Here is a 111541-nt window from a genome sequence, read left to right as displayed (position 1 = left end):
CAGCGTCAACGACCTGATCAACGCCACCGCGGCGGACGCCCTGGCGGCTCCCGCCAACACGATCTTCGTGCTGGTCAACAACGGCGCCGGAAACATCGATACGGATGCCGACGGCTTTACGCTGGCCGACGGCCAGTCGATCGTTTCCTTCGCCAATGGCGCTTCGGTGAGCCTTGGCGCGCCGCCCGCCAATGTCACCGGCACGCATGTCATCAGCGGCACGCAATTCCAGGCCGATCCTTTCGGCAATGGCGGCGCGACGCTCAACAATTCGGCCGGCAACACCATCGACCTGGCCAATGGCAACCTCGTCGCGAACCTCACCGCCAGCAGTTCCGCCACCGCAATCGATGGAACGGGCATCGCCGGCGCAACGATCAACGGCGTGACGGTCAGCAGCGCCGCGACAGGCGTCGTCCTCGACAGCGTGACCGGCACGGTGACGGTCGACGGTCTCCACATCCAGAATGCGAGCCAGACCGGCATCGCGCTGGTTAATTCAAGCGCGACCGTCAATTTCACCGGCAATACGACGATCGCCAATGCCGGCAATGTCGGGCTGTTCGCCAACGATTTCGACGGCACCGCCACTTTCGACGACCTCGATATTATCGGCGGCGGCATAGGCGTCGGTATCGTTGCCGGCTCGAGTGGAACCCTGACCTTCGGGGCCGGAAGCTCCATCGCCGGTACGAGCAGCAACGCCTTCTCGATCACCAACTCCACGCCCAACGTCACCTACAACGGCACCATCAGCCAGACCGCCGCTGCAAGCGCGGTGAGAATTTCCAACATGACCGGCGGCACCGCCACCTTCGGCGGCAAGATCACCGCCAGCACCGGTGCGGCCAATGCGATCAACCTGACCGGCAACACCGGCGGTACGATCAACTTCACCGGCGGCCTCGACCTGACCACGGATGGCGGCTACGGCTTCAGCGCTGTCAATGGCGGCACGCTGACGGTGACCGGGACCAACACCGTAGCAACCGGCCTCGGGCCGGATGAGAAGGGAATTCTCATCGGCGGCACCGGAATGACCATCGGCGCCGCCGGCGTGAATTTCGCCAGCGTCAACGTGGATGGCTCGGGCGGCGGCGCTTCTACTGGCATCGTCATCGAGAACATCAGTGCCGGCAGCGGCAACGTCACCTTCGGCAATGTCGATCTGTTCCGTATCAGCGGCGACGCCATCCGCCTCACCAACATCGCCGGCGGCACGTACAGCTTCAACGGCACGACGAAGATCGATACCACCGCCCTCGGCGTTTCTGGCTTCGTGGTGCAGAACAGTGCGGCGACCGTCAACGTCAACAACTTGGTTACGACAAGTGTTAACGCCGCCGATGTCAGCCTGGCCAACAACACCGGCACCATTGCCATCGGCGGCACGATCACCAACTCCGGTACCGGCAACGGCGTCGTCGTCTCCGGCGGCAGCGCTGCGATCACGGTCTCGGCCAATATTTCCAGTTCGGCGACCGCGCCCGGAACAGCGGTCAAGGTCGACGGCATCACCGGCGGCTCGGTGGCCTTCAGCGGCAGTATCACCTCAACGGGCACCGGTAACCTCTTCGCTATAGGCACATCGTCAACGCTGACCGGCGGTACGATCAGTTTCAGTGGCTCGGCGATGACGGCCACTGGCGGTGGCGGCGCAGTCCTCACCCGCCTAGGCGCCCCCGGCGAAAGCGCTATTTTCAACGCCACCGCGCCTTTGTCGATCACCAACGCGATAGGCAACGGGCTGTCGGTTTCGAACATCGCCGGCGGCTCCAGTGCCACCTTCGGCGCGGTCACGGTGTCGGGTGCCGGTGGCAATGGCATAGACATCGGTACCTTTGCGAGTTCGTTGACCTTCGGCACGACCACCGTGACTCTAGGCTCGGCCGCCAACGCGGCTGGCATCAACTTCGCCGGCACCAATGCCAACGTGACCTTCGGCACGACCAACGTGACGATGGGTGCCGGCGCCAACCAGACCGGCATCGACTTCAACGGTTCGTCGACCACGGCCGATTTCGGCGTGACGGCAATTACCGGCAACGGTGACCTCACCTCGCGCGGCATCGACCTGTCGTCGACGACGGGCAACAAGACCATCACCTTCCAGCGCGGCTCCAGCATCACCAATCTCGGCATCGGCGTCGAACTGTCGTCGGGCGGCACCACGGCGACCTCGGCCAACGCCAACTTCACCTTCGGCGACGGCACTTCGGCCGACGGGCTGCAGTCATCCATCAGCGCCACGGCCGTTGGCGCCTTCACCGTCAACACGGTCGGCCTCGATCCGGCCTTGGGCAATTACGATTTCGACGATGTCGGCTTCACCGGCAGCGCCAATCTGCCCAGCGCGGTTGGTGGGACCATCATGGTCTCGCAGAACGGTGGCGTGATCGCCGCCGGCACCTACGGGCTCAGCGCCGCGGTGACGACCATCTCGGTCGCCGCCGCCGATGCCCTGGCCGGCACGCAGACCTTCGCCTTCGTCGGCACCGTCGATCTCAGCGGCACGCCGTTCACGCTCGATTCGGGCCAGTCGATCACCGGGTTCGGCAACAACACCGCCATCACCGTCTCCGGCACGCTCCAGCCGGTCAATGTCCAGGGCAATCTCGGCGCCACCGGCGGCAACGTCACCGGCAATGAAGGCGTGGTCACCGGCACGGCCGACTTCCTGCATCTGCTCGGCAGCAACCAGGTCAGCAACACCGCTTTCAACTTCAATGGCGCCAGCGGCTCGGTCTTTGCCATCGACCAGAGCGCGGGTGGCTTCAACAATGCCGGCGGCATCACCATCCAGGGCGTGACGGTCAGCAATGTCGCCACCGGCAGCACGGCCTTCAAGGTCGCCAGCCTCGACTCGAACCTGTCCATTCTCGACAACAACATCAATGTCGCCGGCACGCTGCTCGACGCCAATGGCGGCGCCGGTAACATCACGCTGACGCGCGGCACTTTGCCCAACAGCGCGACACCGGGCACGCTGACCGGCGGCGGCGTCAGCATCGCAAATCATACCGGCGGCCTGATCACGTTCTCCGACGAGGTGACGGTCGGCGGCAATGGTGTCTCGCTCACCAACAACGCCGGTTCCATAATCACTTTCGAGGGTTTGGACATCACCACGAACGCCGCGACGGCGTTCAGCGCCAGCGGCGGCGGCACGGTCAGCGTCAGCGGCAACACCATCACCACCGGGACGGGCACCGCATTGGACCTCGACGGCGTGACCATCGCCGCGGCCGGCATCAATTTCGATACGATTTCGAGCAACGGTGCTGCGACCGGCATATCGCTCAACGATGTCAACGGCGGCTCGCTCGATCTCGGCGCGGTCGACCTGCAGGGCATCACCTCGCGCGGCATCGACATTTCCGGCACCCTCGGCTCGGCACTGGACTTCACCAGCGTGACGGTCGGCCTCGCCGCCGCGAACGCGGTCGGCTTCGACCTCAACGGCGCATCGCTCGGCACCAGCAACATCACGGCGGGCGATTTCGACGTCGATGGCGGCAGCTTCGCCGGCACGATCGGCATCGACATGGCCGGCACGACCGGCACCGGGACGATCCAGCTCGGCGACACCGTCAACAACAACCCGGCCGGACAGACCTCCAAGATCGAAAATGTCGGCTATGGCGTCCAGTTCTCCAGCGCCACCAACGCCAAGCTGGTGTTCGGCGACGGCCAGGGCCCGGCCGAATCGACCATCGCGACCACCGGCGGCCAGGTCATCCACGCCACCGATAGTTTGCCGACCAACGGCGACTACAATTTCAACGACGTCAATTTCAGCGGCGACACGTCGAACCTTTCGGCGGTCCGCGTCTACTATGTCACATCCGGCGGCACCGGCGACGGCAGCCTCGCCAATCCGGGCAGCTATTTGGGTGCGCAGGCGTCCACCGCCAATGTCGTGGTGCTGATCGACCAGAACGTCAACGGTGCCCAAGAAACCATCGACCTCAGCGGCACCGCGTTCAACCTCGATGACGGTCAGGTGCTGCTCGCCTTCAAGAGCGGCGACGCGGCCATCGATGTCTCGCAGCTCGGTGTCGACACCAGCGGTGGCGCGTCGGCAGCGTTCCACTTCACCACGGTGCAGAATTCGCCGATCGTTACGGCGCCGGGCGGCATCGATACGCTGCGGCCCATCCTGCAGACCAACAACGCCACCTCGGTCATCAACCTGGCGACATCGGGCGCCGGGACGATCACCGGCGGCATCCAGAACCTCATCATCCGCAATACCGGCACCGGCGCCGGCATTTCCGGCAACGCATCGGCCGCCTCCAGTTTCTTCGTCAGGGACAACGACATCGCCGCCGGCGGCCGGGCGCTCGATTTCATCACCACCGGCGCGCCGGCCGACACGCTGCTGCTCTCGATCGATGGCAACACGCTGCAGTCGACCGGAGCCGCGCTGGCCGCGTCCTTCGCCGGCCAGAACATCGGCCCGACAAGCAACTCGATCGCCGTCAGGTCCTTCTCCGGCAATACGGTCACTGGCGGCACCGGAGGCGGCATTGCCTTCAACAACGTTACGTTCGATTCCACTGGAGCCGGCGGCACCGTCAGCGTCGGCACGCTCGATGTCGGCACGACGGGCGCACGCGTCCAGGGCAACGGCCTGGCCTTCACCAACACCAGCGGCACGCTCGACCTCGGCACCTTCACCGTCGCCAGCAATGGCGGCACCGGTCTCCTGGTCGACACGAAGGGCGCGAATACCAATTTCACCCTGAACAGCAGCGGCGGCTCGGTCGACACCACCAACGGCACGGCGTTCAACCTCGACCCATTGACCGTCAACATGACGGTAGGAAGCGTCACGGCCAGCGGCGGCGCCAGCGGTATCATCTTCGACGGCGTCGCCGGCACGTTCACCGTCACCGGCGCCACCAGCATAACCAACACGACGGGCGCCGGCATCAGCGCCATCAACGCCAACACCGGCACCTTCAACTTCAACACGGTGGCGGTCAACAACACGACCGGCGGCGGCATCGGCTGGGCCAGCGGCACGCTCAACGTCGGCGGCCTCGCCAACATCGACACGACAAGCGGCACCGGCATTACACAAAGCGGTGGCGCGACCGGCTTCAACGGCGGGCTGACGGTCGACACCACCACCGGCACGGCCATCTCGGGAACTGGTGGGGCGATGACCATCGCCGCCACCGGCGGCGCCGAGACCGTGAATTCCACCGGCGGCCAGGCGATCAGCCTCTCGGGCGTCGCCGCCACCATCGCGCTCGATTCGACCTCGTCGGGCGGCGGCACCAACAATGTCGGCCTGACCAATGTCACCGGCACGGTCGGCCTCGGCTCCGGCGCGCTGAGCGGTGCGACGGGCACAGCGTTCAACGTGACCGGCGGTAATGCCGTCATCACCTATGGCGGCTCGGTCACCAAGGCGACGGCCGGCAACGCCGTCAGCATCGCCAACCGCGGCGGCGGCAGCGTCACCTTCGGCGGGCCGATCTCGGCGAATGGCGTGGCGAGCGGCATAGCCATTTCCGGCGCGACCGCGGCGAACACGGTCAGCTTCAACGGGGCCGTCAATCTCGGTACCAGTACGACGATGACAGGCACAGCCGTATCGATCGACAACGCCGGCAAGGCTTCGACCGTCAACTTCGCCAATCTGAATATCCTCACAAACGGCACGGCGGGCTTCAGCGCCAGCAATGGCGGCACGGTCAATGTCACGACCGGCGCCGTGAATTCCACCGGCGCGCAGGCGGTGAATCTCAACGGTATCGCCGCCGGCGTCACTTTCACCTCGACGACATCGACCGGCGGCACCAACAATGTCAGCCTGACCACTGTCTCCGGCAGCGTCGGCCTCGGCACCGGCAGCTTGAGCGGTGCGACGGGCGCGGCGTTCCTGGTCACCGGCGGCAGCGTGAATGCCACCTATGCCGGCAACATCACCCAGGCCAACAACGCCGCCATGGTCAACGTCACCGGCGCCCATACCGGCACGCTGACCTTCAACACCGGCACGCTGTCGGCCACCAATGGCACCGGCCTGCAATTCTCGAACGCCGACGGCACCTATAATTTCAACGGCACGACGACGCTGAACGGCGGCACCGCCAACATCAACATCCTCACCGGTTCGGGCGGCACCTTCAGCTTCGGCACCGGCACCTCGATCACCAATCCGACCGGGACGGCGATGAACGTGTCCGGCAGCACGGCCAACGTCACCTACAGCGGTAACATCACCCAGGGCGGCAGCGGCGCCATGGTCAACGTGTCGACCCACTCCGTCGGCACACTGACCTTCCAGACCGGCACGCTGTCGGCCAGCAACGGCATCGGCCTGCAATTCTCGAATGCCGACGGCACCTATAATTTCAATGGCACGACGACGCTGAACGGCGGCGACGCCGGCATCGACATCGTTACCAGCTCGGACGGCGCCTTCAGCTTCGGCGCCGGCACCTCGATCACCAATCCGACAGGCGTGGGTTTCAACGTAAATGGCGGCGCCGGCAACATCACCTACGCCGGCACCATTTCGAAAAACAACGCCAACAACATCGTTGCCATCCAGAACCGCACCGGCGGCACCACGACACTGTCCGGCACTCTTACCGCGACCGGCGCCACCACCAACGGCATTCTCGTCAACAACAACAGCGGCGGCACAATCAATTTCTCCGGTGCCGGCAAGTCGCTGACGACCGGGACCAACACCGCCGTCAACCTGGCCAACAATACCAACGCGACCATCAACTTCACCGGCGGTGGCCTGGTCATCAACACCACCAGCGGCACCGGCTTCAACGCCACAGGCGGTGGCACGGTGACGGTGCAGGGCAGCGGCAACACGATCACGTCAACGACCGGCACGGCACTCGATGTCGAGAACACAAATATCGACTCGGGCAACCTGGTCTTCCAGAGCATCTCGTCGAATGGCGGCAGCGCCAACGGCATCATCCTGGTCAACACCGGCACGGCGGCCGGCAATGGCGGCCTGCATGTGACCGGCACCGGCTCGGCCGGCTCGGGCGGCACCATCGCCAACAAGAGCGGCGCCGACGGCTCCGCCACGCAAGGCACAGGCATCTTCCTCAACGGTACGAAGGGTGTGCAGCTCGCCTGGATGCAGCTCAACGACTTCGGCAATTTCGCGATCCGCGGCAACAACGTCACCGACTTCACGCTGGACCACAGCATCATAAGCGGCGACAGCGGCACCAGCAACAGCCTGTCCGACGGGCTGGCGTCCTTCGCCAATGTCGGTGAGGATGCGATCCGGCTGACCAACCTGCTGGGCTCCGGTTCGATCACCAATTCGAACATCAGCGGCGGCTATACCAACACCATCATGGTCGAGAACAACACCGGCACGCTGAACCGGCTGACGATCGACAGCTCCACCATCGGCGGCAGGAGCGACAACGGTACCGGGATGAACGACGGCATCAACTTCCAGGCCGACGCGGGCAGCACCGCCATGAACCTGACCGTCTCCAACAGCGCTTTGACGACAGCCCGCGCCAACCTCGTTGCCGCGACAGGCGGGGTCGGGACGAACATGGACGTTCAGCTGGTCGGCAACACGGTAACCAACAACCACCCTGTGACCGTGAGCGGCGGCACTGCCTTCGACATCGCCAGCCTTGGCAATGTCACCTTCAATGTCGCCAACAACACGTTCGACATGCATGCCGCCAATGGTGGAACCGGCATCAAGTCGCACGTCATCGAAGTGAACAAGGGCAGCGGCAGCGGCAATTCGATATTCGACGGCACGATTTCGGGCAACACGATCGGCGTCGCCGGCACAGCCCATTCGGGCAGCGGCATCGGCTCCAACGATATCGACATCAACAGCCAGGACAACGGTACCTTCACCGTCGCGATCCTGAACAACATTCTCACGCACTACGACACGGCCGGCATACAGATCTCCCAGATTTCCGGCAGCAGCACGATCAATGCCACGGTGCAGGGCAATACGACCAGCAATGGCGATTCCAATGCCTTCACCGGCCTCTACGTCGTCGCGGGCTCGGGCCTGGCCGGCGACAATGGCGTCATCAACCTTTTGGTCGGCGGTTCCGGGACTCAGCGCAACGACTTCTCCAATGGCGATCCGGCGAACGGCAGTGACGTCTTCCTGGCGGTATCCGGCGGAGCCAGTACCTCGACGATCAACCTGTCGAGGGGTGTCTCCGCAGCTCCAACGGCCGAGCAGGTCGTCACGGACAACAACCTGAATCCGGCCACGACAACCGTGGCGACGTCGGGAACGATCAACATCGTCAATACGGTGCCACCGCTGCCCTGATCAAGTTTTGTGGTAGTTTAGCAGTTGCGAATACACAAGATTCATGTCGACATTTCTATCTGACGTGTCATGTTAGCGGCATCGGATAGAAGCTGGAGGGGGCCCGTATGGCAGAGCCATATCTATCGGAAATAAAACTGATATCGTTCAACTTCCCTCCCAAGGGTTGGGCGTTCTGCAATGGCCAGTTTCTGCCGATAAACCAGAACCAGGCGTTGTTTTCTCTTTTGGGCACGACCTATGGCGGTAATGGGCAAACCACGTTCGCGCTGCCAAATCTGCAGGGCCGGGTGCCGACGCATATGGGCGGCGAAGGATTTTTCCTTGGTCAACAGGGCGGCGAGCCGTCGCATACGCTTACCGTCCAGGAATTGCCGTCCCATGTGCATGGCGCCAGCGCCTCGACGGTGGATGGTGACCAGGTGATTGCCACCAACAATTATCTGGGGCCGGCCAATCAGCTCTATGGCGCACCGGCGAATCTGACGACCATGATCCCAACCGAAGTCAGCAGTATCGGCGGCAGCCAGCCGCACGAAAACATGCAGCCATACCTGACCTTGAATTTCTGCATCGCCCTGGTCGGCATCTTTCCCTCGCGAAATTGAAGGAGTTCGAACGATGGCAGCCTATGTGGGCGAGATTCGCATGTTCGCCGGCAATTTCAATCCGAACGGCTGGATGTTCTGCCAAGGCCAGACATTGCCTATCTCGGAGTATGAGACGCTGTTCCAACTTATCGGCACCACCTATGGCGGTGACGGGGAAGAGACGTTCAATCTGCCGAACCTGTCGGGCCGGCTGCCGCTGCATCAAGGCAACGGGTACGTGATCGGGCAGATGGCGGGTGTAGAAGAGGTTACGCTTACAACGCAGCAGATCGCCTCGCACTCGCACCCGTTCATGGCGACAACCAATATCGGTGGCGCCAGCGCCCCGGGCAACAACGTGCTTGCCCAGTCGTCCACGATCAAAGTCTACTCCGCGATCGCTCCCACAGTGGCGCTGGGGCCGTCGTCGATGACGCCAGCGGGCGGCAGCCAGCCGCACAGCAATTTGCAGCCCTATCTTTGCATCAATTTCATCATTTCACTGTTCGGCGTTTTCCCGAGCCAAACATAGGACAGGACCATGTCGGACCAATTCGTCGCGGAAATCCGAATTTTCCCGTTCAACTTCGCCCCCACGGGCTGGGCGACCTGCGACGGTCAGCTCATGCCGATCTCGCAAAACACCGCCTTGTTCTCGCTGCTGGGCACAACCTATGGCGGCGATGGCAAATCGAACTTTGCCTTGCCGGACATGCAGGGCAATGCGCCGATGCAGCCCGGCCAGGCCGCTGGCGGATCGGATCACTTCCTGGGTGAAACCGGGGGATCGACGACGGTAGCGCTGCTACAGACCGAGATGCCGCAACATGTGCATTCGCTGATGGCCGCCATTCCTCCGGCGCTGCTGTTCGCGCCATCGGCCTCCACGGGACTGGCGCGGTCGGCGGGCGGACCGGTCTACCAGACCAGCAACGCCAGTTTGACGCCGCTGAACAGCAATGCGGTGCAGCCAACGGGCGGCGACCTGCCGCACAACAACATGATGCCGTACCTGACACTCAACTTCTGCATCGCCTTGCAGGGCATTTTCCCGGCCCGCCCCTGATCTGTCGATGACCGGTCTGCAGGTGTTTGAAGCGGCATCAATCGGCTGGATGCGGGCGGTTGGCGCCGGGCTGTCGGTTCGCCCGGCTACGGATGCCGATCTGCCGTTCCTGTCACGGCTCTATGCGTCGACCCGCGCCGAGGAACTCGCGGTGACGTCCTGGACCGACGAGCAGAAGGCGGCCTTCCTCGACATGCAGTTCCGGGCGCAACACGCGCACTACATCAAACACTATCCCGCGGCCGACTGGCTGGTGATCATGCGTGACGGAGACGACATCGGTCGCCTCTATATCGAGCGCTGGCCGACCCAGCATCGCATCATCGATATCGCCCTTCTGCCGGCGCATCGGCGCAAAGGGCTCGGCGCGGCACTGCTCGGCGACCTTATCGACGAGGCATGGTTAGCCGGCAAATCAGCGTCGATTCATGTCGAGAAGAACAATCCGGCCAGACAGCTCTATGCCAGGCTCGGCTTCGCCGTCGCCGAGGACAAGGGCGTTTACGACCTGATGATGTGTCCTCCCCGGTGAAGCGCTGGTGCTCTCACGCGCCGCGATACCACGACACGATGGTGAAACGTTCGTTGCGCGTGACCGGTGTGACTTCGTGCGTCGTTTCCGAACGGAAGGCAACGAGCGAGCCCGGCAAGGCCGGCATGGTGACGCGCAGGTTCGGACCGCTGTATGGCCCATGCAGGACCAGCGAGCCGCCGGAATAGCCTTCGGGCGAAGGATCGTCCGACTGACGGTTGAGAAAAATCACCGCCGAGATCTTTCTGAACCGCGACTCGTCGTGAATGAGCGGCGTGTTGCCATCCTGATGCGGCACGAAGAAATCACCTTCCCGGTAGTGAAGAAACTGCGGCTTTTCGCAGGTGCCGAGCGCGAGCCCGAAATGCCGTTCCAGAGCCGTCTTCTGCCGCGCCAACAGGGCATTCACCGGCCCTTCGGTCGCTTCCGAGACCTCGGCGCGCCTGGTGCGGCGGACTTCGGGCCATGCCGGGTTTTGATCGGGACGCCCCATCAGGCCGGCCGGACGGCCCGAGGCAGCCCGAATTTCCGCGCACAGCGCGCAGCATGCTGCTTCGTCAAGGACGCCGGCGATCTGGATATAGTCGATCATATGTCGAGCCGCCCCTCCGAACCGCCCTGTGCCCTGATCGTCGTCCTGACCGACCGGACCGTCGAAAATCAAAATCAGTTGAAGACAGCCTCGTACTGATAGCCGGTCGCGTCGGCTGAAACCGGCACGATGAAGATGTCGTCGGCGATCGCATCGCTGGTGAGGTGGTAGATGGCCTGCGGCAGGCCTATATCGCGCGGCCCCTTGAACAGAAGCGTGAAGCCGCCGCCAGGGCGTGGGCTGGAGGCGATCTGGTGAACGGCCGTCAGTTCGAGGCAAACCGCCCTGCCGCCAATCGCAACAGTGAAAACCGACCCAACCGCCTGCTTGAAATCCGATACCGACGCCATACCGTCTGTCTCACTCCGCTTGTTGCCGGGCGCAATGTCGCCGCTTCGCGGCAGGCTGTCCATAGGCTGGCAGCAGCCCCGAGGCCCGGGCGAGACAATTCATCGCAAAATACCACGGCGGCCGTGCTTTTATGCGCGCCACGGACACTGTAGTACTTTGTCCCTGCGCCGGAGTCTTGGCCCAACCAAGATCAGCGCAACAAGAGCAGATGCCAGTCCTGGGGTCTGATGTGGAGGAGCCGGCCTGATCGGCCGGCGGGAGAAAGGGACGGACCATGGCTGATATCGGGGCGAAGACGCAAGCGGCGCCGGCGGATGCTGCCATGCCGCTGTTCTATTCCAGGCCCGAAGCGCTCAACCCGGCGCGGCACGGCTCGCTGGGGCTGACCGCGCGCGGCGACTTTGCCTTCGCGCGCACCGCGCATGCCATTCCGGTGGTGGCGTCGGAAATGCCGGCGGCGATGCGCTCCTACCCGATCGTCTTCATCGGCCCGGCCAAATCCCCTGTCATCATCACCGGCGTGCGCCAGGGCGAGAACTTGTTCGTCGATGCCGACGGCCGGTGGACCGCGCCGCATTACGTCCCCGCCTATGTCCGCCGCTATCCCTTCATCCTTGCCGAGGACCCGACCACGGCAGGCCGGCTGACGCTGTGCGTGGACAGGGCAAGCGAGCGGGTCATCGACCAGCTCATGGCGCCATTCCGCGATGACAAGATCGCGCCGTTCTTCAGCGGCAACCAGCCGACCGAAGCAACCAGGCAGGCGCTCGCCTTCTGCGACAAGTTCCAGATCGACTTCAGAGCCACCCGCGAGATGATCGACAGGATCGACGCGCATGGCCTGTTCGCGCCGCGCCAGAGCAAGGTGACGCTGGACGGCGGCGAAGTGCTCAACCTCACCGATTTCCAGGTGATCGACGAGCCGGCCTTCAACAGACTGAGCGACGAGGCCTTCCTCGACCTCAGAAAGTCCGGCGCGCTCGGTCTGCTCTACTGCCACCTCGCCTCGACCAACAGCTGGACATCGCTGGTGCACCAGGCATCGCTGCGCGGCAGGCCAGCCGCCTGAAGAACGAAAGAGCCGCGGTCCACCACGGCTTTTCGCTCCATGGAGGGATAGCTGCGCCGCGCGAGCTGTCCGCTCTCGCCGGTGGTCAGATCATGGCATTGGTGTGCAGAGTGCCCTGCGCGACAGGCTGCCGGACTTCCCAGTGCTCGACGAGCTTGCCCTTCGCCAGCCTGAAGAAATCGACGATGGCGATGGCGGTTTCCTCGGGCTCTCGTTTGGCGTGCATGTGCACGATGACGAAATCGCCCTCGGCGAAGATCCGTTTGACCTCGCCCCGGACCAAGGGAAAACGTTGCCGAAGCTGCTGCAGATAATCCCGGAACCCCTGGACGCCATCGGCGATGTTCGGATTGTGCTGGGTGTAGCTCTCGCCAAAATGAACGGCGGCCGCGTCCAAATCTCCCTCATTCACCGACTTTTCAATGAAGTCGAGCACGGCGGCCTTATTCGCTTCGAGCGTCGCATCGTGGAGCGCCGTGGACGTCTGGATGAATTGCTGATCACGCATGGATATCTGTCCTGTCTTGGGATGGCTTGAAGCCGGTTGCTGAATCGGTCCGGTTCACCGCGCCCCGCACTTTCATCGACCGAGATGCGATGATCGATGGCTTGAACTTGCATATCCTTATCCAATCGTCTCAAATTGCGCCCTGTTTGGTTCTCGCGAAAGGAATACGGACGTGGACGTCTTGTCGGATGTCCTGGCTTCCATACAGCTGGGAAGTGCGGTGATCGGCAAGGCCAGGCTGCGGCGTCCGTGGGGCATCTCGGTCGATCCCATGCGCAATACCGCCATTCATCTCGTGCAGCGTGGCGAATGCTGGCTGCGCCTTGCGGGCAATGACGGACCCGTTCGTGTGGCCGAGGGCGACGTGATTCTCGTCGGCAGCGGTGTTGGTCACACGCTCAGCGACCCGGCCAATGCGCAGGTGTCGCCAATAGGCGCCGTGCTTTCGGCAACGCTCGATCCCGATGATCGGCCAGGCGTAGACGACGGGACGACGCTTCTGTGCGCCAAATATGCGCTGGACGGCGCGGGGCCGAACCCGATGGTGTCGCTGCTGCCGCCATTGATCCATCTGACGCGCGCACAGATCGCCGCCAATGAACCGCTTCGGCTGGCAACCGATCTGCTGCGGGTCGAGGCAAGTGGCGGCTTGACCGGCCACGACATCGTAGCGCCGCGTCTTCTCGACAGCGTGCTGGTCTTCCTGCTGCGGGCCTGGATCGAAAGCCAGCCGATCGGAACGGCGGGCTGGTTCGGCGCCTTGCGCGACAAAGGCGTGGCGCAAGCGCTGCGTCTCATCCACGAGCAGCCGGCAGCCCCGTGGACCGTTGCATCCCTGGCGCAAGCCGCATCGCAATCGCGCGCCACCTTCGCGCGGCGGTTCGCCCGGCTGGTTGGCGAACCGCCGCTGGCCTATGTCACGCGCTGGCGCGTCAACCTCGCTGCCAAAGCCTTGCGGGACAGCAATCGAACCATCGACGAAATCGCTCATGCGGTCGGCTACGAGTCGGCGCCATCGTTCTCGCAGGCCTTTGCCCGGCTGACCGGGCTGCCGCCCGGCGGCTATCGCAGAGGCTTTCGGTCGTCCGAACCGGAAATCCAGCGCATTGCTTCCCCGAACGATCCGAGCCCCGAAAAGCAAAACGGCCGCCCGAAGGCGGCCGATTTAGCACTTGATTCCCCTTGAGGAAATTGGAGCGGGTGAAGCGATTCGAACGCTCGACCCCAACCTTGGCAAGGTTGTGCTCTACCCCTGAGCTACACCCGCTCACACGGCGTCTTGGCCGCAAGCCGGGCCTATATGGCTGAAGAGCGCGGCGATTGCAACAGGGAAATCGCAGGCTTTTTTCAACATGCCAAACGATGCCGGCAAACCGCCCGCGGCGCGGGGATTTCATCGGCCTGTCGTGCGATGGCCTTGTGTCGGCCACCGCATTGGCCGTAAACGGCAAGGCGGAAAAACGACGAAGAAGACAATCGATGCCGAAGACCGAAGCCGAACTTTTTGCCTTTCTCGTCGAACTCGGCATCGCCGTTTCGACGAAACGCCATCCGCCGCTCTATACGGTCGCCGATTCGCAGGCGCTGCGCGGCGAAATCGCCGGCGGGCACACGAAAAACCTGTTCCTGAAGGACAAGAAGGACAATTTCTTCCTGGTCACCGTCGGCGAGGAGGCGGTCGTCGATCTCAAGCAGATCCACCAGCTGATCGGCGCCGCCAGCCGTGTTTCCTTCGGCAAGCCGGAGATGCTGATGGAGCTTTTGGGCGTCTCGCCGGGCGCCGTCACCGTCTTCGGCGTCATCAACGACACGGCGCACCGGGTCAAGCTGGTGCTCGACGAGGATTTGATGGCGCATGCCGTCATCAACGCCCATCCGCTGACCAATGAGGCGACGACATCGATCGCGTCGGCCGATCTCATCAGATTCGTCGAGGCAACCGGGCACGATGCTGCTATCTTGAAAGTCTCGGCATGATCGCCACATGCATGGCGAAACCGACTTCCAATGACATGGCGCCGACCCGCGGGCCGGCGGCGCGACCGAAAGGGTGACGAGATGAGCGACAACAAGCCGTTTGGCGGGTCATTCGGCAGCAGTGGCGGCCAGTATGCGCCCACTGTTCAGTATGGCGGAACGGGAGCCGCGCCGGCAAAGGTCGCGCTTGGCGAAGCCGCGCCTCCCGCCGCCGCCGGCGATGTCATCAAGGACACCACGACCGCCGCCTTTGCCGCCGACGTCATCCAGGAATCGCGCCGCCAGCCAGTGCTCGTCGATTTCTGGGCGCCGTGGTGCGGCCCCTGCAAGCAGTTGACGCCGCAGCTGGAAAAGGCGGTCCGGGCCGCCGGCGGCAAGGTAAAGCTGGTCAAGATGAACATCGACGACCATCCCTCGATCGCCGGCCAGCTGGGCATCCAGTCGATTCCGGCCGTCATCGCCTTCAAGGACGGCCAGCCGGTCGACGGCTTCATGGGCGCCATCCCCGAAAGCCAGATCGCCGAATTCATCACCAAGGTCGGCGGCAAGGGCAATGGCGCTCCGGCCGTGGCCGAGGCGCTGGCGGCTGCGACGGAAGCGCGCGAGGCCGGCGACATGCAGACGGCCGCCGACATTTTCGACGCCATCCTGGCGCAGGCGCCGGAGACGATCGAGGCGATCGCCGGGCTGGGCGAGCTGCTGTTCGAGGCCGGCGACACGCAAGGCGCCGAGGCTTTGCTGGCAACGGCGCCCGAGGCCAAGAAGGACGCGCCTGTTCTCGCCGCGCTGCGCGCCAAGATGGCGCTGGCCGCGCAAGCGGCGGAACTGGGCAATCCGGCCGAGTTCGAGCGCCGCCTGGCCGAAAACCCCAAGGACCATCAGGCGCGTTTCGACCTGGCCATGATCCAGAATGCCAGGGGCGAACGCACGGCGGCAGCCGACAACCTGCTGGCCATCATCAAGGCCGACCGCGGCTGGAACGAGGATGGCGCCAGGACGCAATTGCTGCAGTTTTTCGAAGCCTGGGGCCTGACCGACGAGGCGACGCTGGCCGCGCGGCGCAAATTGTCGGCGCTGCTGTTTTCCTGAGCCGGCGGCTGTTTCGTCGCACGGGCTTGTGGTCGGCGGCGGCTGCGCCAGATTAGGAAGCTGACTTCGGCCAAGCCGACGATCCCGGCGGCGGGCGGCGAATGAAGTCGATCGGAGGAATGTGGTGCAAGCGGGAAACGCGCATTACCGTCTGGCCAAGGATCTGCCGTCGACGATCCCGATCTTTCCGCTCGAGGGCGCGCTTTTGCTGCCGGGCGGCCGCATGCCGCTCAATATCTTCGAACCGCGCTATCTGCAGATGGTGGACGAAGCGGTCGCCGGCTCGCGGCTGATCGGCGTCATCCAGCCCCGTCTGGACGGCGCGCTGCGCGAGGATGGCGAGCCGGAACTGTGCAATGTCGGCTGCGCCGGCCGCATCATCGCCTTCTCCGAAACCGGCGACGGCCGTTACCTGATTTCGCTGCAGGGCGTGTTCCGCTTCCGCATCGCTCATGAACTGACGGTCAAGACGCCGTTTCGCCAGGCAAAGCCGGCGCCCTTCCTCGCCGATCTCGATGACGATCCGGCGGCGAACGAGATCGACCGGCCGGCACTGCTCAAGGCGTTCCGCGCCTATCTGCAGGCCAATGACCTCGAGGCCGACTGGGAAAGCGTCAGCCGCGCCGAAAATGCCATGCTGGTCAACGCGCTGTCGATGATGGCGCCCTACGGCCCGGCCGAGAAACAGGCGCTGCTCGAAGCCGCCGACCTGAAGACGCGCGCCGAAACGCTGATCGCCATCACCGAAATGGCGCTGGCGCGCGAGAATGAGGACTTTGGCTCGAGCCTACAGTAAGATGTGCCGATATTCAGGTCAGGCATCACCTGAATATCAGCACATCTTCGATAGTCGGTCAGGAGGCAATAGAGTGGCGGCTGATGGGCGTGACGGAAAGAAGATCAATGTCGATCCCAAGCTGCTGGAACTCCTGGCCTGCCCGCTGACAAAGGGGCCGCTGGCCTGGGATCCGGAGCGCGGCGAACTGGTCTCGCGGGTCGCCAAGCTCGCTTATCCGGTGCGCGACGGCATCCCGATCATGCTGCCCTCCGAGGCGCGGACGCTGTCGGCGGAGGATGTGCTGGCGCCGCCGAAGCTGAGTGGGCCGTCTTAGGGTATATCGATATTCAGGTTATGCCGGCCTGCAAACAATGGGTTGCTGGGCTTGCGGCCTTCGCCGGCCGAAGCACTCATAAGTAGCTTGTCAGTCAAGGCTACGGCCGGCGTAGGCCGGTGCCCACGGGGCCGGTGTAGGGGCGGTGCCATTCATCGCGTTGTCATCCCAGGGCGGAGCAGCCGCGCAGCGGCGTCGCGGAGACCCTGGGATCCATGCCGTGACGTATGCGACGCGCGAAAGCGGGCCAGAACCAGGTGCCTTTCTTCCCACGGTGTAGAGACGCAATTCTGGACCGTGGCACTCTTCGGTTGATGTCGCGGCATGGATCCCTTGAGCTGCGGAGCAGCTCCAGGGGTCTGCGCGACGGAGCTTCGCTCCTGCTCCGCCCGTGGATGACGAAGGTGCGTGTGGCGCTGCCTACTGAAAATTGCGCCCCTTGGGCATGACGCTTTCCGCCTCTTCCGACAGCATCGCAATATCCTGCCCGACCGGCGCGTTGCGTATCGCGGGTCGGCTGTCGCGAATGGGAGCCTCAGCTTTCGCTGCTGGAGGGGAAGCGCCCGGCGCTCCGGCCCCGCTGACCTTCTCCAGAAGCACGGTCAGCCAGGGCGTCAGATCCTCGATCTTTTCGGCGACGATATGGATGACACCGGATTCCGACTGCAATTTGCCGGTGACCTTGACGAAGCGCGCGCCCATGACGATCGGCCGGAAGCGGTTAAAGGTCCGCTCCCAGAAGATGACGTTGGCGACCGCCTTGTCGTCCTCCAGCGTCAGGAAGATCGCATTGCCCTTGCCGGGACGCTGCCGCACCAGGACGAGGCCGGCGACGGAAACCCGCCTGCCGTCGCGTACCGAAGGCAGGTTGGCATTGGGCGTGACCCCGGCGCGGTCGAGCCGCTCGCGCAGGAAGGCGACCGGATGCGCCTTCAGCGACAGGCCGAGCGAGCGGTAGTCGTGGATGACATGCTCGCCGAGCGGCATTTTCGGCAGCTTCGTCTCCGGCTCCAGCTCGCGCAGGCGCAGCGCCGGCTGGTCGAACAGCGGCAGCTTTTCGGCCGCACTCCTGGCGCCCAGCGCGCGCACTTCCCACAGCGCGGCACGGCGGTCGAGGCCGACCGAACGAAAGGCATCGGCCTGCGCCAGCCGCTCGATCTCGTCGACATCGAGGCCGGAGCGCAGCCAGACGTCACGGACGGTTTCGTAACCTGAACCCCGCCGCTTTACGAAATCCTCCATGCGTTCCTTGGAAAGGCCCTTGATCTGCCGGAAGCCGAGCCGCACCGCATGGTTCGTCTCGATGACCCCGCGCATATCGGCATGGCGCGGCAGGATGCGGGCCGGATCGAACGGCGCTTTTTCCAGGGTGCAGTCCCAGACGGAATAATTGACGTCGACCTCGCGGATGTCGACGCCATGGTCGCGCGCGTCGCGCACCAGCTGCGCCGGCTGGTAAAACCCCATCGGCTGCGAATTCAGGATCGCGGCGCAGAACACGTCGGGATAGAAGGTCTTGAACCAGCAGGAGGCATAGACCAGCAAGGCAAAGGAGGCGGCGTGGCTTTCGGGAAAGCCATATTCGCCAAAACCCTCGATCTGCTTGAAGCAGCGCTCGGCGAAATCCTTGGTGTAGCCCTTGCCGACCATGCCGTCGATCATGCGCTGGCGGTAATTGCCGATGGTGCCGGTGCGCTTGAAGGTGGCCATGGCGCGGCGCAGTTCGTCGGCCTCGCCCGGCCTGAAGCCGCCGGCGACGATGGCGATCTTCATCGCCTGTTCCTGGAACAGCGGCACGCCCAGCGTCTTGCCGAGAATCGCCTCGAGCTCCGGTTTCTGATATTCGGGTTTTTCCTTGCCTTGCCGGCGGCGCAGATAGGGGTGCACCATATCGCCCTGGATCGGGCCCGGCCGCACGATCGCCACCTCGATGACAAGGTCATAGAAATCCTTTGGCTTGAGCCTTGGCAGCATCGACATCTGGGCGCGCGATTCGATCTGGAAGACGCCGAGCGTGTCGGCGCGGCCGATCATGTCGTAGACGCGCCTGTCTTCCGGCGGCAAGGTGGCCAGCACATAGGGTTGGCCATAGGGATCCCGGGCTTTTGGATAGTGGTCCGTAAGCAGAGTGAAGGCGCGCTGCAGGCAGGTCAGCATGCCGAGCGCCAGAATGTCCACCTTAAGGATCTTCACCGAGTCGAGATCGTCCTTGTCCCATTCGACCATCTTGCGTTCGTCCATCGCCGTCTTGACGATGGGGACGATCTCGTCGAGCCGGTCCCTGGTGATGACGAAGCCGCCGACATGCTGGGAGAGGTGGCGGGGGAAGCCCATGATCTCATTGGCCCGTTCCATCACATGGCGCGATGTGGGGTCGCTCCGGTCGAGGCCGCCGGCGCGGGCTTCCTTCTCGCCGACCTCGGAGGTCGACCAGCCCCAGATCGAGCCGGACAGGGACGCCCGGACATCCTCCGACAGGCCCATCGCCTTCGACACTTCGCCCAGCGCCGAACGGCCGCGATAGCTGATGACGGCGGCGGCGAGCGCGGTGCGCTTGGAGCTGTATTTCTCGTAGATGTACTGGATGACGGTCTCGCGCTTCTCATGCTCGAAGTCGACATCGATGTCGGGCGGCTCGTTCCTCTCCTCGGAAATGAAGCGTTCGAACAGCGTGTCGATCCGGTCCGGCCCGACTTCGGTGATGCCGATGCAGAAGCAGACGATCGAATTGGCGGCCGAACCGCGCCCCTGGCAGAGAATGTCCTGGCTGCGGGCGTATTTGACGATGTCGTAGACCGTCAAGAAGTAGCGGGCGTAGTTGAGGCGCTCGATCAGGGCGAGCTCTTCCTCGATGCGCTTGATCACCGAATGAGGCACGCCTGAGGGATAGCGCCTGGCCGCCCCCTCCCGCGCCAGTCTTTCCAGCTCTGCCTGCGGCCCGAGACCGGATTCCGTCGGCTCGTCGGGGTAATTGTACTGGAGGTCGCTGAGCGAGAAGGCCAGCTCTTGCGCGAACAGCAGCGTCTCGGCCAGCGCCTGCGGATGCCTGCGGAACAGGCGGGCCATTTCCAGCGGCGGCTTCAGATGGCGTTCGGCATTGGCGCTGAGTTCCAGCCCGACCTCGGCGACCGGCGTGTTGAGGCGGATCGCGGTCAGCACGTCCTGCAGCGGGCGGCGTTCGGCGGTGTGGTAGAGGACATCGTTGGTCGCCATCAGCGGGATGCCGGTGCTCTGGGCAAGCGCCGCTGCCTGCTCGATCCGGAAACGGTCATTGCCCGCATAACAGGGCGAGACGCCAAGCCGCAGGGCCCTGCCGAAACGGTCCTTGAGCTGGCCAAGCAAGGCAAGACAGTCCTGCGCGCCCGCTGCCAGATCGGGCATGACCGCCAGCGACATCAGATCTCCCCATTCGAGCAGGTCGCCGCGCTGGAGAAGGGTGGCGCCCTTTTCGGTCTCGTCGCGCAGATTGGCCTGGGTGAGCATGCGGCACAGATGCCCCCAGCCTGCCCGGTTCCTGGGATAGGCGAGAATGTCCGGCGTGCCGTCGCCAAAAACCAGCCGGCAGCCAGGGTGATAGGCAAGCTTTTCGACCTTGGCCTGCTGCCAGGCGCGCACCACGCCGGCCACCGTGTTGCGGTCGGCAAGGCCGATCGCCGAGAAACCCATGAGCTTGGCCGCGACCACCAGCTCCTCCGGCTTGGAGGCGCCGCGCAGGAAGGAGAAGTTCGACTGGATGCCGAACTCGGCATAGGGAATGACGGTCAGCGCGTTCATGCGAAGACCCCGTGCATGAACCAGCGCGGCGCGGCTTGCGAGCCGCCGTAAAGTCCTTGCCGGTAGAGCCAGTAGCGGCGGCCGTCGGCATCCTCGATGCGGAAATAGTCGCGTGTCGAGGCCGCGGCGCCGCCTGGCGCCTGGCGCCACCATTCGGCGGCGATGCGTTCGGGACCCTCGGCGCGGGTGACGCGGTAGAGCGCGCGCCGCCAGCGGAAATGCAGCGGCGGGCCCTCCGGCATTTCGGTGGCCGGCACCTCGATGGGCTCGGGCGCGCGGAACAGCCGGATCGGCCGTTCCGGCGGAAAGATGGTTGTGGGCGCCCGCACCCTGTCCGGTCTCTTCGGCGGCGTGGTCCGGCGCGGCGCTTCGCTGAAGGGGACGATGGCGACGGCGCGCTCCGGCAGATGGCTTTCAACCGCGACCGGCTGCAGCACGGCGCCCTCGCCGAGCCGGGCGCGGATGCGGTCGGCGAACAGCGCGATGTCGGCGCCGTCATCGGTCACCTCGCCCGTCAGATCGGCCTGCGCCATGTCGAAGGCGGCGGCCGCCAGCACCGAAAGCCGCACCAGATCGAAGCCGTAGCCTGCGTCGATGTCCTGCTCGAGGGCGGCCAGCCTTTCATGGAACAGTTTCTGGATCAGCCGGGGATCGCGCATCGGCCGCGAGGTGCCGAGCGCGATGCGGCTGACGGCGCCGTCGACGCGGAAGAGCAGCAGCGCCAGCCTCCGCGCGCCCTCGCCGCGGCGTTCGAGATCGGTCTTCAAGGTCGTCGCCAGCAGGCCGACCAGCCGCTCGATGTCCTCGGTCAGGGTGACGGGTTCGGCGAGATGCCGCTCGACCGAAAGCGGCGCCACGGGAAGGCGCGGCGAGACCGCTTCGTCGAGACGGCCGAGCGCCTGGTCGAGGCGCAGCAGCAAGGTGGCGCCGAAGCGGCGGGCAAGCGGCGCGCGCGGTGCTGCCATGACGGCGCCCGCCGTCCGCAGGCCGACACTTTCCAGGCTGGCGCGGGTTTCCGGCGCTATGCGCAGTGCGGCGAGCGGCAGAGGCGCCAGCAGCGCTTCCTCCTCGCCTGAAACAACGATGCGGTCGCCGCAAAAGCGAGCCGCCGCCCAGGCCGCGCCCGGCGTCGGGGCAAGGCCGGCGCGGACATCGAACCCCTGATGGAAGAAGCGCGACAGGATGTCGTCCAGCATGGCGCGTTCGCCGCCGAACAGATGGGTGCAGCCGGTGACGTCGAGAAACAGTCCGTCCGCCCCATCCAGCGCCACCAGCGGGGTGTAGCGGTCGCACCAGTCGGCAAGGCCTTCGAGCAGGCGCCGGTCTGCCTCCGGATCGGCCTCGACGATGTCGATCGACGGATGCATGGCACGCGCGTCGGCAATGCCCATGTCGCGCTTCAGGTGCAGCGCCTCAGCCCGCTCGTCGAGGGCTGAGATGCGCTGCGCGTTGCCCTGGCGGTGGCTGATCACCAGTGGCGGATGAGATGGCGTAGGGTGATCTTGGGGCCGGGAACGCCAGGACCGCCCCAGGCGCTGCCGCAGGATCCTTTCGGCCGCCAGATAGGGAAACCACAGGGACAGGATTCTTTGCCCGGCCTGTCCGTCCTTCCTCGCCCCTTCTTTCGTCGAATACGCGTTCATCGGGGTTCCACTCCAGTGTGAATTGTCCAGGCAAGGCCGTGCGGCTCTTGTCGATGCTGATGGTGAAGGCCGTGCGGCCGATCGATCCGGCGAGCGGCCCGGCGACGGTTTCGCGCGGCACGGCCGGCGCCGGCGAGACGATGAGGCGGACGGGCGCCGCCGTCGGTTCCGGCTCGGCCGCCTGCCGCAGCAGGAATACGGGGCGGCCGGCACTTTGCGCCCTCGCATGCAGCCGGCGCGTGGCGGTCAGGTCGAGCCGCAGCGGGTTGCCGCGGATTTCGAGGATGACGGCGGCGAGCGTCGTCATCCGCGCTGCTTCCTCGGCGACCCACAGCGCATCGACGAGTTTCGGCGCCTCGGAAAACAGCAATTGCTCAGGCCCGATGCCGAAGGAGGCCTGCAGTCCCCTGGCATAGGGAAAGCCCGCCTCGCGGAAGATCTCCGTGGTGCCTATCCACAACACCGGCAGCCCTTGCGCCTGCTTGAGGATCAGGCTGGCGAGCGACAGGGCAAAGCCGGCGACGGCTCCGGCATCGCGGGTTTCCAGGCCATGGATTTCGCTGAGCGCCGCTTTCGGCAGCCCACCGCTCAGGGCGGCATCGAGAGGGTCGACGCCGATCGGCAGGAAGGCATCCGGCAAGGCCGCGGCAAGACCGCGCCGGACGATCGTGAGATCGGCGCTGGCGTCGGCATCAAGCGGCACGCCAGCCGGCGCCTGCAGGCGCTCGGGCAGCGTTCCCTCGATCTTCGCGATCTGGCGGCGCAGGGCAAAAACAGTCTCCCGCGCCACGGCTGATATCGCCATGACGGTCAGTGTCCACTCACAATTGTTCCTGTTATGTTCCTATTGATTCCAGAGGGTGACGGAAGAGTCAAGCAGAGTCACAAGGAATTTATTCCTGCAAACGCGCTTCAGCGCTGGCCGCCGAAAGCCAGTCGTGCGGCCAGGCCCGCGAATACGGTTCCCAGCAGGATCTGCGGCGCCCGCCGGAACCGCGTGCGTTTCGATAAGGCGGCTCCGATCCGGCTGGCGGTCAGGATGACCAGGCCGTTGACCATCAGCCCGATCAGATTGAGCACGGTCGCCAGCAGCAGGATCTGGCCGGCGACGGAACCGGTCTCGGGGCGCACGAATTGCGGGAACAGCGCCAGCACGAACAGCGCCATCTTCGGGTTGAGCAAATTGGTCAGCAGGCCTTGCCGGAAAATCCGGCTTCGCGAATAGCGCGGCAGGCCGGCGACCGGGGCAAATGCCGTTCCGTCGGAACGGAACGCCTTCCAGGCGAGATAGGCAAGGTAGGCCGCGCCGGCATAGCGCACGATGTCGTAGGCGATGGGCGCTGCCAGGAACAGTTGCGACAGGCCGAAGGCGGCGGCCAGCGCGTGGCAATAGGTGCCGGCGGCGATGCCGGCATAGGTCGCCAGGCCCGAGGCGCGCCCCTGGCTGGCGCTGCGGGAGGCGATCAGCAGCATGTCCGGCCCTGGCGTCGCGGTCAAAGCGAGGCAGGCAATGGCGAAAAGTCCGATGGTGGAAAGGTCCGGCATGAGAACTCCCCAGGAGATGGCCGGAACCGGCCCCTACGCGATTCCTCGGCATCGGCAAAGTTGCCGCGGCAGGAATTGCCGCTTCATTTGCCTCGCCCGGTGCGAAAGCCTATATGCCCGGTCAAAGGACAAAGCATGGCCCGCATCTACAAGACCCGCACCTGGCATGGCGAACTCGCCCCCTCGATGGAGGAGATAGAGTTCCTGGCGCTGGAGGCCTACGCCCATCTGCCGGAAGATTTTCGCAAGCTGACGGGCGAGATCGTCATCCAGATTGCCGAGTTCCCGACCGACGAGATCATGGACGACCTGTCGCTGGAAACGCCGTTCGACCTGCTCGGCCTGTTCGAGGGCCGCGGCATCGCCGAGCGCTGGAACCCGCAGACCGGCGAAGGCCCGAACCGCGTCACGCTCTACCGCCGCGCCATGCTCGACTACTGGGCCGAAAACGAGGAGACGCTCGGCGACATCGTCACCCATGTGCTGATCCACGAGATCGGCCACCATTTCGGCCTGTCGGACGATGATATGGAGCGGATCGAAGAAGCGGCTGAGTAGAGCCCACACTTCGCCATCCTAGGGTCTGCGCCGCGTCGCTTCGCTCCTTGCTTCGCCCTAGGATGACGAAGAGAAGGAAGGCCTCAGCGCCTGGCCTACCAGTCGCTGAGCTTGGTATCCGGCCCATATTCCTGGCCGTCGACATCCTTCACCACCGCCTGGCCGCAGCGCATGGTCTTGGCCTCCTTGTCATAGGCATAGGTCGGCGAGCCGAACAGGTGCCAGCCCTTGTTCAGCGCCGCCGTCACCTTGTGGCAGAAGCTGGCGTCGTCCGGGCCGGTGAGAAAGCGGTAGAGTTTCATGTCCCAAGTCCTGTCGTAAGTGCCCATAGCCCGCGAGCATGGGGCTATATCATGCGCCGATGGCGGCCGCCTTCGCCAGCAGTTTTTCGGCCTGTGCCAGATGCAGCCGCTCGACCATCTTGCCGTTCAGCGCGATCACGCCTCTGTCTGTGTTTTCCGTGAGCGCAAAGGCATCCTTCACCGCGCGTGCCTCGGCGATCGCCTCCGGCGAGGGCGCGAAGGCGCGGTTCGCGGCGTCGATCTGGGCCGGATGGATCAGCGTCTTGCCGTCGAAGCCCATGGCGGCCCCCTCCGCGCACTCACGGGCAAAGGCGTCGAGGTCGCGAAAATCATTGGCGACGCCGTCGAGCATGTCGAGGCCTCCGGCGCGCGCGGCCAGCACCATCTGCATCAGCCATGGCACGAGGTAGCGCCGGTCCGGCGTCACGTGCACACCGGTGTCCTTGGCCAGATCATTCGTTCCGGCAACGAAACAAGTGAGCCGGGAGGCCGGGTCGCGGCCCAGTTCGGCAATGGCGCCGATGTTGAGCAGGGCCTTCGGCGTCTCGATCATCGCCCAGAGTTTCACGCTATCGGGGGCAAAATTGTCGTCGAGCACGTCGCCGACTTCGAGGATGTCGCGCGGCGTGGCGACCTTGGCCAGCAGGATGCCGTCGGGCTCGACTTTCGCCACGGCCAGGAGGTCGTCGTCGCCCCATTCGCTGGCCAGCGCATTGACGCGCACCACCATCTCGCAGCGGTGGCCGAGATGGTTGGCAGCCGGGCGGCCGGCGAAGATGGCGGGCAGCTTTTCGCGGGCGGCAATCTTGTCGGCCGGCGCGACGGCGTCCTCGAGGTCGATGATGATTGCGTCGCAGGACAGAAGCGTGATCTTGGCCAGCGCCTTGTCGTTGGAGGCCGGGACGTAGAGCACCGAGCGGCGCGGACGGTAGGATTCGGTCATATCCGATCTATGCCGCCTGGGGTCGGTCGAGGCAAGCGTTGGGGCTGTGCGGCCACCCTCTCCCTTGTGGGGAGGGTCGCTGCGAAGCAGCGGGGTGGGGTCCGGCGCCGCACCCCCACCCGGACCTTCGGTCCGACCTCCCCACAAAGGGAGGTAGAAGCTCAGCGCCCTTCCGCAACGGCTGCGGAAGCAGGCCTTTCCTCTCCCCCGTCGATCGGGGGAGAGGTGTCGAGCGAAGCTCGACGGAGTGGGGGTCGACCCTTGGGCGCAAGGCGAGGCAATGCTTGCGCCCTTCCTATGTCCGTTCGCGGCGGTTGCCAGGTGGTTCCTCCACTCCGTCTCGGCTTCGCCGAGCCACCTCTCCCCCCTCCGGAGGGAGAGGAAAGGAGCCTGGCTGGGGCGACACACCAGCCCTGGCGCGCGACCCTGCACGAAAACTGCACAGGCCTGCGGAAAAGCTCCTCGGATCCGCCCTGCCATCTCCCTGCCGGCCTGCGAAACAGGCGGCATGCACAAGCGAGCAAAACCCCGTTGGTCCGTGCCACAGCGCCTGCGCAGCGAAGGCTGGTGGCTGGTCGATCCGCCACGCGCGAATCCCATGGCGATTCTCATCCCTTTCGCCCGCAAGTGTCCGCCGACCTTCCGGCTGGACACCATCGGGAGGATCAGGTCGTGACAGCGTTCTTCTCTGCCGCGCCAAGCTATTGCAGCCGCTTCGGTGTTGCCGTGCTGCTGGTCGTGCTGGCGGATTTCCTGTTCTACGGCCAGCCCGCCGGCATCACCGCCTTCCTGTTCGCCATCCTGATCGCCGCCGCGGTCGTGGCCGTGCATCCCACGGCCTTCAGCGACATCAGGGTCTGGCTCAAGCCCGCCGCCTTGCTTGTCGCACTGCTGCCGCTCGCCGAGAATGTCAGCCTCCTGTCCGTCTCGATCGCGCTCGCGGCGCTGGTCGTGTTCGCGCTTTCGTTGAGCGGTCGCTTGCGGCACGGCATGGCGCGCATTGCCGGCCAGATCGCGTTGTTCGGGCTTGCGGCGCCGTTCCGCTTCGTCCGCGATTTCATCCGCTGGCGCAAGACTGCGCGCCGGTTTGACGGGCGACGTGTGCGGCTGGCGGCGATCGCCGTCTGGGTGATGCCGCTGACACTGGGCGCCGTGTTCCTGGCACTGTTCGGCGCCGCCAATCCGGTCATCGACTACTGGCTGTCGCTGATCGACCTGATGAAGCTGCTCGACCTCATCCAGCTGGCGCGCGTCGCCTTCTGGCTGTTCGCGCTCGCCGGCGTCTGGGCCTTTCTGCGGCCGCGCCTGCCGCGCTTTTCGCGGCGCGGCCCCCGGCCACCCCTTGCCGCGGCTCAACCGGCGATCAATCCGCAAAGCCACGTCGTCGAGGACATCGTGTTCGGCAAGGCCGCCATCCTGCGCGCCCTGATCGTCTTCAACGTGCTGTTTGCGCTGCAGACTGGGCTCGATGCCACCTATCTGTGGGGCGGGGCAGCCCTTCCCGACGGTCTGAGCTACGCGGCCTACGCGCATCGTGGCGCCTATCCCCTTGTTGTCACCGCACTGCTCGCCGCCGGGTTCGTGCTGGCGGCGCTCAGGCCGGGCAGCGAAACATCGGGGGATCCCGTCATCCGCCGGCTGGTCTATGCCTGGGTGGCGCAGAACATCATGCTGGTCATCTCGTCGATCCTGCGGCTCGACCTCTATGTTGGCATCTATGCGCTGACCTACTGGCGCATCGCCGCCTTTGTCTGGATGGGGCTGGTGGCGGCAGGCCTTGCGCTGATCATCGCCCGCATCGCGCTCGGAAAATCCAATGAATGGCTCTCCTCCGCCAATCTTCTGACGTTATCCCTGACGCTTTATGCCTGCTGTTTCATCAATTTCGCCGCGACGATCGCCAATTACAATGTCGACCATTCCTTCGAAATGACCGGCCAGGGCATCCCCCTCGACGCCTGGTATCTGCGCTCGCTCGGCCCGGGCGCGTTTCCAGCACTCGACCGTTTCTTCGATCATCAGGGAAAGACCGCCGAGGCCGGCGCCGCACGCGAACTTGTGAGACTGCGTGGCATCGACGAGGGTTGGTACCGAACCGTCCAGGCAAACTGGCGGGCCTGGAGCTTTCGCGACTGGCGCCTGCTTGCCTATCTCGACAGCAAGGGGTCGCTCGTGCTTCCTCAGCCTTCGCAACCTTCCTTGCCGGGCCGCTGACCGATGCCGCATCACATCCTCGTCGCCGACGATGACCCGCATATCCGCGAAGTGATCTGCTTCGCGCTGGAAAAGGCCGGCATGAAGACGCTTGGGGTGGCCGACGGCGCCGCCGCCTTGCAGGAAATCGGACGCCGGGCGCCCGACCTCGTCGTGCTCGACATCGGCATGCCGGAGATGGACGGGCTGGAGGTCTGCCGGCGGCTGCGCCACACATCGGATGTGCCGGTGCTGTTCCTGTCCGCGCGCGACGAGGAGATCGACCGCATCCTCGGGCTCGAAATGGGCGGTGACGACTATGTGACGAAGCCGTTCAGCCCGCGCGAGCTGGTCGCCCGCGTCAACGTCATCCTGCGCCGCGCCCGCCCGGTGCCGGCCGCAGCGGCCGACGACCGGCAGTTTTCGCATGGCAAGCTCACTCTGGCGCCGGCCAGCCACGCCGCCGCCTTCGACGGCAAGCCGCTTGCCCTGACGGGGATAGAGTTCTCGATTCTGAAAGGGTTTTTAGCGCGGCCGGCGCATGTGCTCGACCGTGACGCGGTGATGGCAAACGCCTACGCCGGCAAGATCCATGTCGCCGACCGCACCGTCGACAGCCATATCCGCAACATCCGCGCCAAGCTGGCGGCGGTGGGCTGCCTGGACGCCATCGAGACCGTGCATGGCGTCGGCTTCCGGCTCGGCCGATGCGGCTGACGACGTCCAGCAAATGGATCGGCCGCAAATGGCGGCCAAGGCTTGCCACGGTCGTCGTCGCCATCCTGATCATGGTAATGGCCTTGCCGCTGGTCGGCCTGTTCTTCTTCCGCCTCTACGAGAACCAGCTGATCCGCCAGACCGAGGCGGAGCTGATCGCGCAAGGGGCGGCCATTGCCGCCATCTATGCGCAGGAGGTGCGCGAGGCCGGCATTCCCCCGGACAAACTCGGCGCGCCGATGCCGCAGGCCAATGGCGGCGCCAGCCGAGCCGCCAATCCCGACGGCCCGTACCGGCCGATCGAGCCGCGCCTCGATCTCGCCTCCGACGCCGTGCGTCCGACCCGGCCGGCCGCCATGTCCGTCACCGCCGATCCGGCCTTCGCCGCAATCGGCACGCGCCTGTCCGGCATTCTCGACGCCACGCAGAAAACCACGCTGGCCGGCTTCCGGCTGCTCGATCCCCGGGGCGTCGTCATTGCCGGGCGCGGCGAGGTCGGGCAGTCGCTTGGCGAGGTCGATGAAGTGCGGACCGCCCTTGGTGGCCACTATGCCAGCGCGCTCAGGCTGCGCATTCCCGACCAGCCGGCGCCACCGCTCTATTCGGTCAGCCGCGGCACCAAGGTACGGGTCTTCGTCGCCCTGCCGGTGGCCGTCGATGGCAAGCTCGCCGGCGTGGTCTATGTCTCGCGGACACCCAACAACATCATCAAGCATCTCTATGGCGAACGCGGCAAGGTGACCCTGGCGGCGATCGCCATCCTCGGCGGCACGCTGCTCATCGGCCTGGTGTTCCTGCGCACGGTCAGCCGGCCGATCTATGCGCTGATCGACCGCACCCAGCGCATCGCCGCCGGCGAGCGCGACGCGATCCGGCCGCTCGACCATCATGGCACCTACGAAATGGCCGAGCTGTCCGCCGCTTTCCTCGACATGGCCGAAAGACTGCAGGCGCGATCGGACTCGATCCAGACCTTCGCCACCCATGTCTCGCACGAGCTCAAATCGCCGCTGACGGCGATCCAGGGCGCGGCCGAATTGCTGCGCGATTCCGGCAGCGCGATGGATGATGAGGAGCGGCGGCGCTTCTCCAACAACATCGTCACCGATGCCGGGCGGCTCAATCTGCTGGTCCGGCGGCTGCTCGATCTGGCGAAAGCCGAAAATCTTGCACCGAGCGGCGAAAGCACCTCGATCGGTGCCGCGCTGGCGCTGCTGCCCGCCGACACCAGGCTGGCGGTCCACGTCGAGGCGGGCGGCGATCTCGCCTTGCGCATCTCGGCCGAGAACGCGGCAATCGTGCTTGCCAATCTCATCGACAATTCCGCCAGGCACGGCGCGACGCTGGTTTCGATCACCGCGACAAGCGCCGGCGGCAAGGCGACAGTTCTGGTCGGCGATGACGGCGCCGGCATTTCGCCGAGCAACCGGGCGCGCATCTTCGAGCCGTTCTTCACCACGCGGCGCTCCACCGGCGGCACCGGCATGGGCCTCGGCATCGTGCTGGCCCTCCTGAAAGCGCATGATGGCATGATCCGACTGGTTGACAGCGAGCGCGGCACGCGCTTCGAGATCACACTGCCGGTGGCGTGAGGATTGCCGGCGGCCGGATTCGGAGAAAAAGCAGTGCGCTACGACATCGTCATCATCGGCGGAGCCATCGTAGGCTCATCGGTCGCCTATTATCTGCGCGAGGAAGGGTTTTCCGGCTCCATCGCGCTCATCGAGCGCGATCCGCAATTCGCCCATGCGGCGACGACGCTGTCCATGGCCTCGATCCGCCAGCAATTCTCGATTCCCGAAAACATCCGCCTGTCGCAGTTCACGCTGAAACTGTTCCGGCGGCTGAAGGAGACGTTCGGCACCGATGCCGATATCGGTTTCCGCGAGGGCGGCTATCTCATCCTGGCTGGCGAGAACGGTCTGCCGGTGCTCAAGGCAAACCATGATGCGCAGGTCGCCGAAGGCGCCGACATCGTGCTCGAGGACGCCGAGCAGCTGACGCGGCGCTTTGCCTGGCTGTCGGCCGAGGGTATTTCCGCCGGCGCCTATGGCCGGACCGGCGAAGGCTGGTTCGACGCGCATGCGATGCTGACGCTGTTCCGCAAGGCGCTACGCGACAAGAAGATTGACTTCATCGCCGCGTCCGTCACCGGCATTGCACGCGACGGCAACCGCGTCACCGGCGTCTCGCTCGACAATGGCCGGACCTTGGAGGCCGGCATCGTCGTCAACGCCGCCGGGCCGAATGCCGGCAAGGTCGCGGCTCTTGCCGGGCTGGCGCTGCCGGTCGAGCCGCGCAAGCGCAACGTCTTCGTGTTCGAAGCGCGCGAGAAATATGCCGACATGCCGCTGCTGGTCGATCCCTCCGGCATCTATGTGCGGCCGGAAGGCTCGGTCTACCTCACCGGCGGCGCCGAGCCGGAAGAGGGCGACGGCCCGGCCGACCCCAGCGATTTCGAGGTCGACTGGCCGCTGTTCGAAGAGGTGATCTGGCCGGTGCTGGCGACCCGCATTCCCGCCTTCGAGGCAATCAAGGCGACCCGCGCCTGGGCCGGGCACTACGACTACAACACGCTCGACCAGAACGCGGTGATCGGGCCGCATCCAGAAGTCGGCAATTTCCTCTTCGCCAACGGCTTTTCCGGCCACGGCCTGCAGCAGGCGCCGGCAGTCGGCAAGGCGCTGGCCGAGTTCCTGGTGCATGGCGGGTACCGGACGATCGACTGCTCGGCGTTCGGCTATGAGCGGGTGGCCCAGGGACGGGCGTTCCGGGAATTGAACGTGATTTGAGAAGCGGCCGGTTCTCCCTTCTCCCACAAGGGGAGAAGGAAGAGGCGCCTAAGCCGCCGCCAGTCTCCCGGCCTCGACATAAGCCTGCAGCCAGGCCAGCACCCGGCCCCAGCCCTCGGCATGCTCGGCCGCCGCATCGCTGCGCCCGGCAAAACCGCCATGGCAGACGGTGAGGCGCGTGCCCTTGGCGCTCGGCTCCAGCAGCCAGGCGACCGTGGTCTGCCGCCGGCCAAGCGTCGGATGGTCCCAGCCATAGGCCCGTGTCTGCACGATCCGGCGCGGCGCTTCGATCTCGAGGAATTCGCCGCCGGCCGGCAGCTCCCTGCCGTCGGCCGTGCGGACGACAACCGCCCAGCGGCCGCCGACGCGAAGGTCGGCCGACCAGTCGGCCATTCGGTAGGTGTCGGCGGACCCCCACCATTGCTCTATCTCGCTCGTGACCAGCGCGCGAAAAATGCGTTCCGCGGGCGCTTCGATCTCGGCCGACGCCATGATCGTCTCGCCGTTGGTCATGCTCTGTACCCCGAGGATGTGCATCATCCATGCCTCCGCATCCATTTTGTTTCGGTATCGAAACGAGCCCTTCACCCTTTCGTTGGCGGGCGCTCGAAACCCTTGCCGGTCTCGAGCAGGCTCTTGAGACTGGCCAGCACCAGCGGCCAGCCCTTGGTGACATTCGGGATCAGCCGGTGCGGGCCGTCGGCCTCGTGGGTGACGGCAAGCTTCATCAGCTCGCCTTCCTGTTCGATGGCGAAAGTGCAGCGCGTGTAGCCGTCTTCCTTGACCTCCGGCAGCCATTCATTGCGCCATTTGATGACCAGGCGCTTGGGCGGGTCGATCTCGAGGATCTCGCCCGAATCGGCGACGCGGCCGTCGGGGAAGATCAGTTTCCAGCTGGAGCCGACCTTCCACTCGCTTTCCTGATAGGAGCAGAGGAAGAACTGCCGATTGAACTCCGGGTCGGTGAGCGCCTCCCAGAGTTTTTCGGGCGTGGTGCGGATGTAGGTCACGTAAACGAAGCTGTTGCTCATCAGTCTTCCCTTTCGAGGCGTTTCTTCAGATCACTCAATGCATCCAGCCGATGGCGCTCGAACTTGCCGATCCAGCGCTCGGCGATCTCGTTGATCGGAACCGGGTTGAGGTAGTGCTGCTTCTCGCGTCCCTTGCGCAGCGTGGTGACGAGGTTGGCCTCCTCCAGGATCGCCAAATGCTTGGTCACCGCCTGGCGCGTCATGTCCATCTCCGCGCACAGCGCGTTCAGCGTCTGCCCGTTCCGGGCATGGAGGTTGTCCAGCAATTGCCGGCGTGTCGGGTCGGCCAAGGCGCGAAAGACTGCATCCATGCTCATGGCTTTAATATGCAACCATTTGGTTGCATGTCAAGCGGCAAGATCGTGCGCCGTCGGCGGTTGGGCGCGGCCACGGGAGAAAAAGTCAGCCCTTGCGGGAGAACGAGAAGGCGTCGGCCATGCGTTTCATGCCGATGCGTTCGTAAAAGCCAACCGCATCGGGCATGGAAATCAGGCTGATGGCGACCGACGGCCCGAGCTGCCGCCGCGCCTCGTCCATCAGGCCCTTGCCGATGCCGAGCCCCTGCGCCGATCGGGAGACGGCGAGCTCCGAGATGTAGCAGACCCAGGAGAAGTCGGTGACTGCGCGGGCCACGCCGATCAGCGGCTTGCCTTCGATGCCGAGGCGCGCGGTCAGCACAAGATTGGCGCCGGACAGCATGGCCCGCAGCCTGGCGGGATCATCGACAGGCCGTGTCTCGCCGAGGCCGGACTCAACCAGCACGCGGCGGAATTCGGCGATGCCGAGCGCAGGCTCGCTTGCGTAGAGGACATGGGAGTTTTGAGCCATGCCGGCCAGACTGCACCATCGCCTCGCGAATTCGAAGTCCTTTTGTGGTACGGCCCTTGTGCCAGTGCGCGCGAACAGCTGCCTTTTATTTGCCCTCGGCTTTGTGTAAACGGGGCGTCAGCAAATCCCCCGCAACGAAAACACGGGCCAAAGCCATGGAAAAATTCACCAAGCTCACCGGCGTCGCTGCTCCGATGCCGATCGTCAATGTCGACACCGACATGATCATCCCGAAGGATTATCTCAAGACGATCAAGCGCACCGGCCTCGGCACCGGCCTGTTCGCCGAGATGCGCTACAATGACGACGGTTCGGAAAATCCGGATTTCGTGCTCAACAAGCCGGCCTACCGCAAGGCGCAGATCCTGGTCGCCGGCGACAATTTCGGCTGCGGCTCGAGCCGCGAGCACGCGCCCTGGGCGCTGCTCGACTTCGGCATACGCTGCGTCATCTCGACCTCTTTCGCCGACATCTTCTACAACAACTGCTTCAAGAACGGCGTGCTGCCGATCACCGTCAGCCCCGAGGATCTCGAGAAGCTGATGGACGACGCCTCGCGCGGCTCCAACGCCACTTTGTCGGTCGACCTAGAAGCCAAGGAAATCCGCGGCCCGGATGGCGGCGTCGTCAAGTTCGACCTCGACGACTTCAAGCGGCACTGCATGCTCAACGGGCTCGACGATATCGGCCTGACCATGGAGAAGGCCGGCGCCATCGCCTCGTTCGAGAAGAAGAACGCCGAACGGCGTCCCTGGGCCTGAGCGGCAACCGTCCGACGATAGGCCCGGCCGGGTTCAGGCCGGGTTTGGTGGCGACTGAAGGGAGGGACAGTCATGGCACGTTCGCTTCTTGCCGGCGTTTGCGGCTTGGCCTTGTTGCTGATGCCCAGCGCGAGCGCCTTTGCGCAGACACAGACGCCAACTGCAGCCCAGAAGCCGGCCGACCAGCCGGCGACCGACCAGGGATCGTCGAGCACCAGCGACGCGGCGCCCGCCGACGACGACAAGCAGGCGCCGATACCGTTCGAGGGCGGCCAGCTGACCATCACGCAGCCCGAGCAGGACGGCGAGAAGGTGCTCGCCTATGACGGCAAGCAGCTGGCCAGCAACTACGATGTCTTCTTCGACAGGATCGTGAAGATCGGCGACGTCAACGTGGCGCTGGTCGATGTCGGCGACGGCGGCAATCAATGCGGCCCGGCCAAGGTGATCGTCTGGAAGCCGAAGGACGGCGAGATCAAGACCACGACGGTCGAGCAGGACGAATGCGGCGCGCCGCCGGCGGCGATCTCCGACAGCGCCATCTATTTCGTGCCCTATCTGCTGCCGGGCGATCAGAAGCCGGCCCTGCAGTGGTCGCCGACATCGGGACTGACCACCTCCGGCAATCTGACCTACATGCCGGAACCCGGGACCGACTGGAAAGACATCGACCCGTCGACATACGACAACATCATCGACGCCTTCCACAATGAGGCGGTCTACAAGGAAGCCGAAAAGCTGGTCGGCAAGGACATGCCCGACATGGCGACCAGCCTGCTGGTCGGCGGCGGCACGGAAAAGACCGCGTCGGGCGCCTTCTATGCCAGTGGCTGCGTGCCGCATGATTGCGGCGGCAATGACGGCTTCATGGCGGTCGATCCGGCCAAGCACAAGCTCTACTTCGCCCGCCGCGGCGACAATGGCCAGCCGAACGCCTGGCCGGCGGTGGCGACATGGCCGGCCGACGTGAAAGAAGCGCTGGATAAGGCACTGTCGTCGGCGAATTAGGGCGGCTACGTCTGCGCAGCGCTTTCGTCATCCAGGGGTCTGCGCTGCGTCGCTCCGCTCCTTGCTTCGCCATAGGATTACGATGGGAGGGAGGCAGCGCTTCACCGCATCGTGACAATGGTCGGCCCTGCTTGGCCCACGACCCGCGCCGAGCCGCCTGCTAGATGCAGGCCACAATCCAAGGAGGCCCCCAATGCGCAAACTGATCTCCACCGGTTCGCCCTTCGAGAAGACCGCCGGCTATTCGCGCGCGGTGGTGCAGGGCGACTGGTGCTTCGTGTCCGGGACGACCGGCTATGACTACGCGTCGATGACGATGCCGGAGACGGTCGAGGCGCAGACGCGCAACTGCCTGGCGACGATCGGCAAGGCGCTGGCCGATGGCGGCTTCGAGATATCAGACGTGGTGCGGGCGCATTACTACATCACCGACCAGGCCTTTGTGGACGTGGTCTTCCCTATCCTGGGCGAGACCTTCGGCGACATCAGGCCGGCGGCGACGATGATCGTGTGCCAGCTCAACAAGCCGGAAATGAAGATCGAGATCGAGGTCACGGCGCTGCGACGCTCGGCTCCGGGGCGCTGAGACCATGAAGGTCCGGCGCATCGTGGCCAATATCGAGACGCGGGATGCGGCGGCGGCGAAGCGCTTCTACCATGATGTGCTTGGCCTCGACGTGCTGATGGACCAGGGCTGGATCGCCACTTACGGCTCCGAGGAAAAGATGCAGGTGCAGGTCTCCTTCATGGCGCAAGGCGGCTCCGGCACGCCGGTGCCGGACCTGTCGATCGAGGTCGACGATGTCGAGGCGGCACTCGAAGGCATGAAGGCCGCCGGCTTCGCCATCGAATACGGCCCGGCCGACGAACCGTGGGGCGTGCGGCGCTTCTATGTGCGCGATCCCCTGGGCCGGCTGGTCAACATTCTCTCACATCGGTGATCGCGGTTGTGAAGCGCAGGCTTGCGCCGCAAGCGCTTGGCGTTTAGCAAGGCCGCGGTTCAAATTCTTTCCAGGACGGTTTTTCCATGGCAACGAAGCATCTTTTCCTGCTCCCCGGCGACGGCATCGGCCCCGAGGCCATGGCCGAGGTCAAGAAGCTGATATCGGCCATGAACGAAAGGCTCGGCAGCGGCTTCGCCACCGATGAGGGAATGGTCGGCGGCTGCGCCTACGACGCGCATGGCGCGGCGATCTCCGATGCCGACATGGCCAAGGCGATGGCGGCGGACGCGGTGCTGTTCGGCGCCGTCGGCGGACCGAAATGGGATGCCGTGCCTTACGAGGTGCGCCCCGAGGCCGGCCTGCTGCGGCTGCGCAAGGACATGGAGCTGTTCGCCAATCTGCGTCCGGCCATCTGCTATCCGGCGCTGGCGGCATCCTCGTCGCTCAAGCAGGAGGTGGTCGAAGGCCTCGACATCCTCATCGTGCGCGAACTGACCGGCGGCGTCTATTTCGGCGAGCCCAAGCAGATCATCGATCTCGGCAACGGCCAGAAGCGCGGCATCGACACCCAGGTCTACGACACGTTCGAGATCGAGCGCATTTCGGGCGTCGCCTTCGAGCTCGCGCGCACCCGCAAGAACCACGTGACCTCGATGGAAAAGCGCAACGTCATGAAGTCGGGCGTGCTGTGGAACGAGGTGGTCACCCAGACGCACAAGGCGCGCTACTCCGACGTCAAGCTCGACCACATGCTGGCCGATGCCGGCGGCATGCAGCTGGTGCGCTGGCCAAAACAGTTCGACGTCATCGTCACCGATAATCTGTTCGGCGATATGCTGTCCGACATCGCCGCCATGCTGACCGGCTCGATCGGCATGCTGCCGTCCGCCTCGCTCGGCGCGCCAGACGTCAAGACCAAGAAGCGCAAGGCGCTCTACGAGCCCGTGCACGGCTCGGCGCCCGACATCGCCGGCAAGGGCATCGCCAACCCGATCGCCATGATCGCTTCCTTCGCCATGTGCCTGCGCTATTCCTTCGGCATGGTCGATGAGGCCGACAGGCTGGAAGGCGCGATCGCCGCCGTGCTCGATCAGGGCCTGCGGACGAAGGACATTTTCTCGCCGGGCATGACCGAGGTCGGCACGGTCGAGATGGGCGACGCGATCATCGCCAAGTTCCTGGGTTAACGCGCTCACTTAGAGCGTTTCACCGTTTCATGGAAACGGCGAACCGCTCTAACTCTTTGTTTTGACGCAATTCCCAAGGGAAAGCGCTATGCACTTTCGCGGGAAAACCGCTCACACTTTTCCTGGAATTGCTCTAGCGTATGTCGCCGGCCAGCAGCTGCAGCAGGCCGTCGAGTTGCGCTTCGTCCACCGGTTCGAAAAAGGCCGCGTCGGCGGTCTCCACGGCAACGATGGCGCGCTGCGCGGCGGCGGCCCCGGCCGGGGTGACGCGGATCACCTTGGCACGCGAATCCCTGGGGTCGGCTTCCCGCGCGATCAAACCCTTGGCCTCGAGCCGGGCAACGACGTCCGAGGTCATCTTCACCTCGGTGCCGGCCTGGGCGGCGAGCTGCACCTGGTTGGGCGGCTCGCCATTGCGGCCGAGCCACATGGCGGAGGCCAGGAGCACGAACTGGACATGTGTCAGGTCGAGCGGCGCCAATGCCGCGGTCATGACGCGCTGCCAGCGCATGGTGGTTCGCCACAACAACAAGCCGGGGCTCTCCGAAGGTCCGCTGAAGCGCGTCTTCAAATCCCGTCCATCAGCCACCGTTCGCCAACTCCTTTGCCTGCTCGAACAATTTAGCCATCGATACGTTGAAATCGCCGCTGATCTGCGGGCCGAGCTCGGGTCCGACCTCGGCTGCCGAGGGGCCGGAAATTTCCAGCCGGTGCGTCACCTGCGTGCCGCCCTCGACCGGCACCAGCGTGTGCCGGAACAGCAATTTCGTGTTACCGAACGAAGTCTCGTCGGCATAGGTGACGTTATCGACGAGATCGACGATGGTCGATTCGAACGTGTCCTGCCCGACCGGCGTCACCGAGACACGGGTGCCCTTGGCGAACGGGCCGTGCAGCACGAAAGTGTCGGACCCCTCATAGGTGAGGCGGCCCTCGTGCAACGCCTTCAGCGCGTTCCAGATGGCTGCTGAGGGAAGGGAGGAAATCGCGGTGTATTCATTGCTCCACATTGTCCTGGCTCCATTCGTCTTGTCTGATCGATCATTCGATCTGTGCACAGACTATCTGTGCGCGGATTAAATTGCAAGAGGAATCTTCAGCCGTGACGAAGTTCGGCCGAACGATCGTTTTTTGGGAGTGACTTACCCCCTTTTTCTCGGGAAACTGGCTGTTAAACTCTGACCCCTGCGGGCACCGGCCCCCAGGCGTTCTTGCCCGCCTGGGATGGCACAAGCCCGAAGACCAGCAAGGCTATGCCACCGATGGCTGGGATGAAGCAGAGCAAGACAAACCAACCGCTCTTGCCGAAGTCGTGAAGACGTCGCACGGCAAGCGCGATCCAGGGCAGGTTGACGGCCAACGCGAAAATAAAGAAGGGCAGGAATCCGATCGCGTTCCTGCTCGAACCGTCGCGGAAACCGTTGATGGCAAGATCCACGAGTATCCCGAAACCCAGCAGGGCAAACACCAGGACGGTCGAGCACAGCCAGAAGGCCCAATATTCCTTGCGACGGGCGCGTCCGTTGAAATTGAAAAAATCCACACTGACCGTGCACAGGAAGTATGCCCACAGACCTGTGGAACGAGTGGGCCGGGTTTCAGGGGCAAGACCAGGCTGGCCAGGGGTCGCCGAGGGTGCGGGCGAACTCACGGCGACGATGTTGCGCGCTGTTCCGTCGTCCGGCTGGAATTCGACAAGACTGCCTCTGACGAGGGCTATCTCCCGGCTCAGATCCGTCCGTGTGAAAAAATAGCGCTTGCCGTCAGCGCCGTCGATGTAACCGTAGTCTTGATCCGCGTCGTAGTGAAACACCGTACCGCGCATTGCTTTCCCCCTGCATCGCCTCGCCAGCATGCTACCCAGGGTTGTTCACCAATGCAATATGCACGCCACGCTAAATTCTAACCCCCGCCGGCACTGGCCCCCACTGGTTTTCGCGCCCCTGTGTCGGGATCAATGCGAAGACGAGAATGATCAGGCTGCCGAAGGTCGGGATCAGGATGAGCAGGCAGAGCCAGCCGGTCAGGCCGAGGTCGTGCAGGCGGCGCACGATCATGCCGAGGCTGGGCAGGAAGGTGGCCAGCAGGAACATGCCGAAAAGCCCCACTGTCATCGCCGGCAGCTCGGCGTTGTCGAAATTGCCTATCTCGGCATCGGTGAAAACGCCGATGCCGACGACCACCAGCAACGCGATCGTCCAGAACAGGCAATAGCCCCAATATTCCTTGCGCCGGGCGCGGCCGGCGAAATTGAAGTAGTTCCGGGTCACACCGCTCCAGAAATAGGTCCAGAGATCGGTGGGCTCTGCCGGCTCGGCCGTCCGGCCGAAATGCTGCGCCGGCGCTGCGACGGCCGTGGGTACGGGATTGGCCTGAGCCGGTGCGGGGTTTATGCCGGCGGCCGGGCTTGCGGCCTGGGTGGCGATCGAGAAGACGTCACGCGCCTGGCCGCCGCCCGGCTGGAACTCGACCGCCGTGCCCTTGGGCATCGCGGTTTGCCGGCGAAGGTTCTCGCGGGTGAATGTGTAGCGGTTGCCGTCGGCGCCGGTGATGAAGCCGAAACCCTGGTCCTCGTCATAGTGAAGCACTTCGCCACGCATCACCCACCCCCCTTGTCGCCGCGTCCCCGCCAAGATGTGGCACGGGGCCGAGCCCACGGGCAAGACCGTGCGGCATGGCTACCATATTAGCGGCAAATCGAGCATAAGGCTTGACGTGCAGCCGTCTTCACCGAAGCAGACCATGACAGTCGAGCATTCCGATGCCAGCGCCGGGACCGAGGAAGGGCAGGCCGCAAGGCCGGCGAGGCTTGCCCCTGCACTGGCCATCGATGCGACCGGCCTGATGTTCTGGCCGCCCGGCAAGGGCCTGGCGGGCATTCCACGGGTGGAGAGCTTTCTCGTCAATGCGGCGTTGGCGGATCCCGACCCCGACGTGGAGGTGGTGGCGTTCAGGCCAGGCGAAGGCCGGTTCCGGCCGCTTGCGCCTTTCGAACAGGACCACGTCGCGGCCGGCGAGATTTCACCGCATCGTGTCAAGCGGTGGCCGGGGAGACGCGCGGCGCTGTCGCGGGCTTTCGAGGCGGTGCGGCAGCAGCCCTGGGACAAGCGTGACGCGGACCGCCATCTGGCCAGGACGGTGACCAATGGCGGCATGGGGATCGCCTGGCAGGCGACGCGGCTGTTGATCCGCGCCTATCGCCTGTACCAGCGGGCGCGGATCCGCCTTGGTTTGCGAGAGGCCCCGGCCCGGCCGGCCGAGACGGAGCCCGCCCTTGTGCTGATCAGCCATCACATCCTGACCCAGGAAGACCGGTTCGCCGTTTCGGGCGGCGCCGGCAAGGTTGCCTTCCTGTGTCACGACATCATCCCGGCATTGCGCCCCGACCTGATCGGCTTGAGCGCCGGCGAGCGCCGTTTCGGCTCCGATCTCGAGCAGCTCGTGCGCGCCGGTGCGCCGGCATTCTGCGCCTCCGACGAGGTCGGCGCGACGCTGACCGAATATATGCGCAAGGCCGGCATCGGCGCGCCGGAGGTCTACCGGTTTCCGATGCCTTCCATCCTGCACGAGACGGCATCGCGCATCGGCGCGACCTCGCGCATCGAGGCAGGCGAGCCGTTCGTGTTCTATTGCTCGACCATCGAAGTGCGCAAGAACCACATATTGCTGGCGCGGATCTGGCAGCAGGCGCGGGAAGAGGGCGTCAAGCTGCCAAGGCTTGTCTGCGCCGGGCGCTGGGGCTGGATGATCGAACCGCTGCGCGCTTTTCTCAAGGCGCATCCCGAACTGCTCCAGTCGGTCACCTTCACCGGACTGGTCAGCGACGAGCAGCTCATAGGCTATTATCGCAGCGCCACCTTCGGCGTTTTTCCCTCGCATATAGAGGGCTGGGGCTACGGCGCCTCGGAATGTCTCGATTTCGGCGTTCCGGTCATCGTGTCGACGGCGCCGTCGCTGATCGAAGCGAGCGGCGGGCTGATGCCGGCGATCGATTCCGAAGACCAGGCCGGCTGGTACGCCGCCATCCGCAGGATGGCTGAGGATCATGCCTGGCGTTCCTCATTGGCGGAGCGCATCGCCCAAAACCATCGGCCGACGCCGGCGGCCGCCAGCTGGTCGGCCATCAAGGCCGGCCTGAAAGAGAGCGCGTCCCGGCGTTCGTAGGGTTACGAAGGCCGCTTCTTCGGCTTCTTGTGCTTCGGCGGGCCGGCATTGTCGAACTTCGGCTTGCCCGGCTTTTTCGCCCACGGCTTTGCCTCATGCGCGGCTGCCGGGCGCTGGTCGACCGAGGCCGGTGCGCGCTTCTCGAATTTGCGCTTCGGCGCGTTCGGGTCGAATGGCGCCTTGCCGCGATGCGGCTTCTTGTCTGGGCTGGGCGGCTGATAGCCGGCCCGCGACAGGTCCGGCGTGCCGTCGAGCCGCTTGACCACGATATTGCCCTGCAGTTTGCGGTCGGGCCCGATGGCGGCGAGAAAACGGTCGGCCCAGTCCGCGGCGATCTGCACGAAGGTTTCTTCCGGCTGCATCTTGATGGCGCCGATCTCGCGCTTCGAGATGCTGCCGGTGCGGCACAGCATCGGGATCAGCCAGCGCGGCTCGGCATTCTGCCGGCGTCCGACCGACAGCGAGAACCAGACGCTGGCGCCGAAATCGTCACGGCGGCTCGGCGCCTCGTCGCGCTGCGCGAAATTTTCGCCGGCCGGTCTTTCGCGCGCCAGTCTTTCACGCGAAGGCGTGAACGGCGCGACGTCCATGAGGTCCTCGGGCGCCGAGCGGCTGGCGCGGCACTGGCGCACGAAGGCGGCCGCCACCTGTTCGGGGCCATGCTTGGCGAGAAGCGCGTCGATGAAAGCGCGCTCATCGTCCTTCACCGGCTCGTCGAAGGCCGGATCGGCGAGGATGCGCTCGTCGTCGCGGCGCATCACATCGTCGGCTGAGGGCGGGCTCGCCCAGGTCGCCTTGAGGCCGGCGTTCTGCAACAGCCGCTCGGTGCGCCTGCGGGCGCTGCCCGGCACGATCAGTGCGCTGACGCCCTTGCGCCCGGCGCGTCCTGTCCGTCCGCTGCGGTGCAGCAGCGTTTCGGGATTGGTCGGCAGGTCGGCGTGGATGACCAGTTCGAGGTTGGGCAGGTCGATGCCGCGCGCCGCGACGTCGGTGGCGATGCAGACTTTTGCGCGGCCGTCGCGCATCGCCTGCAGCGCGTGGCTGCGCTCGTTCTGGCTGAGCTCGCCCGAAAGGGCGACGACGGAAAAATTGCGGTTGTTGAAACGTGCGGTCAGGTGATTGACGGCGGCGCGCGTGTTGCAGAACACCAGCGCGTTCTTGGCCTCGTAGAAACGCAGCACGTTGATGATGGCGTTCTCGCGGTCGGCCTGGGCGACGTTGAGCGCCCGGTATTCGATGTCGAGATGCTGCTTTTCCTCGCCGGCGGCGGAGATGCGCACGGCATCGCGCTGATAGCCCTGCGCCAGCGTGGCGATGGAGCGTGGCACGGTGGCCGAGAACATCAGCGTGCGGCGTTCGGCCGGCGCGGCATCGAGGATGAATTCGAGGTCCTCGCGAAAACCGAGATCGAGCATCTCGTCGGCCTCGTCGAGCACCACCGCCTTCAGCCCCGACATGTCGAGCGAGTTGCGGGTGATGTGGTCGCGCAGGCGGCCGGGCGTGCCGACGACGATATGGGCGCCACGCTCCAGCGCGCGCCGCTCGGTACGCATGTCCATGCCGCCGACGCAGGACGCCACCGTGGCGCCGGTCGGCTCGTAAAGCCATTCGAGTTCACGCGTCACCTGCAGCGCAAGCTCGCGCGTCGGCGCCACCGCCAAGGCCAGCGGCGCCGTGGCCGGGCCAAAACGCTCGGCGCCGTCGAGAAGCGTCGGCGCCATGGCAAGGCCGAAGGCCACGGTCTTGCCGGAGCCGGTCTGCGCCGACACCAGCGCATCGGCCTGGCCGAGTTCCAGCACCGCCTTCTGCACCGGCGTCAGTTCGGAATAGCCGCGTTTTTCCAGCGCCTGTGCCAGCGCCGGGACGATACCTTCAAAGTTGGACATCTCGCTCTTTCGGAATTCAGGGTTCTGCGCTCATCATGGAGCACATCGGGGCCGGCGCCGCGCCAGCCCAACAATCTTGGCCGTTCGTACTTCCTGCCGCCGCTCTTGTACAGGGCGCGCCATGAAGGCCATGCGCCGCGCCGCGCATTGACTCCTGCCGCAAACCGCGTAAAAGCCCGCTTCGAACGGGATCGTTTTTCGATGCGCGGCCTTTTGATGGCTCTTCTTGCATTCGATGCCCCCAGCCGCAATGCGAACCATTGGGCCGGGCGCGTCGGCGCGTCCCCTCGTTCCAGCAAAACCACGGCCAAGAAAACCACCACCAAAACGGTGTGATTCCCTTGGCCTAACCACCCTCTCCCGGGTCCGGCCCGGGGGACGGAACCCGCATTGGCCGGCGGGTTTTCTCCAAAAACCAAGCGGAGAGGGACAGGAGATCTTTATGAGTTTCAAGGTTGCAGTCGTCGGCGCCACGGGCAATGTGGGCCGGGAAATGCTCAACATACTGGAAGAGCGCGGCTTTCCGGTAAGCGAAGTGGTGGCGCTGGCGTCGCGGCGCAGCCAGGGCACGGAAGTGTCGTTCGGCGACCGCACGCTGAAGGTCAAGGCGCTCGACCAGTATGATTTTTCCGACACCGACATCTGCGTCATGTCGGCCGGCGGCAATGTCTCCAAGGAATGGTCGCCGAAGATCGGCAAGCAGGGCTGCGTCGTCATCGATAATTCGTCGGCCTTCCGCTACGACCAGGACGTGCCGCTGATCGTGCCGGAAGTGAACCCGGACGCGATCTCGCTGTTCACGCGCAAGAACATCATCGCCAACCCGAACTGCTCGACCGCGCAGCTGGTCGTGGCACTGAAGCCGCTGCATGATTTCGCCACCATCAAGCGCGTCGTCGTCGCCACCTACCAGTCGGTATCGGGCGCCGGCAAGGAAGGCATGGACGAGCTGTTCACCCAGACCCGTGCGGTGTTCGTCGCCGACCAGGTCGACGTCAAGAAGTTCACCAAGCGCATCGCCTTCAACGTCATTCCGCATATCGACGTCTTCCTCGACGACGGCTTCACCAAGGAAGAGTGGAAGATGGTCGCCGAGACCAAGAAGATGCTCGATCCCAAGATCAAGCTGACGGCGACCTGCGTGCGCGTGCCGGTGTTCATCGGCCATTCGGAAGCGGTCAACATCGAGTTCGAGAAGCCGATCACCGCCGACGAGGCGCGCGACATCCTGCGCGACGCGCCGGGCTGCCAGGTCTTGGACAAGCGCGAGGACGGCGGCTACATCACGCCGTTGGAATCGGCCGGCGAGGACGCCACCTTCATCTCGCGCATCCGCGAGGATTCGACCGTCGACAATGGCCTGTCGATGTGGGTCGTCTCCGACAATCTGCGCAAGGGCGCGGCGCTCAACGCGGTGCAGATCGCCGAGCTCCTCGTCGAGCGCGGCTTGATCCAGCCGAAGAAGAAGGCGGCCTGACGGGGGTTCTTTTCTCGCTCACGGGCCGTATCGCCGCTGCCGCGGCTGGCCCTGCGCGGGCGCGCCGGACGACCGGCGGCCCGCGGTCGCGGGCTAAGGGCACCTTTTCCTTCTCCCACACGGGGAGAAGGGAAAGCCCGCACCTGCCCCTCGGATTGAGCTTACTTTATGAACGGTGCTCGGCCTGTCACTCTGCGCCCGGCCAGCGGCTCAGATGCTGCTGCCATTGCCCGGCTCATGCGGGCGGCGCTCGATGCCTACGACTGGATGCCGGTCATCCATACGCCGGCCGAGGACCTCGCCTTCATCCGCGACATCGTGCTGCCACGGCAGCAGGTGACGGTCGCCGAAGCTGGCAGCGAGATTGTCGGCTTCATTGCCGTCAGCGGCGATTGGGTGGAACAACTTTATCTCGACCCGGCCTGGACGGGGCAAGGCATAGGCAGCCGGCTGCTGATCGACGCGACCGCTGCTTTGCCGGTCGCGAAACTCCATTCCTTCCAGGCCAACACCGGCGCCCGGCGCTTCTATGAGCGCCATGGGTTCCGCGCGGAAGCGTTCGGCGACGGCACCACCAACGAAGAAGGCCTGCCGGATATTCTGTATGTACGCGGGCGTTGATTTCAGCCGGCACTGTCCTTGGCCAGCTCATGAAGCAGCCCCAGCGCCTCCTCCGCCCGCTCCGCCGGCACGAACAGGTGATCATGATAGAACGCCGAGACCGGATTGACGCCCATGCCGGCGGCGGCGAGCCGCGTGGCGATGGCGGCGAGGAAGCCGACGGCTTCCAGCGATGAGTGGATGTTCAGCGTGATCATCCGGCAGCGGAACGAGGCGGCCAGTCCGGCTGCCTTTGCCGCGTCCTCGGTCACGATCAGCGTCGTGCCCTCGCGCTCGCGAAACAGCATCACCGGATCGAGGTTCTTCGGCTGGGAAACTCCAGGCGCCAGCGTGGCGAAGACATGGATGCCGTCGAGCAATTCCGGCGTCATCGACGCCAACAATGTCTTCAGATCGGTCTCGCCGGTCATCTTTCTCGCCTGAACTGGGACGGGCAACAGGCTTCTCAATATCCGCAACCGGCACATGCCGATAGTCCGCACCGCGCACGACATGGCGATGTCGCTGGCGGCCGGGCTTGCGGATCTGTCGCATCGCACAATAGAGCAGCTCAGGGCCGATGCCGGCCCGTGAAAGGCCGTCCATGATCGTTCGCCCGCGCCCCAACTTCCTGCAGCTGTTCTTCATCATGCGCGGCTCCGTGGTGCCGCGCATCCTGCCGCAGATCTTCGGCTTCGCCGTCTATTCGGCGGTCATCCTGGCCCTGGCGCGATGGTTCGAACTCGATCTCGGCGTCTTCAACATCGCGCCGTTCGGGCTGGTCGGCGTGACGCTGTCCATCTATCTGTCGTTCCGCAACAACGCCGCCTATGACCGCTGGTGGGAAGCGCGCAAGCTGTGGGGCACGCTGGTCTTCGAGATCCGCAATCTGGCGCGCGCCACGACCAGCCTCATTCCCGATCCGGCCGAACAGCGCGCCTTGCTGATGGAGGCGCTGGCCTTCTGCCATTTCCTGCGCGGCCAGCTGCGCAAGACCGACAGCATCAAGGACGCCCGCGCGTTCATCGACGCCGAGGCGGAGACGATCGCAGCCTTTGCCAATCCGGCCGACGAGATGGTCCGGCGCATGGGGCGGCGCGCCAATGCGCAGCGCCGGTCAGGCGACGTCGATCCGATCGGCTTTCGCATTCTCGATGAGAGGCTGGCGTCGATCACCGCCATCCAGGCCGGCTGCGAGCGGATCGCCGGCACGCCCTTGCCTTTCGCCTATACGCTGCTGGTGCACCGCACGGCCTATATCGTCTGCCTGCTTTTGCCCATCGGGCTGATCTCGACCACCGGCTGGGCGACGCCGCTGTTCACGGCGCTGATCGCCTACACCTTCTTCGGCCTCGATGCGCTTTCGGAGGAGCTCGAGGACCCGTTCGGCACCGAAGCCAACGACCTCGCTCTCGACGGCCTGTGCCGCGTCTGCGAGATCTCGGTGTTCGAGGCGCTGGGGGAGGCGCCGCCAAAAATGCTCCCGGCCGAGAAGTTTTATTTCTCCTAGAATCCGGTTCGGCTTGCCTGCCGGCCAAAGGACGGATCGAAAAAACCCAGCCCTCTGTAGGATTGCCGCCTCGTGCCGCGTCCTTGGTTCGACCCCGGCGAAAGGGGTTCGAACCATCAGGGAGGAACACCGATGAGCATTTCCGAAACCGCGCCTGCCTCGTCCGGCGCCTTGTGGACCGGCCGCGTGCTCAGCGGCCTCATCATCCTGTTCATGGTCTCCGACGGCGCCATCAAGCTGCCGCCGCTCGACATCGTCACCCAGACCATGGTGCCGCTCGGCTGGCCGGCCGACGCCAATGTCGCGCGCCTGCTCGGCGTCATCGGCCTGGTCTCGACGGCGCTCTACGCCTGGCCGCGCACTTCGGTGCTCGGCGCCATCCTGCTCACCGCCTATATGGGCGGCGCCATCGCTACAAAGCTGCGCATCGATAGCCCGCTGTTCTCCCACACACTGTTCGGCGTCTATCTCGGCATCATCCTGTGGGGCGGTCTCTATCTGCGCGACCCCAAGGTGCGCGCACTGATCCCGTTCAGCCGATAGTCTCATTGTTCTGACGCAATTCCGGAGGGAAACCGCTTCACACTTTTCCTGAAATTGCTTTGAGGAGAGAAAAATGTTCAGCACCATCCTCATCATCCTGGTCGTCTTCATCGCCGCCGTCCTCATCTACGCCGCGACACGGCCCAATGATTTCGTCACCACCCGCACGGCCACCATCAAGGCTGCGCCGGAGGCGATCTTCCCGCTGATCAACGATCTCAGCCGCTGGCCGACATGGTCGCCCTACGAAAAGCTCGACCCCAACATGAAGCGCACGGTCTCGGGCGCGCAAAGCGGCAAGGGCGCCGTCTATGCCTGGGAAGGCAATGGCAAGGCCGGCAAGGGGCGCATGGAGATCGTCAATTCGGTGCCGTCCTCGCTGATCTCGCTGAAGCTCGATTTCGAGAGGCCGTTCCGGGCCAACAACAGCGTCGATTTTTCGCTTAGGCCATCGGGCGACGCCACAACCGTCACCTGGGCGATGCGCGGCGCAAGACCGTTCATCGCCAAGCTGATGGGCCTATTCATGGACTTCGACAAGCTGATCGGCAAGGATTTCGAGGCCGGCCTGGCCAATCTGAAGCAGGCAACGGAGCAACAAAGGCTAACAATTTCAAAATCTTGATCGCAAGTGCCGAAACCGTCGTCGACGCTAAGCCGGCCAATCGTCACTCTCCCAGGGATCAAATCAGCCGCACGCGAGTTAACGAAATGGCGGCGAGGACGGCGATCCGCGTGAGAGAGAGGATTTCATAATGAAGAAGGCGATTACCATTCTGGTGCTGACGATGGCGTTGGGCGCGTGCTCGCAGACGGAAAAAGGCGCTGCCGTAGGCGGCCTTGGTGGCGCCGCGGTCGGCGCGGCCGTGGCTGGGGATCCGGTCCAGGGCGCTGTCGTCGGAGGCGCGGTTGGCGCCGTGGCGGGTGCCCTGATCGGCCACGCCAGCGAAAGTGGCCAGTGCCGCTACCGCGACCGCAATGGCCGTGTCTATGTCGACCGCTGCCCAAGCGGCTATTGAGCGGCGGGCAGCACTGAAGACAGCAAAACGGCGGGCGCAGGCTCGCCGTTTTCGTGAAAATGCCTACAACAGGTCCCGGATCAATTTCCAGGCGTCGCGGCCGAGACGCGCATCGGCCTGATCATTGCCGCCATGGGCGTGCAATGCGGACCGTGGGGTGGTTTCACCCGGCAAGAGAATGCGGTGGCCGGCATCGGGGTTTGAGACGAGGCGGGTGGCCTTTCCGACATCTTCTCGACGCCGAACAATCGATCGGGCAAAGTCGAGCGAGGGCCACAGCGCGTCGTCGCCGCCCGCGACCAGCACAAGCTGCGCCGAGATAGCCTCGACGGGAATGGCGGCCTTTTCGGCCTCCTGCTTGAAGCTTGCCAGGCAATGCTCGAATAGCCCCCTGTAGGAGACAAGGCCATCGACATGGCTCGCGCGCCAGTTCGGCTCGGTCGGAACGAACGGGAGCGGCACCCCCTTCAGCGTCCATGACGATCGCTCGGGCCAGCTGGTGCCGTCGCGGCCCGGCCCGATATTGCCCCACACCACCGATGTCGGGCTGATCGCGGCCACGGCGTCGATGCGCGGGTCGTGCGCCGCCGCAAGCAAGGCCGCCTCGGCGCCTTTGGACGTGCCGACATAGACGATGCGCCGGCAGCCCAGCCCGACAAGATGGTCGGTCGCGGCGAAAAAAATCTCCAGAGGGATTTCACATATGCCGGGGACCTGGCCTTCGCCGCCGAACCACTGCAGCGCTAGAGCGGATGCGCCCTCGCCGGCAAACAGCCGTGCGCGGGCGACGTCGACACGGCCGCTGGATCCGCTCAGCACCACGACGCCCGTCGTGGCGTCGGCGCATCGCAGCAGCGTTCCGGCAACGCGGCCGGACAGGATTTCTTCCGTGACTGGCCGTTCGCCCATCCGTTCCATCCGATACCGCCATGGCACGGGCGCACAATAGCAAAACGGCGGGCACCGGCCCGCCGTTTTGTCGATGCGATGAAGCGATCTTTATTCGGCGGTGGCGGCTTCCGCCTCGGCCGGCGCGGCTGAAGCGGCCGCAACGGCGGCGGCAGCGTCTTCCTGCGCCTTCTTCAGCAAAGCGGCGCGTTCCTGCGCCTTCTTGCCCGGCTCGGCCTTCTTCGGGTTGGAGCGGGCGTCGCGCTTGGCAAGGCCGGCCTCGTCGAGGAAGCGCAGCACGCGGTCGGTCGGCTGGGCGCCGTGCGACAGCCAGTGCTTGACGCGGTCGGCGTCGACCTTGACGCGCTCGCCGTCCTTCGGCAGCAGCGGGTTCCACGAGCCGAGCGACTCGATGAACCGGCCGTCACGCGGCGAACGGGCGTCGGCGACGACGACGTGGTAGTAAGGACGCTTCTTCGACCCCGCACGGGCCAGTCTGATCTTCAGTGCCATTTCTTATCTCCTAAAAGCTCTGATTTCGTTGATATGGTTCGGCTAAATCTTTGTTTTCAGCCGGTTTTCGTCACGCCGTTGGCAGCGGCGATCTGTTCGTGGTGGCGGATCACTTCGCGGACGACGAAGTTGAGGAACTTCTCCGCGAAATCGGGGTCGAGATGCGCGTCGTTGGCCAGCTGGCGCAGACGGGCGATCTGCTGCTGCTCGCGCGCCGGGTCGGCCGGCGGCAGGCCATGCTCGGCCTTCAGCACGCCGACCGCCTTGGTGCAGCGGAAGCGCTCGGCCAGCATGTGGATGAGGGCGGCGTCGATGTTGTCGATCGAAGCGCGATAGCCGGCCAGGATGGTGCGGGCGTCTGCCATGTCCTTTTCTTCGTTCATCCGTATTCTCACTTCTTCTTGCCAAGGCCCGGCAGTCCGCCGCCGCCGAGGCCGGGAAGCCCCGGAAGTTTCATGCCGCCGGGCAGCCCAGGCAGGCCGCCGCCGGGAAGTCCGCCGGGCAGGCCCTTCATGCCGCCGAGGCGGGCGGCCTGCGCCTGCTTCTGCAGGGCTTCGAGCTGCTTGGGATCCATCTTGGAGAGATCGGGCATGCCGCCCATGCCGCCGGGCATCATGCCGCCCCCCAAACCACCAAGCCCCATCTTGGAGGCAAGGCCGCCCATCATGCCGCGCATCAGGCCGCCGCCTTTGCCCTTGCCGCCCATCGCCTTCATCATGTCGGCCATGCCGCGATGCATCTTCAACAGCTTGTTGATCTCGGCGGCGTCGGTGCCGGAGCCGGCGGCGATGCGCTTCTTGCGCGAGTGTTTGAGAATATCGGGATTGGCGCGCTCGGCCTTGGTCATCGAGGAGATGATGGCGAGCTGGCGGCCGAACATCCTGTCGTCGAGGCCGGCGGCGGCCATCTGGTCCTTTATCTTGCCCATGCCGGGCATCATGCCCATGATGCCGCCCATGCCACCCATTTTCGACATCTGCTGAAGCTGCTGGGCGAGGTCGTTCAGGTCGAACTTGCCCGACTGCATCTTCTTGGCCATCGCCGCCGCTTGCTCGGCGTCGATGTTCTCGGCGGCCTTTTCGACCAGGCTGACGATGTCGCCCATGCCGAGGATGCGGTCGGCGATGCGCTTGGGGTGGAACTCCTCCAGCCCGTCCATCTTTTCGCCGGTGCCGATCAGCTTGATCGGCTTGCCGGTGACGGCGCGCATCGAAAGCGCGGCACCGCCGCGGCCATCGCCGTCCATGCGGGTCAACACCAGGCCGGTGATGCCGACGCGCTCGTCGAAGCTTTTCGCCAGGTTGACGGCGTCCTGGCCGGTCAGCGAATCGGCGACCAGCAGGATCTCGTGCGGGCTCGACACCTTCTTGATGTCGGCCATCTCGACCATCAGCGGCTCGTCGATATGGGTGCGGCCGGCGGTGTCGAGGATGACGACGTCATGGCCACCGAGCTTGGCGGCCTGCACGGCGCGCTTGGCGATGTCGACGGGGTTCTGGCCAGCAATGATCGGCAGCGTCGCGACCTTGGTCTGCTCGCCGAGCTGGCGCAGCTGCTCCTGCGCGGCGGGCCGCCGCGTGTCGAGCGAGGCCATCAGAACCTTCTTGTTCTGGCGCTCGGTCAGCCGCTTGGCGATCTTGGCCGAAGTGGTCGTCTTGCCGGAGCCCTGCAGGCCGACCATCATGATAACGACGGGGGCCGGCGCATTGAGGTCGATGGCGACGCCCTCGGCGCCCAGCATGTCGACCAGCTCGTCATGGACGATCTTGACGACCATCTGGCCGGGCTTGATCGACTTTAGCACCGCGGCGCCGACAGCCTTCTCGCGCACCTTGTCGGTGAAGGAGCGCACCACTTCGAGCGCCACGTCGGCCTCGAGCAGCGCACGGCGCACCTCGCGCAGCGCCGCCGAGACATCAGCCTCGGAAAGCGCGCCGCGGCCTGTCAGGCCGTTCAGGATGGAGCCAAGACGCTCCTGCAGCGATTCAAACATCTTGCGTCCTTCGATCTCGGTTCATTCGACCCGAGAGGTAATGCGTTCGCGCCAACTGTCCAAGCAAAAGCAAAGCCCAAAACCAAAAAGCACCCGGGGGCGCATTGCGCTGCCGGGTGTTGGCCTCCAGGATCTCTTTACAGCACCACCTCAAAGAGGCTTCGGCGTCCTGGTCGACTTGCTCGGAGGGATACTCGTCGCGGAATTCGAGGCGTGTAGACAGGAAATCGGCGGCGGAGTCAAGACAAGGGCCGGGTCGCGCTGTTGCTTGTGTCTCAATCAGTCGGCGCTTTTGGCGGAACCTCGGCGCAGCCCCTCATCTGCCTGCCGGCATCTTCTCCCCGTATAGTGACGGGGAGAAGGATCCCGTCGCAAAGGGTGGCGCTTCCCAATACAGGCAACCTGTTGCCGCGACCGCGACCGCCGTCAACGCACCACGTACATGATGCGCCGCGTCTGCGGGTCGATCAGCGCCGGCTGACCGTTCACATAGACATAGCGGTAGTTGTAGTCCGGAATCTCGCGCAGCTCGACCGTGTCGGGCAGGGTCGCGCCGGTCACCACCTCGCCGTCGAGATAGACGGGGTCGAGGCGATGGGTGTCGACATAGGTGCGGACCTCGGCCGGAGGCGGAGGAAAGGCGTCCTCGGCCGGCTGGCCGGCGACAATCGCCCCGGTATAGTCGGTCGAATAATTGCCGATGTCTTCCGGCGGCGAGACGATTGCCACGCTGGAGCCGTGCGGACGCTGCGTCAGGATCACCCGGCTGCCGCTGAAATCGGCCGTTACATAGTCGGAATAGACCCAGCCCTGCCCGCCGGCTTCGGCGATGGTGCACCATTTGCTGTTTTCGATACAGCCATTGAGCGTCGCGGACTGGCCGGCGGCGAGCACGCCGATGACAGGATATTGCGGACCGGGCCCGGCGCGCACGTTGAGATCGGTGACGGCCGAGACGGCGGTGTCGGCAAAGGCGGCGCCCGACATCACGGTCATCATCCCGGCGATTGCGGGCAACAAGACGGATTTCATGGCTTCACTCCGTTTTCATGGTCCCTCGGCGGTGAAAACGGGGCAGCGGCGCATGCGTTCCGGCTAAAACGCCTGCGCCAACTCACGATTTGTTCCCACGTCTTTCGGCAGGCCGGTCAAAAGCTCGTGAACGAAGGCCAGTTTTCGCGCCGTCACGTCCGAAATGACGAAGGGATAGAGGTCGGGCAGGCCCATGCAGCGGTTGATCGAATTGGAGGCTTCCGACAGCACCAGCCAGCGGGCAAGGATCTTTTCGAAGGGCTCGGGCGCGTTGGCAGGTTCCGAAGGGGCCGCCTGCAGTTCGCCGCCGGTGTCGCCTCGCGGCAAGTCATTGGCTTCCACCGTCTCCAGCCGGCCGAGCGGGAAGTTCAGCGCGTGGACCATCTCCAGCGTGTCGGTGATGTGCAGATGGTGGGCCCAGGTCTCGGCCCAGTCCTCCCAGGGATGCGAGGTGGCGTAGGCCGAGATGTGGTTCTGCTGCCAGTCGGGCGCGGCACCGTTGGCGTAGTAGGTCTTCAGCGCCTGTTCGTAATCGGCGCGATCGTCGCCGAACAAAGTGCGGAAAGCGTCCAGCCTTTGCGGATCGTCGCGGATCAGGCGATCCCAGTAATAGTGGCCGAGCTCGTGGCGGAAATGGCCGAGCAGCGTCCGGTAATTCTCACCCATCTCGACGCGACGCTTCTCGCGCTCGGCTGAATCGGCCTCGGCGACGTTGAGCGTGATCAGGCCATTGTCATGGCCGGTCAGGATGCGTTCGCCGCCCGGCCCGCCGCCGATCGGATCGGCGAGGAAGTCGAAGGCGAGGCCCACCTCGTCCGCAGGCGCCTGTTTGGGCGCCACCGGCAGGCCGAAGGCGAGCAGCGAATAGATGGCGCGCTTCTTGGCCGCCTCGACCCGGATCCAGCGTCGGCGGTTGCCGTCGACGGAAAGATCGGGGATCAGCTGGTTCAGCCCGCAGGCGCGGCAAAACCCATGTCCCGGTTCGGCCATCCAGTTGCAGGCGCATTCATCGGCATTGGTGCACTGGAAGATGCCGTCGGCGCCCGACAGGGCGAAGCGGGCATGCCCGGGATCGTAGAGCACGAGGCTGGAGCAATTCAGGCATTGCGCATTCTCGAAGTAGAGACGATGGGCGCAATGCGGGCAGTCGAACAGTTTCATGTCGGCCTCAAAACCTCAGAGCCAGCGGGCGGCAGGTGCCCAACGCCGAGCGCCGGCCGCCGTTCCGCCTGTGTCGATGATGTTTCGCCGCATGCGGCCCATGGCACGCAGGATCCTGGCCGTGGCAAGCCCCGCCGCGCCGTCGCCGATGATCACGCCGCCTATGCCGAAAGGCACACCGAAATGCCGGGCGCTGGCACAGGCACGGCCGCCGATGCGACATCAACGTCTTCCATGGTTATTTCGACCCCGCCACAATAATCACTTGATCGTAGGCAAATTCCCCGGCATTCGCCAGCATCGTGCCGCGGACGGTGACAAATGCACGTTTCGCTGGCAAATTCGCTGATGGGACGTGAATCAGGCAACCAGGAGAACAAAATGGCATTTCTTGCCAAGGGTAGGATTTTAGCGGCCGCGGTGGTGGCGGTGCTTGGGCTGGCGACGGGCGCACAGGCGGCGGCCAGCTGTGGCAGCACCGGTGCCGGCTTCGACGCCTGGAAACCGGGCTTCGCCGCACAGGCCAAGTCCGAAGGTGTCGGCGCCAAGGGTCTGGCCGCTTTGGCTGGCGCCACTTACGCGACAAAGACAATTTCCGTCGACCGCGGTATCCACAAGGCGTTCAGCGGCTCGGTGGATGCCTTCATGAAGCGCCGTGGCGGCGAGGCGATCATTTCCAAGGGCCGTTCGCTGAAAAAGGCGAACGCGGCGCTGTTCAGCCAGATCGAAAGCAATTACGGCGTGTCGCCCGGTGTGTTGCTGGCCATCTGGGGCATGGAGACCGGCTTCGGTTCGTCCATGGGCAACCAGAATACGGTCTCGGCCATTTTGACGCTTGCCTATGATTGCCGCCGCCCGGAATTCTTTCATCCGCATGCCATTGCGGCGCTGAAGCTGGTCGATCGCGGCGCCTTGAGCGCCTCGTCGGTCGGCGCCGCGCATGGCGAGATCGGCCACACGCAGTTCCTGCCCGGGAATGTCCTGAAATATGGCGTGGGCAGCGGCAACCTCCGCGACAAGGCCACCGCGCTGGCGTCCACCGCCAACTTCCTCAAGGCCCATGGCTGGCGGCGCGGCGCGAGCGCGGCGGACAATGTCGGCGCAATTGCCGGCTGGAACGACGCCAACGTCTACCAGCAGGCCATCGTGCGCATCGCCACGGCGATCGACGGCGACTGATTGAAGTCCAACTCTTTGTTTTGAGGCAATTCCGGACGGAAAACCGCTTCACGCTTTTCCTGAGGGTGCTCTGTTCGACAAAAGCCCGGCCATGCGCCGGGCTTTTGTGTTGGTGGAAGTCCCCTACTTCGTCATCAACTCTGAGGAATGGCGGCGTCCCTGAGCCTAGCGTTTAAGGTGACGACGATCTTTCGCATGACGGCAGCGATGGCCACCATTGGCTTTTTGCCGTTGGTGATGAGGCGTTTGTAGAAGGTTGCGAACTCACCCCTTCCGGCAGCGGCGTGCAATGCGGGCATGTAGAGCATGCTCCTGATCTCGGGTCGTCCGCCGCGGATTTTGCGGTAGCCTTGCTTTTGCCCGCTGTCGTTTGGATGAGGCGCGAGCCCTGCAAGCGCGGCAGCCTTTCGACGTGTCATGGTGCCGAGCTCGGGCAAGGTGGCCAGCAGCTTGGCCGCCACGATCGGGCCGAGACTGTCCATGGCCGTGCAGATGGCGGCTCGGTGCTTGAGGGTACGGCTGTTGGCGATCAGCTTGCGCATGGCGGCATCGATAGCTTGGATCTGACGCTCGACGACATTGATCACGGCCTCGAAGGAGGCGGCGAGCTCGCGGCCGCCAGGTGCCTTGGCGCGGTTCTTCTCGGCGATTTTGATGGCGATGAGTTCCTGGCGGCGCCGCACCAGGGCGCGCAAGCAGGTCTCGTCGGGATCCGGAGCTTGCCAAAGGGTCAGCTTTCCCCAGCGTTCGCGACCGTAGGCTCTCAACATCGCGGCATCGATGGCATCGCTCTTGCCGTGCGTGCCGTAGGAGCGGATGAAGCTCTTGACCTTGAGCGTGTCGGCGCGATGACAGGCGATGCCGGCGCACAGGCACTCTTCGAGCAGCAAGCCTTCGTGACCGCCGGTCGGCTCGCACACGACAAGGTCTATGTGTTTGTAGCTCTTGAGGAAGGCGCGGATCACCTTGCGCTGATTGGCGATGGTGCGGGTGGTGGTGCCGTCGCAGACGGTGACGGTGTCCTTGGCGATGTCGAAGCCGAGGCACATTTGCGGTTGTTGGTGCAAGAAGGCCATGCTGGTGGTATCCTTAAAGGGCTTCGGATTGTTTGCGGGCGTGGCGCGAGCCAGCGGCCAATCAACTCTCCAAGCGATGGCGGACAAAGACGGCAGGGACCATGATGACGTCGGGTGCTTGCCCGATCCCAGGGACGGTCGCCTGCCGCCGGGACTGCCGGCTGTGATGGGCCGCAGTCCCGGCCGCCAGACTACCTGATCCTTCTCAAACAATCCTTGGGCATAGCAGGGGCGAAGCTCCGTCGCGGAGACCCTGGGATCCATTCCGTGACGTTGGACGAAGGGTGCAGCGGAGCAGAATTCTGCACCGTGGCGGAGTTCGATGGTCGCGGCATGGATCCTCGGGTCTGCGCCGCGTCGCTACGCTCCTTGCTCCGCCCGTGGATGACGAAGCGGTGGCGTTCCCGGCTAACCGCCAGCGGGGTCGTCGCCGATGCGCCGGTCAAATCCCTGAGCCGGCGGCGTATTTCACTTGGCTCAACCGAACTCCGTGCAACGCCGGATTTTCTATTTCACATCAAGCACGTAGGAGCAGCCGGCCAGCGTCTTGCCGGGATGGGAAGCGACGGTCGAGACGTTGAGCGTGATGCGCGTGGAAAGGCTCACGCCGCCGGTGTCGTCGATACTTTCGGCCACGACCTTCTCGCCCAGGAATTTATCCGGTGACGAGACCATTGCCGGGACGTCGAGCTGGCGGGCGAGGTCAGGCGCGGCAATGCCGTCAAGCACCGCCATCGGCCCTGACGCGGTAAAGACGATTGTTCCCGTCTCGCGGCCGAAGACATGGGCCGGGGCGGGCAGTTGATACTGCCGCAGGAAGGCATTGCCTGACGGCACCTCTTTCCAGCCGAGCGTGCTGGCCGCGCCGGAATCACCGGCCAGCCAAAGGGCATAGCCAGTATAAGCGGACATATCGGCCCTGCATTCGATCAGCGCGGCGAGGTCGAGCGAGGCGGGGTCATAATCGTCGGCTTTGGCAACAGCCAAACTCGCCAGGACAGCCAAGGCGGGCAGGAAACCTGTTCCAAGAATGGCCGAGCGCCTGGGCACATCACTCTCAATAATGCGCGTAACCGCTCAACGGGCAATTCTGGGAAGCGGGAACCTGGAAGGGGCCGTCAATACCGCTGCAGTTGCGGAAGTTGGGGTTCTGCCGCGCCGGGGTAACCCCTTTGCGCTTGCCCTGAATGACCGTGGGAACTCCGGAACCCTGCGCGTAACCGCTCAGCGGGCATTGCTGGGAAACAGGAATCTGGAACGGGCCGTCAAAACTTTTGCAGGTACGGAAGTTGGGGTTCCGCCGCGCCGGGGTAACCGCCTTTCGCTTGCCCTCGATGACCGTCGGGACTCCGGAACCCTGCGCATAGCCGCTCAACGGGCATTGCTGGGAAACAGGAATCTGGAACGGGCCATCAAAACTTTTGCAGGTACGGAACTTGGATGTCTGCGCCGCCAGAGCCTGCGTTGATTGGTGCCCGACAAAGACGGCGACCACTGCAAGCACAAGAGAAATGCTATTTTTCACGGTCATACCCCCAAAACCCGTAAATGAACTTAAATGAAGCCGCCAAAAGGTCAAACAGGAACCGATTACAGGAGCTTCATTTTTTCTATATTAGCGGCACCAAATAAAAACCCGGCGTCTCCGCCGGGTTTCTTGAACGTGGATTGGTAAAGCGCCAGGCCGCCGTCTGGATATCAGCCCTTGCGGTTGCGGGCGGCCAGCGTGCGCAGCCTCAGCGCATTGAGGCGGATGAAGCCGGCGGCATCCTTCTGGTCATAGGCGCCGCGGTCATCCTCGAAGGTGACCAGCGCGTCCGAATAGAGCGTCTTCTTCGACTTGCGGCCGGTGACCATGACGTTGCCCTTGTAGAGCTTCAGCCGCACCGTGCCTTCGACGTCTTCCTGGCTCTTGTCGATCATCGCCTGCAGCATCAGGCGTTCGGGCGCGAACCAGAAGCCGTTGTAGATGAGCTCGGCATAGCGCGGCATGAACTCGTCCTTGAGGTGCGCGGCGCCGCGGTCGAGCGTGATCGATTCGATGGCGCGGTGGGCCACGATCAGGATGGCGCCGCCGGGCGTCTCGTAGACGCCGCGCGATTTCATGCCGACGAAGCGGTTCTCGACCAGGTCGAGCCGGCCGATGCCATTGTCGCGGCCAAGATCGTTGAGGGCGGCCAGCATGGTCGCCGGCGACAGCTTCTTGCCGTTGAGCGCGATCGGATCGCCCTTCAGGAATTCGATCTCGATCTCGGTGACCTTGTCCGGCGCGTCCATCGGCGAGACGGTGCGCTGGTGGACGAATTCCGGCGGCTCGCTCCAGGGATCTTCCAGCACCTTGCCCTCGGAAGAGGAGTGCAGCAGGTTGGCGTCGACCGAGAACGGCGCCTCGCCCCTTTTGTCCTTGGCCACCGGGATCTGGTGCTGCTCGGCGAAGTTGATCAGGTCGGTGCGCGACTTGAACGACCAGTCGCGCCACGGCGCGATGACCTTGATGTCGGGGTTCAGCGCATAGGCCGACAGCTCGAAACGCACCTGGTCGTTGCCCTTGCCGGTGGCGCCATGCGCGATCGCATCGGCGCCGGTTTCCCTGGCGATTTCGACGAGGTGCTTGGAGATCAGCGGCCGCGCGATCGAGGTGCCGAGCAGATAGGTGCCTTCGTAGACGGTGTTGGCGCGGAACATCGGGAAGACGAAATCGGCGACGAACTCCTCGCGCACATCGACGATGCGGATGTCCTTGATGCCCATCATCTCGGCCTTCTTGCGTGCCGGCTCCAGCTCGCCGCCCTGGCCGAGATCGGCGGTGAAGGTGACGACTTCGGCACCGAGTTCGGTCTGCAGCCATTTCAGGATGATGGACGTGTCGAGGCCGCCGGAATAGGCGAGCACGACCTTCTTGACGTCTTTGGTCTTGGACATTTTCTGCTCCGTCGGTGGCGGACGCCTGGGCAAGGGCGTCACGCATTGTCGGAGCGCCTTTTAGCAGGAACGGCAAAGCGAGCAAGCAGGCGCGACGCCAGACTGCTGATCCAGCGCGGCGAGGGCATGGAAACGCATCAGGCTTTTCGCCAGCGCGGTCCTCAGTTCGCGACCAAGCCCCTGGGAAAACAACCTGCTACAATCATCGGCTGCATTTATGCCCCGGATTTAAGCAAGTTTTCACGCCCTGCCGCTAAACCAGCGACACAGAATTGCCCTGGCCACGCAACGGGTGGCGAAGCGGCTTTTGCCTGCTCTTTGCGGGTGTCTCGGGCTTGGACCATTCCTGATGCGCGTCATATCATGCATCGTCATGGAGCATAATCTGTGGCTCGTCCTGCTGGCGGCGCTGATGTGCGTCACCGGCTGCTGGGTGACGATCGGCCTTCTGGACCGCGCCAGGAAAACCGTCGGCGTGCAGATGCGGGGATGGCTTTTCCTGACCGCGGTCGCGGCCGGTTCCTCGATCTGGTGCACGCATTTCATCGCCATGCTGGCCTATCAGCCCGGCGCGCCGATCACCTTCGATCCGGCGCTCACCATGATCTCCCTGGTCATCGCCATGGTCGGCACCGGGGCGGGCTTCGGTCTTGCGCTCGACAAAGGCCGCGGCCTGGCGCCGGAATGGGGCGGATGCCTTGTCGGGCTGGCGATCTCGGCCATGCACTATACCGGCATGATGGCCTATCACGTGGCCGGCATCGTCGAATGGGACGCCGGCTACGTCATCGCTTCGGTGCTGATCGCGATGGCATTCTCCTCCGTGGCGGTCGGCCATGCGATGCGCCGGCCGTACCGCTGGTCGCACTATGTCGGCATCGGCCTTCTGGTGCTGGCGATCGTCGGCCTGCATTTCACGGCAATGGCGGCGGTGGCAGTGACGCCGCTTTCCTTCATCACCACGGGCACCAATCCCGACATCCTGGAAGCCATGGCCGTCGCGGTCGCCGTGGTCGGCCTGATCGTCGCCGCCACCGGGTTCGCCAGCTATCTGATCGACGAACGCGGCCGGCTCGAAAGCTTCGAGCGGCTGCAGCATCTTGCCCTCAACGACTCGCTCACCGGCCTTGCCAACCGGGTCTCCTTCAACGACCGCCTCGACCATGAGATCGAGCGGGCGCGCGAGGAACGGGACACGATGACCGCCGTCATCGTCATCGACCTCGACCGGTTCAAGGAAATCAACGACCTCAGGGGACACGCCGCCGGCGACCAGGCGCTCAAGATCATTGCCCGCAGGCTGGCGAAGCTGGCCGGCGACGGCGAGTTCGTCGCCCGGCTCGGCGGCGACGAGTTTGCCGCCATCAAGCGCTTCAAGGACCAGAACGACCTGCTCGGCCTGGTGTCGCGGCTGGAGAAATCATTGTTCGAGCCGTTGCGGATCGACGATTTCGAGAGCGTTACCGGCGCCAGCATCGGCGTTGCCGTCTATCCGCGCGACGGGGCCGACCGGGAGAGGCTGGTCAGCAATGCGGATCTGGCCATGTACCGGGCCAAAAACGACATGACGCGGGCCGTCTGCTTCTACGAATCGGCGATGGACGAGGCGGCGCGGGCGCGCCGGGCGCTGGCCACCGACCTTCGTCAGGCGATCGACCATGGCGAACTCTCGCTGCACTATCAGGTGCAGACCTCGGTGCAGACCGGCGCCACGTGCGGCTACGAGGCGTTGCTGCGCTGGACGCACCCCGTGCACGGCATGGTTCCGCCCGCCGAATTCATTCCGATCGCCGAGGAAAACGGTTCCATCCTGGCGATCGGCGAATGGGTGCTGCGCACGGCATGCCGCCAGGCCGCCTCCTGGGACAATGGCCACAAGATCGCGGTCAATCTGTCGCCGGTGCAGTTCGCCCATGCCGATCTCGCCACGCTCGTCCACCAAATCCTGGTCGAGACCGGCCTGTCGCCGAAGCGTCTCGAGCTCGAGCTGACCGAATCGACGATCGTCGCCGACAAGGTGCGCACGCTGCACGTGCTGCGCCAGATCAAGGCGCTGGGCGTGACGATCGCGATCGACGATTTCGGCACCGGCTATTCCTCGCTCGACACGCTGCGCTCGTTCCCGTTCGACAAGATCAAGCTCGATCGCTCCTTCATGGCCGATGTCGAGCGCAGCCCGCAGGCCAAGGCGATCATCCGCGCGGTGCTGGCGCTGGGGCGCAGCCTCGACATTCCCGTGCTTGCCGAAGGCGTCGAGACCGATGTCCAGCTCAGCATCCTGCAGGTCGAGGGCTGCAACGAGGCGCAAGGCTATTTCCTCGGCCGCCCCAAGCCGATCGATCAGATCGTGCTCATCGGCAGGCTTGACGGCCAGGACGGCCCGCTCACCTTCGAGGTGCCTGTCAGGATGAGGACAGCCACCGGCTGACGCTCGCCGCCACGAGCGGGAACTGTCATTGCGGAAAGCGATTGCCTTGCTGGATCAACGCTTTATCTGGCGCCGGCACGGCGCATGCTGTATAGGCCTATGCGTTTCCTGGGGCCTGCCAATGTCCTTCATTCCCGACACCGCCACGCTGATCCAGTTCGCCATCGCCACCGTGATCCTGGCGATCACGCCCGGGCCCGACATGACCCTGTTCGTCTCGCGCACGCTGAGCCAGGGGCGCGCCACCGGCTTTGCCTCGATGGCCGGCGCGCTGTGCGGCACGCTGATCCACACCACGCTGGTGGTGGTCGGCGTCTCGGCGCTGATCGTCGCCTCGCCGATTGCCTTTTTCGTGCTGAAGATCTTTGGCGCCGGCTATCTCGTCTTCCTGGCCTGGCAGGCCATCGCCAAGGGCTCGGCCTTTTCGCCGGAAAAGAAGATAGGCCCGCAGATCTCGCTGCTGCGCAGCTGGGCGGCCGGGCTCGGCGTCAATTTGCTCAATCCCAAGATCATCCTGTTCTTCATGACCTTCCTGCCGCAGTTCGTCTCCGCGCATGACCCGAACGCGCCGGGAAAGCTGTTCTTCCTGGGCTCGATGTTCATCGTGCTGTCGATCCCGGTGACGGTGCCGATGGTGCTGGCGGCGGAGAAATTTTCCGCGGCGATGAAGGCCAGCCCGCGCGTCACGCGGGTGGTCGACTATCTCTTCGCCGGCGTGTTCTCGGCCTTCGCGCTCAAGATCCTGACGGCCCAGGCGAAGTAGGCGCGTTCGCCTCTTTCCACCAGTTTCCGGCCCAGCGCCCGGCGCTCAGCCAGTAGAAGATACCGCCGACCATGCCGCCGCCGATCACCGCCATGATGGCGCTGGCGTCGGTGATCGCGAAGGTGGACTCTTGGGCGTGGTCGACCAGGCCGAGGAAAACGCCCGCCACCACCGCGCCCGCCAGCGCGTAGTACAGCCAGTCGCGCCGGCCTAGGATTTCGGCAAGCAGGATGACGATCACCGCCGGCAGGAAAGCGAAATAGGCGACGAACAGAGCGACGAAGGGGATCGAGAAATACAGCGACGCCGTCGCCGTCGGGTATGTGTGGTCAGGCGTATAGCCGAGCGAGGCCAGGAACAGCACGTTGAGGAAGGCGCTCGCCGCCAGCGAGGCGACGGCATAGCCGAACAGGATCATGGCAAAGCGCACGAGATAGGCGACGAGACGGGTCATCCGGGATCCCGCGGCGTCAGACGGCCGGACTCGCGCCCGGCCAACAGCCAGTAGACCGAACCGGCGGCGGTGCCGGCCGTGGCCAGGAAGCCGAGAAAGCCTGGATTGAACACAAAGCCTCCGGCCGAGCCCGGGACAAGGACGCCAAAGGCGATGGAGGTGATCGCGCCCGTGACCGCGAAATAGAACCATCCCCGCAGCGAAAACCATTCGGCGACCAGGATCGCGGGCCCGACGATCAGCAGCGCGCAGACCGCCACGGTCAGCACGGCGAGCGGAAACGACCGCAGCCAGTCGAAGGTGAAGACCAGCGACCAGTTGCCGTACTCGATACCTTCCAGCAGCGTGATCAGCAGCACCGGCACCAGGATCGAGGTCAGCACACCGGCGATGTAACCGACGGCTATCATGGCGATACGTTTGAGCCCGACGACGAGACGGCTCACGCCTCCCCGTGCCCCGCGATCATCATGGCTTCCAGCGCCAGCCGGTCCACTTTTCGCATGCGCTCGGATTCCGATTTCAGCTGGCCGCAGGCGGCGAGGATGTCGCGGCCGCGCGGTGTGCGGATCGGCGAGGCATAGCCGGCATTGTTGATGTAGTCTGCGAATTTCTCGATCGTCTCCCAGTCCGAGCACTGGTAGTTGGTGCCCGGCCACGGGTTGAACGGGATCAGATTGATCTTGGCCGGAATGCCCTTGAGCAGCTTGATCAGGCCTTTGGCATCCTCGATGGAATCGTTGACGTCCTTCAGCATCACATATTCGAAAGTGATGCGCTTGGCGTTCGACAGGCCGGGATAGGCGCGGCAGGCGGCGATCAGTTCCTTCAGCGGATACTTCTTGTTGATCGGCACCAAGAGGTCGCGCAGATCGTCATTGGTGGCATGCAGCGAGATCGCCAGCATGACGCCGATCTCCTCGCCGGTGCGGAAGATTTCCGGCACGACGCCGGAGGTCGACAGCGTGATGCGCCGCTTCGAAAGGGAAAGCCCGTCGCCGTCGGAAGCGATCAGCAGCGCCTTCTTCACAGCCTCGAAATTGTAGAGCGGCTCGCCCATGCCCATCATGACGATGTTGGACACTTTGCGGCCCTCGGCCGGCACGATGGCGCCGTCCGGCGTGTCGCGGTCGGGGAAATCGCCGAGCCGGTCGCGCGCGGTGAGCAGCTGGGCGAGAATCTCTTCCGCCGTCAAATTGCGCACCAGCTTCTGCGTGCCGGTGTGGCAGAAGGAGCAGGTCAGCGTGCAGCCGACCTGCGAGGAGATGCAAAGCGTGCCGCGGCCTTCCTCGGGAATATAGACGGTCTCGATCTCGACCGGCCGGCCGGCGCCGCGCGCCGGAAAGCGGAACAGCCATTTGCGGGTACCGTCGGAAGAAATCTGCTCCTCGACGATCTCGGGACGCGCGACGGTGAAATGCTTGTCGAGCTCGGCGCGCAGGTCCTTGGAGATGTTGAACATGCCGGCGAAGTCGGAGACGCCGCGCACATACATCCAGTGCCAGAGCTGTTGGGCGCGCATCCTTGCCTGGCGCTCCGGCACGATACCGGACGCGACGAGCGCCTCCGCGAGCTCGGCCCGCGTCAGGCCGATCAGCGACGGCTTCTCGGGCGCGGCGCGGGCGCGCAACGCGTCACGGGCACCTTCAGTGGTGAGGTCGAAGGAAAGGGTCATGGTCGCACTGATATAAGCGTTTTGCGGCCGATTTCATTCATCGTGCCGGGAACTGAAGCGCGGCGCATAGCACAGGTTGAGCGCGGAGTCATGCAGTGCGCTTCATTGTATGATCGCCTGACCTTGAAGGTCGGCGCTGGCCTTCATTGCCCTGCCGGGCTTTTCTCCTCCTGTGCAGGGTTATGCCTGTCTTGCGGCGGCGGCGCGATTGACGAGCGGCTTCCCCGGAGTGGGGGTCGACCTTGCACCGAAGCAATGCTTCCGCCTGATTGGAGGGCAGCCCCTATTGACCGATCACATGATCGTGTTCGCGTAACGATTCCCATCGCACCTGCGAAGTCTGAATGGGGCAACTATGCCTCTACAAAATGGGAGTATGCAGAATGAACTCTATCAAGTTCGCCGTCATTGCCGGCCTCGTCGGCCTTTCTGCCTCGCAGGCATTTGCCGAAGACGCGATGGGCACGATGACCATGATGAAGGGTGGAGAAGTGATGGCGATCATGCCGGACGGGCATATGGGCACCATGATGCCGGATGCAAAGATGGGCGCCGAGATGATGAAGATGGCAAAGCCGATCAAGCACTGCATGATGATGATGACCGACGCCAAGGGCAAAGCCTACATGATCGATACGTCGACCAAGAAGGCTCAGGCCGAATGTGAAAAAATGGCCATGTGAGCCAGCCCGGATCCCGCCGGTGTACGCCGGCGGGATCCGACGCGTGGATCAGCCCCACAGGCTTGATCGGCTCCGTGGGTGTGCTAGGCCGGGCCACCACAATGAGGCGCGGATGGCCGGCATATCGCGAAAATACCCGATGTTGCGGCGCTCACAGGCTATGTGGGCCTCGCGGCGTGTCTGGCAGCCGCGGCTGGTGTTCTGGGCCGGCGCGGTCTCGATCGGCGTCATCAGCGTGCTGTTCGCGGTGCTGGCCGACCGGGCGCAAGCGCTGTTTCACCTCGTCACCGGCAACGGTGGCGGCTGGCGTTTCTACCTGCCGTTGATCATAACGCCGCTCGGCTTCGTGCTCTGCGCCTGGCTTGCCCAGGCCTTTTTCCCCGGATCGCAGGGCAGCGGCATTCCGCAGGCGATCGCCGCTCGCCATTTGCGCGACGACGAGGATCGCGGTCATCTCCTTTCGCTTCGCCTGGCTGCAGGCAAGATCGCGCTTACCGTCATCGGCCTGTTCTGCGGCGCTTCGATCGGCCGCGAGGGTCCGACCGTGCAGGTCGGCGCCTCGCTGATGCTGCAGGCTGCGCGCTGGGGCGGCATGGCGCAGGCGCGCGGCCTGATCCTGGCCGGCTCGGCCGCCGGCATCGCCGCCGCCTTCAACACGCCGCTCGCCGGCATCGTCTTCGCTATCGAGGAGATGGGCCGCACCTATGAGGCGCGCACCAACGGGCTGGTGCTGACGGCGGTGATCCTGGCCGGCCTCGCCTCGCTCGGCCTGCTCGGCAATTACACCTATTTCGGCGTCTCGAAGGAAACCATCGCCTTTGCCGCCGACTGGCCGCTGGTGCTTGGCTGCGGCGTCATCGGCGGCGGCTTCGGCGCGCTGTTCTCGCTGCTGGCGCTGAAGATCACGCGGCGGATCCGGCGCTGGCACACGCAGCAGCCTTTGGCTCGCGCACTGTTGGTGGCGGCTGTCTGCGGGCTTGGCGTGGCGGTGATTGGCATCGCCTCCGGCGGGCTGACCTTCGGCACCGGCTACGCGCAGGCGCGCGGCGCTGTCGAAGGCACGCCGCTGCCATGGTTCTTCTTTGCCGAAAAATTCCTGGCCGGCGTGCTGTCGATGGTCTCGGGCATTCCCGGCGGCATCTTCGCGCCGTCGCTGGCGGTCGGCGCCGGCATCGGCAGTTCGCTCGGGCTGCTGTTTGGCGCCGGCGCTGGTGCCGCCGCGCTGCTCGGCATGGCCGGCTATTTCGCCGGCGTCGTGCAGGCGCCGATGACCGCCTTCGTCATCATCCTGGAAATGACCGGCAATCACGACAATGTCATCGCGCTGATGCTGGCCTCGATGCTGGGCTATGGCACGGCGCGCCTGATCTCGCACGAGCCGCTCTATCATGCACTGTCGCGCGTCTTCATCGCCGAGGCGATCCGGCGGCGGCGGGCCGAGACAGTGCCGGAGCCAGGTCAGGGCTGAAAAAGCAAAGGGCCGGCTTTGCGGCCCGGCCATTCGCTTCAAAACGAAGGTTTGCCTATTTGCACTTGGCGATCGACGTCAGCGCCGCCGAAATGCCCTTCAGCGAGAAGACATAGGAGGTGGGGTTGCCGCGGCCGGACTTCGCCGTCACCTTCATGTCGGTGCCGGTCTTCATGGCGGCGATCAGCACCGGTTCCTCGGCGGCGTTCTCGACCCAGGCCGACTTGCCGCGCGTGAACATCGAGAAGGACTTCTTGTCGATGGTGACGGTGGCCTTGGAGCCTTCCTGGAAATTGTAGCCGGCGATGAATTGCGGCTCGTAGGACACCTGCTGGCCGGGACGCTGGCTGACGAAGAAGAACATGTCGCCATGGTCGAGCGTCGGCGGCTGCTTGTCGGTCGGCACGGTGAGCACGTAGCAGACCTTGCCGCCCGATGCCTGGTAGCTATAGGTGCCCCAGGCATTGTGCTGGCCGATCTTGGTCGCCTGCTGCGCCAGAACAGGCGCTGCCGAGGCCACCAGGACCAGACTCGAAACCAGTGCTATCAATCCGCGCATCGTCTTTCCCGTATTCCAAATGGTGCGGGGGCGGGCCGCATGGCGTCCAGCCGTCGCTTCATTTTGATTTAATCTGGGTTACCAAACGGTGAATTTCCCTCAAGAAAAGGACGCTCACCCCCGGAAACCGCCGCCATTCCCGCACCGCCGCCTTGTCAGCGGCCGGCGCGACGTCCCTTCGGCGACTTGGAGGCCACGAAAGCGGCAAGAGTTTGACTTTTCAGCAGGGCCTCCAAACGCCTCTGTCCACAGGCCAAGCGCCACGTGACGACGCTCAGCCCTTGTCGGCAATGGCGTCCTTGGCGGCCTGGCGATGTGCCGGCGTGATGTGGGCGCTGACGGCGGTGATCGCTGCGGTCAGCACCGCGATGTCGTCGGTGAAACCGAGGCCGACGACGAAGTCGGGGATGAGGTCCACCGGCAGGACGAAATAACCGAGCGCGGCCACCAATATGCCCTTGGCGCGCAGCGGCGTGTTCTTGTCCATGGCGCAGTAATAGGCGGCAACGACCTCTTCCATGAACGGGATCTGCCGCGCGGCCTTCTTGGCCGTGCGCCAGAATTTCTCGCGCACTTCGCCCTCGCCGCCCAGCCTGTCGCCAAAGCCGAAGAAATCAAAACCGGGTTGTCGCGCCATCAATCACTCCTTGCGGTCTCATGCGCGTCCTGGCGCATGCCTCGCGAGCGAAAATGTGGTGAAAGCCGGACCCGGCTGCAAGATGCCGGTGCCGATTTGGGGTCACCGCTCACGGCCAGGCGTGCACTCAGCCGCCGAAATAGCGGTTCATCTTCTTTGCCAGCGCGATGTCGAGCGCCGTGACGCCGCCGGCGTCATGGGTGTTGAGCGTCACGTCGACGGTCTTGTAGACATTCGACCAGTCGGGATGATGGTCCATCTTTTCGGCCGCCAGCGCGACGCGGGTCATGAAGGCGAAGGCTTCGGAGAAATTCCTGAAGACGAAGCTGCGCTTGATCGAGCCACCGTCCGCGGCCAGCGACCAGTCGCCGAGTTCGGCAAGGGCGGCGGTGATGGCGTCCTTGCTGAGTTTTTCTCTCGTCATGATGATTTCCCGTGCTATTTCGAATTTGACCCTCACCATAGTGCAAGTCGCCCCGAAGTGCTGTGCGGTTTTGGGGTTCCAAATGCACAAACGGCGCATATCGAATGAGCATGAAGCCGATAAATTCCATTCTGTTCGTCTGCCTCGGCAACATCTGCCGCTCGCCACTGGCGGAAGGTGTTTTTCGCGCCGTCTGGGCCGAGCGCGGCCGGGGCCGCGACATGCTGCTCGATTCGGCCGCCACCAGCGGCTGGGAGGTCGGCTCGGCCCCCGATCCACGCTCGATCGCCGTCGCGATGCGTCACGGCATCGACATTTCCGGACAGAGAGCACGCAAGGTCCGGCGTGAGGATTTCTCCCGTTTCGACCTGATCCTCGGCATGGACCGCTCGAACGTCGCCGACCTCGAGGCGCTGGCGCCCGCACGGGACCGGGTGCACCTGTTTTTAGAGTTCGCGCATGGACAGGCGCGTGACGTGCCCGATCCCTATTATGACGGCGAAGATGCGTTCGCTTCGGTCTACCGCATGATCCGCGAAGCGTCGGAGGCGCTGGCGACGCGGCTGGCGGCGCGGGCATCGTTGCCGGACAGCGGCCAGGCCTCCTCGACGATGTAGGGGCCGCCGCCGACCGAATCGCGCGACGACATCAGGACGAAGCGGCCGATGCGGAACGGCAATGTCGAGAAATTGCCGCGTGCCGACAGATATTGCGCGACATCCAGCGGGCTCGAATTGCGCAGCCGCGCCAGTGTGACGTGCGGCATGAACTTGCGCGGATCGGCGGGGATGCCGAGCCGCTGGCAGATGCGCTCGATCTCGCCCTGAAGCGCTGCCAGATCTGGCGAGGCGGACGCGCCGGCCCATACGGCGTGCGGCTTTTTCTGGCCGAAAGCGCCGACACCGGACAGTGTCAGCGAGAAGGAAGGGCGGTGCACGCGGTCCAGCGCGTTGGCGATCTCGTCGGCGACATGGCCTTCGACATCGCCGATGAAGCGCAGCGTCAGATGGTAGTTTTCGACATCGATCCAACGGGCCCCCGGCAGGCCGCCCCGGAGCAGGGACAGCGAAAGGGCAGCATCACGCGGAATTTCGAGGGCGGTGAAAAGACGCGGCATGAAGAGCCTCCCTTCCTCGAATCGAACTGTCACCTATAGCGAATCATCGATAGGCTGATGGAGCAAGAGGTTTATTGGTCACAGGCTTTGCTAAAAACTTCCCTAACGGAAAGCGGTTCCGCCCGGCCTCACGCGCCTCCGGGCACCGCCGCGATGGCCTTCTCGACCGTCGGCAGGATGCGCTCGACCATCTGGTCGACCCCCTTGGCGCTCGGATGCAGGCCATCCTCGAGCTGCATGCCGGGCTGCCCGGCGACGCCGTCGAGGAAGAACGGGTAGAGCGTGACATCGTATTTTTTCGCCAGCTCCGGAAAGATGCGGTCGAAGGCGGTCTGATAGTCGGCGCCGAGATTGGGCGCGGCGCGCATGCCGGCCAGGAGCACGGCGATGTTGCGCCGCTTGAGCCTGGCCAGCATCTCGTCGAGGTTGTTCCTGGGGATATCGGGCGAGACGCCGCGCAGCATGTCGTTGGCGCCGAGTTCGAGGATGACCAGCCGGGTTCCGTCCGGCACCGACCAGTCGAGCCGCGCCAGGCCGCCGCTGGTGGTGTCGCCGGAAACACCGGCATTGGCGACGGCCACGTCACGGCCCTTGGCGCGCAGGGCGGCCTGGAGCTTGTCGGTAAAACCCTCGCCAGGCCCGAGACCGTAACCCGCCATCAGGCTGTCACCGAAGCCGACGATCTTGAAGGGCTCGGCCCGCGCCGACGAAATGGCGCCGCAAAGGGCGAGGAAAAGGATCAAGCCTGCGGCTATCTGGCGTTTGAAAGACATGCGGCAGGCCCCATATGACCAAAAGATTCTTCCCGGCTTCCGGCAAACAGAGCCTTCACGTTCCATATAGGACACACTTTCATTTTGACAGAAGCCGTCATCGCGCTGAAAGACGTATCGCTGACGCTCGGCGAGGGCGCTTCGTCTGTCCATGTGCTCAAGGACGTCAGCCTCGAAGTGGGGCGCGGCGAGGCGACCGGCATCGTCGGCCCTTCGGGGTCCGGCAAGTCGACACTGTTGATGGTGCTGGCAGGCCTGGAACGGGTCGATTCGGGCACGGTACGAATCGCCGGCGAGCTGCTCAACGGCAAAAGTGAGGACCAGATTGCTTCGTTTCGTGGCCGAAACATTGGCATCGTCTTCCAGTCCTTCCACCTCATCCCCAATATGACGGCGCTCGAGAATGTCGCGGTGCCGCTGGAGCTGGCCGGCCATGCCGATCCGTTTTCGGTGGCGGAACGCGAACTGGCGGCGGTGGGCCTGAGCGACCGCGTCACCCATTATCCCGGCGAACTCTCCGGCGGCGAGCAGCAGCGCGTGGCGATCGCCCGGGCGCTGGCGCCGTCGCCGCGCATCCTTATCGCCGACGAGCCGACCGGCAATCTCGACCAGGCGACCGGGCGGCAGGTCGCCGACCTGCTGTTCGCCAAGGCGGCCGAGCGCGGCATGACGCTGGTGCTGGTCACCCACGATCCGGCGCTGGCGGCGCGTTGTTCGCGCCAGGTTTCGATGCGTTCGGGCCGGATTGAAACACCGGCGCCCCTGAAGGTCACCGCCTGATGCCGCTGGCGCAGACGCTGAAACTCGCGGTCCGCTTCTCGCTGCGCGAAATGCGCGGCGGCCTGTCCGGCTTCCTGATCTTCCTTGCCTGCATCGCGCTCGGCGTCGCGGCGATCGGCGGCGTCAATTCGGTTGCCCGCTCGATCAGCGCCGGCGTCGCCGATCAGGGCCAGACGCTGCTTGGCGGCGATCTCCGCTTCCAGATCAATCAGCGCGACGCCAGCCAGGCCGAGCGCGGCTTCCTCGACGGGCTCGGCACCGTTTCGCGCACCGCCAGCATGCGCTCGATGGCGCGGCTGGCCGACGGCTCGGATCAGGCACTGGTCGAGGCCAAGGCGGTCGACGACGCCTATCCGCTCTATGGCGCGCTGGAGACCGAACCGAAGCTGTCGAAGCAGGAACTGTTCGGCGAAGAATTCGGCGTCTTTGGCGCGACCGCCCCCGATCTGTTGTTCGAAAGGCTGCATCTCAAGCCCGGCGACCGGCTGAAGCTCGGCACGGCGACCTTCGAATTGCGCGCCAGACTGATCACCGAGCCGGATGCCGTGTCCGACGGTTTCGGCTTCGCGCCGAGGCTGATGATCTCGGCCGAAGGTCTGGCCGCCACCGGGCTGGTGCAACCAGGCAGCCTGGTCGAAAACGCCTACAAGATCCGGCTGCCGGCCGACGCCGGCGAGGCGGGGCTCAAGGCCATTCAGGATCAGGCGGCGCAAAACTTTCCCGAGGCCGGCTGGTCGATCCGCACGCGCGACAATGCGGCGCCGGCGCTGTCGTCCAACATCGAACGCTTCTCGCAATTCCTGACGCTGGTCGGGCTGACGGCGCTGGTGGTCGGCGGCGTCGGCGTCGCCAATGCGGTGCGCGCCTATCTCGACGGCAAGCGCGGCGTCATCGCCACCTTCAAGAGCCTCGGTGCTTCCGGCGGCTTCGTCTTTGCTGTCTATCTCGTGCAGATCCTGATCATTGCCGCCCTTGGCATCGCCGCCGGCCTGGTGCTCGGCGCGCTGATGCCGTTCGTGGCAAGTGCCGCCCTCCAATCCGTCATTCCGGTGCCGGCGCAGGGCGGCTTCTATCCTGGCGCGCTCGCCATGGCGGCGCTGTTCGGCCTGCTGGTGACGCTGGCCTTCGCGCTGCTGCCGCTCGGGCGCGCCCGCGACGTGCCGGCGACGGCACTGTTCCGCGAGATGGGGCTTGAAGGCCGCGGCCAGCCGCGGCCCGTCTATGTCGCTTCGGCGCTCGGCATCGCGCTGTTGCTGGCGGCGCTCGCCATCCTGTTCTCGGGCGACCAGCGCATCGCCTCGATCTTCGTCGGTGCCACCATCTTCGCCTTCCTGGTGCTGCGCCTGGTAGGCGCCCTGGTGCAATGGGCGGCGAGAAAAAGCCCGCGCGTGCGCTTCGTGGCGCTCAGGCTCGCCGTCGGCAACATCCACCGGCCGGGCGCCCTGACGCCGTCGGTGGTGCTGTCGCTGGGGCTCGGGCTGACGCTGCTGGTGACGCTGGCGCTGATCGACGGCAATCTGCGGCAGCAGATCTCCGGCAGCCTTTCGGAGCGGGCGCCGAACTTCTTCTTCGTCGACATCCAGGGCAGCGATGTCGATGCGTTCTCCGCGCTGATCGCCAAGGAGGCGCCAAAGGGGACGCTGGCCAAGGTGCCGATGCTGCGCGGCCGGGTAATGGCGCTCAACGGCGTCGATGTCGACAAGGTCAAGGTGCCGGCCGCAGGCGCCTGGGTGCTGAAAGGCGATCGCGGCCTGACTTATGATGCCAAACAACCGGAAAATGCGACGCTGACCGAGGGCAAATGGTGGCCGGACAATTATGCCGGCGAGCCGCTGGTTTCCTTCTCGGCGCATGAGGGCCAGGAGATCGGACTGAAGCTTGGCGACACCGTCACCGTCAATGTGCTCGGCCGCAACGTGACGGCAAAGATCGCCAATTTCCGTCAGGTCCAATGGGAAACGATGGGGATCAACTTCGTCATGGTGTTCTCGCCCAACACATTCGCCGGGGCCCCGCATGGCTGGATGGCGACGCTGACCGAAAGGAGCGCCACCACGGCCGATGACGCGCGCGTCCTCAATGCCGTCACCCGCGCCTTTCCCGCGGTGACGACGGTGCGGGTCAAGGACGCGCTCGATGTCGTCAACCGGCTGGTCGGGCAGCTCGGCACGGCGATTCGCGCGGCGGCCGGCGTGGCGCTGATCGCTTCGGTGCTGGTGCTGGCCGGCGCGCTCGCCGCCGGCAACCGGGCGCGCATCCACGACGCGGTGGTGCTGAAGACGCTCGGCGCCACAAGGCGAACGCTGATCACGGCGTTCTCCCTCGAATACATGCTGATCGGACTGGCCACCGCCATCTTCGCGCTGGCGGCGGGCGGCATCGCGGCCTGGTACATTGTCGCCCGTATCATGACCCTGCCGTCGCATTTCATGCCGCAGGTGGCGGTGGCGACCATCGTCTTTGCGCTTGTGATCACCGTCGGCATCGGCCTCGCCGGCACCTGGCGGGTGCTCGGCCACAAGGCGGCGCCGGTGTTGCGCGAGCTGTAGTTCCGGGGCCGACGCCGCTATCGCGGATTAAATCTTGGTAAGGATGGCGGCTGGAAAGCCCGGGAATCCGCATTTCGGCTCCTCACGAACCGTTACATCCGGTTACGGTCTTGTTCTTGACGCGAATAACCATCATATTTCGCCACAGGCATGCTGGAGCCCCGCCAGCGGCGCCTGGGTCCGGTGGATTTACGTCCCAACAGGATCTGACACCGGACGGGGCAGAAGCAATAGAGGACTACAATGGCTGAACCCATTCGCAACTTCCAGACGCGCGCCGTGCCCGGCGCAGCCGTCGACATCGACCAGGGCCTGCGCGCCTATATGATCAAGGTCTACAATCTGATGGGGCTTGGCCTCCTCATCACCGGCCTTGCCGCTGTCGGCACGATCATGCTGGCCACCACCACCGATCCGGCCTCGGCCGTCGCGACGCTGCCGAGCGGCGAGATGCTGACGTCGTTCGGCTTCGCGATCTTCGGATCGCCGCTGCGCTGGGTGGTGATGCTGGCGCCGCTGGCCGCCGTGCTGTTCCTGTCGTTCCGCGTCCAATCGATGAGCGTTTCGGCGGCGCAGACGACCTTCTGGGTCTATGCCGGCCTCGTCGGCCTGTCGCTGTCGTCGATCTTCCTGGTCTACACCACGGCCAGCATTTCGCAGACCTTCTTTGCCACCGCCGCCGCCTTCGGTGCGCTGTCGCTGTTCGGCTACACGACCAAGCGCGACCTGACGGCGATGGGCTCGTTCCTGATCATGGGCGTGTTCGGCATCATCATCGCGATGGTGATCAACATCTTCCTGCAGTCGTCGGCAATGTCCTTCGCCGTCTCGGCGATCGGCGTGCTGGTCTTCGCCGGCCTCACCGCCTATGACACGCAGAAGATCAAGGAGATGTATTTCGAGGGCGACGCTTCCGATATCGCCGGCCGCAAGGCCATCATGGGCGCGCTGAGGCTCTATCTCGACTTCATCAACCTGTTCATGTTCCTGCTGCAGTTCATGGGCGACCGACGCTAAGGCTTCGCATCATGGTCTGACTGGACCATCGGGTTTGGAAGGGCGGCCCAACGGCCGCCCTTTTCTTTTGCGCCGGCGTTTGCTGTTATCGAAGGCAGAAGAAGGCTTGCATAAAGAATGAGCAATCTCGTGATCAGGGCGGCCAGCGCCACCGACCTCGACACCATCACCGAAATCTACGCCGACGCCGTGACACACGGAACGGCGAGCTACGAGCTGGAGCCGCCCAGCCGCGCCGAGATGGGCACGCGATTCGCCACGCTCACGGCCGGCGGCTTTCCCTATCTGGTGGCGGAGAAGGACGGCGCAGTGCTCGGCTACGCCTATGCCGGCGCCTTCCGGCCGCGCCCGGCCTATCGCTTCATCGTCGAGGATTCGGTCTATGTCGCGCCTGATGCCAAGGGCCAGGGCATCGGTCTCCAGCTGATGCAAGCCTTGATCGCGGCGGCCGAGGCGGCGGGTTTTCGCCAGATCATCGCGGTGATCGGCGACGGCCATGCCGACAGCGCCTCGGTCAGGCTGCACGAAAAGCTCGGCTTTCGCCATTCAGGCCGGCTCGAAGGCTCCGGCTACAAGCACGGGCGCTGGCTGGACACGGTGTTCATGCAGTTGTCGCTGAATGGCGGTGCGTCGCTGCCGCCCGACCCGGTCTCGCTGCCGGAGCGGAAGTTTCGGGGGGATAAAGAAGAATTGAAGAACTGAGGAACTGGAGAACTGGAGAACTGGAGAACAAAGAAGATGGCGCTTACGTCAGGTATTGAGTGCCTTTTTCCTCAATTCCTCAATTCCTCAATTCCTCAATTCCTCAATTCCTCAATTCCTCAATTCCTCAATTCCTCAATTCCTCAATTCCTCTTCCCCGGCTCAGGCCTCGACCACTCTCAGCTTGCTGTCGAAGACGCCAAGCACGCGGCCGAGCTCCTGGCCGCGTTTGAGGATGCGGCCGCCGGCGGCGATGACGGCGAAGGCGCCTTGCTTGCGGGCCAGTTTCGGATCCTTGACGATCTGGAACAGCGGCACTTCGCTGGCGCGGCGGAAAACGGAAAACACCGCCCTGTCGGTCAAATGATCGATGGCGTAGTCGCGCCATTCATTGGCGGCGACCATGCGTCCGTAGAGCCTGAGGATCTGGTCCAGTTCACGCCGGTCGAAGCGCACCGGCTGGTCGAGGCGTGCGCTGCGCGCCTCGTGCAGCGGGATTAATATTGCGGATGCGTCACCATCCCCCGTCCCGCCGCTGTCGTCAGTCATGCCTCGATCCTTCAAAATGAATCTTTGCCAATCAAAATTGGCCCCTTCGCGCTGCAATTGCAAGAGCCGGCGAAGCGGTCGCGGCAGCGCGCCTTTTCGGTCACGTCCAGTCACGTTTGCAAACCGCATGTTGGAATTGGTGATGCTTCGCCACATTTCTGCCTCTTTTTATCCGCGCTCATGCCCCAATGTCCGACGAATTTACCGGCGTTGCCTGAGACGGTTCGGTCCGGCACCGGCTCGTAAACCCCAAGCCCCCCGCCCACGGGTCTGCGTCGGATCGAACCAACCTCGGTTTTTCCTTGGAAAAATCGGGTGCGACGATCCCAAAACTTCAATGACCGGCGTCAGAAGCAAGCTGACGTCGGTTTTTTCATGCCTGAAGGTCCGGATCGATCGTGATGTTATCGGCGCCGTCGATCCATGCCGCGACATTGCCCGAAGAACGCGCCGGTTCAGAATAAGCGGTCGCACGAGTTGGCGTCGGTCAGGCCCGAGTCGAGAGCGCCCGATCTTGGACCGCTTTTACATATGGCAAATGTCACGGCATGGATCCTCGGGTCTCCGCGACGGAGCTTCGCTCCTGCTCCGCCCGTGGATGACCAAGGCAAGGCCGTTTTCGGCGATTGCGTTACGGCTTGTGGATGAAGGCGGCGCCGAGAATGGGCCCTGGCATGCCGTCCTTGCCGACCGACTGCAAAAGCACGGCGCAGCCGCCCTTCTTGGTGATCTCGCTCATCGGCAATTCATAGCGCTGCGCCTTGCCGTGCCACATGCCGGCGGTCTGGATGCTGGTGACGGCGTTCCAATAGGTCATCTTGCGGCCGGAGTTCTCGCCCTGGCCGATCTTGACCATCTGCGGCGGCTCGAAATAAACGATGACGACATGGGCGTCGCTCGGACCGGCGCCGGCATCGCCGGCATCGATGATCACGCGGTCGCTGGTGCGGCTGACCTTGACGGGCACACGCATGCCTTCGCCGGATTTCGCCATGCGGGCCAGCGCGCCGTCGACCTCACCGCGATTGGCACCGTTGACATGCGCGCGGCCATTGAGGACCGCTTGCGGCGTATAGACGGAGCGACTGCCGAAGGCGCGCATGTAATCATATTGCCGCTCGGTGTTTTCCTTGCGGCTGAGCGTGTCCTTCCAGCCGAGATAGTCCCAATAGTCGACGTGATAGGAGAGCGCGACAATGTCTTCCCTGGTCGCAAGTTCGGCGAAGAAGGCATCGGCCGGCGGGCAGGAGCTGCAGCCCTGGCTGGTGAACAGTTCGACCACGCCGAGCGGCCTGTCGGGCGAGGGTTTTTCGGCCTGGATCCCTTCGGCCTCGCCGGCATGGCCGGCACCGGCAAACGCCGAGAAGGCCAGCGCGAAGGCTGCCAGCCAAAGTGATCTTCGCCAGGCCATGATCATTCCAATTCCCGCCGGTGGCGCCGGCTTTGTTCTGATTGTCTGAAATATGTGGCAGAAGCGGAAGTCAACGGGAAGTCACGTTGCGGTGAAATTTTTGCCGTTGCAGCCGCAGCTAAGGCCGCAATAGGAGGGACCCTGCATTTCACGACGCGGTTCGATCGAGGGCTGGCATCATCATCATGTGGCAAACTCTCCTGATCCCTGCCGATCTCTATTGCGAGCGGACCTGGCCTGGACTTTGGGCAGAGCCCGCCAATGCTTTGACCAACCTTGCCTTCATTGCCGCGGGATTATGGGGCGCGCGGGAAGTACGCCGATGCGAGGCCGGCACTTTCGCCGCGGTACTGGCCTGGTGGGTGGTGGCGATCGGCATCGGCTCGACGATCTTCCATACCTTTGCCACCAGGGGCACGATCTGGGCCGATATCCTGCCGATTGCCGGCTTCACCCTCGCCTATACGCTGTTCAATCTGCGCCGCTTCCTCGGCATGGAATGGGGCAAGGCGATGGTGGTCTTGGTCGTCTTCCATGCGGTGGCCGGCGCGATAAGTTTCGCCGTGCCGGACTGGCTGCGCCTGGCATCGAACGGCACGACGAGCTACCTGCCGCCGTTCCTGGCGCTGGCCTTCTTCGGCATCTGGGTGACGGCACGCGGCAACCGGGCCGGCTGGTACAATCTGGCGGGGTCGGCGATCTTCGTGGTGTCCGCCTTCTGCCGGATGATCGACCCGATGGTCTGCGCCAGCTTTCCGCTCGGCACGCATTTCCTGTGGCACATCCTCAACGGGCTGATGCTGGGGGTGCTGCTGGCGGCGGTGGCGCGGTTTGGGGCACCGAAAGGAAGGCAGTAGGCAGTAGGGGCCTTATTCCCTACTGCCTAAGCCCCATTTCCTTGCTGCCTTATGCAGCCAGATCGCGCAGCACGTACTGCAAGATGCCGCCGTTCTTGAAGTAGTCGAGCTCGTCCAGCGTATCGATGCGGCAGACGATCGGCACGTTCTTCACCGTGCCGTCGCCATAGGTGATCTTGGCGGTCATCGTCTGGCGCGGCTTGATAGTGCTCAGGCCATCGATCTCGACCAGTTCGTCGCCCTTGAGGTTGAGCGAGGCCCAGGACGTGCCTTCCTCGAAGACGAAGGGGATGACCCCCATGCCGACCAGGTTCGAGCGATGGATGCGCTCGAAGGACTGGGCGATGACGGCGCGGACGCCGAGCAGGTTGGTGCCCTTGGCCGCCCAGTCGCGCGACGAGCCGTTGCCGTATTCAACGCCGGCGAAGATGACCAGCGGCACGCCTTCCTTCTTGTACTCCATCGCCGCGTCGTAGATCGATTCCTCTTCCTTCGACGGGTAGTGGATGGTGTAGCCGCCCTCGCGGCCGTTCTCGCCCAGCATGTGGTTGCGGATGCGGATGTTGGCGAAGGTGCCGCGCATCATCACCTCATGATTGCCGCGCCGCGTGCCGTACTGGTTGAAATCGGCGACGCCGACGCCATGGTCGGTGAGGTACTTGCCGGCCGGGGAAGCCGCCTTGATCGAACCCGCCGGCGAGATGTGGTCGGTGGTGATCTTGTCGCCGAACAGGCCGAGCACGCGGGCGCCCTTGATGTCGCCGATCTTGCCGAAACCTGATGTCATGCCGGCGAAATAGGGCGGGTTCTGCACATAGGTCGAATTGTCGTCCCAGGCATAGGTCTGGCCTTCCGGTGCCTGCACCTTTTGCCAGTGCTCGTCGCCCTTGAAGACGTCGGCATATTTGCGGGCGAACAGCTCGCGGGTGACGTTCTTTTCGATGAACTCCTGGATCTCGGCCGAGCTCGGCCAGATGTCCTTGAGGTAGACCGGATTGCCGTTCTTGTCCTCGCCGAGCGGTTCGGTGGTGAGGTCCTTGGTGACGGTGCCGGCCAGCGCATGCGCCACGACCAGAGGCGGCGACGCCAGATAGTTGGCCTGCACGTCGGGCGAGACGCGGCCTTCGAAGTTGCGGTTGCCGGACAAGACCGCGGCAGCAATCAGACCTTTGTCGTTGATGGTCTTGGAGATCGGCCCAGGCAGCGGGCCGGAATTGCCGATGCAGGTGGTGCAGCCGAAGCCGACCAGGTTGAAGCCGATCTGGTCGAGCTCCTTCTGCAGGCCTGACTTCTCCAGATATTCGGCGACGACCTGGCTGCCGGGGGCGAGCGAGGTCTTCACCCACGGCTTCTGCTTGAGACCGAGGCGGTTGGCGTTGCGGGCCAGAAGGCCGGCGCCGATCAGCACGCTCGGGTTCGAGGTGTTGGTGCACGACGTGATGGCCGCAATGACGACGTCGCCATGGCCGAGATCATGGTCGGTGCCTTCGACGGCGTAGCGCTTGGAAATCTCCGCCGCCTTCTTGTATTCGGTATCCATCGCCTTGGCGAAGCCGGCCGGGATGCCTTCCAGCGGGACACGGCCTTCGGGGCGCTTGGGGCCGGCCATGGACGGCACGACGTCGCCGAGGTCGAGCTCGAGCAGGTCGGTGAAGACCGGGTCGGCGGAGCCCGCTTCGCGCCACATGCCTTGTGCCTTGGAATAGGCCTCGACCAGCGCGATGCGGCTTTCCTCGCGGCCGGACATGGTCAAATAGCGGATGGTTTCGCTATCGACCGGGAAGAAGCCGCAGGTGGCGCCATATTCGGGCGCCATGTTGCCGATGGTGGCACGGTCGGCGAGCGTCATGTTGGAGAGGCCCGGGCCGAAGAACTCGACGAACTTGCCGACGACGCCCTTCTTGCGCAGCATCTGGGTGACGGTCAGCACCAGGTCGGTGGCAGTGACCCCTTCTTTCAGCTTGCCGGTGAGGCGGAAGCCGATCACTTCGGGCAAGAGCATGGAGACCGGCTGGCCGAGCATGGCCGCCTCGGCCTCGATGCCGCCGACGCCCCAGCCGAGAACGCCAAGGCCGTTGATCATGGTGGTGTGCGAATCGGTGCCGACGCAGGTGTCGGGATAGGCTGTCGTTTCGCCGTCCTCGGTGTTGGTCCACACGACCTGGCCGAGATATTCGAGGTTGACCTGGTGGCAGATGCCGGTGCCGGGCGGCACGACGCGGAAGTTGCGGAACGCCTGCTGGCCCCATTTCAGGAACTTGTAGCGTTCCTCGTTGCGCTCATATTCGAGCTCGACATTACGGGCAAAGGCCAGCGGCGTGCCGAACTCGTCGACGATGACGGAGTGGTCGATGACGAGGTCGACCGGGACCAGCGGGTTGATCTTCTGGGGGTCGCCGCCGAGTGAGGCCATGGCGTCGCGCATGGCGGCAAGGTCGACCACGGCCGGAACGCCGGTGAAATCCTGCATCAAGACGCGGGCCGGGCGGTAGGCGATCTCGACGCCGGCGGTGCCCTTGTCGGTCAGCCAGCCGGCCACCGCCTGGATCGAGTCCTTGGTGACGGAGCGGCCGTCCTCGTTGCGCAAGAGGTTCTCCAGCAGCACCTTCATCGAATAGGGCAGCTGGGCGATGCCGGTGAGGCCGTTCTTCTCGGCCTCGACGAGGTCGAAATAGACATATTCCGCATCGCCCGCTTTCAGCGTGCGGCGGCAATTGAAACTATCGAGGGATTTTGACACGTGCGATCCGTCCTTGTCTGTTCAGCCTGAAAGGGAACGGACGCCGATGGCATGCAATCACGCGCAAAGGTGCGGGTACGGCCATTTCCGCTGTCCGTTCCCAAGCAACCCGAGCCGTTCAAGGCGGCGCGTGCGCTGGTTCGGCGCTAATTCTGTTCCCGCGCCGACCGCTGGCACGGATGCACCGCATATAGAGAATTTTCTGGAATAGTTCTAGACAGTCAAAAAGCAAATTTGTGCGATGCGGCAGCGACCGCGGAACATTGTTTTCGGGGCAGGCGAGGGATGCGGCTTATCGCCGAAAATCTGGGCGGCGAACGCGGCGGCGAGGCGGTTTTTTCCGGCATCGGCTTTGCGCTCGATCAGGGTCAGGCGCTGGTCGTCACCGGGCCGAACGGATCGGGCAAATCGACCTTGCTCCGGATCATCGCCGGGCTGCTGCCGAAGGCCGAAGGCCGGCTGCTGCTCGAGAACGGCGGCGATGACTTTCCGTCGATCGCTTCGGCCTGCCATTATCTCGGACACCAGAACGCGATGAAGACGGCGCTCAGCGTCGTCGAAAACCTGCGCTTCTGGCGCGATTTCAATGGAAGTGGCGATTCGGGCGTCGAAGAGGCGCTGGAGACGGTCGGGCTCGGCGGCATCGGCCATCTGCCGTTCGGCTATCTCTCGACCGGGCAGCGGCGACGCGCGGCGATCGCCAAGCTTTTGGTCAGCCACCGGCCGCTGTGGCTGCTCGACGAGCCGACGGCGGGACTGGACAAGGCGTCGGAGGCGCGGTTCGCGGGGCTGATGATGAAGCATTGCATGGCTGGCGGGATGATCGTCGCGGCGACGCATTTGCCGCTAGGGATTGAGGGAGCGAAGGAATTGAGGATGGGGGAAGCCGGTTGATGGCGGTGCGAGGCGCCCCCCTCTGTCCTGCCGGACATCTCCCCCACGAGGGGGGAGATCGGATGGCGCCCAGGCTTTCGCCAATCCCCTCCGTCGCAAAGACAAGCGAGGCGCCGAGGCTGCCAATCTCCCCCCAAGTGGGGGAGAGGGCCGGCAGGCCAGAGGGGGGCGTGACAGAACGCCAACCTCAACAAAGGACCACATCGTAATGTGGTCCCTTTTCGCCCGCGACATCCGCCTCAACATCCGCGCCGGCGGCGGGGCGTTGACCGGCGTCATCTTCTTCCTTGCCGTCATCGCCACCATCCCGTTCGGCGTCGGGCCGGACCTGAAGCTGCTTTCCCGCATCGGCCCGGCGATCCTGTGGATCGGCGCGCTGCTCGCCTGCCTGCTCGGGCTCGACCGGCTGTTCCAGGCCGACCGCGAGGACGGCTCGCTCGATCTGCTGGTGCTCGGCAACGACCGGAACATGCTGGCGCTGACCGTGCTGGTGAAATGCCTGGCGCATTGGGCGGGCAGCGTTCTGCCGCTGGTCGTCGCCGCCCCCTTGCTCGGCCTGTTCATGAACATGGAGCCGCTCGGCATCGGCGCGACGGCGCTGACGCTGCTGGTCGGCACGCCGGCCATCACCTTCATTGGCGCCGCTGGTGCCGCCGTGGCGGTGGCGCTGCCGCGCGGCGGGCTTCTGATCTCGGTGCTGGTGCTGCCGCTGACCATTCCGGTGCTGATCTTCGGCGTTTCGGCGAGCTATGGCGCGACGGCCGATCCCGATCCTTTCCTGCAGCCCTTCCTCATTCTTGCCGCGCTGACGCTGTTTCTTGGTGTGCTGGGGCCGGCCTCGGCAGCCCTGGCGCTGCGCCACGGAACCGATTGAGCGAGGGTCGGCATGGTTTGCGCGACATCAAGGGCGGCGGCGCGGCGGCCGCGTATGTTTGAAACCACGGCGCGTTGCGCAGCCATGGCCATGTCGCTAAGGGAAAGCATGATCGAACGAGGCAGACGGCTGGCAAGAGGCGCGCCGATGGAGCGGCAGGCATGAGTGCGCACGCCCTCTATGTCACGGCCGCCTATGGCATCACGGCGGTTGCTCTGGCCGGGCTGATCGGCTGGATCCTGCTCGATCAAAAGGGGCGCAAGCGCGATCTTGCCGAGCTGGAAGCAGCCGGCGTGCGGCGGCGTTCCGACAAGGCGGAGGCGGAGAAGTCGTGAGCGGCGAGACCGAAACACCGACGCGCGGCCGCCGCCTGTTCGTCCTGTTGCCGCTGCTGGTCTTCCTCGGCCTTGCGGGCCTGTTTCTGTGGCAGCTGTTGTCGGGACGCGATGTCTCGGAAGTGCCCTCGGCGCTGATCGGGCTGCCGGCGCCGCAGACCAATCTGCCGGCGCTGGAGGGGTCAAACCTGCCGGGCCTCGATTCCAGGGCGTTCGCCGGCAAGGTCACGCTGGTCAACGTGTTCGCGTCATGGTGCGCACCGTGCCGCGAAGAGCACCCTGTGCTTCTGGCGCTGGCGCAGGACAAGCGGTTCACCATGGCGGCGCTGAACTACAAGGACCGGCCGGAAAATGCCCGCCGGTTCCTCGGCGATCTCGGCAATCCGTTCCAAGCCATCGGCGTCGACGAAGCCGGCCGCACGGCGATCGACTGGGGCGTCTACGGCGTGCCGGAAACCTTCGTCATCGGCAAGGACGGCAGAATCGCCTACAAGCATGTCGGCCCGCTGACGGCGGAAGCGGCGCGGGATCTGTTGCTGCCGCAGATCGACAAGGCATTGGCCGCACCGGGTTAGGCGATAGCGCCAGCCCCCTCATCCGGCCGCTACGCGGCCACCTTCTCCCCGTGGGGAGAAGAGGCCGGTGCTTGTGCCGGGTCCCTCTCCCCTTGGGGAGAGGTCGGATTGCCCGAATTACCCTTGCAATTCGGTTTGGCAATCCGGGTGAGGAGGCAGTGCCCGCCGTCCAGAAAACGGACTGGAAAGGTCAGCCGTAGATCTGCTTGTGGATCTGGTAGAGCATTTCCGAGCGGTCGGCGCGCATGTCGGCCAGATCGCGGCTGGAGAAGCTGTCGATTTCGGCGACGAGGCGGTTGTAGTGCTTGCGCTTGGCGATGTTGTTGCGAGCGCGGGTCATGAGATCGTTGAAGATCATAGCAAGGGTCCTTCTGTGCCGCATTCTGGCGGCGGTTTCTTCCTCCCTTGGTCAATACGGAACATGACATAGGAATGGTGCGTTGCAAAAAGAAGATGTTGCAATGCACCATTGCACGCAGCGCATAGCCGGTTAATCGAGTCCTAAGGCGTCCTGGTTGGGCGATCGGGGGTGGAACCGCCTGGGCGGCGGGTTGCTCTCCGTTTTGTCATACAAATTACGAAGGCCGCGTCTTGCCAGATCGATCGCGGGCTGGCTTGATCCGGCATCACGTGATGCCGGGAGGAAATGCATGGCGGCCGCAGACTATTACGAAATTCTCGATCCGCGCTTCGCGCGGCTGTTCAACGGCAATGCGCAGGTGGAGAAGCTGTTCACCGGATGCCGCTGGGCGGAAGGACCGGCCTGGTTCGCCGCCGGGCGCTACGTCGTCTGGTCCGACATCCCGAACAACCGCATGCTGCGCTATGACGAGACCGACGGCAGCGTCAGCGTCTTCCGCCAGCCTTCGGGCAATTCCAACGGCAACACCGTCGACCGGCAGGGCCGGCTGGTCACCTGCGAGCATTCGGGCCGCCGCGTCAGCCGCACGGAGTATGACGGCTCGGTCACCACCATTGCCGCCAAATGGAAGGGCAAGCGGTTGAACTCGCCCAACGACGTGGTGGTGAAGTCCGACGGCTCGATCTGGTTCACCGACCCAAGCTACGGCATCGACACCGACTATGAAGGCGACAAGGCCGAGAGCGAGATCGGCGCCTGCTACGTCTATCGGGTCGACCCCGACAGCGGCGAGATCGAGGCCGTCATCACCGACATGGTGCGGCCCAACGGGCTCGCCTTCTCGCTGGACGAAAGCCTGCTCTATGTCGTCGACACCGGCCGCACGCATGGCGCTGAGAATCCGGCGCATATGCGGGTGTTCAACGTCGGCAAGCACGGCAAGAAGGTTTCCGGCGGCAAGGTCTTCGCCGACTGCACCGCCGGCCTGTTCGACGGCTTCCGGCTCGACGCCGACGGACGCATCTGGAGCAGTGCCGCGGACGGCATCCATTGCTACGATCCCGACGGCACGCTGATCGGCAAGGTCAAGGTGCCGGAGGTGACCGCCAATTGCGTGTTCGGCGGCGCCAAGCTGAACTGCCTCTACATCGCCGGCACCACCTCGCTCTATTCGGTGCGGCTGATGGTGAACGGAGCCAAGACCTACTGAAACAGATCGCGGCGCGAGCGCCGGCTCGGGAACGCAACCATCCTGGGGGAGAAAAAATGCCATTCGTCAACATCCGCATCGTCAAGGAAGTGATCGCCGCCGATCCGGCAGGCAAGAAGGCTGACATCGCCAAGAAAGTCACGGCGGCCATCATGGAAGCCACCGGGCTTGGCAATGACGATGTCTGGGTGGTTTTCGAAGAGGTCAACGCCCGCGACTGGTATGTCGGCAAGACCGATGTGGAGACATTGCGGAAGGGGTAGGTCTTGCCTTCTCCCCTTGTGGGAGAAGGTGGCCTCGCGAAGCGAGGTCGGATGAGGGGTGTTGGAAGGATCGCGACTTTGTAAAAGTAAGCGCTTAGAATCCTTCGATCTTTTCAAGTCTCACTCCGCTGGAACACCCCTCATCCGTCTCGGCGCTGCGCGCCGATCCACCTTCTCGCACAGGGGAGAAGGGAAAGACTGTGCCGCTCACACGAGCGGATGAAATCCGCGAACGCAGATAGCGCATTGCGCATCGCCAGCACGTTTCCCGGCTCAGCCAAAAGGGCCTCCACCTCCGGCGGCTTCTTCCCCAGCAGGGCAATTTCCAGCCCATCTTGATAAAGCGCGAAGGACATAGTCCGCATGATCTCGGCCAAAGCGGCACGGGCGAACAGCGAGCGCGGCGAGGCGTGCACTGGCATGGCGGGCTTGGCGACGGCGGCGTCGCGCGAGACCAGCCAGTCGAGCGCGTTCTTCAGCCCGCCCGGCACGCCATGGGCATATTCGGGACAGGAGACGATGACGCCATCGGCGCCGGTGACGGCGTCGATCAGCTTGGCCGCTTCGCGCGGCGTGCGCTCGCCCTCGTCATCGGGATTGAAGATCGGCAGACGGCCGAGCCCGTCATAGATTGTGACCTGGCAGCCTGCGGGCGCATTGCGCGCCAGTGCCGCGACCAGGGCCGAATTGGTGGAGGCGGCACGCAGGCTGCCGGAGATGGCGAGGAGGTTCAGCACAGGGTGGGGACCGGTTCGGCGCGAATCGCGTCGGGAAAACTACCACATCGTCTGCTTGTATTCCTCGTCGAGCCAGCGGTCGGTCGCCTCGGCCGAATCGGCGACCACCAGCTGGTCGCGCAGGATCTGGCCGAGCGTCGGCAGCGTGGCGCGGTCGTACCAGGTGTCGGGCTTCCACAGATCGGAGCGCATGAAGGCCTTGGCGCAATGCATGTAGGCGGCCTTGACCGTGACCACGATGACGCTTTGCGGCTCCTTGCCATCGACGGCGAGGCGCTCGCGCAAACCGGCATCGACGGTGATGCGGGCATCGCCATTGACGCGCAGCGTCTCGTTCATGCCGGGGATCAGGAAGAGCAGGCCGACCGAGGGATTGCGCAGGATGTTCTCCAGCGTGTCCAGCCGGTTGTTGCCGGGTCGGTCGGGGATGGCGATGGTCCTGTCGTCGAGAATGGCGGCGAAGCCGGGCTTGTCGCCCTTCGGCGTCACGTCGGCATTGCCTTGGCCGTCGGACGATCCGATCAGCACGAAGGGGCTTTTGCCGATGAAGGAGCGGCAGTGGCCGTCGAGTGCCTTCAGCTCCTTGCGGATCGAGCCGTCGGTCGGGCGCGGCGTCTTGTAGATCGTCCGCAGCTCTTCACGCGTGGTGACGAATTCCATGGCTCTCCCCCTGTTTGCAGGGCGCTACTTGCCGGCCTTTTCTTCCCCGCCTTCTTTATCGTCCAGCGAATGGCGCAGGATCAGCGGCATCTGGCTGAAGGTGAACAGAAGCGTGATCGGCATGATGCCCCAGACCTTGAAGGTAACCCAGGCATCGGTGGAAAAATTGCGCCACACCACTTCATTGACGATGGCCAGGAACAGGAAGAACAGGCCCCAGCGGAAGGTGAGCTTGCGCCAGCCTTCGGCATCGAGCCTGAAGGCCGAATCGAAGACATAGCCAAGCAGCGACCTGCCGAAGTAGAGGCCGCCAAGCAGCACGCCGCCGAACAGCGTGTTGACGATGGTCGGCTTCATCTTGATGAAGATGTCGTCCTGCAGATAGAGCGTCAGCGCGCCGAAGATGAAGACCACGACGCCCGAGACCATGGGCATGATCGGCAAGGTGCGCGTCAGCAGCCATGAGGCGATCAGCGCGATGGCCGTGGCGGCCATGAACAGGCCGGTGGCGACGAAGATCGGGCCGCCGAATTCGGCCAAAACAGGGAATTTCTGCACCAGCCACTCGCCGCGCGCATTGGCGAAGAAGAAGACCAGCAGCGGTCCTAGCTCCAGCGCCAGCTTGAGCACGGGATTGACGCCTTCCTTCTTCTCCTTCTGCGGGTCGGACGGATCGCGTTCGAGAATGGGTGGGTTCATGATCTTCCTTCTTACGCACGATCCCGTTGAAACGGGATCATGCCGTTACGCCACTCCAGCGATCGCCCTGGCGAATTCGCTTGCGGAGAAAGGTTCGAGGTCGTCGACCTGTTCGCCGACGCCGATGAAATAGACCGGCAGTTTGTGCTTTGCCGCGATCGCCACCAGAATACCGCCGCGCGCCGTGCCGTCCAGCTTGGTCATCACCAGGCCGTTGACGCCGGCGATGTTGCGGAAGATCTCGACCTGGTTGAGCGCGTTCTGGCCGGTGGTGGCGTCGACCGTCTGCAGCACGGTGTGCGGCGCTTCCGGATCGAGCTTGCCCAGCACGCGCACGATCTTTTCCAGCTCCGCCATCAGTTCGGTCTTGTTCTGCAGCCGGCCGGCGGTGTCGATGATCAGCACGTCGGAGCCGGCCTCCTTGGCCTTCTCGAAGGCATCGTAGGCAAGGCCGGCGGCATCTGCCCCGAGCTTGGAGGCGATGACGGGCGATTTGGTCCGCTCACCCCAGATCTTCAATTGCTCGATCGCGGCGGCGCGGAACGTGTCGCCGGCGGCGAGCATCACCGACAGGCCGCCATCGGTCAGTTTCGCCGCCAGTTTGCCGATGGTGGTGGTCTTGCCGGTGCCGTTGACGCCGACCACCAGGATGACATGCGGCTTGTGTGAGAGATCGAGCTCCAGCGGCCGGGCGACAGGGGTCAGCACCTTCTCCACCTCGGCCGCCATGACGGTGCGGACATCGGTATCGGAGACGTCCTTGCCGTAGCGGCTGGCGGCCAGCGCGTCGGTGATACGAAGCGCCGTTTCCATGCCGAGATCGGCGCGGATCAGCACATCTTCCAGGTCCTGCAGCGTGTCCTCGTCCAGCTTGCGCTTGGTGAAGACGCCGGCGATGTTGCCGGTGAGTTCGCGCGAGGAACGGGCAAGCCCGTCCCGCATGCGCTGGAACCAGGAGCGCCGCGGTGCCGGCTCCGGCGCCTTGACCGGCTCGGCCTTCTGCTCGACCTTTTTGGTGACGGTCACCTTGCCGGGAGCGGGTTTCGATTCCGGCTTCGGCTGTGGGACGGGCTGCGGCTCGGGCGCGATCTCGGCAATGACGGGCGGCGTCTCGACGGGCGTGCGCCTTACCTCCCCCTCGATGGGGGAGGTCCCGGGCGCGGCTCGGGGGTGACTGGCGCTGGCGTTGGCGCCATCACCCCGCCCCGCCACTTCGTGGCGACCCTCCCCATCGAGGGGAGGGTGGGGCGCTGGCGTAGCTTCGGCAGCCGTTGGCGGCACTTCAACGGGAGCGGGTGTCTCGGCCGGGATCTCGGCAGGCGGGACCGGCACTTCGATCGGTGCCGGTTCGGGCTGCCTTTCCGGGCGCGGCGGCACAATCTCCGGCTCGGCAGGTGCCGGAGCAGGGACTTCCTGCGGCTGCGGTTCGGGGACGGGCTCCGGAGCGGCGGGGGGAAGCGGAATCTCCTCGGGAGCCGGCGGCTCCGGGGGCTCTGGCGCGGGTGCCGGTTCCTCTTGCGGCGCGGGCTGCGGCAGGGGTTCCGGCTCGGCGGGAACCGTCGGCTCCGGCGTGGGCGGGATGGTAGGAGCGGTCTCGGGTGCCGGTTCTTCAGGTGCGGGCTGAGGTGCCGGCTCTACCTGCCACTCGATGGGGGTCCCAAGCGGAGCTTGGGGGTGACTGGCGTCGGCATCACCCCTCCCCGCCACTTCGTGGCGACCCTCCCCATCGAGGGGAGAGTGGGGCGCCGGCTCCAGCTCATCGCGCTTCAGAAATTCCGGAACAACCTGATCGGCCGCCGGCTTCAGCGCATCGAGCTGGTCCCATTTGATCGGGGGCAGCGGGGCGGTCTCGTCAACACGCTCCTCGACAACCTCTTTCTTGCCGAACGAAAATATCTTCTTGAAAAAACCAGCCATGCTTTGCGTTTCTCAGGCGGCGCGTGCGGCAAGCGGCACTGCGTTGAGCCGGGCGCCATCGTGGCCAGTAATTGTCGCTTCGACGATCTCGCCCGGCGCGCCGGTGCCGAGTGCGGCGAGGGTAAATCCTTCGGTGCGGCCGAGGCCATCGCGCTCGATCAGGATCGACTGGCGCGTTCCCGGCAGCGAGGACAGATGGCGCCGATAGGTGACCTCGCCGGCGGCGCGCAGCTGGGCGGCGCGCTGCTTGACCACCTCGCGGCGGAGCTGCGGCATGCGCGCGGCGGGCGTGCCCTCGCGCGGTGAAAACGGGAAGACATGGAGATGGGTCAGGCCACATTCCTCGACGATTTTTATCGAGTTCTCGAACATGGCGTCGGTCTCGGTCGGGAAGCCGGCGATGATGTCGGCGCCGAAGACGATCGCAGGGCGCAATTTGCGCACATCCTCGCAGAAACGGATCGACTGGTCGCGCAGATGCCTTCGCTTCATGCGCTTCAGGATCATGTCGTCGCCCGATTGCAGCGACAGATGCAGATGCGGCATCAGCCTGGGTTCGGTGGCGATGGCATCGAGCAAATCGTCGTCGGCCTCGATCGAATCGATCGAGGATAGCCGAAGGCGCTTGACGTCGGGCACCTGCTTCAGAATGGTCTTGACCAGTTTGCCGAGCTTGGGCGCGCCCGGCAGATCGGCGCCGAAGCTGGTCATGTCGACGCCGGTCAGCACGATCTCGGCATAACCATTGCCGGCCAGCCGCTTGACCTGCTCGACCACGGCGCCCATCGGCACCGAGCGGGAATTGCCGCGACCGTAGGGAATGATGCAGAAGGTGCAGCGGTGGTCGCAGCCATTCTGCACCTGGACGAAAGCGCGGGCGCGGCCCTCGATGGCGTCGACCATGTGGCCGGCGGTCTCGCGCACCGAGAAGATGTCGTTGACGCGGGCCTTCTCGGTGTCGTTGACGCCGAAATCCGGCAGCGCACGGTAGGAATGCGCCTTCAACTTCTCCTCATTGCCAAGCACGAGATCGACCTCGTCCATGGCGGCGAATTTTTCAGGCTCGGTCTGGGCGGCGCAGCCGGTGACGATGATGCGCACCGCAGGGTTGTCGCGGCGCGCCTTGCGGATCGCCTGTTTGGCCTGGCGCACCGCCTCGCCGGTGACGGCGCAGGTGTTGAAGATCACCGCGCCGCCCTGCAGCGCGCCGAGACCGGCGCTTTCGGCCTCGCGCCGCATCACCTCGGCTTCATAGGTGTTCAGCCGGCAGCCGAAGGTAACCACGTCAATGCGGCTGGGGGCCTCGGAAAGGGAGCCGTCGAAGTCCGGGCTCCTGGACAGAGCAACCGACATCAGGCCGCGCTTTCGGTGTCGCGGGCCCAGGTGCCGGTCGAGGGGTCGAAGCTGCCGGAAAATTCCCACTCGGCGGCACCGGTCAGGATGACGTGGTCGTCTTTGCGCCATTCGACATGCAGCGTGCCGCCGCCGGGCGTCAAAAGGCTGACGCTGCGGCCGGTGCGCCTGGTGCGGGCCGCGGCCACCACCGATGCGCAGGCGGCGGAGCCGCAGGCCTTGGTCAGGCCGGCGCCGCGTTCCCAGGTGCGGATGATCATGCTCTCGGGCGAGGTCACCTGTGCAATGGTGATGTTGGCGCGCTCGGGAAAGATCGGGTGGTTTTCGAGCAGCGGGCCGAAACGTTCGAGCTCATAGGACCAGACATCGCGGTCGACCCAGAAGATGGCGTGCGGATTGCCCATCGACACGGCGGAGGGCGAATGCAGCACCGGCGCGTCGATCGGGCCGATCTGCAATTCGATCATGCGGGTGTCGCGGAACTCCTCGGCCAGCGGAATCTCCTGCCAGCCGAAACGCGGCATGCCCATGTCGACCGAGATCGTGCCGTCGGCATGTTCCCTGGCGTTGAGAATGCCGGCGCGGGTCTCGAAGGTGAAGATCTTCTGGCCGGTCTCGGCGGCGAGCGCCTGGACGACGCAACGCATGCCGTTGCCGCAGGCCTGCGCACTGGTGCCGTCGGAATTCAGGATGTCGACATAGTAGGCGGTGCCGGGCGTCTTCGCGTCATGGATCGCCATGATCTGGTCGAAGCGGGTCGCGGCATCGGCGTTCAGCGCAAGGGCGGCGGCCGCCGTCACCCGATCGGCACGGCCGCGCATATCGGCGACGATGATCTCGTTGCCGATGCCGTTCATCTTGGCGAAAGGGGCAGTGCTTGCCATTGCTCCGCGAAATTCCGTGTCCGTTTGGCGCTATATGGCGGAAACGGGCGGGAATTACCAGTGCGCAGGCGTGTTCAGTCACGGCGAAGACGCCGGGATTAAGTCACGGCAAAGATGCCTAGCACCACCAGCAGGAAGATGATGAGAACGATGCCGATGAGGATGCGCGCGCCTGTGGCGGCGGCTCCAGCCAGCGCCGGCATGCCGAGCAGGCTCGCCGCGGCGGCGATGATGAGCAGGATGATGATCCATCTGATCATGGGAATGCCTCGCAAACCGACAGATTTGTAACCGCATTAAGAACGCGGCTGTCGTGTCTGGGTTCCCGCGGTTTGCGAGGCGATGTCAGCGGAAAACCTACCCAGCGATCTCGATATCGGTGCTGAACGGCGCCGTCTTGGTCGAATTCTGGTCATGCATGAGGAAGTTGCATTTATATTTGCCGGGCGGCAGTCCATCGAGCGACAGGTCGAGCTTGAAGAAGAGTTCGCGGTTGTGCGAGCGGGAAGCGACCTGAACGCTGCCGATTTTCTCGAAGGTACCCAGAGCTTCGCCCGAGTCGGAGAGCACGGTGAGGTCGACGGAAAGCGCGATCTGGCTGTTGCCCAGGCCGTCCGACCCATAGCCGTAGCCGACCGGTTCCATATAGAGCACGACCTTCTCGCCTGGCTTGTAGATCTGATTGGCACGCTCGCTGTAGATGCCGAAGCCGCCGGCCGAATCGACCTGTTTGACATTCTGCACGGCGAGCGGCATCGCTTGCCACAAGGCCTCCTCGGCGCCGCGGAATTTCTCCAGCGCGCCGGCTCCGTCGCCTGCCTGCAGCGCCTTTTCGGCCTCGGCGGCGCGATCCGTGATTTCGCCCGCGAAAGCCGCCGGCATCGAGATTGCCAGCACCATCAGCGCTGCAAGCATGGATTTCATCTGCATTCCCCTTTTTCTGCTGGGCGGACCATCGGCGAAAATGATGGTGCCGTAAATGGCCAATGCAGACTTCAACCGTGCTCGATCTCCGGCACGTTCCAGACCTCGCCGGGTTGCAAGGCGCGAAAGCGCTCCGGCGGCAGGCCCTCGGCCTCAAGGGCCTCAGCCAGTTTGCGGACGGGCTCGTCCATCGGTTCGTCGGTGAGCTGGAATGTGCCCCAGTGGCAGCCGGCGGCGAAGGCGGCCTTGCATAGCTTCATGCCTTGCACCGCTTCCTGCGGGTTCTGGTGCTGCGGCGCCATGAACCAGCGTGGCTCATAGGCGCCGATCGGCAGAATGGCGAAGCGGAAGCCGCCATGTTTGTCCGCCATCAGCCGGTAGTTGATGCCGTCATGGAAGCCGGTATCGCCGGCGAAATAGAGTTTGCCGCCCGGCGTCTCGATGACGAAGCCGGCCCACAGTGCCATGCGCCGGTCGCGGGCGCCGCGCGCCGACCAGTGATGCGCCGGCTCGATGTGGACGGCGGTGCGGTCGCCGATGTCGACCCTGTCGCCCCAGTCATGCGCCGTCAGCCGCATGCCGGGAACCACCTCGCCGATCAGCACATCATTGCCGAGCGGCGTCACCACCAGCGGATCGTCTCTTTCCTTCAGCCGCTTCAGCGTGACGAGGTCGAGATGGTCATAATGGTTGTGGCTTACCAGCACGAGGTCGATCGGCGGCAGATCGTCGAAGGCGATGCCTGGCGCATTGACGCGTTTTGGCCCGGCGAAGGAAAACGGCGAGGTGCGTTGCGACCAGACCGGGTCGGTGAGGATGTTCAGCCAGGCCGTCTGGATGAGCAAGGTCGAATGGCCGACCATGGTTACAGTAAGGTCGGTGCCTTCGACCATAGCGGCCGGCCTCGCCAGCGGAAAGGGGCTCGGGCTGGTTGCCGGCCATTTCGCACGCTGGCCGTTGAGCTGCCATTTCATGAGATCGGTGAAGCGGCCGGGCATCCGGCCGCCGGGGTTGAAGAACAAGGTGCCATCGAAATGGTCGCTGGGCGGACCGCTGTAATAGCGGTTGGCGGCTTTCTTTCTGGCGGCCAAGGTATGCTCCAGCGGGGTTCGGCTCCTAGACATAGGCGTTGCGGCGGTTGGCGCAAGCATTTGCAGGCGAATGCGTGGTCGCGGCCGAACTCCACGGACTTAAGCGACGACCGGACTTGGCAGGTCGAGATTGCGATAAATTTGCAACAATCTTGCCGCAAACCCTATTTTAACCATATCGGGTTGAAATTTCGCCACCTTCTCCATCTTGGTGGAGGGTGATATTGCGCGGACGGCTTCCCCCCAGCCGGATCCGACGGAGGTTGTAATGAATTTTTCGAAAAGCGGTCTTGTGGCCGTATCGCTGGCGGCGCTCGTTGCGAGCGGTTGCTCGACCTCGCGCTTCTCGTCGATGGACGACCAGCAACCGGCGCCTCTGCAGCCGGCGCCGGCCGGCCAGGTGACCTCCAATCAGCTGCCGCCGCCGGCCTCGCCCGGCACCACCGACCCGTCGAAGTTCCCGACCGCTCCGGGGAACACGCAGGTGGCGTCCTTGCCGCCGGACGGCCAGGCGCCCGCCGGGGCCGCGGATCTCAGCGCGGCAGCCGTCGCCGGCGTCTGGAATGCCAGCGTTTCCGGGCAGAGCTGCAAGATCGCGACGCCGCAGACCAAGTTCGGCGCCGGCTTCCGCGCAGGGCCGCTGCATTGCCCGGCCCCGATCGACGGCATCAAGTCGTGGAACGTCGCCGGCAAGCAGTTGACGCTTTACGATGAGAATGGCGGGTCGCTGGCGCGGCTCTATTCGTCGGGCGGCTCGAAATTCGACGGCCAGACTTCCAACGGTCAACCGATTTCGCTTACAAGGTAAGCCAGGTATGCCGATATTCAGGTGATGCCGGCCTGCGAACGGCGGGTTTCTGCGCTTCCGGTGCTCACGTACTTTAAGTACGCTCCGCTCCGGTTCTCGAAAGCCGCCATTCTCGGTTCGGCCTGACCTGAATCTCGACACACCTAGTTTCCTTGGAGCATTCCTGCTCTGAACAAACGACGTGACCGATGCATCTGCGTGACGGCCTCCAGACCCATGCGACCGTCAGGCAGCGCTACGACCACCTGGTGGAAACCGGCGCGATCGGACGCGATCCTGCGCAGGAGCGGATCGCCGCCGCGCTCGACCGGCTGACCGACGAGATCTCGGCCAAGCGGCTGGCGCACAAGTCCAGCGCGCTGGGCTGGCTGTTTGCCCGCAAGCGCGAGACGCATGAGGCGGTCAAAGGCCTCTACATCCATGGCGGCGTCGGCCGCGGCAAGACCATGCTGATGGACATGTTCTTCGAGCTGCTGCCGGTCCGGCGCAAGCGCCGCGTCCATTTCAACGACTTCATGGCCGATGTGCAGGACCGCATCCAGAAGCACCGCCAGGCGCGCAAGAATGGCGACGTCAAAGAAGACGATCCGATCCCGCCGGTGGCAAAAGCCCTGGCCGAGCAAGCCTGGGTGCTGTGCTTCGACGAATTCTCGGTCACCGACATCGCCGACGCGATGATCCTGTCCAGGCTGTTTTCGGCGCTGTTCGCCAACGGCGTCGTGCTGATCGCCACCTCGAACGTGGCGCCGCAAAATCTTTACCGCGATGGGCTGAACCGCCAGCTGTTCCTGCCGTTCATCGGCATTCTGGAGCGGCACGCGCAGGTGCTGTCGCTCGACACCGACAAGGATTACCGGCTCGAGAAGCTCGCCCGCACGCCGGTCTATGTCACGCCGGCCGATGCGGCGGCCGACCGGACGCTCGACGAGGCCTGGCGGACGATGACGCGCGGCGCGCCGACAGCCGCGACCTCGTTGACGCTGAAGGGCCGCCAGGTTCCGGTGCCGGCCGCCGCCGGCGACGCGGCGCGGTTTTCCTTCGCCGATCTCTGCGAAAAACCGCTCGGCGCGCGCGATTTCCTGGCGATCGCAGGACGTTTCTCGACCGTCTTCATCGACCACGTCCCGGTGCTGGGCGAAGGCAAGCGCAACGAGGCCAAGCGCTTCATCCTGTTGATCGACACGCTCTACGATCATCATGTGCGGCTGGTGGTGAGCGCCGATGCGCCGCCACCAGAGCTTTATGTGGCAAAACGCGGCGTCGAGGTGTTCGAGTTCGAACGCACCGCTTCACGCCTGATCGAGATGCAAAGCCGTGACTGGCTGGAGGACTGGGCGGAGCGGCGGAAGGTGAAGGCGGCGCCGGATGTGCCGCTGGCTCAGGCCCTGCCTTCGTCGCCCTAGGCAGAGGAACGCAAAGCAGGGCGAAGACCCCGGCCGCTAAAGCCTGTACGCATACATGACGAAACTCTCCGCTTCCCCATGCGGCTCCTTGCGCGATTCATAAAGCGCGCGGGCCGGAAGATTGTCGGCTTCGGTGCCGACCCAGGCCTCCTCGCAGCCATTCTCCCTGCCGATCGCGAACATCGCGTCGAGCATTCTGCGCGCGATCCCCTGGCGCTGGAATTCGGGCGATACGCCGACCTCATCTATATAAAGTTCCGCAACTTTGTCGGGATGGCGGTGGATGACGGCGGCGCATTGCCCGACGACCACGCCATTGGCGAGGGCCACGACCATGAAATGGCCGGGTTGGTTGAGATAGGCTGCCAACCGGTCCGGCCTGACAGGCTCGTCGAACACATCCTCGGCGATCCGCATCACAAGGGCGTCATCGCCGGCTTCAAGCCTTACGATCTCCATACTCATTGTGTAGATTTCTCCAAGTCGGCTTACAAACTTTGACGTTTACGTAAATCCCAATCCATCTAACCGATTGAAAATGTTCACTCCAAAATAATCGTTTGAATTTATCTCGCCCGGAGGCTATTGGGTGCGGCGAAATCTCGCGGGTTTCCTCGGCATTCCGGCCTCTTCCTCGACACCGTCATCAAGTCGTCAAAGATTTGGGCGCAGTCACAGACAAAGGGAAAACATCCTCACATGGCACGCAACAAGATAGCGCTTATCGGCTCGGGCATGATCGGCGGCACGCTGGCCCACATGATCGGCCTCAAGGACCTCGGCGACGTGGTGCTGTTCGATATTGCCGAGGGTATTCCGCAAGGCAAGGGGCTCGATATCGCGCAGTCGTCGCCTGTCGATGGTTTCGACTCCCGGCTGACCGGCGTCAACGACTATGCCGGCATCGAGGGCGCCGACGTCTGCATCGTCACCGCCGGCGTGCCGCGCAAGCCGGGCATGAGCCGCGACGACCTGCTGGGCATCAACCTCAAGGTCATGGAACAGGTCGGCGCCGGACTGAAGAAATACGCGCCCAAGGCTTTCGTCATCTGCATCACCAACCCGCTCGACGCCATGGTGTGGGCGCTGCAGAAGTTTTCGGGCCTGCCCAAGACCCATGTCGTCGGCATGGCCGGCGTGCTCGACAGCGCGCGCTTCCGCTATTTCCTGGCCGAGGAATTCAAGGTCTCGGTCGAGGACGTCACCGCCTTCGTGCTTGGCGGCCATGGTGATTCCATGGTGCCGATGATCCGCTATTCGACGGTGTCGGGCATCCCGCTGCCAGACCTCGTCAAGATGGGCTGGACCTCGAAGGAGAAGCTCGACCAGATCGTGCAGCGCACCCGCGACGGCGGCGCCGAGATCGTCGGCCTGCTCAAGACCGGCTCGGCCTACTACGCGCCGGCGGCCTCGGCGATTTCGATGGCCGAAGCCTATCTCAAGGACAAGAAGCGCGTGCTGCCCTGCGCGGCCCACCTCTCCGGCCAGTATGGCGTCAAGGGCACCTATGTCGGCGTTCCCGTGGTGATCGGCGCCGGCGGCGTCGAGCGCATCATCGAGATCGACCTCAACAAGAGCGAACAGAAAATGTTCGACAGTTCGGTGGCGACCGTGCAGGGCCTGACCGAGGCCTGCGTCAAGATCGCGCCGCAGCTCGCCTCGAAGTAAATCCCGCCAAAACGTCCACCCCGGCAAAACGACCTGGAGATAGTTCCCGATGAACATCCATGAATATCAAGGCAAGGCGCTGCTGAAGAGCTTTGGCGCGCCGGTGGCCGAAGGCGTGCAAGTGTTCAAGGCAAGCGAGGCGGAAGCCGCCGCCAAGGCGCTGCCCGGCCCGCTCTATGTGGTGAAGAGCCAGATCCATGCCGGCGGCCGGGGCAAGGGCAAGTTCAAGGAACTGTCGCCCGACGCCAAGGGCGGCGTGCGGCTGGCGAAGTCGGTCGCCGACGTCGTCGCCAACGCCAACGAGATGCTCGGCCACACGCTGGTGACCAAGCAGACCGGCCCGGCCGGCAAGCAGGTCAACCGCCTCTATATCGAGGACGGCGCCGACATCGAGCGCGAGCTTTATCTGTCGATCCTGGTCGACCGCTCGGTCGGCCGCATCGCTTTCGTCGTGTCGACCGAAGGCGGCATGGACATCGAGGCGGTCGCGCACGACACGCCGGAAAAGATCATCACTGTCGCCATCGATCCGGAAAAGGGCGTCACGGCGGATGACGTGAAGGCGCTCAACGGCGCGCTGAAGCTCGACGGCGACGCGGCCAAGGATGGCGGCACGCTTTTCCCGATCCTCTACAAAGCCTTCGTCGAGAAGGACATGAGCCTGCTCGAGGTCAATCCGCTGATCGTCATGAAGAACGGCCGGCTGCGCGTGCTCGACGCCAAAGTGTCGTTCGACAACAACGCGCTGTTCCGCCACCCCGACGTGCTCGAACTGCGCGACACCACCGAAGAGGACGAGAAGGAGATCGAGGCGTCGAAATACGACCTCGCCTATGTCGCGCTCGACGGCAATATCGGCTGCATGGTCAATGGCGCCGGCCTTGCCATGGCGACGATGGACATCATCAAGCTCTATGGCGCCGAGCCCGCCAACTTCCTCGATGTCGGCGGCGGCGCGTCGAAGGAGAAGGTGACGGCGGCGTTCAAGATCATCACCAGGGATCCGGCGGTCAAAGGCATATTGATCAACATCTTCGGCGGCATCATGAAGTGCGACATCATCGCCGAGGGCGTGATCGCCGCGGTCAAGGAAGTCGGCCTGGAAGTGCCGCTGGTGGTGCGCCTGGAAGGCACCAATGCCGAACTCGGCAAGAAGATCATCAACGACAGCGGCCTGAACGTGGTGTCGGCGGACGATCTCGACGACGCGGCCAAGAAGATCGTCAAGGCGGTTAAGGGCGGCTGATGCGGCTCCTTCTGGCCATAGCGCTAACCGGCATGGCCTTTTGGGCTGGCCCGGCACGTTCGGCCCAAGATCCGGCGTCGCCCGCCTGGATTGGGATAAGAGTGAACCTGTTTATGAGTTTGTGTCCGGCAACGGCGCCCAGCTTCGGCAGGTTCACCGCGACCGCTCATGGGAACGGCTTTAGGACGGACTCCAACGGGCGCCAGGTTTACAAAGCCACGGAAATCGTCGCCTCGATCAGGAATGTGGACGGCCAGTGCGATTGCCTGGTTTCATTTGGCACAGACAAGCCGAAGCTGGCGGCCAATATGATCCTGCAGAGACTGCTTTCCAAGTATGGCAGCAGATTCCAGCCGGATAAGGATCCCGACTCCCTCGGGGTGCTCAAGACCGCCGACGGTGATTTGTCCATTCAACTGGTGACGATGCGCGAGGCCAAAGGCCAGTGGATCGGCGCTGTCGTTCACGGAAAGCAACGATGCCCAGCTTGAAAACAGAACAAGGTAGAGGTCGATAGCCATGCCTCCACGCAAGATAAACCTGGTCGAGGCAGCGGACGCGAAGATCAAGAAGGTCTTCGACCCGCATATCGCCGGCGACGTCAATGACAGCCAGGCCAAAGTCGCCAAATTCGGCGCAACCTTCGACTGGCATGCGCATGACAATGAGGACGAAGCCTTCCTCGTGCTGCGCGGGCGCATCGCCATCGATTTCCGCGACGGTCCGGTCGAGCTCGGCGAGGGTGATTTCATCGTCGTGCCGCGCGGTGTCGAGCACCGGCCGCGTTCGCTGACCGCCGAGCCGGTGGTGCTGATGTTCGAGCCGGCGACTACGCTCAATACCGGCAACGCCAAGAGCGACCTTACCGTCACCGACCTGAAGCGGCTCTGACCGATGAACGCGGCCTCCTTCTCCTCGCTTTCCGCCGATCACCAGCGCCTGCAGGTGCTGGTCGGCGCGTGGCGCGGCGAGGAAGAGGTCGCGGCCACGCGGTGGACCGATGCCGGCAAGGCGACGTCCGAAGTTCTGGCGGAGGCGCAGTTCGGCGGCCTGTTCGTGGTGCAGCGCTATCGCCAGCGCCGCGACGGCACGATTTCCTTCGGTTCGCACAATGTGTTCGGCTTCGACCAGCCGAACCGCCGCGTCACCATGCACCAGTTCGATTCGATGGGCTTTGTGCCGGCCTCGCCGGCCACGGGAACGTGGAACGGCAGCGAGCTCGATCTGGAGCGGTCGTCGCCGCGCGGCGCGGCGCGCGTGACGTATATTTTCGACGACGCCGACACCTACCGCATGCGACTGCATTTCAAAGCCGCTGGCAGCGATGGCTGGCAAGACATGGTGAGTGGCGTCTATCGGCGCGTCTCGCCTTCCTCGATCAACAGTTTTTAGAAAAGGGCTCCGATGTCCATTCTCGTCGACAAGAACACCAAGGTGCTGGTGCAGGGCCTGACCGGCAAGACCGGTACGTTCCACACCGAACAGGCGCTGGCCTATCACGGCACCAAGATGGTGGGTGGCATCCATCCCAAGAAGGGCGGCGAGACCTGGACCGGGTCGAAGGGTGAGAGCCTGCCGATCTTCGCCACAGTCGCCGAGGGCAAGGCAAGGACCGGCGCCAACGCGTCGGTCATCTACGTGCCGCCGGCGGGTGCCGGCGAAGCGATCCTGGAAGCGATCGAGGCGGAGATCCCGCTGATCATCTGCATCACCGAAGGCATTCCTGTGATGGACATGGTCAAGGTCAAGGCGCGGCTCGATCGCTCGACCTCGCGGCTGATCGGGCCGAACTGCCCGGGCGTTCTCACGCCTGACGAATGCAAGATCGGCATCATGCCCGGAAACATCTTCCGCAAGGGCTCGGTCGGCGTTGTTTCGCGCTCGGGAACACTTACCTATGAGGCCGTGTTCCAAACCACCAATGTCGGCCTCGGCCAGACCACGGCCGTCGGCATCGGTGGTGACCCGGTCAAGGGCACCGAGTTCATCGACGTGCTCGAGATGTTCCTGGCCGACGACGAGACCAAGTCGATCATCATGATCGGCGAGATCGGCGGTTCGGCCGAGGAAGACGCCGCGCAGTTCCTCAAGGACGAAGCCAAGCGTGGCCGCAAGAAGCCGATGGCCGGCTTTATCGCCGGACGCACGGCGCCGGCCGGCCGCACCATGGGTCATGCCGGCGCGGTCATCTCCGGTGGCAAGGGCGGCGCCGAGGACAAGATCGCGGCCATGGAATCGGCCGGCATCAAGGTCTCGCCGTCACCGGCGCGGCTTGGCACGACGTTGGTTGAAGCCATCAAGGGCTGAGCGTCGGTTTTGGAATGAGAGCCGACGGCGGTTCGTTGGCTTTGAGGGGACAAGAAGGGCGGGTGAATCGCCCACTATCGCGGCGCTGCCGCAAACGTAAGGAGACGGAGCCAGGCTCCGCTGAAACGACATGGCAAGACAAGATCAGGCCAACGACCAGTTCTCGCTCACCTCGTTCCTCTATGGCGGCAACGCCGATTACATCGACGCGCTCTATGCCGCCTATGAGGACGATCCCGCCTCGGTCAATCCCGAATGGCAGGAGTTTTTCGCCGGGCTGAAGGACGATGCCGGCGATGTGCGCAGGAACGCCAAGGGCGCTTCCTGGGCCAAGCCGTCCTGGCCGCTGCAGGCCAATGGCGAATTGGTGTCGGCGCTCGACGGCAATTGGGGCATCGTCGAGAAGCACCTGGAAAAGAAGGTCAAGGACAAGGCGGTCACCAACGGCATCGTGCTTTCAGACGCCGACGTGCACCAGGCGACGCGTGATTCGGTGCGCGCCATCATGATGATCCGCGCCTACCGCATGCGCGGCCATCTGCACGCCAATCTCGACCCGCTCGGCATCGCGAAGCCGCTCGAGGACTACAACGAACTGTCGCCGGAAAATTACGGCTTCACCGAAGCCGACTACGACCGGCCGATCTTCCTCGACAATGTGCTGGGGCTCGAATTCGGCACCATCCGGCAGATGCTGGAGATCCTGACCCGCACCTATTGCTCGACGCTCGGCGTCGAGTTCATGCACATCTCGGACCCCGAGGAGAAGGCCTGGATCCAGGGGCGCATCGAGGGCGCCGACAAGGAAATCTCCTTCACCACCACCGGCAAGAAGGCGATCCTGCAGAAGCTGGTCGAGGCCGAAGGCTTCGAGCAGTTCATCGACGTCAAGTACAAGGGCACCAAGCGCTTCGGCCTCGACGGCGGCGAGGCGCTGATCCCGGCGCTGGAGCAGATCGTCAAGCGCGGCGGCCAGCTCGGCATGAAGGAGATCGTGCTCGGCATGGCGCATCGCGGCCGGTTGAACGTGCTCAGCCAGGTGATGGCCAAGCCCCACCGCGCCATCTTCCACGAGTTCAAGGGCGGTTCGGCCGCCCCCGACGAGGTCGAGGGCTCGGGCGACGTCAAGTACCATCTCGGCGCCTCGTCGGACCGCGAGTTCGACGGCAACAAGGTGCATCTGTCGCTGACGGCCAACCCGTCGCATCTGGAAATCGTCGACCCGGTGGTGATGGGCAAGGCGCGCGCCAAGCAGGACTATCTGTTCGGCCGCAGCCGCGAGGAGATCGTGCCGCTGGAGGAGCGCGCCAAGGTGCTGCCGCTGCTGCTGCACGGCGACGCCGCCTTCGCCGGCCAGGGCGTGATCGCCGAAATCCTCGGCCTGTCCGGCCTGCGCGGCCACCGCGTCGCCGGCACGCTGCACTTCATCATCAACAACCAGATCGGCTTCACCACCAATCCGCGCTTCTCGCGCTCGTCGCCCTATCCGTCCGACGTCGCCAAGATGATCGAGGCGCCGATCTTCCACGTCAATGGCGACGATCCGGAAGCCGTGGTCCACGCCACCAAGGTGGCGATCGAATTCCGCATGAAGTTCCACAAGCCGGTCGTGGTCGACATGTTCTGCTACCGCCGCTTCGGCCACAATGAGGGAGACGAACCGGCCTTCACCCAGCCGATCATGTACCGCAACATCCGCACCCATAAGACGACGGTACAGATCTATGGCGACCGGCTGATCGCCGAGGGTCACATCACCCAGGCCGAGCTCGACCAGCTGAAGGCCGACTGGCGCGCGCATCTGGAATCCGAGTGGGAAGTCGGCCAGAGCTACAAGCCCAACAAGGCCGACTGGCTGGACGGCGCCTGGTCGGGCCTGCGCACGGCCGACAACCAGGACGAACAGCGGCGCGGCAAGACCGCCGTGCCGGTCAAGACGCTGAAGGAAATCGGCAAGAAGCTGACCGAGGTGCCGAAGGGTTTCGAGGCGCACAAGACCATCATCCGCTTCCTCGAAAACCGCCGTGAGGCGATCGAGTCCGGTGAAGGCATCGACTGGTCGACGGCCGAGGCGCTGGCTTTCGGCGCCATCCTGCTCGACGGCAATCCGATCCGCCTGTCGGGGCAGGATTCCGAGCGCGGCACCTTCTCGCAGCGCCATTCGGTGCTCTACGACCAGCGCGACGAGACCCGCTACATCCCGCTCAACAACCTGTCGGCGGCGCAGGCCGGCTACGAAGTCATCAACTCGATGCTGTCGGAAGAGGCGGTGCTGGGCTTCGAATATGGCTATAGCCTGGCCGAGCCAAAGGCGCTGACCTTGTGGGAAGCGCAGTTCGGCGACTTCGCCAACGGCGCCCAGGTGGTGTTCGACCAGTTCATCTCGTCGGGCGAGCGCAAGTGGCTCAGAATGTCGGGCCTCGTCTGTCTCTTGCCGCATGGCTATGAAGGCCAGGGTCCCGAACACTCCTCGGCCAGGCTGGAGCGCTTCCTGCAGCTTTGCGCCGAAGACAATATGCAAGTGGCCAACTGCACCACGCCGGCCAACTACTTCCACATCCTGCGCCGGCAGCTGAAGCGCGACTTCCGCAAGCCGTTGATCCTGATGACGCCGAAGTCGCTGCTGCGCCACAAGCGGGCGGTGTCGACGCTGCCGGAAATCTCCGGCGAAAGCTCGTTCCACCGGCTGTTGTGGGACGACGCGCAGCTGCTGCCCAACCAGCCGATCAAGCTCACCAAGGACTCCAAGATCCGCCGCGTCGTACTGTGTTCGGGCAAGGTCTATTACGACCTCTACGAGGAGCGCGAGAAGCGCGGCATCAACGACATCTATCTGCTGCGCGTCGAACAGCTCTATCCTTTCCCGGCCAAGGCGCTGATCACCGAACTGTCACGCTTCCGCAACGCCGAGATGGTGTGGTGCCAGGAGGAGCCCAAGAACATGGGCGCCTGGTCGTTCATCGACCCGTATCTGGAATGGGTGCTGGCGCATATCGACGCCAAGCATCAGCGGGTGCGCTACACCGGCCGGCCGGCGGCCGCGTCGCCGGCGACCGGATTGATGTCCAAGCACCTTGCCCAGCTCGCCGCCTTGCTCGAAGACGCGCTCGGCGAATAAAGAACAGAACCGACAGAAACGGACAGGCACAATGGCTACCGAAATCCGCGTTCCCACTCTCGGCGAATCCGTCACCGAGGCGACCATCGGCAAATGGTTCAAGAAGGTCGGCGATGCCATTGCCGTCGACGAGCCGCTGGTCGAGCTCGAAACCGACAAGGTGACGGTGGAAGTTCCGGCCGCCGCCGCCGGCACGCTGGGCGAAATCGTCGCAAAGGAAGGCGAGACCGTCGGTGTCGGCGCGTTGCTGGGCTCGATCTCGGCAGGTGGCGCCACCGCGCCGGCGACCAAGCCGCAGGCCGTGGCTCAGGCCTCGTCGCCGGATGCGGCTTCGACCAGCAAGCAGGCCGCCGCCGAAACCGCCAAGGTCGCCGGCGATGCCGGTTCCATCGAGCCGCGCAGCATGCCGCCGGCGCCGGCGGCGGCAAAGCTGATCGCCGAGCACAATCTGTCGGTCGACCAGGTTTCCGGTTCGGGCAAGCGCGGCCAGGTGCTGAAGGGCGACGTGCTCGACGCCATCGCCAAGGGTGCGCCGTCGCAGCCGGCCGAGACGCCGAAGGCGGCGCCGGCACCGATCGTCGCGCGCGCGCCATCTTCCGGCGACGATGCCTCGCGCGAAGAGCGCGTGCGTATGACCAAATTGCGCCAGACCATCGCGCGCCGGCTGAAGGAAGCGCAGTCAACCGCCGCCATGCTCACCACCTTCAACGAGGTCGACATGTCGGCGGTGATGGCGCTGCGGACCAAGTACAAGGACGTGTTCGAGAAGAAGCACGGCGTGAAGCTCGGCTTCATGGGCTTCTTCACCAAGGCCGTCACCCACGCGCTGAAGGAAATCCCGGCGGTCAATGCCGAGATCGACGGCACCGACATCATCTACAAGAACTTTGCCCATGTCGGCGTCGCCGTCGGCACCGAGAAGGGCCTTGTCGTGCCGGTCGTGCGCGACGCCGACCAGATGTCGATCGCCGAGATCGAGAAGGAGATCGGCCGGCTGGGCATCGCCGCGCGCGACGGCAAGCTGTCGGTCGCCGACATGCAGGGCGGCACCTTCACGATTTCCAATGGCGGCGTCTACGGCTCGCTGATGTCGACGCCGATCCTCAATGCGCCGCAGTCGGGCATCCTGGGCATGCACAAGATCCAGGACCGGCCTGTCGTGGTCGGCGGCCAGATCGTTATCCGGCCGATGATGTATCTGGCGCTCAGCTACGACCACCGCATCGTCGACGGCAAGGAAGCCGTGACCTTCCTGGTGCGCGTCAAGGAAAGCCTGGAGGATCCGGAACGGCTGGTGCTCGATCTGTGAGCGGGGCTGATCCGCAATGAGCGGCTGGCCGGATACCTTACGCCGATTGTTTCGGCGTGGACGTGCCTGGCTTTTCTCCGATTTGCCTGTGGTCGCTTCGCCCGCCGATTGGGACGCCTCGGAGGTTAGCAGCAATCTCGGCGTCTTCGCCCTAAGCGAAGCCGAGATGGCGGAGCGGAAGATCACCATCGCTACGGTCGGCGAGCTTGAGCTACCGACTGGCGAAATCATCGCTTGCGATCCGCTTATCACCGGGCTGGAACGGCCTGTGTTTAGCCGCAGGGTCAGACCGGGACGCTACCCGGTGACCGTGCTTGAGTCGCAAGGCCGGGTTGCGGCAGCCGTCTTGCGGTTTGGCTCCGGCTTGCCGGCTCGCTGGGAATTGGCCACCTTCGCTCGCGATCGCCCATCGGCCTACGAGTTTGAGTTTATCGTCGATGACGCGGTTGCATCTTTCATGGACAAGTCGGTCCTCACGCCGATGACCGATCTGGAGGAACTCGACGACTATCTTGCTGACGTTGCGTGTTCTCTCGACAGGTTTGGCATGGATCATCCGATTGATGGGAACCCGCTCAATGTCGCCATGTTCGACACTGGCTTCGGTGACGGCACGTATAAGTCCTTCTGGGGTTTGGATACAGCCGGCGAACCACTTCTCCTGATGACGGACTTCGAAGTGCTCGAAAACGCGGACGGCCGAGAAAGCAACCAGGCGAACTGATGACAAACGCCACTACGCACATAATCGGATTTTTGGCCGCTCTCACGGCGGCGAATTCTAGTGCGCATGCCGCCTGCTCGATCGAACTCGCCGTCTATGGTGATGGCCAGAGCGGCAGCGAGATCGATTTTACCCCGACCGGCACATCGGCTGTTGTCACCAACAGTTTCCGCATGATCCTCGACAACAATGTGGTGCTGAACGGCATCGTCATGTGGAACGAAGGCGTGGCACGGCCGAACGGTTCCTTGATGTACAAATGCCCCGAGGGCGACACCACCGGCGCCGAGCTCGCCGCCTGCACCCCCTGGCACGGCGTCATCTACACGTCCGACGACAAGGGCAGCATCGGGCTTTTGCCGGCGGAAGGCGTCGAGGCGCCGAAGACGCTGATCCTGCCGGATCTCGGTCCGGCGCTGCGTCAGTCCCCGGCCTACGGCGGCGGCGGCTTTTCGAAAGTTCCGTCGGATGTGTTCACGCTGAAGGGATGCCAGGAATGAGCGAGGCGCAAAAGGTGCTGCTGGTCACCGGCGGCAGTCGCGGCATCGGCGCCGCCGTCTGCCGGCTTGGGGCCAAGGCCGGCTATCGCGTCGCGGTCAACTATGCCTCGAACAACGCTGCCGCTGATGCGCTGGTCGGGGAAATCAAGGCGGCCGGCGGCGAGGCTTTCGCGGTCAAGGGCGATGTCGGCAGCGAGGCCGATATCATCTCCATCTTCGAGGCCGTCGACCGCAGCTATGGCCGGCTCGACGCCTTCGTCAACAATGCCGGCATTGTCGACGCCAAGGCGCGTGTCGAGGAGATGAGCGCGGCACGGCTCGAGCGCATGATGCGCATCAATGTCGTCGGTTCCATTCTGTGTGGCCGCGAGGCGGTCAAGCGCATGTCGACGCGCCATGGCGGCAAGGGCGGCGCCATCGTCAACATCTCATCGGCTGCGGCGGTGCTGGGCGCGCCGGACAATTATGTCGACTATGCCGCCTCCAAGGGCGCCATCGACACGTTCACCGTCGGGCTCGCCCGCGAGGTGGCGCTGGAAGGCATCCGCGTCAATGCGGTGCGGCCGGGCATCATCGACACCGACATCCATGCTTCCGGCGGACAGCCGGATAGGGTGGCGCTGATCCAGGACACGCTGCCGATGAAAAGAGCCGGCACCGCGGATGAAGTCGCGGGTGCGGTTCTCTATCTTCTATCCGACGCCGCGTCCTATACGACGGGCGCGATCCTGAATGTCAGCGGCGGCCGCTGAGCGCTCATGCAGTTCGAGCATGATGTTATCCGAAAACCGCGTCACACTTTTCGGCATCATGCTCAAAACAGAAGGACAGTATCATGGCTTATGACGTCGTTATCATCGGATCGGGACCGGGCGGCTATGTCTGCGCCATCAAGGCGGCACAGCTCGGCCTGAAGGTCGCGGTGGTCGAGAAGAACGCGACCTTCGGCGGCACCTGCCTCAACATCGGCTGCATCCCGTCCAAGGCGTTGCTTCATGCCTCCGAAATGTTCGCCGAGGCCGGCCATTCCTTCGACACGCTGGGCGTCGAGATACCAGCGCCGAAGCTCAATCTGAAGAAGATGATGGCGCACAAGGACGCGACGGTGTCGTCCAACGTCAACGGCGTCGCCTTCCTGTTCAAGAAGAACAAGATCGACAGCTTCCGCGGCACCGGCAAGGTGGTGGCGGCCGGCAAGGTGTCGGTGACGGGCGAGGAGGGCAAGGTCGAAGAGATCGAGACCAAGAACATCGTCATCGCCACCGGTTCCGACGTCGCCGGCATTCCTGGCGTCAAGGTCGATTTCGACGAGAAAATCATCGTGTCGTCGACCGGCGCGCTGGCGCTGGACAAGGTTCCCGGCCATCTGGTGGTGGTCGGCGGCGGCGTCATCGGGCTCGAGCTCGGCTCAGTCTGGGCGCGGCTCGGCGCCAAGGTCACCGTCGTCGAGTTCCTCGACACGATCCTCGGCGGCATGGACGGCGAGGTCTCCAAGCAGTTCCAGCGGCTGTTGTCCAAGCAAGGTTTCGAATTCAAGCTCGGCGCCAAGGTCACCGGCGTCGCCAAGGCCAAGAAGGGTGCGACCGTCAGCTTCGAGCCGGTGAAGGGTGGCGCCGCCGAAACCATCGCTGCCGATGTCGTGCTGATCGCCACCGGGCGCCGCGCCTATTGCGACAGTCTCGGGCTGAAGGAAGCGGGCGTCGAGGTCGACGAGCGCGGCCGGGTCAAGACCGACGGGCATCTCAAGACCAATGTGCCGGGCATCTATGCCATCGGCGATGTCATCGCCGGGCCGATGCTGGCGCACAAGGCCGAGGATGAGGGCGTGGCGGTGGCCGAAACCATCGCCGGCCAGGTGGGCCATGTGAACTACGAGGTCATTCCGAGCGTCGTCTACACCAGTCCGGAAATCGCCTCGGTCGGCAAGACCGAGGAGGAGCTGAAGAAGGCCGGCATCGACTACAAGGTCGGCAAATTCCCCTTCAGCGCCAATGGCCGCGCCCGCGCCATGCTGCACACGGACGGCTTTGTGAAGATCCTCGCCGACAAGGCCAGCGACCGCGTGCTCGGCGTGCACATTGTCGGCTTCGGCGCCGGCGAGATGATCCACGAAGCGGCGGTGCTGATGGAGTTCGGCGGCTCGTCGGAGGATCTCGCCCGCACCTGCCATGCGCATCCGACGATGTCGGAAGCGGTGAAGGAAGCGGCGCTGGCCACCTTCTTCAAGCCGATCCATATCTGAGGGCGCCCAGCGCTTCGTCGTCCTATGGCGGAGCAAGGAGCGAAGCGACGCGGCGCAGACCCCTGGAGCTGGTCCGCAGCCCAAGGGATCCATGCCGTGGCTTCAGAGCGCTCCTGCGGTGCGGAATTCTGCTCCGCTGCCAAGGCCCCCAACGGTCATCACCCAAAACAAAACGGCCCGCATTTCAGCGGGCCGTTGGTATCTGGTGCCGGGTCGATCAGTTGGCCGGTGCTGGAGCAGGCGCTGGTGCGGGCGCGGGTGCCGGAGCGGGCGCAGGGGCCGGCGCGGGCGCGGGTGCCGGAGCAGGAGCTGGTTCTGCTGGCTTGGCCGGTTCAGCGGGCTTCATCGGTTCTGCCGGAGCTGGCGCGGGAGCCGGTGTGCTGGCCGCCGGCGCTTCGGCGGGTGCCGGATGCTCGCCGCTTCTGCCGAAAACGTAATATGCGACAATCGCCAGGATAACGACGACCAGCGCAATCAGCCAGGGGCTGCCGCCGCCGCCGCCGCTTGGCCTGGGAGTGTCGTTCGATGGATTCGCCATAAAAGTGTCCTCCGTGGATGAAAATGATCAATCAATAGCCATCAACGCGCAACCGTTGAATGGGTTTCACTCTGGCGAAGGAAACCGCCGGAAACGCGGCGTTTTGGTCCCCCCGCTGCCATCCGACTCAATTGACGGCGGTGACAGTATAGCCGGCTTTGCGGAAATCCTCGACCAGTCCCTCGGGACCGGGCAGGTGTAGCGCGCCGACCGCCATGAAGGCGTTGCCCCTGGCCAGGATCGGCCCGGCATGATCGACCATCACCTTGTTGCGGCTGGTGATCATGGTTTCCTCGAAGGCGGCATAGCCCGAGGGATCGTTCTGCTCGTCCGGCATGGCGGCGCGGAACAATGGCCAGAACATGCCGGTGTCGCCGCGCTGGTAGAGCACGATCATGGTCTCGTTGATGTCGTTGACCTTGTCGCCGAGCTTCAGCGTGTCGACCAGGCCCTTCATATGAAAGGCGAGCGGCAGCGAGGCCATGGCGCGCAACTGGCTTTCGGCCGTTTCCAGACCTTCCACCGGCTTGCCGGCCGCCTTGGCGCTCTCGGCCAGCTTGACGTCGAGCACCGGTGCCCCGCCGGACTGGCGGGCGAGTTCGCAGGCCGGCAGCGCCATCATCGCCGACAGCATCCACGGCTTCATCTTGGCGACGGTTGCCGGCGGGATGCCGCGCGCGTCGAGTGCGGCGTTCATCGCCGCCGCTTCGTCCGGCTTCAGCAAGGATGACAGCGTCGTGGAGTCGGTGAACATCATCAGGTCCGGCTCCTTCAGCATCGCCGTCATCATCTTCTGCTTGTCGAGCACGTCGGTGGTTTCGATGATGAGGGTGCCGGCGGCGTCAAAGGCCTTCTGTGCCTCGGGCGGCAACGTGGTGACGCGCGGGTCAGTCATGTGCATGGTGCCGAACAGGTAGGAGGGCTGTTCGCCCGGTTTCTCCAGCTTCCACAACAGGCCCTTGCCATTCAGCGTGGCGGCGGCTTCCGCCTCGATCTTGCTGTAGGTGGCAGGGCTGCTCTTCTGCAGGGCCGACAGCATGTCGGCGCCGCTGCAGGTCGGGACTTCCGCATGCGCCCTGCCGGCCGCGAACAGCAGGACGGCCAGGAAGGACAGGAAAAACAGCACGTTGAGCGCGACAAGCAGCTTCAGCGAGATGGAAGCTGCACGGTCGGCGATGGCAATGACGCGTTTCATGACCCCTTTCTAAGGATGAAAAGCGGCAAAACGGTTAATTGGGGGCACGAAATTGAAGAGGTCACGCCCTTGGATGGGCCGATTCGTAGATTTCCAGCAGCCTTGCGGTGTCGACGCCGGTGTAGATCTGCGTCGTCGACAGGCTGGCGTGGCCGAGCAGTTCCTGGATGGTGCGCAGATCGCCGCCACGGCCGAGCAGGTGCGTGGCGAAGGAATGGCGCAGCGCGTGCGGCGTCGCGGTGTCGGGCAGGTTGAGCGCCGAGCGCAGTTTGGCCATGTCGCGCTGGATGATGGCCGGGTTGAGCGGGCCGCCGCGCGCGCCGCGAAACAGGAGTTCCTTGGGATCGAGATGGTAGGGGCAGAGCCGGCGGTATTCGGTGATAGCCCTGAGCGCCACCGGCAGCACCGGCACCAGCCGCGTCTTGCCGCCCTTGCCGGTGACGCGCAGCACGGTGTCGGCCTCCGAGGCCAGATCGGCGCCGGCGAGGCCGAGCGCCTCGGAAATGCGCAGGCCCGAGCCGTAGAGCAGCGTCAGCACGGCGGCGTTGCGGGCGGCGATCCAGGGCTCCTCGGCCAGCTGGCCTTCCACCGATACGACCTGTCTGGCGTCGCTCGCCGTCAGCGGTTTTGGCAGCGATTTGGGTTGGCGCGGCGCGCGCAGCGCGGCGGCGCCAGCGGCGTTGACCAGGCCACGGCGTTCGAGGAAACGCAGCAGTGAGCGGATGCCGGCC

General features: G+C 64.5%; 112 protein-coding genes, 1 tRNA gene and 1 pseudogene (2 of these 114 only partly in view). 60 read left to right on the top strand and 54 right to left on the bottom strand.

Annotation, left to right across the window (positions count from 1 at the left end):
* The 5 genes from CK226_RS15230 to CK226_RS15210 all read left to right on the top strand — a co-directional run.
* Positions 1 to 8314: the 3' portion of an S-layer family protein gene (locus CK226_RS15230; protein ID WP_179301058.1), read on the top strand. It extends 3971 nt beyond the left edge of the window; only the last 8314 of its 12285 coding nucleotides appear in the window; the start codon falls outside the window, past its left edge; the stop codon is at positions 8312 to 8314.
* 107 nt (positions 8315 to 8421) lie between these two features.
* Positions 8422 to 8922 (top strand): tail fiber protein, encoded by a 501-nt coding sequence (locus tag CK226_RS15225; RefSeq protein WP_095788994.1) that lies wholly within the window; start codon positions 8422 to 8424, stop codon positions 8920 to 8922.
* 13 nt (positions 8923 to 8935) lie between these two features.
* The gene (locus CK226_RS15220; RefSeq protein WP_095775573.1) at positions 8936 to 9436 is read left to right on the top strand and encodes a tail fiber protein; all 501 of its coding nucleotides are present in this window, start codon (positions 8936 to 8938) and stop codon (positions 9434 to 9436) included.
* A 9-nt stretch (positions 9437 to 9445) separates the two neighbouring features.
* Positions 9446 to 9970: a tail fiber protein gene (locus tag CK226_RS15215; RefSeq protein WP_095792313.1), complete on the top strand. Its 525-nt coding sequence runs from the start codon at positions 9446 to 9448 to the stop codon at positions 9968 to 9970.
* A 7-nt stretch (positions 9971 to 9977) separates the two neighbouring features.
* Positions 9978 to 10502: a GNAT family N-acetyltransferase gene (locus tag CK226_RS15210; protein ID WP_095792312.1), complete on the top strand. Its 525-nt coding sequence runs from the start codon at positions 9978 to 9980 to the stop codon at positions 10500 to 10502.
* 13 nt (positions 10503 to 10515) lie between these two features.
* On the opposite strand, the gene CK226_RS15205 is transcribed toward CK226_RS15210, so the two are convergent.
* Both CK226_RS15205 and CK226_RS15200 read right to left on the bottom strand, forming a co-directional pair.
* Positions 10516 to 11094 (bottom strand): 2OG-Fe(II) oxygenase, encoded by a 579-nt coding sequence (locus CK226_RS15205; RefSeq protein ID WP_095792311.1) that lies wholly within the window; start codon positions 11092 to 11094, stop codon positions 10516 to 10518.
* 74 nt (positions 11095 to 11168) lie between these two features.
* On the bottom strand, positions 11169 to 11444 hold the full coding sequence (locus CK226_RS15200) for a hypothetical protein (RefSeq protein WP_095775661.1): 276 nt from the start codon (positions 11442 to 11444) through the stop codon (positions 11169 to 11171).
* Between the two features lie 275 nt (positions 11445 to 11719).
* On the opposite strand from CK226_RS15200, the gene CK226_RS15195 reads away from it, so the two are divergent.
* Positions 11720 to 12514, top strand: a complete 795-nt coding sequence (locus tag CK226_RS15195) for a SapC family protein (protein ID WP_095775569.1) — start codon at positions 11720 to 11722, stop codon at positions 12512 to 12514.
* 85 nt (positions 12515 to 12599) lie between these two features.
* On the opposite strand, the gene CK226_RS15190 is transcribed toward CK226_RS15195, so the two are convergent.
* On the bottom strand, positions 12600 to 13022 hold the full coding sequence (locus CK226_RS15190) for a nuclear transport factor 2 family protein (RefSeq protein ID WP_095792310.1): 423 nt from the start codon (positions 13020 to 13022) through the stop codon (positions 12600 to 12602).
* A gap of 172 nt (positions 13023 to 13194) precedes the next feature.
* On the opposite strand from CK226_RS15190, the gene CK226_RS15185 reads away from it, so the two are divergent.
* The gene (locus CK226_RS15185) at positions 13195 to 14208 is read left to right on the top strand and encodes an AraC family transcriptional regulator (protein WP_095792309.1); all 1014 of its coding nucleotides are present in this window, start codon (positions 13195 to 13197) and stop codon (positions 14206 to 14208) included.
* A 6-nt stretch (positions 14209 to 14214) separates the two neighbouring features.
* Here CK226_RS15185 and CK226_RS15180 read toward each other — a convergent pair.
* A tRNA-Gly gene (locus CK226_RS15180) sits at positions 14215 to 14289 on the bottom strand.
* 212 nt (positions 14290 to 14501) lie between these two features.
* Between CK226_RS15180 and CK226_RS15175 the strand changes: the two genes are divergently transcribed.
* The 4 genes from CK226_RS15175 (at position 14502) to CK226_RS15160 (ending at position 17200) form a co-directional block, all read left to right on the top strand.
* A complete protein-coding gene (locus CK226_RS15175) occupies positions 14502 to 14999 on the top strand; it encodes a prolyl-tRNA synthetase associated domain-containing protein (RefSeq protein ID WP_095792521.1) in 498 nt (165 codons plus the stop codon).
* Positions 15000 to 15080: 81 nt separating this feature from the next.
* Entirely contained in the window at positions 15081 to 16088 is a 1008-nt protein-coding gene (gene trxA / locus CK226_RS15170; protein WP_095789048.1) for a thioredoxin, read from the top strand.
* A gap of 124 nt (positions 16089 to 16212) precedes the next feature.
* Positions 16213 to 16884, top strand: coding sequence for an LON peptidase substrate-binding domain-containing protein (locus CK226_RS15165; RefSeq protein WP_027047556.1), 672 nt, complete (start codon positions 16213 to 16215; stop codon positions 16882 to 16884).
* Positions 16885 to 16957: 73 nt separating this feature from the next.
* The gene (locus CK226_RS15160) at positions 16958 to 17200 is read left to right on the top strand and encodes a Trm112 family protein (RefSeq protein ID WP_095792308.1); all 243 of its coding nucleotides are present in this window, start codon (positions 16958 to 16960) and stop codon (positions 17198 to 17200) included.
* Positions 17201 to 17620: 420 nt separating this feature from the next.
* On the opposite strand, the gene CK226_RS15155 is transcribed toward CK226_RS15160, so the two are convergent.
* The 4 genes from CK226_RS15155 to CK226_RS15140 all read right to left on the bottom strand — a co-directional run bounded on the left by CK226_RS15155 (position 17621) and on the right by CK226_RS15140 (position 24162).
* Positions 17621 to 20974 (bottom strand): error-prone DNA polymerase, encoded by a 3354-nt coding sequence (locus tag CK226_RS15155; protein WP_095792307.1) that lies wholly within the window; start codon positions 20972 to 20974, stop codon positions 17621 to 17623.
* Entirely contained in the window at positions 20971 to 22446 is a 1476-nt protein-coding gene (locus tag CK226_RS15150) for a DUF6504 family protein (protein WP_095792306.1), read from the bottom strand. The genes CK226_RS15155 and CK226_RS15150 overlap by 4 nt, the downstream gene beginning before the upstream one ends.
* Positions 22388 to 23422 (bottom strand): ImuA family protein, encoded by a 1035-nt coding sequence (locus CK226_RS35530; protein ID WP_095792305.1) that lies wholly within the window; start codon positions 23420 to 23422, stop codon positions 22388 to 22390. Before CK226_RS35530 ends, CK226_RS15150 begins: the two co-directional genes overlap by 59 nt.
* A gap of 107 nt (positions 23423 to 23529) precedes the next feature.
* Positions 23530 to 24162, bottom strand: a complete 633-nt coding sequence (locus tag CK226_RS15140) for a LysE family translocator (RefSeq protein WP_095775562.1) — start codon at positions 24160 to 24162, stop codon at positions 23530 to 23532.
* Positions 24163 to 24297: 135 nt separating this feature from the next.
* Between CK226_RS15140 and CK226_RS15135 the strand changes: the two genes are divergently transcribed.
* Positions 24298 to 24720: a metallopeptidase family protein gene (locus CK226_RS15135; protein WP_095775561.1), complete on the top strand. Its 423-nt coding sequence runs from the start codon at positions 24298 to 24300 to the stop codon at positions 24718 to 24720.
* Positions 24721 to 24815: 95 nt separating this feature from the next.
* On the opposite strand, the gene CK226_RS15130 is transcribed toward CK226_RS15135, so the two are convergent.
* Positions 24816 to 25022, bottom strand: a complete 207-nt coding sequence (locus CK226_RS15130) for a DUF1737 domain-containing protein (protein ID WP_095774865.1) — start codon at positions 25020 to 25022, stop codon at positions 24816 to 24818.
* A 49-nt stretch (positions 25023 to 25071) separates the two neighbouring features.
* Complete coding sequence (locus CK226_RS15125) at positions 25072 to 25965, bottom strand: CoA ester lyase (RefSeq protein ID WP_095792304.1); 894 nt, start codon at positions 25963 to 25965, stop codon at positions 25072 to 25074.
* 672 nt (positions 25966 to 26637) lie between these two features.
* Between CK226_RS15125 and CK226_RS15120 the strand changes: the two genes are divergently transcribed.
* The 4 genes from CK226_RS15120 to CK226_RS15105 are packed head-to-tail and all read left to right on the top strand — an operon-like array spanning position 26638 to position 31667.
* The gene (locus CK226_RS15120; RefSeq protein ID WP_095792303.1) at positions 26638 to 28179 is read left to right on the top strand and encodes a DUF4173 domain-containing protein; all 1542 of its coding nucleotides are present in this window, start codon (positions 26638 to 26640) and stop codon (positions 28177 to 28179) included.
* A 3-nt stretch (positions 28180 to 28182) separates the two neighbouring features.
* On the top strand, positions 28183 to 28875 hold the full coding sequence (locus CK226_RS15115; RefSeq protein ID WP_095792302.1) for a response regulator transcription factor: 693 nt from the start codon (positions 28183 to 28185) through the stop codon (positions 28873 to 28875).
* Complete coding sequence (locus CK226_RS15110) at positions 28866 to 30467, top strand: ATP-binding protein (protein WP_095792301.1); 1602 nt, start codon at positions 28866 to 28868, stop codon at positions 30465 to 30467. The genes CK226_RS15115 and CK226_RS15110 overlap by 10 nt, the downstream gene beginning before the upstream one ends.
* 33 nt (positions 30468 to 30500) lie before the next feature.
* Positions 30501 to 31667, top strand: coding sequence for an FAD-binding oxidoreductase (locus CK226_RS15105; RefSeq protein WP_095792300.1), 1167 nt, complete (start codon positions 30501 to 30503; stop codon positions 31665 to 31667).
* A 48-nt stretch (positions 31668 to 31715) separates the two neighbouring features.
* On the opposite strand, the gene CK226_RS15100 is transcribed toward CK226_RS15105, so the two are convergent.
* From CK226_RS15100 to CK226_RS15085, 4 genes are all read right to left on the bottom strand, one after another.
* Positions 31716 to 32207 (bottom strand): SRPBCC domain-containing protein, encoded by a 492-nt coding sequence (locus tag CK226_RS15100; protein ID WP_095792520.1) that lies wholly within the window; start codon positions 32205 to 32207, stop codon positions 31716 to 31718.
* A 44-nt stretch (positions 32208 to 32251) separates the two neighbouring features.
* On the bottom strand, positions 32252 to 32698 hold the full coding sequence (locus CK226_RS15095) for an SRPBCC family protein (RefSeq protein WP_095792299.1): 447 nt from the start codon (positions 32696 to 32698) through the stop codon (positions 32252 to 32254).
* A complete protein-coding gene (locus tag CK226_RS15090; RefSeq protein ID WP_064987727.1) occupies positions 32698 to 33009 on the bottom strand; it encodes a metalloregulator ArsR/SmtB family transcription factor in 312 nt (103 codons plus the stop codon). The genes CK226_RS15095 and CK226_RS15090 overlap by 1 nt, the downstream gene beginning before the upstream one ends.
* A gap of 91 nt (positions 33010 to 33100) precedes the next feature.
* Positions 33101 to 33526: a GNAT family N-acetyltransferase gene (locus CK226_RS15085; protein ID WP_095792298.1), complete on the bottom strand. Its 426-nt coding sequence runs from the start codon at positions 33524 to 33526 to the stop codon at positions 33101 to 33103.
* Positions 33527 to 33681: 155 nt separating this feature from the next.
* Here CK226_RS15085 and leuD point away from each other — a divergent pair, with 155 nt between their 5' ends.
* From leuD to leuB, 5 genes are all read left to right on the top strand, one after another.
* Positions 33682 to 34287 (top strand): 3-isopropylmalate dehydratase small subunit, encoded by a 606-nt coding sequence (gene leuD, locus CK226_RS15080; protein ID WP_095792297.1) that lies wholly within the window; start codon positions 33682 to 33684, stop codon positions 34285 to 34287.
* A 72-nt stretch (positions 34288 to 34359) separates the two neighbouring features.
* Positions 34360 to 35295 (top strand): hypothetical protein, encoded by a 936-nt coding sequence (locus CK226_RS15075; RefSeq protein ID WP_095792296.1) that lies wholly within the window; start codon positions 34360 to 34362, stop codon positions 35293 to 35295.
* 193 nt (positions 35296 to 35488) lie between these two features.
* Positions 35489 to 35881 (top strand): RidA family protein, encoded by a 393-nt coding sequence (locus CK226_RS15070; protein WP_095792295.1) that lies wholly within the window; start codon positions 35489 to 35491, stop codon positions 35879 to 35881.
* A 4-nt stretch (positions 35882 to 35885) separates the two neighbouring features.
* Positions 35886 to 36236 carry a VOC family protein gene (locus CK226_RS15065; RefSeq protein WP_095792294.1) on the top strand — a complete coding sequence of 117 codons (351 nt, stop codon included), beginning with the start codon at positions 35886 to 35888 and terminating at the stop codon, positions 36234 to 36236.
* A gap of 86 nt (positions 36237 to 36322) precedes the next feature.
* Complete coding sequence (gene leuB / locus CK226_RS15060; RefSeq protein WP_095792293.1) at positions 36323 to 37426, top strand: 3-isopropylmalate dehydrogenase; 1104 nt, start codon at positions 36323 to 36325, stop codon at positions 37424 to 37426.
* Between the two features lie 133 nt (positions 37427 to 37559).
* Here the strand turns inward: leuB and CK226_RS15055 are convergent, their stop codons facing one another.
* The 4 genes from CK226_RS15055 to CK226_RS15040 form a co-directional block, all read right to left on the bottom strand.
* Positions 37560 to 38015: a MarR family transcriptional regulator gene (locus tag CK226_RS15055; RefSeq protein WP_095792292.1), complete on the bottom strand. Its 456-nt coding sequence runs from the start codon at positions 38013 to 38015 to the stop codon at positions 37560 to 37562.
* Positions 38008 to 38436, bottom strand: coding sequence for a polyketide cyclase (locus CK226_RS15050; RefSeq protein WP_095792291.1), 429 nt, complete (start codon positions 38434 to 38436; stop codon positions 38008 to 38010). Before CK226_RS15050 ends, CK226_RS15055 begins: the two co-directional genes overlap by 8 nt.
* 161 nt (positions 38437 to 38597) lie before the next feature.
* Complete coding sequence (locus tag CK226_RS15045; RefSeq protein ID WP_095792519.1) at positions 38598 to 39251, bottom strand: DUF805 domain-containing protein; 654 nt, start codon at positions 39249 to 39251, stop codon at positions 38598 to 38600.
* Between the two features lie 70 nt (positions 39252 to 39321).
* Positions 39322 to 40026, bottom strand: a complete 705-nt coding sequence (locus tag CK226_RS15040) for a DUF805 domain-containing protein (protein ID WP_095792290.1) — start codon at positions 40024 to 40026, stop codon at positions 39322 to 39324.
* Between the two features lie 142 nt (positions 40027 to 40168).
* On the opposite strand from CK226_RS15040, the gene CK226_RS15035 reads away from it, so the two are divergent.
* Positions 40169 to 41590: a glycosyltransferase gene (locus CK226_RS15035; RefSeq protein WP_179301056.1), complete on the top strand. Its 1422-nt coding sequence runs from the start codon at positions 40169 to 40171 to the stop codon at positions 41588 to 41590.
* 2 nt (positions 41591 to 41592) lie between these two features.
* On the opposite strand, the gene CK226_RS15030 is transcribed toward CK226_RS15035, so the two are convergent.
* The gene (locus CK226_RS15030) at positions 41593 to 43476 is read right to left on the bottom strand and encodes a DEAD/DEAH box helicase (RefSeq protein ID WP_095792288.1); all 1884 of its coding nucleotides are present in this window, start codon (positions 43474 to 43476) and stop codon (positions 41593 to 41595) included.
* A gap of 105 nt (positions 43477 to 43581) precedes the next feature.
* Here CK226_RS15030 and CK226_RS15025 point away from each other — a divergent pair, with 105 nt between their 5' ends.
* The 3 genes from CK226_RS15025 to CK226_RS15015 all read left to right on the top strand — a co-directional run bounded on the left by CK226_RS15025 (position 43582) and on the right by CK226_RS15015 (position 45574).
* Positions 43582 to 43812 carry a hypothetical protein gene (locus tag CK226_RS15025; protein WP_095792287.1) on the top strand — a complete coding sequence of 77 codons (231 nt, stop codon included), beginning with the start codon at positions 43582 to 43584 and terminating at the stop codon, positions 43810 to 43812.
* Between the two features lie 106 nt (positions 43813 to 43918).
* On the top strand, positions 43919 to 44953 hold the full coding sequence (locus CK226_RS15020; RefSeq protein WP_010912399.1) for an aspartate-semialdehyde dehydrogenase: 1035 nt from the start codon (positions 43919 to 43921) through the stop codon (positions 44951 to 44953).
* Between the two features lie 168 nt (positions 44954 to 45121).
* Positions 45122 to 45574, top strand: a complete 453-nt coding sequence (locus CK226_RS15015) for a GNAT family N-acetyltransferase (protein ID WP_095792286.1) — start codon at positions 45122 to 45124, stop codon at positions 45572 to 45574.
* 2 nt (positions 45575 to 45576) lie between these two features.
* On the opposite strand, the gene CK226_RS15010 is transcribed toward CK226_RS15015, so the two are convergent.
* Positions 45577 to 45984 carry an ACT domain-containing protein gene (locus CK226_RS15010; protein ID WP_095792285.1) on the bottom strand — a complete coding sequence of 136 codons (408 nt, stop codon included), beginning with the start codon at positions 45982 to 45984 and terminating at the stop codon, positions 45577 to 45579.
* 173 nt (positions 45985 to 46157) lie between these two features.
* Here CK226_RS15010 and CK226_RS15005 point away from each other — a divergent pair, with 173 nt between their 5' ends.
* The 4 genes from CK226_RS15005 (at position 46158) to CK226_RS14990 (ending at position 48625) form a co-directional block, all read left to right on the top strand.
* Positions 46158 to 47063 (top strand): bestrophin family protein, encoded by a 906-nt coding sequence (locus CK226_RS15005; RefSeq protein ID WP_095792518.1) that lies wholly within the window; start codon positions 46158 to 46160, stop codon positions 47061 to 47063.
* A 132-nt stretch (positions 47064 to 47195) separates the two neighbouring features.
* Positions 47196 to 47606: a DoxX family protein gene (locus tag CK226_RS15000; RefSeq protein WP_095792284.1), complete on the top strand. Its 411-nt coding sequence runs from the start codon at positions 47196 to 47198 to the stop codon at positions 47604 to 47606.
* A 73-nt stretch (positions 47607 to 47679) separates the two neighbouring features.
* Positions 47680 to 48231 (top strand): SRPBCC family protein, encoded by a 552-nt coding sequence (locus tag CK226_RS14995; protein WP_095792283.1) that lies wholly within the window; start codon positions 47680 to 47682, stop codon positions 48229 to 48231.
* Between the two features lie 130 nt (positions 48232 to 48361).
* On the top strand, positions 48362 to 48625 hold the full coding sequence (locus CK226_RS14990) for a YMGG-like glycine zipper-containing protein (RefSeq protein ID WP_095774843.1): 264 nt from the start codon (positions 48362 to 48364) through the stop codon (positions 48623 to 48625).
* 63 nt (positions 48626 to 48688) lie between these two features.
* Here CK226_RS14990 and CK226_RS14985 read toward each other — a convergent pair whose 3' ends face one another.
* The 6 genes from CK226_RS14985 to CK226_RS14960 form a co-directional block, all read right to left on the bottom strand.
* Positions 48689 to 49534, bottom strand: a complete 846-nt coding sequence (locus tag CK226_RS14985) for an acyl-CoA thioester hydrolase/BAAT C-terminal domain-containing protein (protein ID WP_095792282.1) — start codon at positions 49532 to 49534, stop codon at positions 48689 to 48691.
* Between the two features lie 90 nt (positions 49535 to 49624).
* A complete protein-coding gene (gene rpsP / locus CK226_RS14980; RefSeq protein WP_019862097.1) occupies positions 49625 to 50026 on the bottom strand; it encodes a 30S ribosomal protein S16 in 402 nt (133 codons plus the stop codon).
* A 56-nt stretch (positions 50027 to 50082) separates the two neighbouring features.
* Complete coding sequence (locus CK226_RS14975; protein WP_095774841.1) at positions 50083 to 50409, bottom strand: chorismate mutase; 327 nt, start codon at positions 50407 to 50409, stop codon at positions 50083 to 50085.
* Positions 50410 to 50417: 8 nt separating this feature from the next.
* Positions 50418 to 52019, bottom strand: coding sequence for a signal recognition particle protein (ffh, locus tag CK226_RS14970; RefSeq protein ID WP_095792281.1), 1602 nt, complete (start codon positions 52017 to 52019; stop codon positions 50418 to 50420).
* Positions 52020 to 52445: 426 nt separating this feature from the next.
* Positions 52446 to 53051 (bottom strand): DUF1236 domain-containing protein, encoded by a 606-nt coding sequence (locus CK226_RS14965; protein ID WP_095788962.1) that lies wholly within the window; start codon positions 53049 to 53051, stop codon positions 52446 to 52448.
* Between the two features lie 63 nt (positions 53052 to 53114).
* Entirely contained in the window at positions 53115 to 54212 is a 1098-nt protein-coding gene (locus tag CK226_RS14960; protein ID WP_095792280.1) for a putative zinc-binding metallopeptidase, read from the bottom strand.
* 381 nt (positions 54213 to 54593) lie between these two features.
* Between CK226_RS14960 and CK226_RS14955 the strand changes: the two genes are divergently transcribed.
* Complete coding sequence (locus tag CK226_RS14955; protein WP_095774881.1) at positions 54594 to 55391, top strand: lytic transglycosylase domain-containing protein; 798 nt, start codon at positions 54594 to 54596, stop codon at positions 55389 to 55391.
* 134 nt (positions 55392 to 55525) lie between these two features.
* Here the strand turns inward: CK226_RS14955 and CK226_RS14950 are convergent, their stop codons facing one another.
* The 4 genes from CK226_RS14950 to CK226_RS14925 form a co-directional block, all read right to left on the bottom strand.
* Positions 55526 to 56467 (bottom strand): IS110 family transposase, encoded by a 942-nt coding sequence (locus CK226_RS14950; protein WP_095776203.1) that lies wholly within the window; start codon positions 56465 to 56467, stop codon positions 55526 to 55528.
* 507 nt (positions 56468 to 56974) lie between these two features.
* The gene (locus CK226_RS14935) at positions 56975 to 57463 is read right to left on the bottom strand and encodes a hypothetical protein (RefSeq protein ID WP_245437766.1); all 489 of its coding nucleotides are present in this window, start codon (positions 57461 to 57463) and stop codon (positions 56975 to 56977) included.
* A gap of 61 nt (positions 57464 to 57524) precedes the next feature.
* Positions 57525 to 57998 (bottom strand): hypothetical protein, encoded by a 474-nt coding sequence (locus tag CK226_RS14930; protein ID WP_095792277.1) that lies wholly within the window; start codon positions 57996 to 57998, stop codon positions 57525 to 57527.
* 167 nt (positions 57999 to 58165) lie between these two features.
* Complete coding sequence (locus tag CK226_RS14925; RefSeq protein WP_095792276.1) at positions 58166 to 59389, bottom strand: argininosuccinate synthase; 1224 nt, start codon at positions 59387 to 59389, stop codon at positions 58166 to 58168.
* Between the two features lie 349 nt (positions 59390 to 59738).
* Here CK226_RS14925 and CK226_RS14920 point away from each other — a divergent pair, with 349 nt between their 5' ends.
* Both CK226_RS14920 and CK226_RS14915 read left to right on the top strand, forming a co-directional pair.
* Entirely contained in the window at positions 59739 to 61817 is a 2079-nt protein-coding gene (locus CK226_RS14920) for a bifunctional diguanylate cyclase/phosphodiesterase (protein ID WP_245437755.1), read from the top strand.
* A gap of 121 nt (positions 61818 to 61938) precedes the next feature.
* On the top strand, positions 61939 to 62580 hold the full coding sequence (locus CK226_RS14915; RefSeq protein WP_095792275.1) for a LysE family translocator: 642 nt from the start codon (positions 61939 to 61941) through the stop codon (positions 62578 to 62580).
* On the opposite strand, the gene CK226_RS14910 is transcribed toward CK226_RS14915, so the two are convergent.
* The 3 genes from CK226_RS14910 to rlmN are packed head-to-tail and all read right to left on the bottom strand — an operon-like array spanning position 62552 to position 64709.
* Positions 62552 to 63034 (bottom strand): hypothetical protein, encoded by a 483-nt coding sequence (locus CK226_RS14910; protein WP_095788956.1) that lies wholly within the window; start codon positions 63032 to 63034, stop codon positions 62552 to 62554. The two genes, CK226_RS14915 and CK226_RS14910, sit on opposite strands and share 29 nt — an antisense overlap.
* A complete protein-coding gene (locus CK226_RS14905; protein ID WP_179295982.1) occupies positions 63031 to 63480 on the bottom strand; it encodes a hypothetical protein in 450 nt (149 codons plus the stop codon). The genes CK226_RS14910 and CK226_RS14905 overlap by 4 nt, the downstream gene beginning before the upstream one ends.
* Positions 63477 to 64709 carry a 23S rRNA (adenine(2503)-C(2))-methyltransferase RlmN gene (rlmN, locus tag CK226_RS14900; protein WP_095774834.1) on the bottom strand — a complete coding sequence of 411 codons (1233 nt, stop codon included), beginning with the start codon at positions 64707 to 64709 and terminating at the stop codon, positions 63477 to 63479. The genes CK226_RS14905 and rlmN overlap by 4 nt, the downstream gene beginning before the upstream one ends.
* A 383-nt stretch (positions 64710 to 65092) precedes the next feature.
* On the opposite strand from rlmN, the gene CK226_RS14895 reads away from it, so the two are divergent.
* Together CK226_RS14895 and CK226_RS14890 are read left to right on the top strand one after the other, a co-directional pair.
* Positions 65093 to 65392 (top strand): hypothetical protein, encoded by a 300-nt coding sequence (locus CK226_RS14895; protein ID WP_095774833.1) that lies wholly within the window; start codon positions 65093 to 65095, stop codon positions 65390 to 65392.
* A gap of 112 nt (positions 65393 to 65504) precedes the next feature.
* Complete coding sequence (locus CK226_RS14890; RefSeq protein WP_095792274.1) at positions 65505 to 66860, top strand: chloride channel protein; 1356 nt, start codon at positions 65505 to 65507, stop codon at positions 66858 to 66860.
* Between the two features lie 55 nt (positions 66861 to 66915).
* On the opposite strand, the gene CK226_RS14885 is transcribed toward CK226_RS14890, so the two are convergent.
* From CK226_RS14885 to CK226_RS14875, 3 genes are all read right to left on the bottom strand, one after another.
* On the bottom strand, positions 66916 to 67419 hold the full coding sequence (locus tag CK226_RS14885; protein WP_095774831.1) for an invasion associated locus B family protein: 504 nt from the start codon (positions 67417 to 67419) through the stop codon (positions 66916 to 66918).
* 274 nt (positions 67420 to 67693) lie between these two features.
* On the bottom strand, positions 67694 to 68056 hold the full coding sequence (locus tag CK226_RS14880) for a YkvA family protein (RefSeq protein WP_095774830.1): 363 nt from the start codon (positions 68054 to 68056) through the stop codon (positions 67694 to 67696).
* Between the two features lie 127 nt (positions 68057 to 68183).
* Positions 68184 to 68480 carry a 4a-hydroxytetrahydrobiopterin dehydratase gene (locus CK226_RS14875; protein ID WP_095774879.1) on the bottom strand — a complete coding sequence of 99 codons (297 nt, stop codon included), beginning with the start codon at positions 68478 to 68480 and terminating at the stop codon, positions 68184 to 68186.
* Between the two features lie 104 nt (positions 68481 to 68584).
* On the opposite strand from CK226_RS14875, the gene CK226_RS14870 reads away from it, so the two are divergent.
* Entirely contained in the window at positions 68585 to 69097 is a 513-nt protein-coding gene (locus CK226_RS14870) for a low molecular weight protein-tyrosine-phosphatase (protein ID WP_095774829.1), read from the top strand.
* Here CK226_RS14870 and thpR read toward each other — a convergent pair.
* Positions 69001 to 69597 (bottom strand): RNA 2',3'-cyclic phosphodiesterase, encoded by a 597-nt coding sequence (gene thpR / locus CK226_RS14865; RefSeq protein WP_019862074.1) that lies wholly within the window; start codon positions 69595 to 69597, stop codon positions 69001 to 69003. The genes CK226_RS14870 and thpR overlap by 97 nt on opposite strands.
* Before the next feature lie 128 nt (positions 69598 to 69725).
* Positions 69726 to 70370 (bottom strand): arylesterase, encoded by a 645-nt coding sequence (locus tag CK226_RS14860; RefSeq protein ID WP_095774828.1) that lies wholly within the window; start codon positions 70368 to 70370, stop codon positions 69726 to 69728.
* An 84-nt stretch (positions 70371 to 70454) separates the two neighbouring features.
* Here CK226_RS14860 and CK226_RS14855 point away from each other — a divergent pair, with 84 nt between their 5' ends.
* The 4 genes from CK226_RS14855 (at position 70455) to CK226_RS14840 (ending at position 75418) form a co-directional block, all read left to right on the top strand.
* Positions 70455 to 71150, top strand: coding sequence for an ABC transporter ATP-binding protein (locus CK226_RS14855; protein ID WP_095792273.1), 696 nt, complete (start codon positions 70455 to 70457; stop codon positions 71148 to 71150).
* Complete coding sequence (locus CK226_RS14850) at positions 71150 to 73699, top strand: ABC transporter permease (RefSeq protein WP_095792272.1); 2550 nt, start codon at positions 71150 to 71152, stop codon at positions 73697 to 73699. The genes CK226_RS14855 and CK226_RS14850 overlap by 1 nt, the downstream gene beginning before the upstream one ends.
* 243 nt (positions 73700 to 73942) lie before the next feature.
* Positions 73943 to 74716, top strand: a complete 774-nt coding sequence (locus CK226_RS14845; protein WP_095792271.1) for a Bax inhibitor-1/YccA family protein — start codon at positions 73943 to 73945, stop codon at positions 74714 to 74716.
* 117 nt (positions 74717 to 74833) lie between these two features.
* Entirely contained in the window at positions 74834 to 75418 is a 585-nt protein-coding gene (locus tag CK226_RS14840; protein WP_095792270.1) for a GNAT family N-acetyltransferase, read from the top strand.
* A gap of 162 nt (positions 75419 to 75580) precedes the next feature.
* Here the strand turns inward: CK226_RS14840 and CK226_RS14835 are convergent, their stop codons facing one another.
* Positions 75581 to 75967, bottom strand: coding sequence for a DUF2794 domain-containing protein (locus tag CK226_RS14835; RefSeq protein WP_027055166.1), 387 nt, complete (start codon positions 75965 to 75967; stop codon positions 75581 to 75583).
* Positions 75968 to 76598: 631 nt separating this feature from the next.
* On the bottom strand, positions 76599 to 77384 hold the full coding sequence (locus tag CK226_RS14830; protein WP_095792269.1) for a thioredoxin family protein: 786 nt from the start codon (positions 77382 to 77384) through the stop codon (positions 76599 to 76601).
* A gap of 179 nt (positions 77385 to 77563) precedes the next feature.
* On the opposite strand from CK226_RS14830, the gene CK226_RS14825 reads away from it, so the two are divergent.
* Complete coding sequence (locus tag CK226_RS14825) at positions 77564 to 78235, top strand: ceramidase domain-containing protein (protein WP_095792268.1); 672 nt, start codon at positions 77564 to 77566, stop codon at positions 78233 to 78235.
* A 49-nt stretch (positions 78236 to 78284) separates the two neighbouring features.
* Here CK226_RS14825 and acnA read toward each other — a convergent pair whose 3' ends face one another.
* A complete protein-coding gene (gene acnA, locus CK226_RS14820) occupies positions 78285 to 80975 on the bottom strand; it encodes an aconitate hydratase AcnA (RefSeq protein WP_095792267.1) in 2691 nt (896 codons plus the stop codon).
* A 285-nt stretch (positions 80976 to 81260) separates the two neighbouring features.
* On the opposite strand from acnA, the gene ccmA reads away from it, so the two are divergent.
* From ccmA to CK226_RS14795, 4 genes are all read left to right on the top strand, one after another.
* Positions 81261 to 81869: a heme ABC exporter ATP-binding protein CcmA gene (gene ccmA / locus CK226_RS14815; RefSeq protein ID WP_095774820.1), complete on the top strand. Its 609-nt coding sequence runs from the start codon at positions 81261 to 81263 to the stop codon at positions 81867 to 81869.
* Between the two features lie 208 nt (positions 81870 to 82077).
* Positions 82078 to 82743, top strand: a complete 666-nt coding sequence (gene ccmB, locus CK226_RS14805; RefSeq protein ID WP_095774818.1) for a heme exporter protein CcmB — start codon at positions 82078 to 82080, stop codon at positions 82741 to 82743.
* Between the two features lie 161 nt (positions 82744 to 82904).
* Complete coding sequence (ccmD, locus tag CK226_RS14800; RefSeq protein WP_095774817.1) at positions 82905 to 83078, top strand: heme exporter protein CcmD; 174 nt, start codon at positions 82905 to 82907, stop codon at positions 83076 to 83078.
* Positions 83075 to 83653 (top strand): DsbE family thiol:disulfide interchange protein, encoded by a 579-nt coding sequence (locus tag CK226_RS14795; protein ID WP_095792265.1) that lies wholly within the window; start codon positions 83075 to 83077, stop codon positions 83651 to 83653. The genes ccmD and CK226_RS14795 overlap by 4 nt, the downstream gene beginning before the upstream one ends.
* A gap of 190 nt (positions 83654 to 83843) precedes the next feature.
* Here CK226_RS14795 and CK226_RS14790 read toward each other — a convergent pair whose 3' ends face one another.
* The gene (locus CK226_RS14790; RefSeq protein ID WP_019862058.1) at positions 83844 to 84011 is read right to left on the bottom strand and encodes a hypothetical protein; all 168 of its coding nucleotides are present in this window, start codon (positions 84009 to 84011) and stop codon (positions 83844 to 83846) included.
* Positions 84012 to 84303: 292 nt separating this feature from the next.
* On the opposite strand from CK226_RS14790, the gene CK226_RS14785 reads away from it, so the two are divergent.
* Positions 84304 to 85224 carry an SMP-30/gluconolactonase/LRE family protein gene (locus CK226_RS14785; RefSeq protein WP_095792264.1) on the top strand — a complete coding sequence of 307 codons (921 nt, stop codon included), beginning with the start codon at positions 84304 to 84306 and terminating at the stop codon, positions 85222 to 85224.
* Positions 85225 to 85280: 56 nt separating this feature from the next.
* Entirely contained in the window at positions 85281 to 85487 is a 207-nt protein-coding gene (locus CK226_RS14780; RefSeq protein WP_010912352.1) for a 4-oxalocrotonate tautomerase family protein, read from the top strand.
* A 140-nt stretch (positions 85488 to 85627) separates the two neighbouring features.
* On the opposite strand, the gene CK226_RS14775 is transcribed toward CK226_RS14780, so the two are convergent.
* From CK226_RS14775 to CK226_RS14735, 9 genes are all read right to left on the bottom strand, one after another.
* A complete protein-coding gene (locus CK226_RS14775; RefSeq protein ID WP_095792263.1) occupies positions 85628 to 86224 on the bottom strand; it encodes an NADPH-dependent FMN reductase in 597 nt (198 codons plus the stop codon).
* A 39-nt stretch (positions 86225 to 86263) separates the two neighbouring features.
* Positions 86264 to 86884, bottom strand: a complete 621-nt coding sequence (locus tag CK226_RS14770; RefSeq protein WP_095788941.1) for a pyridoxamine 5'-phosphate oxidase family protein — start codon at positions 86882 to 86884, stop codon at positions 86264 to 86266.
* A gap of 24 nt (positions 86885 to 86908) precedes the next feature.
* The gene (locus CK226_RS14765; RefSeq protein ID WP_095774812.1) at positions 86909 to 87583 is read right to left on the bottom strand and encodes a septation protein A; all 675 of its coding nucleotides are present in this window, start codon (positions 87581 to 87583) and stop codon (positions 86909 to 86911) included.
* Positions 87584 to 87628: 45 nt separating this feature from the next.
* On the bottom strand, positions 87629 to 89500 hold the full coding sequence (gene ftsY, locus CK226_RS14760; RefSeq protein ID WP_095792262.1) for a signal recognition particle-docking protein FtsY: 1872 nt from the start codon (positions 89498 to 89500) through the stop codon (positions 87629 to 87631).
* A 12-nt stretch (positions 89501 to 89512) separates the two neighbouring features.
* On the bottom strand, positions 89513 to 90853 hold the full coding sequence (gene mtaB, locus CK226_RS14755) for a tRNA (N(6)-L-threonylcarbamoyladenosine(37)-C(2))-methylthiotransferase MtaB (RefSeq protein WP_179301055.1): 1341 nt from the start codon (positions 90851 to 90853) through the stop codon (positions 89513 to 89515).
* Positions 90853 to 91737 (bottom strand): diaminopimelate epimerase, encoded by an 885-nt coding sequence (gene dapF, locus CK226_RS14750; RefSeq protein WP_095792261.1) that lies wholly within the window; start codon positions 91735 to 91737, stop codon positions 90853 to 90855. The genes mtaB and dapF overlap by 1 nt, the downstream gene beginning before the upstream one ends.
* A 98-nt stretch (positions 91738 to 91835) precedes the next feature.
* The gene (locus tag CK226_RS14745) at positions 91836 to 91997 is read right to left on the bottom strand and encodes a DUF1328 family protein (RefSeq protein ID WP_095774809.1); all 162 of its coding nucleotides are present in this window, start codon (positions 91995 to 91997) and stop codon (positions 91836 to 91838) included.
* A gap of 97 nt (positions 91998 to 92094) precedes the next feature.
* Entirely contained in the window at positions 92095 to 92661 is a 567-nt protein-coding gene (locus CK226_RS14740) for a hypothetical protein (RefSeq protein ID WP_179296519.1), read from the bottom strand.
* Between the two features lie 71 nt (positions 92662 to 92732).
* A complete protein-coding gene (locus CK226_RS14735; protein WP_179301054.1) occupies positions 92733 to 93785 on the bottom strand; it encodes an MBL fold metallo-hydrolase in 1053 nt (350 codons plus the stop codon).
* Between the two features lie 235 nt (positions 93786 to 94020).
* On the opposite strand from CK226_RS14735, the gene CK226_RS14730 reads away from it, so the two are divergent.
* On the top strand, positions 94021 to 94560 hold the full coding sequence (locus CK226_RS14730; protein ID WP_095774807.1) for an AprI/Inh family metalloprotease inhibitor: 540 nt from the start codon (positions 94021 to 94023) through the stop codon (positions 94558 to 94560).
* A 188-nt stretch (positions 94561 to 94748) separates the two neighbouring features.
* Positions 94749 to 95963, top strand: a complete 1215-nt coding sequence (zapE, locus tag CK226_RS14725; RefSeq protein WP_095792259.1) for a cell division protein ZapE — start codon at positions 94749 to 94751, stop codon at positions 95961 to 95963.
* 36 nt (positions 95964 to 95999) lie between these two features.
* On the opposite strand, the gene CK226_RS14720 is transcribed toward zapE, so the two are convergent.
* Positions 96000 to 96428, bottom strand: coding sequence for a GNAT family N-acetyltransferase (locus CK226_RS14720; RefSeq protein ID WP_095792258.1), 429 nt, complete (start codon positions 96426 to 96428; stop codon positions 96000 to 96002).
* A 234-nt stretch (positions 96429 to 96662) separates the two neighbouring features.
* On the opposite strand from CK226_RS14720, the gene mdh reads away from it, so the two are divergent.
* The 12 genes and pseudogenes from mdh to lpdA all read left to right on the top strand — a co-directional run.
* Positions 96663 to 97631: a malate dehydrogenase gene (gene mdh / locus CK226_RS14715; protein ID WP_019862040.1), complete on the top strand. Its 969-nt coding sequence runs from the start codon at positions 96663 to 96665 to the stop codon at positions 97629 to 97631.
* A 49-nt stretch (positions 97632 to 97680) separates the two neighbouring features.
* Positions 97681 to 98877 (top strand): ADP-forming succinate--CoA ligase subunit beta, encoded by a 1197-nt coding sequence (sucC, locus tag CK226_RS14710; protein ID WP_095792257.1) that lies wholly within the window; start codon positions 97681 to 97683, stop codon positions 98875 to 98877.
* Positions 98877 to 99368, top strand: a complete 492-nt coding sequence (locus tag CK226_RS14705) for a hypothetical protein (protein WP_095792256.1) — start codon at positions 98877 to 98879, stop codon at positions 99366 to 99368. The genes sucC and CK226_RS14705 overlap by 1 nt, the downstream gene beginning before the upstream one ends.
* Positions 99369 to 99396: 28 nt before the next feature.
* The gene (locus tag CK226_RS14700; protein WP_095792255.1) at positions 99397 to 99768 is read left to right on the top strand and encodes a cupin domain-containing protein; all 372 of its coding nucleotides are present in this window, start codon (positions 99397 to 99399) and stop codon (positions 99766 to 99768) included.
* A gap of 3 nt (positions 99769 to 99771) precedes the next feature.
* A complete protein-coding gene (locus CK226_RS14695; RefSeq protein ID WP_095792254.1) occupies positions 99772 to 100269 on the top strand; it encodes a DUF1579 family protein in 498 nt (165 codons plus the stop codon).
* 12 nt (positions 100270 to 100281) lie between these two features.
* Complete coding sequence (gene sucD / locus CK226_RS14690; RefSeq protein ID WP_095774800.1) at positions 100282 to 101184, top strand: succinate--CoA ligase subunit alpha; 903 nt, start codon at positions 100282 to 100284, stop codon at positions 101182 to 101184.
* Between the two features lie 130 nt (positions 101185 to 101314).
* Complete coding sequence (locus CK226_RS14685; protein WP_095774799.1) at positions 101315 to 104302, top strand: 2-oxoglutarate dehydrogenase E1 component; 2988 nt, start codon at positions 101315 to 101317, stop codon at positions 104300 to 104302.
* A 31-nt stretch (positions 104303 to 104333) separates the two neighbouring features.
* Positions 104334 to 105611, top strand: coding sequence for a 2-oxoglutarate dehydrogenase complex dihydrolipoyllysine-residue succinyltransferase (odhB, locus tag CK226_RS14680; protein WP_095788932.1), 1278 nt, complete (start codon positions 104334 to 104336; stop codon positions 105609 to 105611).
* 16 nt (positions 105612 to 105627) lie between these two features.
* Complete coding sequence (locus tag CK226_RS14675) at positions 105628 to 106335, top strand: DUF4241 domain-containing protein (RefSeq protein ID WP_095792253.1); 708 nt, start codon at positions 105628 to 105630, stop codon at positions 106333 to 106335.
* On the top strand, positions 106335 to 106835 hold the full coding sequence (locus tag CK226_RS14670; RefSeq protein ID WP_095792252.1) for a hypothetical protein: 501 nt from the start codon (positions 106335 to 106337) through the stop codon (positions 106833 to 106835). The genes CK226_RS14675 and CK226_RS14670 overlap by 1 nt, the downstream gene beginning before the upstream one ends.
* Positions 106832 to 107587 (top strand): SDR family oxidoreductase, encoded by a 756-nt coding sequence (locus tag CK226_RS14665; protein WP_095792251.1) that lies wholly within the window; start codon positions 106832 to 106834, stop codon positions 107585 to 107587. Before CK226_RS14670 ends, CK226_RS14665 begins: the two co-directional genes overlap by 4 nt.
* Before the next feature lie 74 nt (positions 107588 to 107661).
* Positions 107662 to 109077, top strand: a pseudogene (gene lpdA / locus CK226_RS14660) (dihydrolipoyl dehydrogenase); the annotation flags it as partial.
* A gap of 665 nt (positions 109078 to 109742) precedes the next feature.
* On the opposite strand, the gene CK226_RS14650 reads toward lpdA, so the two are convergent.
* The gene (locus tag CK226_RS14650) at positions 109743 to 110810 is read right to left on the bottom strand and encodes a TraB/GumN family protein (RefSeq protein ID WP_095774793.1); all 1068 of its coding nucleotides are present in this window, start codon (positions 110808 to 110810) and stop codon (positions 109743 to 109745) included.
* A gap of 61 nt (positions 110811 to 110871) precedes the next feature.
* Positions 110872 to 111541 carry the 3' portion of a tyrosine recombinase XerC gene (locus CK226_RS14645; RefSeq protein WP_095792249.1) on the bottom strand. It continues 269 nt past the right edge of the window, so 670 of the gene's 939 nt are visible here — the last part of the coding sequence; its start codon lies off the right edge, out of view — the gene reads right to left on this strand; it ends in the stop codon at positions 110872 to 110874.

The organism is Mesorhizobium sp. WSM4311, assembly GCF_002295115.1.
In the GTDB taxonomy this organism is placed as follows: Bacteria; Pseudomonadota; Alphaproteobacteria; order Rhizobiales; family Rhizobiaceae; genus Mesorhizobium.
This window is presented reverse-complemented; position numbering and strand designations above follow the sequence as displayed.

Bases quoted from the DNA above. Each gene is read 5' to 3' on its own strand.
- CK226_RS15225 (WP_095788994.1), top strand. From the start codon at position 8,422: ATGGCAGAGCCATATCTATCGGAAATAAAACTGATATCGTTCAACTTC.
- CK226_RS15220 (WP_095775573.1), top strand. From the start codon at position 8,936: ATGGCAGCCTATGTGGGCGAGATTCGCATGTTCGCCGGCAATTTCAAT.
- CK226_RS15215 (WP_095792313.1), top strand. From the start codon at position 9,446: ATGTCGGACCAATTCGTCGCGGAAATCCGAATTTTCCCGTTCAACTTC.
- CK226_RS15210 (WP_095792312.1), top strand. From the start codon at position 9,978: ATGACCGGTCTGCAGGTGTTTGAAGCGGCATCAATCGGCTGGATGCGG.
- CK226_RS15205 (WP_095792311.1), bottom strand. From the start codon at position 11,094: ATGATCGACTATATCCAGATCGCCGGCGTCCTTGACGAAGCAGCATGC.
- CK226_RS15200 (WP_095775661.1), bottom strand. From the start codon at position 11,444: ATGGCGTCGGTATCGGATTTCAAGCAGGCGGTTGGGTCGGTTTTCACT.
- CK226_RS15195 (WP_095775569.1), top strand. From the start codon at position 11,720: ATGGCTGATATCGGGGCGAAGACGCAAGCGGCGCCGGCGGATGCTGCC.
- CK226_RS15190 (WP_095792310.1), bottom strand. From the start codon at position 13,022: ATGCGTGATCAGCAATTCATCCAGACGTCCACGGCGCTCCACGATGCG.
- CK226_RS15175 (WP_095792521.1), top strand. From the start codon at position 14,502: ATGCCGAAGACCGAAGCCGAACTTTTTGCCTTTCTCGTCGAACTCGGC.
- trxA (WP_095789048.1), top strand. From the start codon at position 15,081: ATGAGCGACAACAAGCCGTTTGGCGGGTCATTCGGCAGCAGTGGCGGC.
- CK226_RS15155 (WP_095792307.1), bottom strand. From the start codon at position 20,974: ATGAACGCGCTGACCGTCATTCCCTATGCCGAGTTCGGCATCCAGTCG.
- CK226_RS35530 (WP_095792305.1), bottom strand. From the start codon at position 23,422: ATGGCGATATCAGCCGTGGCGCGGGAGACTGTTTTTGCCCTGCGCCGC.
- CK226_RS15140 (WP_095775562.1), bottom strand. From the start codon at position 24,162: ATGCCGGACCTTTCCACCATCGGACTTTTCGCCATTGCCTGCCTCGCT.
- CK226_RS15135 (WP_095775561.1), top strand. From the start codon at position 24,298: ATGGCCCGCATCTACAAGACCCGCACCTGGCATGGCGAACTCGCCCCC.
- CK226_RS15130 (WP_095774865.1), bottom strand. From the start codon at position 25,022: ATGAAACTCTACCGCTTTCTCACCGGCCCGGACGACGCCAGCTTCTGC.
- CK226_RS15125 (WP_095792304.1), bottom strand. From the start codon at position 25,965: ATGACCGAATCCTACCGTCCGCGCCGCTCGGTGCTCTACGTCCCGGCC.
- CK226_RS15115 (WP_095792302.1), top strand. From the start codon at position 28,183: ATGCCGCATCACATCCTCGTCGCCGACGATGACCCGCATATCCGCGAA.
- CK226_RS15110 (WP_095792301.1), top strand. From the start codon at position 28,866: ATGCGGCTGACGACGTCCAGCAAATGGATCGGCCGCAAATGGCGGCCA.
- CK226_RS15100 (WP_095792520.1), bottom strand. From the start codon at position 32,207: ATGATGCACATCCTCGGGGTACAGAGCATGACCAACGGCGAGACGATC.
- CK226_RS15095 (WP_095792299.1), bottom strand. From the start codon at position 32,698: ATGAGCAACAGCTTCGTTTACGTGACCTACATCCGCACCACGCCCGAA.
- CK226_RS15090 (WP_064987727.1), bottom strand. From the start codon at position 33,009: ATGGATGCAGTCTTTCGCGCCTTGGCCGACCCGACACGCCGGCAATTG.
- CK226_RS15085 (WP_095792298.1), bottom strand. From the start codon at position 33,526: ATGGCTCAAAACTCCCATGTCCTCTACGCAAGCGAGCCTGCGCTCGGC.
- leuD (WP_095792297.1), top strand. From the start codon at position 33,682: ATGGAAAAATTCACCAAGCTCACCGGCGTCGCTGCTCCGATGCCGATC.
- CK226_RS15075 (WP_095792296.1), top strand. From the start codon at position 34,360: ATGGCACGTTCGCTTCTTGCCGGCGTTTGCGGCTTGGCCTTGTTGCTG.
- CK226_RS15070 (WP_095792295.1), top strand. From the start codon at position 35,489: ATGCGCAAACTGATCTCCACCGGTTCGCCCTTCGAGAAGACCGCCGGC.
- CK226_RS15065 (WP_095792294.1), top strand. From the start codon at position 35,886: ATGAAGGTCCGGCGCATCGTGGCCAATATCGAGACGCGGGATGCGGCG.
- leuB (WP_095792293.1), top strand. From the start codon at position 36,323: ATGGCAACGAAGCATCTTTTCCTGCTCCCCGGCGACGGCATCGGCCCC.
- CK226_RS15050 (WP_095792291.1), bottom strand. From the start codon at position 38,436: ATGTGGAGCAATGAATACACCGCGATTTCCTCCCTTCCCTCAGCAGCC.
- CK226_RS15045 (WP_095792519.1), bottom strand. From the start codon at position 39,251: ATGCGCGGTACGGTGTTTCACTACGACGCGGATCAAGACTACGGTTAC.
- CK226_RS15040 (WP_095792290.1), bottom strand. From the start codon at position 40,026: ATGCGTGGCGAAGTGCTTCACTATGACGAGGACCAGGGTTTCGGCTTC.
- CK226_RS15035 (WP_179301056.1), top strand. From the start codon at position 40,169: ATGACAGTCGAGCATTCCGATGCCAGCGCCGGGACCGAGGAAGGGCAG.
- CK226_RS15030 (WP_095792288.1), bottom strand. From the start codon at position 43,476: ATGTCCAACTTTGAAGGTATCGTCCCGGCGCTGGCACAGGCGCTGGAA.
- CK226_RS15020 (WP_010912399.1), top strand. From the start codon at position 43,919: ATGAGTTTCAAGGTTGCAGTCGTCGGCGCCACGGGCAATGTGGGCCGG.
- CK226_RS15015 (WP_095792286.1), top strand. From the start codon at position 45,122: ATGAACGGTGCTCGGCCTGTCACTCTGCGCCCGGCCAGCGGCTCAGAT.
- CK226_RS15010 (WP_095792285.1), bottom strand. From the start codon at position 45,984: ATGACCGGCGAGACCGATCTGAAGACATTGTTGGCGTCGATGACGCCG.
- CK226_RS15005 (WP_095792518.1), top strand. From the start codon at position 46,158: ATGATCGTTCGCCCGCGCCCCAACTTCCTGCAGCTGTTCTTCATCATG.
- CK226_RS15000 (WP_095792284.1), top strand. From the start codon at position 47,196: ATGAGCATTTCCGAAACCGCGCCTGCCTCGTCCGGCGCCTTGTGGACC.
- CK226_RS14995 (WP_095792283.1), top strand. From the start codon at position 47,680: ATGTTCAGCACCATCCTCATCATCCTGGTCGTCTTCATCGCCGCCGTC.
- CK226_RS14990 (WP_095774843.1), top strand. From the start codon at position 48,362: ATGAAGAAGGCGATTACCATTCTGGTGCTGACGATGGCGTTGGGCGCG.
- CK226_RS14985 (WP_095792282.1), bottom strand. From the start codon at position 49,534: ATGGGCGAACGGCCAGTCACGGAAGAAATCCTGTCCGGCCGCGTTGCC.
- rpsP (WP_019862097.1), bottom strand. From the start codon at position 50,026: ATGGCACTGAAGATCAGACTGGCCCGTGCGGGGTCGAAGAAGCGTCCT.
- CK226_RS14975 (WP_095774841.1), bottom strand. From the start codon at position 50,409: ATGAACGAAGAAAAGGACATGGCAGACGCCCGCACCATCCTGGCCGGC.
- ffh (WP_095792281.1), bottom strand. From the start codon at position 52,019: ATGTTTGAATCGCTGCAGGAGCGTCTTGGCTCCATCCTGAACGGCCTG.
- CK226_RS14965 (WP_095788962.1), bottom strand. From the start codon at position 53,051: ATGAAATCCGTCTTGTTGCCCGCAATCGCCGGGATGATGACCGTGATG.
- CK226_RS14960 (WP_095792280.1), bottom strand. From the start codon at position 54,212: ATGAAACTGTTCGACTGCCCGCATTGCGCCCATCGTCTCTACTTCGAG.
- CK226_RS14955 (WP_095774881.1), top strand. From the start codon at position 54,594: ATGGCATTTCTTGCCAAGGGTAGGATTTTAGCGGCCGCGGTGGTGGCG.
- CK226_RS14950 (WP_095776203.1), bottom strand. From the start codon at position 56,467: ATGGCCTTCTTGCACCAACAACCGCAAATGTGCCTCGGCTTCGACATC.
- CK226_RS14930 (WP_095792277.1), bottom strand. From the start codon at position 57,998: ATGACCGTGAAAAATAGCATTTCTCTTGTGCTTGCAGTGGTCGCCGTC.
- CK226_RS14925 (WP_095792276.1), bottom strand. From the start codon at position 59,389: ATGTCCAAGACCAAAGACGTCAAGAAGGTCGTGCTCGCCTATTCCGGC.
- CK226_RS14920 (WP_245437755.1), top strand. From the start codon at position 59,739: ATGCGCGTCATATCATGCATCGTCATGGAGCATAATCTGTGGCTCGTC.
- CK226_RS14915 (WP_095792275.1), top strand. From the start codon at position 61,939: ATGTCCTTCATTCCCGACACCGCCACGCTGATCCAGTTCGCCATCGCC.
- CK226_RS14910 (WP_095788956.1), bottom strand. From the start codon at position 63,034: ATGACCCGTCTCGTCGCCTATCTCGTGCGCTTTGCCATGATCCTGTTC.
- rlmN (WP_095774834.1), bottom strand. From the start codon at position 64,709: ATGACCCTTTCCTTCGACCTCACCACTGAAGGTGCCCGTGACGCGTTG.
- CK226_RS14895 (WP_095774833.1), top strand. From the start codon at position 65,093: ATGAACTCTATCAAGTTCGCCGTCATTGCCGGCCTCGTCGGCCTTTCT.
- CK226_RS14890 (WP_095792274.1), top strand. From the start codon at position 65,505: ATGGCCGGCATATCGCGAAAATACCCGATGTTGCGGCGCTCACAGGCT.
- CK226_RS14885 (WP_095774831.1), bottom strand. From the start codon at position 67,419: ATGCGCGGATTGATAGCACTGGTTTCGAGTCTGGTCCTGGTGGCCTCG.
- CK226_RS14880 (WP_095774830.1), bottom strand. From the start codon at position 68,056: ATGGCGCGACAACCCGGTTTTGATTTCTTCGGCTTTGGCGACAGGCTG.
- CK226_RS14875 (WP_095774879.1), bottom strand. From the start codon at position 68,480: ATGACGAGAGAAAAACTCAGCAAGGACGCCATCACCGCCGCCCTTGCC.
- CK226_RS14870 (WP_095774829.1), top strand. From the start codon at position 68,585: ATGAGCATGAAGCCGATAAATTCCATTCTGTTCGTCTGCCTCGGCAAC.
- thpR (WP_019862074.1), bottom strand. From the start codon at position 69,597: ATGCCGCGTCTTTTCACCGCCCTCGAAATTCCGCGTGATGCTGCCCTT.
- CK226_RS14860 (WP_095774828.1), bottom strand. From the start codon at position 70,370: ATGTCTTTCAAACGCCAGATAGCCGCAGGCTTGATCCTTTTCCTCGCC.
- CK226_RS14850 (WP_095792272.1), top strand. From the start codon at position 71,150: ATGCCGCTGGCGCAGACGCTGAAACTCGCGGTCCGCTTCTCGCTGCGC.
- CK226_RS14845 (WP_095792271.1), top strand. From the start codon at position 73,943: ATGGCTGAACCCATTCGCAACTTCCAGACGCGCGCCGTGCCCGGCGCA.
- CK226_RS14840 (WP_095792270.1), top strand. From the start codon at position 74,834: ATGAGCAATCTCGTGATCAGGGCGGCCAGCGCCACCGACCTCGACACC.
- CK226_RS14835 (WP_027055166.1), bottom strand. From the start codon at position 75,967: ATGACTGACGACAGCGGCGGGACGGGGGATGGTGACGCATCCGCAATA.
- CK226_RS14830 (WP_095792269.1), bottom strand. From the start codon at position 77,384: ATGATCATGGCCTGGCGAAGATCACTTTGGCTGGCAGCCTTCGCGCTG.
- CK226_RS14825 (WP_095792268.1), top strand. From the start codon at position 77,564: ATGTGGCAAACTCTCCTGATCCCTGCCGATCTCTATTGCGAGCGGACC.
- ccmA (WP_095774820.1), top strand. From the start codon at position 81,261: ATGCGGCTTATCGCCGAAAATCTGGGCGGCGAACGCGGCGGCGAGGCG.
- ccmB (WP_095774818.1), top strand. From the start codon at position 82,078: ATGTGGTCCCTTTTCGCCCGCGACATCCGCCTCAACATCCGCGCCGGC.
- ccmD (WP_095774817.1), top strand. From the start codon at position 82,905: ATGAGTGCGCACGCCCTCTATGTCACGGCCGCCTATGGCATCACGGCG.
- CK226_RS14790 (WP_019862058.1), bottom strand. From the start codon at position 84,011: ATGATCTTCAACGATCTCATGACCCGCGCTCGCAACAACATCGCCAAG.
- CK226_RS14785 (WP_095792264.1), top strand. From the start codon at position 84,304: ATGGCGGCCGCAGACTATTACGAAATTCTCGATCCGCGCTTCGCGCGG.
- CK226_RS14780 (WP_010912352.1), top strand. From the start codon at position 85,281: ATGCCATTCGTCAACATCCGCATCGTCAAGGAAGTGATCGCCGCCGAT.
- CK226_RS14770 (WP_095788941.1), bottom strand. From the start codon at position 86,884: ATGGAATTCGTCACCACGCGTGAAGAGCTGCGGACGATCTACAAGACG.
- CK226_RS14765 (WP_095774812.1), bottom strand. From the start codon at position 87,583: ATGAACCCACCCATTCTCGAACGCGATCCGTCCGACCCGCAGAAGGAG.
- ftsY (WP_095792262.1), bottom strand. From the start codon at position 89,500: ATGGCTGGTTTTTTCAAGAAGATATTTTCGTTCGGCAAGAAAGAGGTT.
- mtaB (WP_179301055.1), bottom strand. From the start codon at position 90,853: ATGTCGGTTGCTCTGTCCAGGAGCCCGGACTTCGACGGCTCCCTTTCC.
- dapF (WP_095792261.1), bottom strand. From the start codon at position 91,737: ATGGCAAGCACTGCCCCTTTCGCCAAGATGAACGGCATCGGCAACGAG.
- CK226_RS14745 (WP_095774809.1), bottom strand. From the start codon at position 91,997: ATGATCAGATGGATCATCATCCTGCTCATCATCGCCGCCGCGGCGAGC.
- CK226_RS14740 (WP_179296519.1), bottom strand. From the start codon at position 92,661: ATGAAATCCATGCTTGCAGCGCTGATGGTGCTGGCAATCTCGATGCCG.
- CK226_RS14735 (WP_179301054.1), bottom strand. From the start codon at position 93,785: ATGTCTAGGAGCCGAACCCCGCTGGAGCATACCTTGGCCGCCAGAAAG.
- CK226_RS14730 (WP_095774807.1), top strand. From the start codon at position 94,021: ATGAATTTTTCGAAAAGCGGTCTTGTGGCCGTATCGCTGGCGGCGCTC.
- zapE (WP_095792259.1), top strand. From the start codon at position 94,749: ATGCATCTGCGTGACGGCCTCCAGACCCATGCGACCGTCAGGCAGCGC.
- CK226_RS14720 (WP_095792258.1), bottom strand. From the start codon at position 96,428: ATGAGTATGGAGATCGTAAGGCTTGAAGCCGGCGATGACGCCCTTGTG.
- mdh (WP_019862040.1), top strand. From the start codon at position 96,663: ATGGCACGCAACAAGATAGCGCTTATCGGCTCGGGCATGATCGGCGGC.
- sucC (WP_095792257.1), top strand. From the start codon at position 97,681: ATGAACATCCATGAATATCAAGGCAAGGCGCTGCTGAAGAGCTTTGGC.
- CK226_RS14705 (WP_095792256.1), top strand. From the start codon at position 98,877: ATGCGGCTCCTTCTGGCCATAGCGCTAACCGGCATGGCCTTTTGGGCT.
- CK226_RS14700 (WP_095792255.1), top strand. From the start codon at position 99,397: ATGCCTCCACGCAAGATAAACCTGGTCGAGGCAGCGGACGCGAAGATC.
- CK226_RS14695 (WP_095792254.1), top strand. From the start codon at position 99,772: ATGAACGCGGCCTCCTTCTCCTCGCTTTCCGCCGATCACCAGCGCCTG.
- sucD (WP_095774800.1), top strand. From the start codon at position 100,282: ATGTCCATTCTCGTCGACAAGAACACCAAGGTGCTGGTGCAGGGCCTG.
- CK226_RS14685 (WP_095774799.1), top strand. From the start codon at position 101,315: ATGGCAAGACAAGATCAGGCCAACGACCAGTTCTCGCTCACCTCGTTC.
- odhB (WP_095788932.1), top strand. From the start codon at position 104,334: ATGGCTACCGAAATCCGCGTTCCCACTCTCGGCGAATCCGTCACCGAG.
- CK226_RS14675 (WP_095792253.1), top strand. From the start codon at position 105,628: ATGAGCGGCTGGCCGGATACCTTACGCCGATTGTTTCGGCGTGGACGT.
- CK226_RS14670 (WP_095792252.1), top strand. From the start codon at position 106,335: ATGACAAACGCCACTACGCACATAATCGGATTTTTGGCCGCTCTCACG.
- CK226_RS14665 (WP_095792251.1), top strand. From the start codon at position 106,832: ATGAGCGAGGCGCAAAAGGTGCTGCTGGTCACCGGCGGCAGTCGCGGC.
- CK226_RS14650 (WP_095774793.1), bottom strand. From the start codon at position 110,810: ATGAAACGCGTCATTGCCATCGCCGACCGTGCAGCTTCCATCTCGCTG.